Annotated in this window: 115 protein-coding genes (2 of these 115 only partly in view); 24 read left to right on the top strand and 91 right to left on the bottom strand. The window is 71.6% G+C overall.

The window, feature by feature from the left end; translation table 11 throughout:
- From JHE00_RS28000 to JHE00_RS27980, 5 genes are all read left to right on the top strand, one after another.
- Positions 1–1,277: the 3' portion of a phosphoglucose isomerase-related protein gene (locus JHE00_RS28000; RefSeq protein WP_200323779.1), read on the top strand. 343 nt of this gene lie to the left of the window's left edge; only the last 1,277 of its 1,620 coding nucleotides appear in the window; its start codon lies off the left edge, out of view; the stop codon is at positions 1,275–1,277.
- Entirely contained in the window at positions 1,274–2,803 is a 1,530-nt protein-coding gene (gene zwf, locus JHE00_RS27995) for a glucose-6-phosphate dehydrogenase (RefSeq protein WP_200323777.1), read from the top strand. The genes JHE00_RS28000 and zwf overlap by 4 nt, the downstream gene beginning before the upstream one ends.
- Positions 2,804–2,876: 73 nt before the next feature.
- Complete coding sequence (locus JHE00_RS27990; RefSeq protein ID WP_200323775.1) at positions 2,877–3,857, top strand: glucose-6-phosphate dehydrogenase assembly protein OpcA; 981 nt, start codon at positions 2,877–2,879, stop codon at positions 3,855–3,857.
- Positions 3,854–4,636 (top strand): 6-phosphogluconolactonase, encoded by a 783-nt coding sequence (pgl, locus tag JHE00_RS27985; protein ID WP_200323773.1) that lies wholly within the window; start codon positions 3,854–3,856, stop codon positions 4,634–4,636. The genes JHE00_RS27990 and pgl overlap by 4 nt, the downstream gene beginning before the upstream one ends.
- A 189-nt stretch (positions 4,637–4,825) precedes the next feature.
- On the top strand, positions 4,826–6,061 hold the full coding sequence (locus tag JHE00_RS27980) for an ATP-binding protein (protein ID WP_200323771.1): 1,236 nt from the start codon (positions 4,826–4,828) through the stop codon (positions 6,059–6,061).
- 80 nt (positions 6,062–6,141) lie between these two features.
- Here JHE00_RS27980 and JHE00_RS27975 read toward each other — a convergent pair whose 3' ends face one another.
- From JHE00_RS27975 to JHE00_RS27950, 6 genes are all read right to left on the bottom strand, one after another.
- A complete protein-coding gene (locus JHE00_RS27975; RefSeq protein ID WP_200323769.1) occupies positions 6,142–6,483 on the bottom strand; it encodes an RNA polymerase-binding protein RbpA in 342 nt (113 codons plus the stop codon).
- 55 nt (positions 6,484–6,538) lie between these two features.
- Entirely contained in the window at positions 6,539–6,769 is a 231-nt protein-coding gene (gene secG, locus JHE00_RS27970; protein ID WP_200323767.1) for a preprotein translocase subunit SecG, read from the bottom strand.
- Positions 6,770–6,828: 59 nt separating this feature from the next.
- Positions 6,829–7,614: a triose-phosphate isomerase gene (gene tpiA / locus JHE00_RS27965; RefSeq protein ID WP_200323765.1), complete on the bottom strand. Its 786-nt coding sequence runs from the start codon at positions 7,612–7,614 to the stop codon at positions 6,829–6,831.
- Positions 7,614–8,819: a phosphoglycerate kinase gene (locus tag JHE00_RS27960; protein ID WP_200323763.1), complete on the bottom strand. Its 1,206-nt coding sequence runs from the start codon at positions 8,817–8,819 to the stop codon at positions 7,614–7,616. The genes tpiA and JHE00_RS27960 overlap by 1 nt, the downstream gene beginning before the upstream one ends.
- A 3-nt stretch (positions 8,820–8,822) precedes the next feature.
- Positions 8,823–9,827: a type I glyceraldehyde-3-phosphate dehydrogenase gene (gene gap, locus JHE00_RS27955; protein WP_200323761.1), complete on the bottom strand. Its 1,005-nt coding sequence runs from the start codon at positions 9,825–9,827 to the stop codon at positions 8,823–8,825.
- A 142-nt stretch (positions 9,828–9,969) separates the two neighbouring features.
- Entirely contained in the window at positions 9,970–11,145 is a 1,176-nt protein-coding gene (locus JHE00_RS27950; protein WP_200323751.1) for a winged helix DNA-binding domain-containing protein, read from the bottom strand.
- A 47-nt stretch (positions 11,146–11,192) separates the two neighbouring features.
- On the opposite strand from JHE00_RS27950, the gene JHE00_RS27945 reads away from it, so the two are divergent.
- Entirely contained in the window at positions 11,193–11,837 is a 645-nt protein-coding gene (locus tag JHE00_RS27945; RefSeq protein WP_200323749.1) for a LysE family translocator, read from the top strand.
- Between the two features lie 8 nt (positions 11,838–11,845).
- On the opposite strand, the gene JHE00_RS27940 is transcribed toward JHE00_RS27945, so the two are convergent.
- Genes JHE00_RS27940 through JHE00_RS27930 form a run of 3 tightly spaced genes read right to left on the bottom strand, consistent with a single transcriptional unit; the run spans position 11,846 to position 18,591 of the window.
- A complete protein-coding gene (locus JHE00_RS27940; RefSeq protein WP_200323747.1) occupies positions 11,846–16,291 on the bottom strand; it encodes a coiled-coil domain-containing protein in 4,446 nt (1,481 codons plus the stop codon).
- Positions 16,292–16,309: 18 nt separating this feature from the next.
- A complete protein-coding gene (locus JHE00_RS27935) occupies positions 16,310–17,110 on the bottom strand; it encodes a hypothetical protein (RefSeq protein ID WP_200323745.1) in 801 nt (266 codons plus the stop codon).
- A complete protein-coding gene (locus tag JHE00_RS27930; RefSeq protein ID WP_200324092.1) occupies positions 17,107–18,591 on the bottom strand; it encodes a hypothetical protein in 1,485 nt (494 codons plus the stop codon). The genes JHE00_RS27935 and JHE00_RS27930 overlap by 4 nt, the downstream gene beginning before the upstream one ends.
- 75 nt (positions 18,592–18,666) lie before the next feature.
- Between JHE00_RS27930 and JHE00_RS27925 the strand changes: the two genes are divergently transcribed.
- Positions 18,667–19,104, top strand: coding sequence for a PPOX class F420-dependent oxidoreductase (locus JHE00_RS27925; protein ID WP_200323743.1), 438 nt, complete (start codon positions 18,667–18,669; stop codon positions 19,102–19,104).
- Positions 19,105–19,143: 39 nt separating this feature from the next.
- Here the strand turns inward: JHE00_RS27925 and whiA are convergent, their stop codons facing one another.
- The 5 genes from whiA to JHE00_RS27900 are packed head-to-tail and all read right to left on the bottom strand — an operon-like array spanning position 19,144 to position 24,728.
- A complete protein-coding gene (whiA, locus tag JHE00_RS27920; protein ID WP_200323741.1) occupies positions 19,144–20,130 on the bottom strand; it encodes a DNA-binding protein WhiA in 987 nt (328 codons plus the stop codon).
- Positions 20,130–21,095 carry a gluconeogenesis factor YvcK family protein gene (locus JHE00_RS27915; protein WP_200323738.1) on the bottom strand — a complete coding sequence of 322 codons (966 nt, stop codon included), beginning with the start codon at positions 21,093–21,095 and terminating at the stop codon, positions 20,130–20,132. Before JHE00_RS27915 ends, whiA begins: the two co-directional genes overlap by 1 nt.
- A gap of 8 nt (positions 21,096–21,103) precedes the next feature.
- On the bottom strand, positions 21,104–21,991 hold the full coding sequence (gene rapZ / locus JHE00_RS27910; RefSeq protein ID WP_307832147.1) for an RNase adapter RapZ: 888 nt from the start codon (positions 21,989–21,991) through the stop codon (positions 21,104–21,106).
- A complete protein-coding gene (uvrC, locus tag JHE00_RS27905) occupies positions 21,984–24,005 on the bottom strand; it encodes an excinuclease ABC subunit UvrC (RefSeq protein ID WP_200323736.1) in 2,022 nt (673 codons plus the stop codon). The genes rapZ and uvrC overlap by 8 nt, the downstream gene beginning before the upstream one ends.
- 45 nt (positions 24,006–24,050) lie before the next feature.
- The gene (locus JHE00_RS27900) at positions 24,051–24,728 is read right to left on the bottom strand and encodes an HAD family hydrolase (RefSeq protein WP_200323734.1); all 678 of its coding nucleotides are present in this window, start codon (positions 24,726–24,728) and stop codon (positions 24,051–24,053) included.
- 72 nt (positions 24,729–24,800) lie between these two features.
- Here JHE00_RS27900 and JHE00_RS27895 point away from each other — a divergent pair, with 72 nt between their 5' ends.
- Positions 24,801–25,580, top strand: a complete 780-nt coding sequence (locus JHE00_RS27895) for an exodeoxyribonuclease III (protein WP_200323732.1) — start codon at positions 24,801–24,803, stop codon at positions 25,578–25,580.
- A gap of 72 nt (positions 25,581–25,652) precedes the next feature.
- Here the strand turns inward: JHE00_RS27895 and JHE00_RS27890 are convergent, their stop codons facing one another.
- The 23 genes from JHE00_RS27890 to pyrR all read right to left on the bottom strand — a co-directional run bounded on the left by JHE00_RS27890 (position 25,653) and on the right by pyrR (position 49,288).
- Positions 25,653–26,048 carry a PH domain-containing protein gene (locus tag JHE00_RS27890; RefSeq protein ID WP_200324088.1) on the bottom strand — a complete coding sequence of 132 codons (396 nt, stop codon included), beginning with the start codon at positions 26,046–26,048 and terminating at the stop codon, positions 25,653–25,655.
- Between the two features lie 59 nt (positions 26,049–26,107).
- On the bottom strand, positions 26,108–26,617 hold the full coding sequence (ribH, locus tag JHE00_RS27885) for a 6,7-dimethyl-8-ribityllumazine synthase (protein ID WP_200323730.1): 510 nt from the start codon (positions 26,615–26,617) through the stop codon (positions 26,108–26,110).
- Complete coding sequence (locus tag JHE00_RS27880; protein WP_200324086.1) at positions 26,614–27,906, bottom strand: bifunctional 3,4-dihydroxy-2-butanone-4-phosphate synthase/GTP cyclohydrolase II; 1,293 nt, start codon at positions 27,904–27,906, stop codon at positions 26,614–26,616. Before JHE00_RS27880 ends, ribH begins: the two co-directional genes overlap by 4 nt.
- Positions 27,907–27,908: 2 nt before the next feature.
- On the bottom strand, positions 27,909–28,535 hold the full coding sequence (locus tag JHE00_RS27875) for a riboflavin synthase (RefSeq protein ID WP_200323728.1): 627 nt from the start codon (positions 28,533–28,535) through the stop codon (positions 27,909–27,911).
- Positions 28,535–29,542: a bifunctional diaminohydroxyphosphoribosylaminopyrimidine deaminase/5-amino-6-(5-phosphoribosylamino)uracil reductase RibD gene (gene ribD, locus JHE00_RS27870; protein WP_200324084.1), complete on the bottom strand. Its 1,008-nt coding sequence runs from the start codon at positions 29,540–29,542 to the stop codon at positions 28,535–28,537. Before ribD ends, JHE00_RS27875 begins: the two co-directional genes overlap by 1 nt.
- Positions 29,543–29,573: 31 nt before the next feature.
- Positions 29,574–30,248, bottom strand: a complete 675-nt coding sequence (gene rpe / locus JHE00_RS27865) for a ribulose-phosphate 3-epimerase (protein WP_200324082.1) — start codon at positions 30,246–30,248, stop codon at positions 29,574–29,576.
- A gap of 80 nt (positions 30,249–30,328) precedes the next feature.
- A complete protein-coding gene (locus JHE00_RS27860; protein ID WP_200323726.1) occupies positions 30,329–30,847 on the bottom strand; it encodes an HFCD family protein in 519 nt (172 codons plus the stop codon).
- Complete coding sequence (locus JHE00_RS27855) at positions 30,844–32,265, bottom strand: RsmB/NOP family class I SAM-dependent RNA methyltransferase (RefSeq protein WP_200323724.1); 1,422 nt, start codon at positions 32,263–32,265, stop codon at positions 30,844–30,846. Before JHE00_RS27855 ends, JHE00_RS27860 begins: the two co-directional genes overlap by 4 nt.
- Positions 32,262–33,188, bottom strand: coding sequence for a methionyl-tRNA formyltransferase (gene fmt, locus JHE00_RS27850; RefSeq protein ID WP_200323722.1), 927 nt, complete (start codon positions 33,186–33,188; stop codon positions 32,262–32,264). The genes JHE00_RS27855 and fmt overlap by 4 nt, the downstream gene beginning before the upstream one ends.
- A gap of 162 nt (positions 33,189–33,350) precedes the next feature.
- Positions 33,351–35,450 (bottom strand): primosomal protein N', encoded by a 2,100-nt coding sequence (locus tag JHE00_RS27845; RefSeq protein ID WP_200323720.1) that lies wholly within the window; start codon positions 35,448–35,450, stop codon positions 33,351–33,353.
- 23 nt (positions 35,451–35,473) lie between these two features.
- Positions 35,474–36,583 carry an acyltransferase family protein gene (locus JHE00_RS27840; protein WP_200323718.1) on the bottom strand — a complete coding sequence of 370 codons (1,110 nt, stop codon included), beginning with the start codon at positions 36,581–36,583 and terminating at the stop codon, positions 35,474–35,476.
- 57 nt (positions 36,584–36,640) lie between these two features.
- The gene (metK, locus tag JHE00_RS27835) at positions 36,641–37,843 is read right to left on the bottom strand and encodes a methionine adenosyltransferase (RefSeq protein WP_200323716.1); all 1,203 of its coding nucleotides are present in this window, start codon (positions 37,841–37,843) and stop codon (positions 36,641–36,643) included.
- Positions 37,844–37,907: 64 nt separating this feature from the next.
- The gene (gene coaBC, locus JHE00_RS27830) at positions 37,908–39,146 is read right to left on the bottom strand and encodes a bifunctional phosphopantothenoylcysteine decarboxylase/phosphopantothenate--cysteine ligase CoaBC (RefSeq protein WP_200323713.1); all 1,239 of its coding nucleotides are present in this window, start codon (positions 39,144–39,146) and stop codon (positions 37,908–37,910) included.
- A gap of 7 nt (positions 39,147–39,153) precedes the next feature.
- A complete protein-coding gene (gene rpoZ / locus JHE00_RS27825) occupies positions 39,154–39,429 on the bottom strand; it encodes a DNA-directed RNA polymerase subunit omega (RefSeq protein ID WP_110339306.1) in 276 nt (91 codons plus the stop codon).
- Positions 39,426–40,070 carry a guanylate kinase gene (gmk, locus tag JHE00_RS27820; protein ID WP_372440507.1) on the bottom strand — a complete coding sequence of 215 codons (645 nt, stop codon included), beginning with the start codon at positions 40,068–40,070 and terminating at the stop codon, positions 39,426–39,428. The genes rpoZ and gmk overlap by 4 nt, the downstream gene beginning before the upstream one ends.
- A gap of 23 nt (positions 40,071–40,093) precedes the next feature.
- The gene (mihF, locus tag JHE00_RS27815; RefSeq protein ID WP_005437476.1) at positions 40,094–40,411 is read right to left on the bottom strand and encodes an integration host factor, actinobacterial type; all 318 of its coding nucleotides are present in this window, start codon (positions 40,409–40,411) and stop codon (positions 40,094–40,096) included.
- A 321-nt stretch (positions 40,412–40,732) separates the two neighbouring features.
- Positions 40,733–41,572: an orotidine-5'-phosphate decarboxylase gene (pyrF, locus tag JHE00_RS27810; protein WP_200323709.1), complete on the bottom strand. Its 840-nt coding sequence runs from the start codon at positions 41,570–41,572 to the stop codon at positions 40,733–40,735.
- Positions 41,569–44,883 (bottom strand): carbamoyl-phosphate synthase large subunit, encoded by a 3,315-nt coding sequence (gene carB, locus JHE00_RS27805; protein WP_200323707.1) that lies wholly within the window; start codon positions 44,881–44,883, stop codon positions 41,569–41,571. Before carB ends, pyrF begins: the two co-directional genes overlap by 4 nt.
- Positions 44,883–46,007, bottom strand: coding sequence for a glutamine-hydrolyzing carbamoyl-phosphate synthase small subunit (gene carA, locus JHE00_RS27800; protein WP_200323699.1), 1,125 nt, complete (start codon positions 46,005–46,007; stop codon positions 44,883–44,885). Before carA ends, carB begins: the two co-directional genes overlap by 1 nt.
- Positions 46,004–46,495, bottom strand: coding sequence for a PH-like domain-containing protein (locus JHE00_RS27795; RefSeq protein ID WP_200323690.1), 492 nt, complete (start codon positions 46,493–46,495; stop codon positions 46,004–46,006). The genes carA and JHE00_RS27795 overlap by 4 nt, the downstream gene beginning before the upstream one ends.
- Positions 46,495–47,784, bottom strand: coding sequence for a dihydroorotase (locus JHE00_RS27790; protein ID WP_200323688.1), 1,290 nt, complete (start codon positions 47,782–47,784; stop codon positions 46,495–46,497). Before JHE00_RS27790 ends, JHE00_RS27795 begins: the two co-directional genes overlap by 1 nt.
- Positions 47,781–48,710 (bottom strand): aspartate carbamoyltransferase catalytic subunit, encoded by a 930-nt coding sequence (locus tag JHE00_RS27785; protein ID WP_200323686.1) that lies wholly within the window; start codon positions 48,708–48,710, stop codon positions 47,781–47,783. Before JHE00_RS27785 ends, JHE00_RS27790 begins: the two co-directional genes overlap by 4 nt.
- Positions 48,707–49,288, bottom strand: a complete 582-nt coding sequence (gene pyrR, locus JHE00_RS27780) for a bifunctional pyr operon transcriptional regulator/uracil phosphoribosyltransferase PyrR (protein ID WP_200323684.1) — start codon at positions 49,286–49,288, stop codon at positions 48,707–48,709. The genes JHE00_RS27785 and pyrR overlap by 4 nt, the downstream gene beginning before the upstream one ends.
- Before the next feature lie 261 nt (positions 49,289–49,549).
- Here pyrR and bldD point away from each other — a divergent pair, with 261 nt between their 5' ends.
- On the top strand, positions 49,550–50,038 hold the full coding sequence (bldD, locus tag JHE00_RS27775) for a transcriptional regulator BldD (protein ID WP_003096372.1): 489 nt from the start codon (positions 49,550–49,552) through the stop codon (positions 50,036–50,038).
- Between the two features lie 64 nt (positions 50,039–50,102).
- Here bldD and nusB read toward each other — a convergent pair whose 3' ends face one another.
- Genes nusB through JHE00_RS27760 form a run of 3 tightly spaced genes read right to left on the bottom strand, consistent with a single transcriptional unit; the run spans position 50,103 to position 52,276 of the window.
- The gene (nusB, locus tag JHE00_RS27770) at positions 50,103–50,555 is read right to left on the bottom strand and encodes a transcription antitermination factor NusB (protein ID WP_200323682.1); all 453 of its coding nucleotides are present in this window, start codon (positions 50,553–50,555) and stop codon (positions 50,103–50,105) included.
- Between the two features lie 8 nt (positions 50,556–50,563).
- Complete coding sequence (gene efp / locus JHE00_RS27765) at positions 50,564–51,121, bottom strand: elongation factor P (protein ID WP_200323680.1); 558 nt, start codon at positions 51,119–51,121, stop codon at positions 50,564–50,566.
- A 36-nt stretch (positions 51,122–51,157) separates the two neighbouring features.
- Positions 51,158–52,276 (bottom strand): M24 family metallopeptidase, encoded by a 1,119-nt coding sequence (locus JHE00_RS27760; RefSeq protein WP_307832145.1) that lies wholly within the window; start codon positions 52,274–52,276, stop codon positions 51,158–51,160.
- Positions 52,277–52,326: 50 nt separating this feature from the next.
- Here JHE00_RS27760 and JHE00_RS27755 point away from each other — a divergent pair, with 50 nt between their 5' ends.
- Positions 52,327–52,815, top strand: a complete 489-nt coding sequence (locus JHE00_RS27755; RefSeq protein ID WP_200323678.1) for a B-4DMT family transporter — start codon at positions 52,327–52,329, stop codon at positions 52,813–52,815.
- Here JHE00_RS27755 and JHE00_RS27750 read toward each other — a convergent pair.
- From JHE00_RS27750 to JHE00_RS27685, 14 genes are all read right to left on the bottom strand, one after another.
- Complete coding sequence (locus JHE00_RS27750; protein WP_200323676.1) at positions 52,779–54,299, bottom strand: glycoside hydrolase family protein; 1,521 nt, start codon at positions 54,297–54,299, stop codon at positions 52,779–52,781. The genes JHE00_RS27755 and JHE00_RS27750 overlap by 37 nt on opposite strands.
- Positions 54,300–54,372: 73 nt before the next feature.
- A complete protein-coding gene (locus JHE00_RS27745) occupies positions 54,373–55,293 on the bottom strand; it encodes a GNAT family N-acetyltransferase (protein WP_200323674.1) in 921 nt (306 codons plus the stop codon).
- The gene (gene aroQ / locus JHE00_RS27740) at positions 55,290–55,721 is read right to left on the bottom strand and encodes a type II 3-dehydroquinate dehydratase (protein WP_200323672.1); all 432 of its coding nucleotides are present in this window, start codon (positions 55,719–55,721) and stop codon (positions 55,290–55,292) included. Before aroQ ends, JHE00_RS27745 begins: the two co-directional genes overlap by 4 nt.
- Positions 55,718–56,827, bottom strand: coding sequence for a 3-dehydroquinate synthase (aroB, locus tag JHE00_RS27735; protein ID WP_200323670.1), 1,110 nt, complete (start codon positions 56,825–56,827; stop codon positions 55,718–55,720). The genes aroQ and aroB overlap by 4 nt, the downstream gene beginning before the upstream one ends.
- Positions 56,828–56,906: 79 nt before the next feature.
- On the bottom strand, positions 56,907–57,470 hold the full coding sequence (locus JHE00_RS27730; RefSeq protein ID WP_200323668.1) for a shikimate kinase: 564 nt from the start codon (positions 57,468–57,470) through the stop codon (positions 56,907–56,909).
- A 56-nt stretch (positions 57,471–57,526) separates the two neighbouring features.
- Positions 57,527–58,720 (bottom strand): chorismate synthase, encoded by a 1,194-nt coding sequence (aroC, locus tag JHE00_RS27725; protein WP_200323666.1) that lies wholly within the window; start codon positions 58,718–58,720, stop codon positions 57,527–57,529.
- 34 nt (positions 58,721–58,754) lie between these two features.
- Positions 58,755–59,447, bottom strand: coding sequence for a prepilin peptidase (locus JHE00_RS27720; protein ID WP_307832144.1), 693 nt, complete (start codon positions 59,445–59,447; stop codon positions 58,755–58,757).
- A gap of 302 nt (positions 59,448–59,749) precedes the next feature.
- Complete coding sequence (locus tag JHE00_RS27715) at positions 59,750–60,220, bottom strand: hemerythrin domain-containing protein (RefSeq protein ID WP_200323658.1); 471 nt, start codon at positions 60,218–60,220, stop codon at positions 59,750–59,752.
- Positions 60,221–60,561: 341 nt separating this feature from the next.
- A complete protein-coding gene (locus JHE00_RS27710) occupies positions 60,562–61,755 on the bottom strand; it encodes a hypothetical protein (RefSeq protein WP_200323649.1) in 1,194 nt (397 codons plus the stop codon).
- Positions 61,752–62,093 carry a helix-turn-helix domain-containing protein gene (locus JHE00_RS27705; RefSeq protein ID WP_200323647.1) on the bottom strand — a complete coding sequence of 114 codons (342 nt, stop codon included), beginning with the start codon at positions 62,091–62,093 and terminating at the stop codon, positions 61,752–61,754. Before JHE00_RS27705 ends, JHE00_RS27710 begins: the two co-directional genes overlap by 4 nt.
- Positions 62,090–63,166, bottom strand: coding sequence for a tyrosine-type recombinase/integrase (locus JHE00_RS35305; RefSeq protein WP_200323645.1), 1,077 nt, complete (start codon positions 63,164–63,166; stop codon positions 62,090–62,092). Before JHE00_RS35305 ends, JHE00_RS27705 begins: the two co-directional genes overlap by 4 nt.
- 71 nt (positions 63,167–63,237) lie before the next feature.
- Positions 63,238–63,894 carry an anti-sigma factor family protein gene (locus JHE00_RS27695; RefSeq protein ID WP_200323636.1) on the bottom strand — a complete coding sequence of 219 codons (657 nt, stop codon included), beginning with the start codon at positions 63,892–63,894 and terminating at the stop codon, positions 63,238–63,240.
- Positions 63,891–64,376 carry a sigma-70 family RNA polymerase sigma factor gene (locus JHE00_RS27690; protein WP_230425104.1) on the bottom strand — a complete coding sequence of 162 codons (486 nt, stop codon included), beginning with the start codon at positions 64,374–64,376 and terminating at the stop codon, positions 63,891–63,893. The genes JHE00_RS27695 and JHE00_RS27690 overlap by 4 nt, the downstream gene beginning before the upstream one ends.
- Before the next feature lie 23 nt (positions 64,377–64,399).
- Positions 64,400–64,798, bottom strand: coding sequence for a hypothetical protein (locus JHE00_RS27685; protein ID WP_200323632.1), 399 nt, complete (start codon positions 64,796–64,798; stop codon positions 64,400–64,402).
- Between the two features lie 113 nt (positions 64,799–64,911).
- On the opposite strand from JHE00_RS27685, the gene JHE00_RS27680 reads away from it, so the two are divergent.
- Positions 64,912–65,367, top strand: a complete 456-nt coding sequence (locus tag JHE00_RS27680) for a Rieske (2Fe-2S) protein (protein ID WP_200323630.1) — start codon at positions 64,912–64,914, stop codon at positions 65,365–65,367.
- A gap of 90 nt (positions 65,368–65,457) precedes the next feature.
- Here JHE00_RS27680 and JHE00_RS27675 read toward each other — a convergent pair whose 3' ends face one another.
- Together JHE00_RS27675 and JHE00_RS27670 are read right to left on the bottom strand one after the other, a co-directional pair.
- On the bottom strand, positions 65,458–65,913 hold the full coding sequence (locus tag JHE00_RS27675; RefSeq protein WP_200323628.1) for a PTS sugar transporter subunit IIA: 456 nt from the start codon (positions 65,911–65,913) through the stop codon (positions 65,458–65,460).
- Positions 65,910–66,146 carry a PTS sugar transporter subunit IIB gene (locus tag JHE00_RS27670; protein WP_200323626.1) on the bottom strand — a complete coding sequence of 79 codons (237 nt, stop codon included), beginning with the start codon at positions 66,144–66,146 and terminating at the stop codon, positions 65,910–65,912. The genes JHE00_RS27675 and JHE00_RS27670 overlap by 4 nt, the downstream gene beginning before the upstream one ends.
- A 150-nt stretch (positions 66,147–66,296) precedes the next feature.
- Here JHE00_RS27670 and JHE00_RS27665 point away from each other — a divergent pair, with 150 nt between their 5' ends.
- The 7 genes from JHE00_RS27665 (at position 66,297) to JHE00_RS27635 (ending at position 71,166) form a co-directional block, all read left to right on the top strand.
- Positions 66,297–67,082: a GntR family transcriptional regulator gene (locus JHE00_RS27665; RefSeq protein WP_372440502.1), complete on the top strand. Its 786-nt coding sequence runs from the start codon at positions 66,297–66,299 to the stop codon at positions 67,080–67,082.
- Positions 67,079–68,371, top strand: coding sequence for a PTS transporter subunit EIIC (locus JHE00_RS27660; protein ID WP_200323617.1), 1,293 nt, complete (start codon positions 67,079–67,081; stop codon positions 68,369–68,371). Before JHE00_RS27665 ends, JHE00_RS27660 begins: the two co-directional genes overlap by 4 nt.
- A gap of 14 nt (positions 68,372–68,385) precedes the next feature.
- Positions 68,386–68,652 carry an HPr family phosphocarrier protein gene (locus tag JHE00_RS27655; protein ID WP_200323615.1) on the top strand — a complete coding sequence of 89 codons (267 nt, stop codon included), beginning with the start codon at positions 68,386–68,388 and terminating at the stop codon, positions 68,650–68,652.
- 91 nt (positions 68,653–68,743) lie between these two features.
- The gene (locus tag JHE00_RS27650) at positions 68,744–69,034 is read left to right on the top strand and encodes a DUF6343 family protein (RefSeq protein ID WP_200323613.1); all 291 of its coding nucleotides are present in this window, start codon (positions 68,744–68,746) and stop codon (positions 69,032–69,034) included.
- An 18-nt stretch (positions 69,035–69,052) separates the two neighbouring features.
- Positions 69,053–69,706, top strand: coding sequence for a phosphoribosyltransferase (locus JHE00_RS27645; RefSeq protein WP_200323611.1), 654 nt, complete (start codon positions 69,053–69,055; stop codon positions 69,704–69,706).
- Positions 69,703–70,344 (top strand): dienelactone hydrolase family protein, encoded by a 642-nt coding sequence (locus JHE00_RS27640; protein WP_200323610.1) that lies wholly within the window; start codon positions 69,703–69,705, stop codon positions 70,342–70,344. The genes JHE00_RS27645 and JHE00_RS27640 overlap by 4 nt, the downstream gene beginning before the upstream one ends.
- A gap of 9 nt (positions 70,345–70,353) precedes the next feature.
- The gene (locus tag JHE00_RS27635) at positions 70,354–71,166 is read left to right on the top strand and encodes a serine hydrolase domain-containing protein (RefSeq protein ID WP_200323609.1); all 813 of its coding nucleotides are present in this window, start codon (positions 70,354–70,356) and stop codon (positions 71,164–71,166) included.
- Here the strand turns inward: JHE00_RS27635 and JHE00_RS27630 are convergent.
- The 15 genes from JHE00_RS27630 to JHE00_RS27560 form a co-directional block, all read right to left on the bottom strand.
- Positions 71,150–72,100, bottom strand: coding sequence for a D-2-hydroxyacid dehydrogenase family protein (locus tag JHE00_RS27630; protein ID WP_200323608.1), 951 nt, complete (start codon positions 72,098–72,100; stop codon positions 71,150–71,152). The genes JHE00_RS27635 and JHE00_RS27630 overlap by 17 nt on opposite strands.
- A 10-nt stretch (positions 72,101–72,110) precedes the next feature.
- Entirely contained in the window at positions 72,111–73,286 is a 1,176-nt protein-coding gene (locus tag JHE00_RS27625) for an endonuclease/exonuclease/phosphatase family protein (protein ID WP_200324074.1), read from the bottom strand.
- A 99-nt stretch (positions 73,287–73,385) separates the two neighbouring features.
- Complete coding sequence (locus JHE00_RS27620; RefSeq protein WP_200323607.1) at positions 73,386–74,243, bottom strand: shikimate dehydrogenase; 858 nt, start codon at positions 74,241–74,243, stop codon at positions 73,386–73,388.
- Complete coding sequence (gene mltG / locus JHE00_RS27615) at positions 74,233–75,939, bottom strand: endolytic transglycosylase MltG (protein ID WP_200323606.1); 1,707 nt, start codon at positions 75,937–75,939, stop codon at positions 74,233–74,235. The genes JHE00_RS27620 and mltG overlap by 11 nt, the downstream gene beginning before the upstream one ends.
- Positions 75,936–76,430, bottom strand: coding sequence for a Holliday junction resolvase RuvX (gene ruvX, locus JHE00_RS27610; RefSeq protein ID WP_200323604.1), 495 nt, complete (start codon positions 76,428–76,430; stop codon positions 75,936–75,938). The genes mltG and ruvX overlap by 4 nt, the downstream gene beginning before the upstream one ends.
- Positions 76,427–79,087 (bottom strand): alanine--tRNA ligase, encoded by a 2,661-nt coding sequence (gene alaS, locus JHE00_RS27605; RefSeq protein WP_200323602.1) that lies wholly within the window; start codon positions 79,085–79,087, stop codon positions 76,427–76,429. Before alaS ends, ruvX begins: the two co-directional genes overlap by 4 nt.
- A 98-nt stretch (positions 79,088–79,185) precedes the next feature.
- Positions 79,186–79,506 (bottom strand): hypothetical protein, encoded by a 321-nt coding sequence (locus JHE00_RS27600; RefSeq protein ID WP_200323600.1) that lies wholly within the window; start codon positions 79,504–79,506, stop codon positions 79,186–79,188.
- A complete protein-coding gene (locus tag JHE00_RS27595; RefSeq protein WP_200323598.1) occupies positions 79,503–79,907 on the bottom strand; it encodes a DUF948 domain-containing protein in 405 nt (134 codons plus the stop codon). The genes JHE00_RS27600 and JHE00_RS27595 overlap by 4 nt, the downstream gene beginning before the upstream one ends.
- 45 nt (positions 79,908–79,952) lie before the next feature.
- Positions 79,953–80,867, bottom strand: coding sequence for an NAD(P)-dependent oxidoreductase (locus JHE00_RS27590; RefSeq protein WP_200323596.1), 915 nt, complete (start codon positions 80,865–80,867; stop codon positions 79,953–79,955).
- Between the two features lie 9 nt (positions 80,868–80,876).
- Positions 80,877–82,253 carry a replication-associated recombination protein A gene (locus JHE00_RS27585; RefSeq protein WP_200323594.1) on the bottom strand — a complete coding sequence of 459 codons (1,377 nt, stop codon included), beginning with the start codon at positions 82,251–82,253 and terminating at the stop codon, positions 80,877–80,879.
- A 42-nt stretch (positions 82,254–82,295) separates the two neighbouring features.
- Positions 82,296–83,090, bottom strand: a complete 795-nt coding sequence (locus tag JHE00_RS27580) for a class I SAM-dependent methyltransferase (RefSeq protein ID WP_200323591.1) — start codon at positions 83,088–83,090, stop codon at positions 82,296–82,298.
- A 47-nt stretch (positions 83,091–83,137) separates the two neighbouring features.
- Positions 83,138–84,016, bottom strand: a complete 879-nt coding sequence (locus JHE00_RS27575) for an SGNH/GDSL hydrolase family protein (RefSeq protein ID WP_307832143.1) — start codon at positions 84,014–84,016, stop codon at positions 83,138–83,140.
- 68 nt (positions 84,017–84,084) lie between these two features.
- Positions 84,085–85,308 (bottom strand): phosphotransferase, encoded by a 1,224-nt coding sequence (locus tag JHE00_RS27570; RefSeq protein WP_200323589.1) that lies wholly within the window; start codon positions 85,306–85,308, stop codon positions 84,085–84,087.
- A gap of 266 nt (positions 85,309–85,574) precedes the next feature.
- Complete coding sequence (gene aspS / locus JHE00_RS27565) at positions 85,575–87,341, bottom strand: aspartate--tRNA ligase (protein WP_200323587.1); 1,767 nt, start codon at positions 87,339–87,341, stop codon at positions 85,575–85,577.
- A 131-nt stretch (positions 87,342–87,472) separates the two neighbouring features.
- Positions 87,473–89,425, bottom strand: a complete 1,953-nt coding sequence (locus JHE00_RS27560; protein WP_200323585.1) for an intein-containing Rv2578c family radical SAM protein — start codon at positions 89,423–89,425, stop codon at positions 87,473–87,475.
- Positions 89,426–89,693: 268 nt separating this feature from the next.
- Here JHE00_RS27560 and JHE00_RS27555 point away from each other — a divergent pair, with 268 nt between their 5' ends.
- Both JHE00_RS27555 and JHE00_RS27550 read left to right on the top strand, forming a co-directional pair.
- Positions 89,694–91,196 (top strand): YibE/F family protein, encoded by a 1,503-nt coding sequence (locus JHE00_RS27555; protein WP_372440501.1) that lies wholly within the window; start codon positions 89,694–89,696, stop codon positions 91,194–91,196.
- A gap of 97 nt (positions 91,197–91,293) precedes the next feature.
- Positions 91,294–91,593: a hypothetical protein gene (locus JHE00_RS27550; protein WP_200323581.1), complete on the top strand. Its 300-nt coding sequence runs from the start codon at positions 91,294–91,296 to the stop codon at positions 91,591–91,593.
- Here JHE00_RS27550 and JHE00_RS27545 read toward each other — a convergent pair.
- Together JHE00_RS27545 and JHE00_RS27540 are read right to left on the bottom strand one after the other, a co-directional pair.
- Positions 91,550–92,218 (bottom strand): hypothetical protein, encoded by a 669-nt coding sequence (locus tag JHE00_RS27545; RefSeq protein WP_200323579.1) that lies wholly within the window; start codon positions 92,216–92,218, stop codon positions 91,550–91,552. The genes JHE00_RS27550 and JHE00_RS27545 overlap by 44 nt on opposite strands.
- Entirely contained in the window at positions 92,215–92,880 is a 666-nt protein-coding gene (locus tag JHE00_RS27540) for an MBL fold metallo-hydrolase (RefSeq protein ID WP_200324070.1), read from the bottom strand. Before JHE00_RS27540 ends, JHE00_RS27545 begins: the two co-directional genes overlap by 4 nt.
- A gap of 126 nt (positions 92,881–93,006) precedes the next feature.
- Between JHE00_RS27540 and JHE00_RS27535 the strand changes: the two genes are divergently transcribed.
- Both JHE00_RS27535 and JHE00_RS27530 read left to right on the top strand, forming a co-directional pair.
- Positions 93,007–93,861 carry a peptidylprolyl isomerase gene (locus tag JHE00_RS27535; protein ID WP_200323577.1) on the top strand — a complete coding sequence of 285 codons (855 nt, stop codon included), beginning with the start codon at positions 93,007–93,009 and terminating at the stop codon, positions 93,859–93,861.
- Positions 93,861–94,652, top strand: coding sequence for an aminotransferase class IV (locus tag JHE00_RS27530; protein WP_200323575.1), 792 nt, complete (start codon positions 93,861–93,863; stop codon positions 94,650–94,652). The genes JHE00_RS27535 and JHE00_RS27530 overlap by 1 nt, the downstream gene beginning before the upstream one ends.
- On the opposite strand, the gene JHE00_RS27525 is transcribed toward JHE00_RS27530, so the two are convergent.
- The 13 genes from JHE00_RS27525 to JHE00_RS27465 all read right to left on the bottom strand — a co-directional run bounded on the left by JHE00_RS27525 (position 94,649) and on the right by JHE00_RS27465 (position 107,531).
- Complete coding sequence (locus tag JHE00_RS27525; RefSeq protein WP_200323568.1) at positions 94,649–95,488, bottom strand: alpha/beta fold hydrolase; 840 nt, start codon at positions 95,486–95,488, stop codon at positions 94,649–94,651. The genes JHE00_RS27530 and JHE00_RS27525 overlap by 4 nt on opposite strands.
- The gene (locus tag JHE00_RS27520) at positions 95,485–96,009 is read right to left on the bottom strand and encodes a MarR family winged helix-turn-helix transcriptional regulator (protein ID WP_200323566.1); all 525 of its coding nucleotides are present in this window, start codon (positions 96,007–96,009) and stop codon (positions 95,485–95,487) included. The genes JHE00_RS27525 and JHE00_RS27520 overlap by 4 nt, the downstream gene beginning before the upstream one ends.
- A 74-nt stretch (positions 96,010–96,083) precedes the next feature.
- Positions 96,084–96,863: an enoyl-CoA hydratase-related protein gene (locus tag JHE00_RS27515; RefSeq protein ID WP_200323558.1), complete on the bottom strand. Its 780-nt coding sequence runs from the start codon at positions 96,861–96,863 to the stop codon at positions 96,084–96,086.
- A gap of 24 nt (positions 96,864–96,887) precedes the next feature.
- Positions 96,888–99,236, bottom strand: coding sequence for a RelA/SpoT family protein (locus JHE00_RS27510; protein WP_200323556.1), 2,349 nt, complete (start codon positions 99,234–99,236; stop codon positions 96,888–96,890).
- Positions 99,237–99,326: 90 nt separating this feature from the next.
- Positions 99,327–99,845 (bottom strand): adenine phosphoribosyltransferase, encoded by a 519-nt coding sequence (locus tag JHE00_RS27505; RefSeq protein ID WP_200323554.1) that lies wholly within the window; start codon positions 99,843–99,845, stop codon positions 99,327–99,329.
- The gene (secF, locus tag JHE00_RS27500; protein ID WP_307832142.1) at positions 99,842–101,137 is read right to left on the bottom strand and encodes a protein translocase subunit SecF; all 1,296 of its coding nucleotides are present in this window, start codon (positions 101,135–101,137) and stop codon (positions 99,842–99,844) included. The genes JHE00_RS27505 and secF overlap by 4 nt, the downstream gene beginning before the upstream one ends.
- Position 101,138: 1 nt before the next feature.
- A complete protein-coding gene (gene secD, locus JHE00_RS27495; RefSeq protein WP_200323550.1) occupies positions 101,139–102,899 on the bottom strand; it encodes a protein translocase subunit SecD in 1,761 nt (586 codons plus the stop codon).
- Positions 102,900–103,077: 178 nt separating this feature from the next.
- Positions 103,078–103,479 carry a preprotein translocase subunit YajC gene (gene yajC, locus JHE00_RS27490; protein WP_200323548.1) on the bottom strand — a complete coding sequence of 134 codons (402 nt, stop codon included), beginning with the start codon at positions 103,477–103,479 and terminating at the stop codon, positions 103,078–103,080.
- A 123-nt stretch (positions 103,480–103,602) separates the two neighbouring features.
- Positions 103,603–104,658, bottom strand: coding sequence for a Holliday junction branch migration DNA helicase RuvB (gene ruvB / locus JHE00_RS27485; RefSeq protein WP_230425062.1), 1,056 nt, complete (start codon positions 104,656–104,658; stop codon positions 103,603–103,605).
- A 23-nt stretch (positions 104,659–104,681) separates the two neighbouring features.
- Entirely contained in the window at positions 104,682–105,278 is a 597-nt protein-coding gene (ruvA, locus tag JHE00_RS27480; RefSeq protein WP_200323538.1) for a Holliday junction branch migration protein RuvA, read from the bottom strand.
- Positions 105,275–105,874: a crossover junction endodeoxyribonuclease RuvC gene (gene ruvC, locus JHE00_RS27475; protein WP_200323537.1), complete on the bottom strand. Its 600-nt coding sequence runs from the start codon at positions 105,872–105,874 to the stop codon at positions 105,275–105,277. The genes ruvA and ruvC overlap by 4 nt, the downstream gene beginning before the upstream one ends.
- 80 nt (positions 105,875–105,954) lie before the next feature.
- A complete protein-coding gene (locus JHE00_RS27470; RefSeq protein ID WP_307832141.1) occupies positions 105,955–106,875 on the bottom strand; it encodes an endonuclease/exonuclease/phosphatase family protein in 921 nt (306 codons plus the stop codon).
- A gap of 131 nt (positions 106,876–107,006) precedes the next feature.
- On the bottom strand, positions 107,007–107,531 hold the full coding sequence (locus tag JHE00_RS27465; RefSeq protein ID WP_200323536.1) for a DUF4262 domain-containing protein: 525 nt from the start codon (positions 107,529–107,531) through the stop codon (positions 107,007–107,009).
- A gap of 149 nt (positions 107,532–107,680) precedes the next feature.
- Here JHE00_RS27465 and JHE00_RS27460 point away from each other — a divergent pair, with 149 nt between their 5' ends.
- Positions 107,681–107,854, top strand: coding sequence for a hypothetical protein (locus JHE00_RS27460; RefSeq protein ID WP_200323535.1), 174 nt, complete (start codon positions 107,681–107,683; stop codon positions 107,852–107,854).
- A gap of 21 nt (positions 107,855–107,875) precedes the next feature.
- On the opposite strand, the gene JHE00_RS27455 is transcribed toward JHE00_RS27460, so the two are convergent.
- The 4 genes from JHE00_RS27455 to JHE00_RS27440 are packed head-to-tail and all read right to left on the bottom strand — an operon-like array spanning position 107,876 to position 110,350.
- On the bottom strand, positions 107,876–108,628 hold the full coding sequence (locus tag JHE00_RS27455) for a YebC/PmpR family DNA-binding transcriptional regulator (protein ID WP_200323534.1): 753 nt from the start codon (positions 108,626–108,628) through the stop codon (positions 107,876–107,878).
- A gap of 13 nt (positions 108,629–108,641) precedes the next feature.
- Positions 108,642–109,262, bottom strand: a complete 621-nt coding sequence (gene pdxT / locus JHE00_RS27450; protein ID WP_200323533.1) for a pyridoxal 5'-phosphate synthase glutaminase subunit PdxT — start codon at positions 109,260–109,262, stop codon at positions 108,642–108,644.
- Between the two features lie 60 nt (positions 109,263–109,322).
- The gene (locus JHE00_RS27445) at positions 109,323–109,646 is read right to left on the bottom strand and encodes an AzlD domain-containing protein (RefSeq protein WP_200323532.1); all 324 of its coding nucleotides are present in this window, start codon (positions 109,644–109,646) and stop codon (positions 109,323–109,325) included.
- Entirely contained in the window at positions 109,643–110,350 is a 708-nt protein-coding gene (locus tag JHE00_RS27440) for an AzlC family ABC transporter permease (protein WP_200323531.1), read from the bottom strand. Before JHE00_RS27440 ends, JHE00_RS27445 begins: the two co-directional genes overlap by 4 nt.
- Before the next feature lie 69 nt (positions 110,351–110,419).
- On the opposite strand from JHE00_RS27440, the gene JHE00_RS27435 reads away from it, so the two are divergent.
- Positions 110,420–110,986, top strand: coding sequence for a helix-turn-helix domain-containing protein (locus tag JHE00_RS27435; protein ID WP_200323530.1), 567 nt, complete (start codon positions 110,420–110,422; stop codon positions 110,984–110,986).
- Between the two features lie 4 nt (positions 110,987–110,990).
- On the opposite strand, the gene JHE00_RS27430 is transcribed toward JHE00_RS27435, so the two are convergent.
- A protein-coding gene (locus JHE00_RS27430) for an MFS transporter (protein ID WP_200323529.1) crosses the window boundary here: on the bottom strand, positions 110,991–112,149 show its 3' portion. It continues 368 nt past the right edge of the window; the window shows 1,159 of its 1,527 coding nt (coding positions 369–1,527); its start codon lies off the right edge, out of view; its stop codon occupies positions 110,991–110,993.

Below are 112,149 nucleotides of genomic sequence, written 5' to 3'. Positions count from 1 at the left end.
CCGACCCCGGCCAGGTCGCCGACGCGCTCGCGGGCGACCTGGAGCGCACCGTGCTCGTGGTGTCGTCCAAGTCGGGCACCACGGTGGAGACCGACAGCCACCGGCGGATCTTCGCGAAGGCCTTCGCCGACGCGGGAATCGACGCGGCCAGCCGGATCGTCGTGGTCACCGACCCGGGGTCGCCGCTGGCGGAGCTGGGTGAGTCGGAGGGCTACCGCAAGGTGTTCCTCGCCGACCCGAACGTCGGCGGCCGCTACTCGGCGCTGACCGCGTTCGGGCTCGTCCCGGCCGGTCTCGCCGGCGCGGACGTGGCCCGCCTGCTCGACCAGGCCGCGGTCGTGGCCGACTCGCTCACCGCCGACTCGGTGGAGAACCCGGCGCTGCGGCTGGCCGCGGCGCTCGGGGCGGCGCACGCCGGTGGCGCCGAGAAGGTGGTGCTGGCCGACACCGGCTCCGGCATCGCGGGTCTTGGCGACTGGGCGGAGCAGCTGATCGCCGAGTCCACCGGCAAGCACGGCATCGGCCTGCTGCCCGTGGTCGTCGAGGACAGCGCCGCGCCGGGGTTCCGGGACGCGGGCGCGGACGCGACGCCCGTCGCGGTCGGCCCGGCCGACTTCGGCGCCAAGATCGCGGTCACCGGCCCGCTCGGCGCGCAGTTCCTGCTGTGGGAGTCGGCGGTGGCCATCGCGGGCAGGCTGCTCGGGATCGACCCGTTCAACCAGCCCGACGTCGAGGCCGCGAAGAAGGCCGCGAGGTCACTGCTGGACGACCCGGCGGCACTGAGCGGTTCCGCCGAGCCCTCCGCGGTCATCGGCGCGGTGGAGGTCTTCGCGGGAGCGGGCACGACTGCCGAGGGGGCACTGGCCGATGTGCTGAGGGAGTTCCTCGGCACGGCACCTGAGCACGGCTACCTGGCCGTGCAGGCCTACCTCGACCGCCTCGACGACGCCTCGGCGGCGCTGTTGCGGCCCGAGCTGGCCAAGCGGGCGGGGCTGGAGACCACCTTCGGCTGGGGTCCCCGGTTCCTGCACTCGACCGGCCAGTACCACAAGGGCGGACATCCGAACGGCATCTTCCTGCAGATCACCGGCACCCCGGAGCACGACCTCGAGGTGCCGGAGCGGCCCTACACGCTCGGTCAGCTGCAGCGGGCCCAGGCGCTCGGCGACGGCCAGGTACTCGCCGACGCGGGCAGGCCCGTGCTGCGGCTGCACCTCACCGACCGGGCCGCGGGACTGTCGGAGCTGATGCGCGCAGTACAGGAGCTCACTTCATGAAACGTGGGTGGAACAACCCGCTGCGCGACCCCCGGGACAAGCGGTTGCCGAGGATCGCCGGGCCGTCGAGCCTGGTGATCTTCGGCGTCACGGGGGATCTCTCGCGCAAGAAGCTCATGCCGGCCATCTACGACCTCGCGCACCGGGGCCTGCTGCCCGCGGGCTTCTCGCTCGTCGGGTTCGCGCGCCGCGACTGGGAACACCAGGACTTCGGCGAGCTCGTGCACGACTCGGTGGCAGAGCACGCCAGGACGCCGTTTCGCGAGTCGGTCTGGAACCGGCTCTCCGAGGGCATCCGGTTCGTGCAGGGCACCTTCGACGACGACGACGCGTTCGACCGGCTGGCGCAGACGGTCCGCGAGCTGGACGAAGAGCGGGGCACCGGCGGCAACACCGCGTTCTACCTGTCGATCCCGCCGAGCGCCTTCCCCACGGTCACCAAGCAGCTCGCGCGCAGCGGGCTCGCGGAGTCCAGCGAGGACGTGTGGCGCCGGGTCGTCATCGAGAAGCCGTTCGGGCACGACCTGCGCAGCGCGCAGGAGCTCAACACGGTCCTCAACGACGTCTTCCCCGAGGAGTCGGTGTTCCGCATCGACCACTACCTCGGCAAGGAGACGGTGCAGAACATCCTGGCGCTGCGCTTCGCCAACCAGATGTTCGAGCCGATCTGGAACGCCAACTACGTCGACCACGTGCAGATCACGATGGCCGAGGACATCGGTCTCGGCGGCAGGGCCGGTTACTACGACGGCATCGGGGCCGCGCGTGACGTGATCCAGAACCACCTGCTGCAGCTGCTGGCGCTCACGGCGATGGAGGAGCCCGTCTCCTTCCACCCGAGGGCGCTGCGGTCCGAGAAGGTCAAGGTGCTCAGCGCCACCAAGCCGGTGGGCCCGTTCGACGAGACCACCGCGCGCGGCCAGTACGCGGGCGGCTGGCAGGGCGGCATGAAGGTGCCAGGGCTGCTGCAGGAGGGCGGCTTCTCGAAGGAGTCCATCACCGAGACCTACGCCGCGGTGACGCTGGAGGTGCAGAACCGCCGCTGGGCGGGGGTGCCGTTCTACCTGCGCACCGGCAAGCGGCTGGGCAGGCGGGTCACCGAGGTGGCCGTGGTGTTCAAGCGGGCGCCGCACCTTCCGTTCGACTCCACCTCCACCGAGGAGCTGGGCGAGAACGCGCTGGTGATCCGCGTGCAGCCGGACGAGGGCATCACGATGCGCTTCGGCTCCAAGGTGCCCGGCACCACGATGGAGGTCCGGGACGTCACGATGGACTTCGGCTACGGCCATGCGTTCACCGAGTCCTCCCCCGAGGCCTACGAGCGCCTGATCCTCGACGTGCTGCTGGGCGAGCCCTCGCTGTTCCCCGTGAACGAAGAGGTGGAGCTGTCCTGGCAGATCCTCGACCCGGTGCTGGAGCACTGGGCCAAGAGAGGCGCCCCGGAGCCGTACCAGCCGGGTTCGTGGGGTCCGCCGTCGGCGGAGGAGATGCTGGAGCGCACGGGCAGGCACTGGAGGCGGCCGTGATCCACACTCGCGAAGCCACTGAGCACGGGCGCCGACCGGGTGCGGGTGCCCCGCAGAAACACTGGAGGCGGCCGTGATCATCGATTTGCCATCGACCACCACCTCGCAGCTGAACAAGAAGCTGGTCGAGCTGCGCGAGCGCGGTGGCGCGATCGCGCTCGGCCGGGTGCTGACGCTGGTGATCGTCGCTGAGGACGACGCGGAGCTCGAGGAGGCCATCGACGCGGCCAACGAGGCGAGCCGCGAGCACCCGTCGCGGGTGATCGTGCTGGCCAAGGGAGCCCGTACGGCGGCGGCGCGCATCGACGGTCAGATCCGGGTCGGCGGAGACGCCGGCGCGAGCGAGGTGATCGTGCTGCGGCTCTACGGCGCCCTGGCGAACCAGGGCCAGAGCGCGGTGGTGCCGCTGCTGCTGCCGGACGCCCCGATCGTCGCGTGGTGGCCCGGCGGTGGCCCGAAGGCTCCCGCCGGCGACCCGATCGGCGAGCTGGCGCAGCGCCGGATCACCGACTCGGCGGCGGAGAAGAACCCCATCAGGGCGCTGACGACGCGGGCGAAGTCCTACGTCGACGGCGACACCGACCTGGCCTGGACGCGCCTGACCAACTGGCGCGCGCAGCTGGTGTCGGCCCTGGACCTGCCGCCGTACGAGCGCGTCACGTCGGCGACGGTGACCGGCGAGGCCGACTCGCCGTCGACGGAGCTGCTCGCGGGCTGGCTCGCGGAGTACCTGCGAGTGCCGGTGAAGCGGGTGAAGACGTCGAGCGCGCAGGGCATCGTGTCGGTCTCGCTGGAGCGGCCGTCCGGCTCGATCGAGATCTACCGGCCGGACGGCAGGACGGGCACGCTGACCCAGCCCGGCCAGCCGACGCGGCGGATCGGGTTGCACCGGCGCGACAACCGGGACTGCCTGATCGAGGAGCTGCGCAGGCTGGACTCGGACGAGGTCTACGAGGCGTCGCTGCACGGGCTCGGCAAGCTCGCGGCGGCCCGCAAGAAGACCGCCCCGGCCAGGTCCGCGGCCTCGAAGTCCACGCCGAAGGCCAAGGCATGAGCCCGGCGCCCGAGGCGGTCGTGTACGCCAGCCCCGACCTGCTCGCGGCGGCGTGCGCGGCCCGGCTGGTGACCAAGATCGTGGACACGCAGGCGGCGAAGGGCTCGGCCTCGGTGGTGCTCACCGGCGGCGGCACGGGCATCGCGATCCTGGAGCAGCTGCGGACCTCCCCCGCCAGGGACGCGATCGACTGGTCGCGGCTCGACCTGTACTGGGGCGACGAGCGGTTCGTGCCCGCCGACGACCCTGAGCGCAACGAGAAGCAGGCCCGGGAGGCGTTGCTGGACCACGTGCCGGTCGACCCGGCCAGGGTCCACGCGATGGCGGCCTCGGACGGCGAGTTCGGCGACGATCCCGACGCCGCGGCGGCGGCCTACGCCGAGGTGCTGGCCGCGAACGCGGCGCCGGAGGACCACGGCGACGTGCCGACGTTCGACGTCATGCTGCTGGGCCTCGGCGGCGAGGGGCACACGGCGTCGATCTTCCCGGAGTCGCCCGCGGCGTACGAGAACGAGCGGTCGGTGGTCGCCGTGCGCAACTGCCCGAAGCCACCGCCGACGCGAGTCTCGCTGACCTTCCGCGCGATCCGCAGCGCGGCCGAGGTGTGGCTGGTGACGACGGGTGAGGCCAAGGCCGACGCCGTGGCGCTCGCGATGTCGGGCGCGGGCGAGGTGCAGCTGCCGGTGGCCGGTGCGCGCGGCAGGCGCCGCACGCTGTGGCTGCTCGACACGACCGCGGCGAGCAAGCTCGGCGACGTCCCGGTGTCTCCGCGCGTGTAGTCCATTACTCACTGAGAAATAGGCCACCCTGACCACGTCAGGGTGGCCTATTTGCAGGTGGGGCCGAACTCGGACGAGTTAGTTCCATACGCACCGCGTTAGCATCCGCACACTTTTTCACCGATACGCGTCCCGATCGGGCATTTGTGACCTCTCATTGTCGAGTCCACGAGACGAGAGGTCCAAGCCATGACCACAGAGGGAATGACCATCCCCGGGGTTTCGGTCGGCGGCCCAGGCGCGGGGGCCGCCGACCGCACGCGGTCGCGCGGGACGACCACGACGCCTCGATCTGCGACGACGTCACTGTCAGCGCTGTGGCACAGCAGGCGCCTGCGCAAGGCGGGCGTCGACGTGGCCGTCGTCCTCATCGCGGTGCTCGACGTCTGGCTCGTGATCCCCGAGGGCGCGGAGACGTACTCGGTCTGGCTCTCGGCGGCGAGTTGTGTCGCGCTCATCGCGCGCCGCTGGCTGCCGTTCACGGTCGTACTGCTGACCTTCCCCGGCTTCATCGCCGGCTGGGCGCAGGTGGCGGCGATGATCGCGCTGGGCTATCTGGCGACCCGCAAGCAGATGCACTGGCAGGTCTGGGTGGGCACGGGCCTGGTGTTCGTGGCCCGGTTCTTCCTGTGGCCGCTGTCGGAGTTCACCGCGCTGACGTGGCGCGAGCACGCCCTCGCGGTGATCTACGGCGTCGTGGTGGCCGGGATGCCGGTGGCGATCGGGCTGCTCATCGGTGCGAGGCAGGAGCTGGCGGCCAGACTGGCCGAGCTCGCCGCGAGCCGCGACCGGGAACGCAGGCTCTACGCCGAGACGGTGCGCGCCGACGAACGGGCGCGCCTGGCCAGGGAGATGCACGACGTCGTGTCGCACGACATCACGCTCATCGCGATGCAGGCCGGGGTCCTGTCAGCGGCGAACACGAGCGGCGAGGCGCAGCAGACGGCCCGCAACATCCGGCAGCTCTCGACCCGCACGCTGGAGGAGCTGCGCGCGCTCGTGGGCGTGCTGCGCTCCGGCTCGGAGGACGACGGCCCACAGCACGACCTGGCGGACCTGTCCGACCTGATCCGCGACGCGGACGTGCCGGTGCAGCTGGCCGTGGAGCGAGTGCCCGACGACCTGCCGCCGAAGGTGTCGGCCGCGGCGTTTCGCACCGTGCAGGAGAGCCTGACCAACGTCCGCAAGCACGCACCGGGAGCCACGGCGTTCGTCCGGCTGGCAGGCGACCGGGACGGACTGTCCATCGAGGTGCGCAACGACCGGCCCGACCGGTCGGCCTGCGCGCTCGCCGAGTTCCCCTCCGGCGGCTACGGGCTCACTGGCCTCGCCGAGCGCGCCCGGTTGCTCGGCGGCACCTTCGAGACCACGCCGACCGCCGACGGCGGATGGCGCGTGGCGGCAAGGTACCCCGTCGCGGGCTGACCTGGACAAACCCGGACACGACAACGGCCACCGGGCCGCCGCGAAGGCGACCGGGTGGCCGTTGTCGTCGAACCGGTGACTCAGATCTGGCGGCGCTGACGCAGCCGCTCGAGCGCCTCGGCGAGGATCGCCTCACCGTCGGCGTCGCTGCGACGCTCCTTCACGTACGCCAGGTGAGTCTTGTACGGCTCCGTTCGCGGAGCCCTGGGCGGGTTCTGCTCGTCCTGTCCGCCCGGCAACCCGCAGCGTGGGCAGTCCCACTCCTCGGGAACGTCGGCTTCCATCGAGAAGGAAGGCCGGGACTCGTGCCCGTTGGCACACCAGTACGACATCCGGCGCCGGGGAGCGGTCTCGCCACGCTCCGATTCCCCGGTCGGACCCGCACCGACTCTTGTGCCGCGAATCGCGTTACCGCCAACCATGCTTCCTCACACCCACCAGTAAGTTGGCGCGCCCCGCCAGGCACGCCGATGCCGATCAGATCTTCAGCAACAGACCGAGACCGATGACGGAGATGATCCATACGGCGCCGAGACCGAGCGTGATGCGGTCGAGGTTCTTCTCGGCCACGCTCGACCCGGCCAGGCTCGACTGCATACCGCCACCGAACAGGGACGACAGCCCTCCGCCGCGGCCACGGTGCAGCAGCACCGCACCGATCAGCAGCACGCTGGTCGCGATCAACAGGATCTGCAGGAAAAGCTTCATGTCATCCTCTGTGTACTGCGGGTGGCGGGGGTACCCAGGGTAGCGGGTACCCGCTGAGATCAGGGTAGAGGGCCTCCGGCGGCGAGAGCGCAGAGTTTTGTGAACTCCTCGCCGTCGAGGCTGGCGCCGCCCACGAGCGCGCCGTCGACATTCTCGCACTTGATCAGCTCGGCGATGTTGCCCGATTTCACCGAGCCGCCGTACAGCACGCGAACCTGCTCCGCGACCTCGGCGCCGTACTTCTCGGTGAGCGCGGAGCGCAGCGCCGCGCACACCTCCTCGGCGTCGGCCGGGGTCGCGACCCTGCCGGTGCCGATCGCCCACACCGGCTCGTAGGCGATCACGGTGTTGCTCACCTGCTCGGCCTTGAGGCCCTTGAGCCCGGCGAGAAGCTGAGCGGTGGTGTGCGCGATGTGCTCGCCTGCCTCGCGCACGTCCAGCTGCTCACCCACGCACAGGATCGGCGAGACGCCGTGCTTGAGGGCCGCGCGGACCTTCTTGTTCACGACCTCGTCGGTCTCGGCGTGGTAGTCACGGCGCTCGGAGTGACCGACGGCGACGTAGGTGCAGCCGAGCTTGGCGAGCATCGGCCCCGACACGTCTCCGGTGAAGGCGCCCGAGTCCTGCGGCGCCACGTCCTGCGCGCCGTAGGTGAGCAGGAGCTTGTCGCCGTCGACCAGCGTCTGCACGCTGCGGATGTCGGTGAACGGCGGCAGCACCGTGACGTCGACCTTGGCGTAGTACTTCTCCGGCAGCGAGAAGGCGATCTTCTGCACCAGTGCGATGGCCTCGAGGTGGTTGAGGTTCATCTTCCAGTTGCCGGCGATCAGCGGTTTGCGCGCCATCAGGCTCCTTCGCTCAGGACCGCCACGCCGGGCAGTTCCTTGCCTTCGAGGTACTCCAGCGACGCGCCGCCGCCGGTGGAAATGTGCGAGAAACCGTCCTCGGGCAGGCCGAGCAGGCGCACCGCGGCGGCCGAGTCGCCACCGCCGACGACGCTGAACGCCGCCGAGTCGGCGATGGCCTGCGCGACACCGCGCGTGCCCTCCGCGAACGGCGCCAGCTCGAACACGCCCATCGGGCCGTTCCAGAAGACCGTCTGCGCGTCGGCGAGGGCCGCGCCGAAGATCCGGGCCGTCTCCGGGCCGATGTCGAGGCCCATCCAGCCGTCCTCGATCTCGGTGGCGGCCACCGTGCGGGTGTTCGCGTCGGCGGCGAACTTGTCCGCCGCCACGACGTCCACCGGCAGCAGCAGCTTGTCGCCCGCCTCGGCGAGCAGCCGCTTGCAGGTGTCGACCATGTCGCTCTCGAGCAGTGAGCTGCCGACGCCGTGGCCCTGGGCGGCGAGGAACGTGAAGCACATGCCCCCGCCCACCAGCAGCCGGTCGACCTTCGGCAGCAGCGCCTCGATGACGGCGAGTTTGTCGGAGACCTTGGAACCGCCGAGCACGACGGCGTAGGGCCGCCGCGGCTCGGTGGTCAGCTTCGCCAGCACCTCGACCTCGGCCAGCACGAGCCCGCCCGCGTAGGCGGGCAGTACGCGGGCGATGTCGTAGACCGACGCCTGCTTGCGGTGCACGACTCCGAAGCCGTCGGAGACGAACGCGGCGCCGGGCACGAGCCCGGCGAGCTCGCGGGCCAGCGCGGCCCGCTCGCTCTCGTCCTTGCTCGTCTCGCGCGCGTCGAAGCGCACGTTCTCCAGCAGCGCGACCTGGCCGTCGGCGAGCGCGCCGGTGACGGCCGCGGCCTGCTCACCGACGACGTCACCGGCCAGCGCCACGTCCGCGCCGAGCAGCTCACCGAGCCGCGCGGCGACGGGACGCAGCGAGTACTTCTCGTCGGGCGCGCCCTTGGGCCTGCCCAGGTGCGCGGTGACGACCACCTTCGCGCCGGCGTCGGCCAGGCGCTTGATGGTCGGCAGGGCCGCGCGCACGCGGCCGTCGTCGGTGATGGTGGCGCCGTCGAGCGGCACGTTCAGGTCCGACCGGACCAGCACGTACCGCCCGGAGACACCCTCGCCCAGCAGGTCGTCGAGTGACGTGAGGGCCATCGGTCAGGACAGCTTGGAGCCGACGAGCTTCACCAGGTCCGCGAGGCGGTTGGAGTAGCCCCACTCGTTGTCGTACCAGCCGACGACCTTGACCTGGTTGCCGATGACCTTGGTCAGCGGCGCGTCGTAGATGCACGACGCCGGGTCGGTGACGATGTCAGAGGAGACGATCGGCTCGTCGCTGTAGCGCAGGACGCCCTGCAGCGGGCCCTCGGCCGCGGCCTTGTAGGCGGCGTTGATCTCGTCGAGCGTGGCGGCCTTCGAGAGCGTGACGGTGAGGTCGGTGGTGGAGCCGGTCGGCACCGGGACGCGCAGCGCGTAGCCGTCGAGCTTGCCGTTGAGCTCCGGCAGGACCAGGCCGATCGCCTTGGCGGCGCCGGTGGAGGTCGGCACGATGTTCAGGGCGGCGGCGCGGGCGCGGCGCATGTCCTTGTGCGGGGCGTCCTGCAGGTTCTGGTCCTGCGTGTACGCGTGGATCGTGGTCATCAGGCCCTGCTCGATGCCGAAGCTCTCGTGCAGCACCTTGGCCAGCGGACCGAGGCAGTTGGTGGTGCAGGACGCGTTGGAGATGATCGTCTGCGAGCCGTCGTAGGCCTGGTCGTTGACGCCCAGCACGACGGTGAGGTCCTCGCCCTTGGCGGGCGCCGAGATGATGACCTTCTTCGCGCCACCGGCGATGTGGGCCTTGGCCGCGTCGGCGTTGGTGAAGAACCCGGTGGACTCCACGACGACGTCCACGCCGAGGTCGCCCCAGGGCAGGTTGGCCGGGTCCCGCTCGGCGAGCGCCTTGATGGTCTTGCCGCCGACGACGATGCCCTCGTCGGAGACGCTGACCTCCTCGGGGTACCGGCCGAGGATGCTGTCGTACTTGAGCAGGTGGGCCATCGTGGCGACGTCACCCAGGTCGTTGAACGCGACGACCTCGATGTCGTGGCCGCTGGCCTGCACCGCGCGGAAGAAGTTGCGGCCGATGCGGCCGAAGCCGTTGACGCCTACGCGAACCGTCACTGCTCTTCTCTCCTCAAGGTTCGACCCGGCCGGAACCGGGCTACACATCTTCGGGTTCACCCGCCACCCTAGCGTGCTGGCCAGGGCGTACCCGAATCCCCCGCGCGAGACGTCCCCCACCTCGACGCATTCAGGGAATCGATCAAGATGAGAGCTCTTTCTCGACCGGAGTGCGGAAGCGCGGGACCACCCTCACGGGGCCGAGCCAGGCCGTCAGCCGGGCCGCCTCGGCGTCGATCGCGGCACTCGCCCCGGCGCCCGGATCCGCCAGCAGCCGCACCACGACCTCGCCGTCGGGACGCTGAGCCCAGCCGCCGACGACGCGGCCGTCGCTCCACACCGTGGGGCCGATGTTGCCGGTGCGGTCGAACAGCGCCGCGCGGTGCTCGCCGACGAACCAGCCGCGTTCGGCCCAGCCCATCGCGGTGGGGTCGAGCGCGGGCAGCAGCGCGACCCACGGCTCCGGCTCGGGCACGTCCTCGGCGTCGTCGGCGAGCAGGACACCCGGGATGCCGTCGAGGTCCACGGTCTCGGTGTCGAGCGCGGCCAGCGCCTTCCTGGCCTGACCCGCCGTCCAGCCCGTCCACCACACGAGGTCGCTGACCTGCCCTGGCCCGTACGCGGCGAGCCAGCGGCGCGCGAGCTCCACCCGCGCCGCCTCGGGGCCGGGCCCGGCGAGGCCACCGGGCAGCCAGTCCCCCGCCGGCGCCCACTCGTACTGCTGCGACAGCCACGTGCCGCGTGGCCGGCCGCGCACGATCCGCCCGCTCACCGCGAGCAGGAACAGCACGCGGTTGGTGATGTAGCCGCGCGCCTCGTACGGCTTGCCCGCCGCCATGACGATCTCGGTGCGCAGCCTCGGCTCGTCGGCTGCGAGCTGCTGCGCGTGTGCCGATCCCCTGGCCCGCAACGCGCGCAGCGTGCCGTCCTCGACGTCGCGCAGCCACGCGTCGAGGCCGTCGATTCCCGTCTGCTCCAGGTGCTGCAGCAGCAGGCGCCGCTGCTTGCGCTCGATGTCGGCCGCGCAGCCGTCCTGCACCAGCGGGGCGACGTCGGTGGGCACGACGAACATCGTGCGCCGCATGCCCAGCATCCGCACCAGCGTGCGCCGTTCGTAGAGCGCACTCTCGAGCCCGGACACACTCGGCTCCGTCGTCCTCGCCGCCGCCGCGAGGTACACGCTCGCCGGATCGGTCGCGTGCAGCGCGAGCAGGCTCTCGGCGACCTCCTCCGGCGTTTCCGCCCTGGCCTCGTACGCGAGGCGGTGCCGGATGCCCAGCCTGGCCCGCCGCTGCGCGACGCTCATCGTTCGTGCCACCGGAAATTCGTACCACCGCGCACCGACATCGGCCGTAGCCTTCTCGCATGGTCACCACGAGCCAGCTGGCCGCGTTCGCCGCGCTGACGTTCCTCATGGTCGTCGTTCCGGGGCCGAGTGTGCTGTTCACGATCAGCCGCGCCCTCACGGTCGGGCGCCGCGACGCGCTGCTCACCGTGCTCGGCAACGCCGTGGGCGTCTACGCGCAGGTGGTGGCCGTGGCGTTCGGCCTCGGCACGCTCGTGGAGAGCTCGGCGATCGCGTTCACGATCGTCAAGCTCGCGGGCGCCGCCTATCTCGTCTACCTCGGCGTGCAGGCGTGGCGGCACCGGCGCACGCTCGCGGACGTGTTCCGCGCGGGCGTCGCCGCCACGCGCGGGCACACGCTGCGGGTGTTGCGCGACGGGTTCGTGGTGGGCTTCGCCAACCCGAAGTCCATCGTGTTCCTCGCCGCCGTGCTGCCCCAGTTCGTCAACCACGGCTCGGGATCGGTGCCCCTGCAGATCCTGGTGCTCGGCATCGTGCTGCCGGTGATCGCGCTGCTGTCGGACAGCGCGTGGGCGTTCGTCGCGGGCACGGCGCGCGACTGGTTCGCTCGCTCCCCGCGCAGGCTCGAACTCGTCGGCGGCACTGGCGGCCTGACGATGATCGGCCTCGGCGCGACACTGGCCTTCACCGGCCGCAAGGACTAGCGCGGGTACTAGCCGGTGGCGGCGGGCTTGGCGTAGAGCCGCGTGGCCGACAGGCGCGCCACCCCGTCCGGGTCTGCCAGCTCGTCCAGCTCCTGGCGCAGCGTCGCCTCCACGGACAGGTACTTGCGACCCGCCCTGAGGTCGGCATCGTTGCGCAGGCGGACGATGAGCGGGAACTCGCTGAGCGCCCCGGCGTCGAACAGGCCCGTCGTGTAGATCAGCTGCACACCCAGCGCCCTGGCCACGGCCCGCTGCAGCTCCAGCAGGTATCCGGCCGAGGCGCGGCCGATCGGGTTGTCGAGGAAGAGCACCCCGGAGTGCGGGTTGCGCATCTTGCCCCGGTTGTTGGCCCGCAACGCCGCGAGCGTGCAGTACAGGATGATCGCCGCGGTCAGCTGCTGGCCGCCGGAGAAGACGTCGCGGATCTCCGACACCCGCTGCCGTTCGGTCCGCAGCACCGAGTCCGGCTTGAGCATGTCCACGCGGAATCCCTTGGGCGCCGCGGCCTGCACACCGCGCAGCAGCAGCGACATCCCGTCGCGCTTGACGTCGCGGCCGTCGCTGGTCTTGCCCGCCGCGGCCTCGTCGACGACCTCGCCGAGCTTCTCGGCCAGTTCGCTGCCCTCGAGCTCGGTGAACCGGATGCGCAGGAACTCCTGGCCCGACCAGTCGCCGAGTCCGTCGGGCAGCCGCGACACGCGCTGCGCCGAGCGCAGGGTGCGCAGTGCGCCCTCGGCCATGCTCTGCAACCGCGTGACGATCCCCGAGCGGTGCCGGTCGATCTGGGCGAGGTCGTCGGTCAGCGTGCGCAACCGGGGCCGCAGCGCCTCCGCCCACTCCTGGGCGTACTGCGGGAGGCTGTCGCGGCGCACCGAGATCACCTGCTGGCGCACGGGCGTCGTGAGCTTCTCGAAGCGTTTCTCGGTCGCGTACTGGGCAAGCGTGTCCGAGGCCGCGCGCACACGCTTCTCGGCCTCGTCGACGGTCTCCTGCGCCCGCGCGAGCGTGGAGCTCAGCTCGCCGTGGCGCGACCGCGCGGTCTCCACGTCGGCGTCGTAGACCTGGTCGGCCTCGCCCGGAGGCGCGTACGGCGCGAGCGACTCGGCGAGCAGACCGAAGCCCGACGCCGACTGGCGGGCCGAGTCCAGCGACGCCTGCGCCGCGCCCCGCTGCTCCTTGAGCTCCTCCCACGTGCGGGCGGCAGCGGAGACCTCGGCGGCCGCGGCGTCGATGAGCTCCCTGCCGTGCTCGATGTCGCGCGGCTTCTCGAACGAGTCGAGCGGCCCCTGCTGTTTGGGCAGCTGGTCCAGCTCGGCCCTGCGGGTGGCGAACACGCCGATCACCTCGGCGCGCTCGTCCTCCAGCGCCGACACGGTGCGCGCGGCCCTCGCCTGCGCGGCCGCTCGCGCGGAGGCGTCGGAGCCGTCCGGGGTCTCCAGCAGCTCACCCGCCATCGCGCGCACGGCCTCGGGCAGGTTCTCCAGCGCGGCGCGGGCGGCGGACTCGGCGCTCTCGGCCTGCTCGAGCTCGGCGCGCAGGTCGCTGCCGACCTCCACCTTGGCGTAGGCCTCGGCCGCGGACGCGAACGTGCGCCGCAGCGCGTCCACCGGCTCCGCGGGCGCGGTGTCCTCTTCGGACACCGAGCCGCCGCCGGGCACCTCGGCCAGCTCGGCCCTGGCTGTGCTCGCGGTCCTGCGGTGCCCGTCGGCGGTGCGCTGGTGCTCGGCCGCGCGCTCGCGCAGCCGCGCCGCCTTGGTTCCCGCATCGGCCGCCCGCGCCTCGGCCCGGTCCGCGACCTCCCCCGCGTAGTCCCGTTCCTCGGTCCACTGTGGAATGCGGGCGGCCCGGCTCGCCAGGTCCTCGAGCCTGCGGGCCTTCTCCTCGACCTCGCGCAGGGTGGCGCGCAGCGCGGGCACCCGCTCGCGCGCGGTGTCGCGGGTGGACGTCAGCCGCGCCAGCGTCGCGTCCGCCTCGGTGACGGCGGCCTCCGCGGCCTCGCGCGCGGTGACGGCGCTCTGCGCCTGTTCGGCGAACACGGCGATGCTGCCCGGCGGGTAGTCCTCGCGCCAGGTGGTGAGCTTCCACGAGAGCGCCGCGTCCGCGCCGATCGACTCCTCCAGCTCCGTGAGCCGCCGGTGCCGCTGCGACTGTCTGCGCGCGATGGCCTCGCGCTCGCTGTCGGCGGCCTCCTCGTCGTACATCGCGGGGTTGGGCGGCACCAGGAACTCCACGCCGGGCGCGGTGTCCAGCCCCGCGTCGGCCAGCGACGCCGTGACACCGACGGGGATCGCCGCGCTCGGCAGCAGGCGCTGCTCGGCGAGCACCTCCTGTGCCCTCGGCAGGTGTCCCGCCTCGTTGAGGAGCACGCCCGCGACGAGCTGCGGCGCGCGGCGCAGGGCCTCGGCCCGCTTCGCGGAGTCCAGTTTGGACAGGTAGCGCCAGCCGGACCAGGCCGTGATCCCGGCGGCCTCCAGCGCGTCGAGCGCGGCCTGGACCTCCTGCGGCGGCGGCAGCAGCCCACCCGAGCCGAGCGCGCCCAGCGCTCGCTCGTCGAGCGACTCCTCGATGCGCAGCGCGGTCTGCTCGCTCTCGGCCGTCGCGCGGGCCTCCCGCAGCCGGTCCAGCAGCGCGGGCGTGTCGGTCTCCAGCGCCACGTCGCCGGTGCCCAGCAGTTCACCGAGGCGGGCCTCTGCGGCCAGCGCGTCGGTGCGCCGGTGCGCCCGCTCCAGCTCGTCGGCCGCGCGCTCGGCGCGGTCGCGGGCCGAACCGGACGCGCGGTGCGCCTCGTTGACGGCGGTCTGCGCGGCGCCGAACTCCTCGGCGACCCGCTCCAGCTCGGTCTCCCGCCTGGCCAGCTCGTCGGTCGCGGTCTCGGCGGCGGCACTGGCGAGCCTGGCCGCCTCGGCGACGTCGGCACCGGAGCTCAGCAGGCCGTCCTTGCTCGCCCGCGAGATCTCGGCGCGAACCTCCTCGATCCGGCCGCCCAGCCCGTCGGCCTCGGCCCTGCGGTTGGCGGCGGTACCGGTGGCCTCGTCGCGCTCACGCTGGGCCTGCTCGGCCTCGGCCCTGGCCTGCTCGGCGGCGCTCTCGGCCTCGTCGGCCTGCTCGTGGGCCTCGCGCGCCAGGCCGAGCAATCCGCGCGCGAGCGCCACGGCCGCGGCGTTCTTGGCCTCCAGCGCGGGCTGCGCCTTCTGCTCGCGCGTGCCGACCAGCTCGCGAATGTCGCGCGCCCGGCGCGTGGCGTTGAGATGGGTGAGCACCGTGCTGGTCTCGCGCCACGCCTCGGCCACCGTCTTGGCCTCGCCCAGCTCCGCGTCGAGGCGCTCCTTGTCGGCCTGCGCCTCCTCCAGCAGCAGCCCGGCGACCGTGCGCCGCAGCTCGGTCACCACGGCGGCGAGCCTGCGGTGATCGCCCTCGGCGAGCTTCTCGGCGTCGCCGACCTCCTCGACGTGCGCCTCCAGCCCGGCCAGGCGCTCGTTCTCGATCCGGTCGCGCGCCGCGATGCGCCCGGCCAGCGTCTGCAGGTCCGCGCGCGCCGTGCCCGCGAGCTTGCGCGACGCGGCGGCGAGGCGCTCCTCGTCGGTCAGCGGCGTCAGCAGGTCCAGCGCTCCGGCGACGAAGTCCCGTTCGGACATCAGGTCGCCGCGCTGCGCCAGGTTGCTCGCGTAGGTGGCCACCACCTCGGCGAGGTCCTTCGGCTCGTCCTCGGTGATCACGGCACGCAACAGGAACTCGACGAACGCCTCGTCGGTGTTGAACGCGAACGCGTCGGCCGCCTCGCCCTCGCCCGCGTTCATCGCGCGCTGGTACCGGAACAGCTCGGTGTCGAGGCCGATGAGGTCGAGCCGCTCGGTCCACTCGTGGTGCCTGCGGGTCCAGAACAGCTCCAGCTCAGGGACGTCGGAGTGCAGCTCGCCGAGCCGGTCGTGGAAGCCCGACATCGTGAGCAGCCTGCCCTCCGACGTCAGCGGCAGTGAGTCGAGCCCGACCGATGTGCTGGGCCGGAAGCAGTACCAGGAGTCGATGAGGTTGGCCGGATCCGACGAGGCGACGTGCCCGCGCCACTCGGACGCCTTGCCCGTGATCACGCGCTCGCCGGTCTCGGTGTGCTGCCACTCCAGCACCACGTGCGCGACGTCCTTGGCGCCCACGAACTTCTCCAGCACGCGCGTGTTGGTGGTTCCGACCACCTGCCGCCTGCCGGGCAGCATCACCGAGAAGATCAGCTTGATCAGCACGGACTTGCCGCCGCCGTTCTCCAGGAACAGCACGCTCGCGGGCGAGGGCCTGCGTGGCAGTCCCTGCTCGGCCGAGTGGATCCCGGCGCCGAACAGCGCGTCCTGCTTCGGCGCGGTGATCACGTCGCCGACGCCGCTGAAGTCCAGCACCACGTCCTGGTAGCGGGCGCCGCTGGGCCCCACGGAGTGCAGCCGCACCCGTGACAGCTCGTACATGCCTCTCCCCCTACAGCGCTACAGCGTGTCCGAATTGGCGGCCCGCAGGCTGCCGTTGCCACCGGGCACCGACACGACCCCCAGCGTCAGCAGCTCGTCGAAGGCCGCGTCGGCGGCGAGCTCGCGCACCTGCACCTGGTAGCGCGGCGTCGTGCGGTAGGTGCCGCCCTGCTCGCCACTGACCTGCACCAGAAAACCCTGCTCGGACAGGAACCGTAGCGCCCTGGCCACCATCCCCCGCGTGGTGTCCGACGAGAGCCTGCCGTCCTTGGTCGCCGCGGCCGCGGGCCTGCGCGCGTACGCCCGCCACGCCTGCTCCAGCTCCGGCGCGTCGGCGAGCGGGTCGTTGTTGCCGTCGGCCGCGGCCGCGCGCTCGTCGAGCAGCCTGCACGCCTCGCGGACCACGCCGTCCACCTGCTCGACGCTGACCCGGCCGATGTAGGTGTCGTTGGCGAGGTCGTCGGGCCGCGGGTAGCCGAGCGCGGCCGTGGCGAGGTGGATCAGCCCGTGCAGCACCTTCTCGGTGTCGCGCCGCTCGCGGATCTTGCTATGCCGCGCGTAGCTGTCCATCTTGATCTCGAAGATCGACTCGTCGGTGGCGGCCAGCACCGCACCGGCCTGGGCGCTGACCTCCAGCACCATCAGGCCGAGGCCCGCGGCCACCGCGTGCGTGAGCTGCTTGAACGAACTGTCCTCGCCGTAGCGCCGCACCAGCTCGCCGTACACGACGTCGCGGCCGGGCAGCAGCTTCGGCCGCATGCCGAACGACACCAGCCGTGCGGCCGCCTCCGCGTCCGCCGAGGAATGCCCCGTGCTCACGCCACCTCCTCGCTTCCTGTGTCGTCAGTGCCGTCGGTGCCATCGGAGTTGTTGACGCCGGCGGACATGAGCAACAGGTCCGCACCACCGAACTCGGGATCCTCCAGCGGCGTGCCGTCGTCCAGTGCGAGCAGCACCCGCCGCTCCCCCTGCCTGATCGCGGCGCCGACCTCGGGACCGTAGGCGTACAGCGCGCGCAGCGCCACCAGCCGCGCCACGCCCGCGTCGGTCTCCCGCGCCTCGGCGATCAGCCCCGAGAGCCTGCGCGGCACCTCGGGCAGATCCAGCAGCGTGTCGGCGTAGCGCCACTGCTCGTCGCTGTAGCTGTCGGTCACCTCGGCGGGCAGCAGCTCGGGTTCGGGCACCTCGCCCACCAGCTGCTCGCGCTCCGGCGCGGGCCGCAGCAGCAACGACACCAGCGACGGCAGCGACGGCACGGTCGGCACCGCGATGCCGGTGGCGGCGTGGAAGTACGCCTGCGTCGGCGCCACGGCGTCGGCGAGCGGCAGCTCCAGCGTGGGCGTCAGCAGCTGGCCGAACACGTCGATCGCGGCGCGCTGCGGCGGCCCGGAGAACTGCTGGCGGTCCTGCTCGGCGCGGAACACCGCGCCCGCGGCCTGCAACCGCGACTGGAGTTGCGTGTGCCTGCGGATGCAGTCGCCGACGATGTCGACCAGCTCCGCCGCCCTGCGCTTGCGGCTCGGGTCCTCGGCCTCGTCGCGCGCGGCCGTGATGTTCTTCAGGATCGCCGTCTCGGACCGGAACCGGGACTCGATGTGCGACAGCGCGGCGTCGAGCAGCTCGGGCACCTCGCGCTCCCAGTCGACCGAGCGCACGTCGCGCCGGGTCGCGTCGAGCTTGGCGCGCAACGTCTCCCCGTACTGCACCGTGCGGTAGCGCGCCTGCTCGGCGGCGAGCTTCGCGTCGGCCAGCCTGCCCCTGCTGATCAGGTTCTCGAGCTTGACCTCGGCGGCGATCTGCGCCGACTCCACATCGGTGTCGAGCGCGCCGACGAGCACGTTGATCGCCTCATCGGTGGCGCGCAGGTACACCTCGCCGTCCGGTGCGGCCAGCTCGACGAGGAGCTTGAAGTCGAACGCGCGCCGCCGGTACCGGCCGTCGGCGTCGACGGAGCCGTAGACGCGCCGGAAGCCGCGGTCGGTGGTGCCGACGTTGATCAGGTTGTCGAGCACCCAGCGCGCGACGCGGGTGTGCTCGGTGATGGCCCGGCCCGGCGCCTGCGCCGCGATGAACGGCAGCAGGCGGTTGACCACCTGCTGGTGATCGGCGCCGGTGTCGAAGTCCATGGCGATGGTGACCTGGTCGATCGTGTGCAGCCCGATCTCGGCCATCTGGTAGATCGTGGCGTCGGCCCAGTCCAGCTTCGACTTGCGGGCGTCGAGGTCGTGTAGCGGCGCGGTGCACGCGAGCGCCTTGAGCCTGCGGGCCAGCCCCTCGTCGGGGTCCCCCGTTCCGGCCATCTCGTCATCACGCACAGCGGAAAAGAGTATGCGAGGCGTGCGAGGCCCGCCTGCGAGGGAGGTAGCTTGCCCCTCATGCGTGAGATGACGAGAGACGAGTGGCGGGAGTTCGCGGGCACCGGAACGCTCACCGGCAAGCTCGGTGTGGTGCGGGCCGACGGCTCCCCGCACGTGACACCGATCTGGTTCGTGCTCGGCGAGGGCCCCGGCGGCGACGAGCTGATCTTCAACACCGGAGCGGACACGGTGAAGGGCAAGGCGCTGCGCCGCGACGGCCGGATCTCGGTGACCGTCGACGACCAGCGTCCGCCGTACTCGTTCGTGCAGTTCACCGCGCAGGCGCGGATCTCGGAGGACCTCGAACAGATGCTGCCGTGGTCGACGCGGATCGGCGGCAGGTACATGGGTGAGGATCAGGCCGAGGCCTTCGGCAAGCGCAACGCCGTCGAGGGCGAGCTCCTGGTCCGCGCGACGATCACCAAGGTGATCGCCATCGCGAACATGGCCGACTGAGCCGGTAGGGGCCGCCCGCGTGGGCGGCCCCTCCCCGGTTCAGGCCTCTTCTTCGAGCATGTCGGGCGTCACGGCCGACTCGGTGTCGGGAATCCCCAGTTCGCTCGCCCGCTTGTCGGCCATCGCCAGCAGCCGCCGGATCCGGCCCGCCACGGCGTCCTTCGTCATCGGCGGATCCGAGAGCTGACCGAGCTCCTCCAGCGACGCCTGCCGGTTGGACAGCCGCAACTTGCCCGCGGCCAGCAGGTGGTCGGGTGCGGCGTCGCCGAGCACGTCCATGGCCCGTTCGACCCTGGCCGCCGCGGCCACGGCGGCGCGGGCGGAGCGGCGCAGGTTCGCGTCGTCGAAGTTCGCGAGCCGGTTGGCGGTGGCCCTGACCTCACGGCGCATCCGGCGCTCCTCCCACGCCAGCACGCTCTCGTGCGCACCGAGGCGGGTGAGCAGCGCGCCGATCGCGTCGCCGTCGCGCACCACCACGCGGTCGGCGCCGCGCACCTCACGCGACTTCGCCTGGATGCCGAGCCTGCGGGCGGCGCCGACGAGCGCGAGCGCGGCCTCGGGGCCAGGGCAGGTCACCTCGAGCGACGACGAGCGACCGGGCTCGGTCAGCGAGCCGTGCGCGAGGAACGCCCCGCGCCACGCGGCCTCGGAGTCGGCGATCCCACCGGACACCACGGCGGCGGGCAGCCCGCGCACCGGGCGGCCGCGCTGGTCGATGAGCCCGGTCTGCCTGGCGAGGCCCTCGCCGTCCTTGACCACCCGCACGACGTAGCGCGTCCCCTTGCGCAGCCCGCCCGAGGTGATCATGTGGATGTCGGCCTGGTGGCCGTACAGGTCGTAGATCTCCCTGCGCAGCCGTCGCGCCACCGAGCCGGTGTCCAGCTCGGCCTCGACGACCACGCGCCCCGCGACGATGTGCAGCCCGCCCGCGAACCGCAGCATCGACGCCACCTCGGAGCGTCGAGGAGAGGTCTTCGTGATCTCCAGCCTGCTCAGTTCGTCCTTGACGGCAGCCGTCATGGCCATTACTGCCCCTCCCTCTCGCGCTCGGTCAGACCGAGAGCCTCTCGCACACAGCCGGCCAGGGCATCCGGGTCGTGGCGCCCCACCACGCCTGGGGCGGCGATCGACGCCAGATGCGCACGCCCTCCCAGCGCGGCCGCGGCGCGATGCAGTCGCGCCGGCGTCGGCACGGAGTCGCGATCGGCGACCACCGCGTCCACCCGCAGCCGGGGAGCGTGGTCGAAGAGTACGTCCAGGTGCCGTTCGGGTGAGAAGCCAGCCGTCTCTCCCGGCTGCGGAACGAGGTTGAGAATGACGATCTTGGTGGCCGAGGTCCGGACCAGAGCGTCGTGCAGCTCGGGCACGAGCAGGTGCGGCAGCACGCTCGTGAACCACGAACCGGGGCCCAGGAACACGGCGTCTGCCCCGAGCACCGCCTCCACCGCATCGGGGCACGCCGCGGGCGGCGTCCCCGGCAGGCCCGCGGCGTGCACCCTGATGCGGTGGACCTGGCCGGGTGTGCTGGCGACGGCGACCTGACCGCGGATGCGGCTCACCTCGTCGCCAGGTTCGAGCCCGGTGACCTCCGCCTCGATGTCCAGCGGATCAGCCGACATGGGCAGCACGCGACCCGAGAGCCCGAGCAGCCTGCCCGCCTCGTCGAGCCCGGCCACCGGGTCGCCGAACACCTCGAAAAGCCCTGCCAGCAACAGGTTTCCCACCGCGTGGCCGGCGAGCGCTCCGGTGCCGCCGAAGCGGTGCTGGAACACCTCGGCCCACAGCGCGCCGCCGTCCTCGGCCTCCGCCAGCGCGGCCAGCGCCTGACGCAGATCGCCGGGCGGCAACAGACCGAGCTCACGGCGCAGCCTGCCCGACGACCCTCCGTCGTCGGCGACGGTGACCACGGCGGTGACATCCGGGGTGATGCGGCGCAACGCGGTCAGCGTCGCGTGCAGCCCGTGCCCCCCGCCGAGCGCGACGGCCCGCATCCCGGAGTTCACTCCCTGCCCAGGTCCCGGTGCACCACCTTCACAGCCATGCCATCCTCTTTGGACAGACGAGCGGCGAGTTCCTCGGAAATGGCGACGCTGCGGTGCTTTCCGCCCGTGCAGCCGACGGCGAGCGTCAGGTAGCGCTTGCCCTCACGCTTGTAGCCGGCGCCGATCAGCCCGAGCAGCTCGTGGTAGCGGTCGAGGAACTCCTCGGCGCCCTCCTGCGTGAGAACGTAGTTGCGCACGTCGCCGTCGAGTCCGCTGTGGTCGCGCAGTTCCGGGATCCAGAACGGGTTCGGCAGGAAGCGCACGTCCATCACGAGGTCCGAGTCCATCGGCAGACCGTACTTGTAGCCGAACGAGAGCACGGTGACCCGTGTCTGGCTGCTGGCCTCGGTGCCGAACGCGTCCTCGATCTTGGAGCGCAGGTCGTGCACCGACAGCGCGGAGGTGTCCAGCAGCAGGTCGGCCTCCTCGCGCAGCGGCGCGAGCAGCGCGCGCTCGGCGGTGATGCCGTCGATGAGCCTGCCGTCGGCCTGCATCGGGTGGCCGCGCCGCACCTGCTCGAACCGGCGGATCAGCACGGCGTCGGTGGCCTCGAGGAAGAGCACTCTCGGCTTGTAGCCCCGCGCGTCGAGGTCCTTGATCACCGAGGCCAGGTCGTCGGTGAACGCCCGCGAGCGCACGTCCATCACCACCGCCACCTTGGTGATCGCGCCCCGCGCCTGCGCGCCGAGCTCGACCATGGTGGAGATCAGTTCCGGTGGCAGGTTGTCCACCACGAACCAGCCGAGGTCCTCGAGGCACTTGGCCGCGGTGCTCCGGCCGGCGCCGGACAGCCCGCTGACCACGGCGACCTCGATACCGGAGGTCCTGGCGTCTTCCTCAGTCACGTCCGTGACTCCCCTCGTTCTTCACTGTTGCCCCCTCGGCGAGCGCGGAGTGCACGACCTCGGCCGTGCGCCTGCCGAACCCGGGTACCTCGGCGATGTCGTCCACGTTCGCCTGCCTCAGCTTCTTGACGGAGCCGAAGTGCTTGATCAGCGCGGCCTTGCGCGCCTGCCCGAGCCCCGGCACCCCGTCGAGCGCCGAGGACTGCACGCGTTTGGACCGTTTCTGGCGGTGGTACCGGATGGCGAAGCGGTGCGCCTCGTCGCGTACCCGCTGCAGAAGGTACAGCGCATCGGACGTTCTCGGCAGGATGACCGGGTCCGGATCGGCGGGCAGCCACACCTCCTCGAGCCGTTTGGCGAGGCCGACCACCGCCACGTCGGTGACCCCGAGGTCGGCGAGGACGTCGGCGGCGGCCGTCGCCTGCGGGCCCGCACCGTCCACGACCAGCAGGTTCGGCGGGTAGGCGAACTTGCGCGGCCTGCCCGTCTCCGGGTCGATGCCCGGCGTGGTCTCCTGCTGCTCTGGCTGGTCGTCCTGGTCCGGCTGGTCCGGTTCCGCCGTGTCGTCCGCAGGGCCGGTCCCGGTCTCCTTGAGATAGCGGGAGAAGCGGCGCCGCACGACCTCCGCGATGGCGGCGACGTCGCCCTCGGTGGCCGCCTCGCGCAGCGCGAAGCGGCGGTACTCCGACTTGCGCGGCACGCCGTCCTCGAACACGACCAGCGAGGCGACGACGTCGCTGCCCGCGATGTGGCTGATGTCGACGCACTCGATGCGCAGCGGCGCCGTGTCGAGCCCCAGGTTCTCCTGCAGCTCGGCCAGCGCGGCGGAGCGGGCCGTGAGGTCGCCCGCCCTGCGCAGCTTGTGCTGGGCGAAGGCCTCGTGCGCGTTGCGGGCCACGGTCTCGGCGAGCGCGCGCTTGTCTCCGCGCTGCGGCACCCGCAGCTGCACCCGCGCGCCACGCAGCTCGCTCAGCCACTCGGCGAGCGCGTCGGCGTCCGCGGGCAGCTCGGGCACGAGCACCTCGCGCGGCACCACCACGCCGCCCTCCCCCTCCGGCGTCTCCTTCGCGAGCTCGGCCTGCTCCGCGTAGAACTGGCTGAGGAACTGTTCCACGAGCGCGGGAACGTCCATCTCCTCGACCTTGTCGATCACCCAGCCGCGCTGGCCGCGCACCCGGCCGCCGCGCACGTGGAAGACCTGCACGGCGGCTTCCAGGTCGTCGTGGGCGAAGGCGATCACGTCGGCGTCGGTGCCGTCGCCGAACACCACGGCCTGCTTCTCCATCGCCCTGCGCAGCGCGCCGAGGTCGTCGCGCATACGGGCGGCGCGCTCGAACTCCAGCGACTCGGCCGCCTGCGCCATGTCCTTCTCCAGTCTGCGCACCATCGTGTCGGTGCGGCCGGCGAGGAAGTCGCAGAAGTCGCCGACGATGTCGCGGTGCTCCTCGGCGGTGACCCTGCCGACGCACGGCGCCGAGCACTTGTCGATGTAGCCGAGCAGACAGGGCCTGCCGATCTGGCCGTGCCTGCGGAACACACCGTTCGAGCACGTCCTGGCGGGGAACACACGCAGCAGCAGGTCGAGCGTCTCGCGGATCGCCCACGCGTGGGCGTAGGGCCCGAAGTAGCGCACGCCCTTCTTGCGCGGGCCGCGGTAGACGTGCAGGCGCGGGAACTCCTCGTGCAACGTCACCGCGAGCACCGGATAGGACTTGTCGTCGCGGTAGCGGACGTTGAACCGGGGGTCGAACTCCTTGATCCAGTTGTACTCGAGCTGCAGCGCCTCGACCTCGGTGGACACGACGGTCCACTCGACGCTCGCGGCGGTGGTGACCATCTGCCTGGTCCTGGGGTGCAGTCCGGCGAGGTCGGCGAAGTAGGAGTTCAGCCTGCTGCGCAGGCTCTTGGCCTTGCCGACGTAGATGACCCGCCTGGTGGCGTCGCGGAACTTGTAGACGCCGGGCGCCTCCGGGATGCTGCCGGGCGCTGGTCGGTAGGTCGAGGGGTCAGCCACTCCACCAGCCTATGGCGGACCTCCGACATCCCTCCGAGGCCCCGCTCAGAGCTCCAGCAGCGCGGCGACGACCTGGTCGACCCGCTCGGCCACCACGTGCGGGCGCTCGGCCACGGCGGGCAGCCCGCCTTCGAGCCGCGTCGCGAACCCGGCGAGCAGTCCGGCGCGGACGGCGCCGTGGGTGTCCCAGGAGTGCACGGCGACGAGCGCGGTCCGGCTCCGCTCGGTGCCGGTCTGCTCGCAGGCCCACTCGTAGACCTTCGCGGGCGGCTTGAACGACCGGATCGCCTCGGCGGAGAGCACCTTCCTGAGCTTGTGCCGGATTCCGTAGCAGTCGGCGATGGTCTCGAGGATCGCCGAGGAGCCGTGCGTGAAGCCGTACGCGGGCACATCCGCGGCGGCGAGCAGGTCGAGCGCGGGCTCGGCGTCGGGCTGCAACGGCAGGTCGGCGAAGGAGTCGAGGATGTGGTCGCGCCACGCCTTGCTGAGCGTGTGCCCGGTGGTGAGGTCCAGCTGGGCCGCCGCGACGTCCCGGAACGACGGCGCGTCACCGGCGAGGGTGTAGGCCATGCCGTCGCGCAGTGTGCGGGCGAAGAACAGCTCCAGCTCGTGGCCCGGTCTGCCCGCGTCGGTGAAGCGCTGCCGCAGCGGCTCGAGCCGCACGAGCGTCTCGAACACGTCGAACAGGACCACGTCGGGCCTCGCCGCCCTCGCGCGCGTCATGACCCCAGGGTACGGACCAGAGCCGCGCCGTATAGGTCGTTATACGGAGAACATGTGTGCGAAAGTGGCCGGATGCGGATCGCCACGTGGAACGTCAACTCGGTCACCGCTCGCCTGCCCCGGCTGCTCGCCTGGCTGTCCTCCGCGCAGCCCGACGTGCTGTGCGTGCAGGAGCTCAAGTGCACCGACGAGGCCTTCCCCACCGCCGAGATCACCGAGCTCGGCTACGAGGTGGCCAGCCACGGCACCGGCCGGTGGAACGGTGTCGCCGTGCTGTCGAAGGTCGGGCTCACCGACGTCACCCGCGGCCTCGTCGACCAGCCCGGCTACGAGGACGTCGCCGAGCCGAGGGCGATCGGCGCGACCTGCGGCGGCGTCCGCGTGTGGTCGGTGTACGTGCCCAACGGCCGCGAACCGGACCACGCGCACTACGCCTACAAGCTGCGCTGGCTGGAGGCTCTGCAGACGACGGTGCTCGCCGAGCGCGCGGCCGAACGCCCGTTCGCGGTCCTGGGCGACTTCAACATCGCACCCACCGACGACGACGTCTGGGACATCTCGCTGTTCACCGAGTCGACCCACGTCACCGAGCCCGAGCGCAAGGCGCTGGCGATGCTGCGTGACACCGGCCTCACCGACGTGCTGCCGAGGGCGCTGAAGTACGACCGGCCCTTCACCTACTGGGACTACCGCCAGCTCGCGTTCCCGAAGAACAACGGCATGCGCATCGACCTGGTCTACGCCGACGCGGCGTTCGCGGGCGCGGTCACCGACGCCTACGTGGACCGCGACGAGCGCAAGGGCAAGGGCGCCAGCGACCACGCCCCGGTGGTAGTCGACCTCTCCCTGTAGCACCCCTGACTGCGGTGAAGGGCACCTTTACTGCGTTCAACGCAGTTAAGGTGCCCTTCACGACATGCGTGGCTACTCGCCGCGGGCGGCCTTGTGCAGGCGGCGCAGTGCGCGCACCGCTTCCACGGCGCGGGCGCGGTCGACCGACTGCACGGCCAGCACGGAGTGGTACTCGTCCTCGGGCAGCTCCAGCCGCGCGAACGACGCGCCGTCGGGGAAGCTCACCGACAACACCTCGCTCCAGGCGAAGCGGCGGCTGACGAGCACGTTGCGCACGTCGATGCCCTCGGCGTCCGCCTTCACCTTCGGCATCGCGAACAACAACGACGCGCCACCGAGCAGCACCCCGACGCCGATCATCGCGACCTGGTCGCTGACCTGGAAGATCACGCCCGTCTCTGAGTTGCGCAGCAACACGGCGACCACGGTGAACACCGTCACCAGCAGCAGCGCGAGCGCGCTCGCCATCCACGCGGCCCGTCTCGGCCGGATCACCACGGTCGCCTGTTCGGTCACCACAGCACTACTCACACAAAGCCTCGTTCCGTCCACGGCTGGCGCAGACCGCGCAGGACGTTCGCGGTCGTCAGTGCCGCGACGGTGGCCTCGCGGCCCTTGTCCTCGGCCGACCCGGGCAGCCCGGCCCGATCCAGCGCCTGTTCCTCGGTGTTGCACGTCAGTACGCCGTTGCCGACCGGGGTGCTCTCGTCGAGCGCGACCCTGGTCAGCCCGGCGGTCACGGCGTCGCACACGTACTCGAAGTGCGGAGTGCCGCCCTTGATCACGACGCCGAGCGCCACGACCGCGTCGTGGCCTCGGGCCAGTTCCTGTGCCACCACCGGCAGCTCCACGGCGCCGGAGACCCGCACCACGGTGGGCTCGTCGGCGAGCTTGACCTCACCGGCCGCCGTGAGCGCGTTGGCGAGCAGGCTGTCGGTGATCTCGGCGTGCCAGCGCGTCGCGACGATGGCGAGCCGCAGGTTCTCGCACTCGGCCAGTTCGAGGCCGGAGTCGTCGGGCCTGCCCTCTCCGCTCACGCCTTGCCACCACCGTTGCGGACGTCGCCGACCTCGGCGCCGACCTCGTCGAAGTGTTCGAGCTGCGACAGGTCGTGGCCCATGCGGTCGCGCTTGGTGCGCAGGTACCGCAGGTTCTCCGGGTTGGGCGAGACCGGCAGCGGCACGCGGCCGGTGACGCGCAGGCCGTAGCCCTCGAGGCCGACCCGTTTGGCCGGGTTGTTGGTGAGCAGGCGCATGGACACCACGCCGAGGTCGCCCAGGATCTGCGCGCCGGTGCCGTAGTCGCGGGCGTCGGCGGGCACGCCGAGCGCGAGGTTGGCGTCGACGGTGTCGGCCCCGGCGTCCTGCAGCTGGTAGGCCTGCAGCTTGTGCAGCAGGCCGATGCCCCTGCCTTCGTGGCCCCGGATGTAGAGGACCACGCCGCGGCCCTCCTTGGCGACGGTCTCCAGCGCCGCCTGCAGCTGCGGGCCGCAGTCGCAGCGCAGCGACCCGAACACGTCGCCGGTGAGGCACTCGGAGTGCACGCGCACGAGGATGTCCTCGCCGTCGCCGACCTCGCCGTAGACGAACGCGACGTGCTCGATGCCGTCGAGCAGGCTGTCGTAGCCGATGGCGCGGAACGTGCCGGCCGCGAGGGGGATGCGGGCCTCGGCGACGCGCTCGACCTGCTTCTCCTTGCGCCTGCGGTAGGCGATCAGGTCGGCGATCGTGATCAGCCGCAGGTCGTGGTCGGCGGCGAAGACCTCGAGCTCGTCGCGCCGGGCCATGTCGCCCTCGTTCTTCTGCGACACGATCTCGCAGAGCACGCCTGCCGGCGCGAGCCCGGCCAGCCTGGCCAGGTCGACGGCGGCCTCGGTGTGCCCCGGCCTGCGCAGGACGCCGCCCTCTTTGGCGCGCAGCGGCACCACGTGGCCCGGCCTGCGGAAGTCGCCGGGCTGCGACGTCGCGTCGGCGAGCAGGCGGATGGTGTGGGCACGGTCGGCGGCGGAGATGCCGGTGCTGATGCCCTCGGAGGCGTCGACGGTGACCGTGTACGCGGTGCCGCGCATGTCCTGGTTCGTGTGGTACATCGGCGGCAGGTCGAGCCGGTCGCAGTCGGACTCGGTGAGCGGGACGCACACGTAGCCCGAGGTGTAGCGGACCATGAAGGCCAGCAGTTCGGGCGTGGCCTTCTCGGCCGCGAAGATCAGGTCGCCCTCGTTCTCGCGGTCCTCGTCGTCCACCACGACGACGGGTCGGCCATCGGCGATGTCCTGGATCGCCCGCTCGATGGTCTCGATGTCCAGCGACGGACCGGCATGTGTCATGGTCACGCGTCCTCCTTGCCCTTGCCATTGTCCACCCCTGCGCCGGGGAGGTGGACGGCAGCCAGCTTCTCGACGTACTTGGCGAGGACGTCGACCTCGATGTTCACCACGTCGCCCGGCTCGGTGCGGCCGAGTGTGGTGAGCTCCAGCGTCGTGGGGATGAGCGCGATGGAGAACTCCTCCGCGGACACCGACGCGACCGTCAGTGAGATCCCGTCGACCGCGATCGAGCCCTTCTCGACCACGTAGCGGCCGAGGTCCTGGGAGAACGCGAAGTGGGTGAGCCCGTCCGGGTCGCGGGAGAGGAACACCGCGGTGCCGTCGACGTGGCCCTGCATGACGTGCCCGCCGAAGCGGCCGTTCGCGGCCATCGCGCGCTCGAGGTTCACCGGACGGCCCTGCTCGGCCTTGTCCAGGCTCGACCGGCGCAGAGTCTCGTGCACCACGTCCACGGTGAACTCGTCGCCGGAGACCTCCACGACGGTCAGGCAGACGCCGTTCACCGCGATCGAGTCCCCGTGCCGCGCGTCACTGGTGACCAGCGGACCGCGCACCGTGAGACGCGCCGTGTTGGGTAACTGCTCGACGCGCGCGATCTCGCCGAGCTCCTCGACAATGCCGGTGAACACTAGCTGCCTCCCTCGCCGGTGAGCGGAACAGCGGCGATCCGCACGTCGTCTCCGCTCATGGTGACCCCTTCGACCCGCCAACGGTGTGCTTCGGTGATGGTCGACACTCCCGACGGCCCCAGCGCCGCCGGACCCGCGCCGAGCAGCGAGGGCGCGACGTAGGCCAGGATCCGGTCGACCCGGCCCGCCGCCACGAACGCGCCCGCGAGCGTCGGCCCGCCCTCCAGCAGCACGTCCACCACCCCACGCTCCGTGAGCGCCGTCAGCACCTCGTCCGGATCATGGGTCCGGACGAGCAGCGTCTCCGCCGACTCGTCCAACACCCGCGAGTTCTCCGGTATGCCGCCTGTGCCCACCACCACTCGAAGTGGTTGGCGCGACGCGAGATGTCCGTCGGCGTCGCGCACGGTGAGCCACGCGTCGTCGGCGCGCACGGTGCCCGTCCCGGCCACGATCGCGTCGGCCGCGGCCCGGATGGCGTGGACCTCCGCGCGCGAGGCGGGCCCCGAGATCCAGCGGCTCGTGCCGTCGGCGGCGGCCACCCTGCCATCGAGGGTCACGGCGTACTTCCACGTGACGTGCGGCCGCCCGGTGCGCACGAAGTGCAGCCACGGCCGCAACGGACCGCCCGCGACCTCGTCGGCGAGCAGCCCCTCGCGGACGTCGACGCCCGCAGCCCGCAGCACCCCGGCTCCCCCCGCGCCCAGCGGGTGCGGGTCGGCGACGGCGAACCGCACGGCGGCGATCCCGGCGTCGAGCAACGCGCCCGTGCACGGCGGGGTGCGGCCGTGGTGGGAACACGGTTCGAGCGTCACGAACGCCGTGCCGCCCCTGGCCCGCTCACCCGCCTCGCGCAGTGCCATGACCTCGGCGTGCGGACCTCCAGGTGGCTGCGTGGCACCGCGGCCGACCAGGACGCCGTCCGCGTCGAGGATCACGGCGCCGACGGGCGGGTTCGGGCTCGTGGTGCCGCGCACGGTCTCACTCTGGGCGAGCGCCACCGCCATGGTGTCGCGCTCGCCTGCGGGAGGACTCACCTCAGTGCGCCGCCCTGGCCCGCGCGGCCTGCGCGCGCAACGCGGCGACGGCCTGGCCGGGGTCCTGCGCGCCGTACACGGCGGACCCGGCCACGAAGCAGTCGACACCGGCCTCGGCGGCCTGCTCGATGGTGTCGGCGTTGATGCCGCCGTCGATCTCCACCAGCACCCGCAGGTGCCCGGTGTCGACCAGCCTGCGCGCGGTGCGGACCTTCTCGAGCACCTCGGGGATGAAGGACTGCCCTCCGAAGCCGGGCTCGACCGACATCACCAGCAGGGTGTCGTAGTGCTTGAGCGTGTCGAGGTGGTCCTCGAGCGGCGTGTTCGGCTTGATCGAGAGCCCGGCCTTGGACCCCGCGGCGCGCAGGTTCTTGGCGAGCATCACGGGGTCGTGCGCCGCCTCGACGTGCACGGTGACGTTGTGGGCGCCGGCCTCGGCGTAGCCAGGAGCCCAGCGATCCGGGTCCTCGATCATGAGGTGGCAGTCCAGCGGCACGTCGGTGCTCTTCAGCAGCGACTGCACCACGGGAAGCCCCAGCGTCAGGTTGGGGACGAAGTGGGCGTCCATGACGTCCACGTGGACCCAGTCGGCGCGGGTGTCCCCCGCCTTCGCCACGGCGTCGATCTCCGCGCCGAGGCGGGCGAAGTCGGCGGACAGGATGCTAGGTGCGATCAGCGGTTGAAGGGCCACGCGCGCGAGTCTAGAGCCCGGCCCGCACCCCGGACGGGTGCGGACCCTTCCGGTGGTGGCCGGACTCAACTCGCGGGCGAGCCGCCGGGCAGCAGGTCGAGCACGCCGGTCCACGGACCCGCCCAGTCGAGCCGGTGCGTGCGCACCCCCGCGGAGGCCAGCGCGTCGAGGTGGCCCTGCCAGGCCGGGTGGCCGAAGCGCGTGTCCCGCACCTGGTAGCCGACGACGATCGTCACGGCCGGGTCGCCGAGCGCGTCGCCGAGCACCGTCATCGCCTGGTTGTCGGCGAGGCCCAGCGCCAGCTTCGCGACCGAGCCCGCCGACGCGGGGGCGAACAGGAACACTTCGGGATCGGGGTGCGGCCTCGGCTCGCCGGGCAGCCGCGACCGGCTGCGGACCTCCAGGTCCGTGAGCCCGCGCAGACGGTCCAGCTCACCGCTCGCGGCGAGCCACCGCCCGGCCGTGGGCGTGAGCGTGACCGCGAGCCGCCAGCCCCGCTCCGCCGCGGGGCCGGCCAGCTCGGCGCACAGCCGCGTCTCGGCGCCGCCGCACGAGCTGACCACGAGCCCCAGTACGCGGCTCACTTCGCGCGGGCGAGTGCGCAGAACATGGCGTCGGTGCCGTGCCGGTGCGGCCACAGCTGCACGTACGGACCGTCGCCGAGCAGCGGGACGCCGGGGAAGAACTCCCGCGCGTCCAGCACCTCGGCGCCCGCCCTGCGCACGCCGTCGCCGAACACGCCCTCGGTCTCGGCCAGGTGCGGCGTGCACACCACGTAGGCCACGATCCCGCCCGGCCGCACGAGCCGGAACGCCGAGGCGAGCAGCTCGCTCTGCAGCTTCGTCAGGCCGGGAACGTCGGAGGGCTGGCGGCGCCAGCGCGACTCGGGGCGCCTGCGCAGCGAGCCGAGCCCGCTGCACGGCGCGTCGAGCAGCACCCGGTCGTAGCCGCCCTGGAGGTCCGGCTCGCGGCCGTCGTCGGTGTGCACGGTGACGGGAAGACCGTCGGTGGCCCGCTGCACGAGCTTCGCGCGGTGCGGTGTCACCTCGACGGCATCCACCGTCGCGCCCGAGGTCGCGGCGAGCGAGCCGAGCAGCACGGCCTTGCCGCCGGGACCGGCGCACAGGTCGAGCCAGCGCGAGTCCTCGCCGTCGACGGGCGCGTCGGTCGCGGCCACCGCGACCAGCTGGCTGCCCTCGTCCTGCACCACGGCCAGGCGCTCGCGGATGGCCTCGGACTCGGCGAGGTCGCCGGTGCCCGTCGGCAGGTGCACGCCGTAGGGCGAGTAGGGCGCGACGTCGCCGCCGGTGATGGCGGCGAGCTCGTCGGCGCTGATCTCGCCTGGCTTGGCGAGCAGGTGCACCGCGGGCCTGGCGTCGTCCGCGGCGAGCGCGGCCTCGAGCTCGGGCCCCTTGTCGCCCAGTGCCTCGGCGAACGAGCGCGCGACCCAGCGCGGGTGCGCGGTGTTCATCGCGAGGTAGCCGATGGGGTCCTTCTCGCGGTCAGGAGAGAGCTCCTCCAGCCACGCGGCCTCGTCCTTCTCGGACACGCCCCGCAGCACGGCGTTGGCGAACCCGCCGACGTGCGAGCCCGCCTCCTCGCGCACCAGGTCCACTGTGGACGCGACGGCGGCGTGCGGAGGAATCCGCGTGCGCAGCAACTGGTAGGCGCCGAGGCGCAGCGCGTCCAGCACGGCCTTGTCCACGTTGGACAGCGGACGGTCGATGCACGCGCCGATGATCTCGTCGAGCAGTCCCTGCGCCCGCGCGGTGCCGTAGGTGAGTTCGGTGGCGAGCGCGGCGTCGCGGCCGGTGATCCGGCGCTCGCGCAACAGATCGGGCAGCACCAGGTTCACGTAGGCGTCGCGCTCGCTGACCGCGCGCAGCGCGTCGAACGCCGCGCGCCGCGCCGGGTCCTGCGCGGGCGGTTTGCGGGGGCCCTGCTTGCGCGGGGCCGGCCTGCGATTGCGGTCGTGGTTCGGCCGCCTGCCGGGTGAGGTCATGTGAGGCGCTCCTCGTGCTCGATCCTGGTGCCGCGCGCCCAGTCGGCCGCCGCCATTCGCTTCTTCCCCTGTGCCTGCACCTCGCCCAGCGCCACCGGCGTGGTGGCCGTGCCCACGAGCACGCGCTTGCGCTCGACGAGCAGCTCGCCCGGTGCCAGCCGCGACGCCTCGACGGGCGTCACGGGACCGAGCTTGAACCGCTCCTCGCGGAACAACGCCCAGGCTCCCGGCTCCGGGGTCACCGCGCGCACGTGCCGGTCGATCGCCGCTGCCGGGTCGGTGAAGGCGACCTTCGCATCCTCGGCGGACACCTTCGGCGCGTAGGTCACGCCGTCGGCCGGTTGCGGCACCGCGCTGAGGGCGTCGTCGGCGATGCCGTCCATCGTGGAACCGAGCAGCGCGGCGCCGGACTCCGCGAGCCTGCCCAGCAGCTCGCCTGCGGTGTCGGTGTCGCCGATCTTCTCGGTGACCACGCCGTAGACCGGGCCCGCGTCGAGCTCCTTGACGATCCGGAACGTCGACGCGCCGGTGAACTCGTCACCGGCCCTGATCGCGGCCTGGACGGGCGCCGCGCCCCGCCACGCGGGCAGCAGGGAGAAGTGCAGGTTGACCCAGCCGTGCCGGGGAATGTCGAGCGCGCGCTGCGGCAGCAGGGCGCCGTAGGCCACGACGGGACACGCGTCGGGCGCGAGCTCGGTGAGCCTGGCAAGGAAGTCGGGGTCGCCCGCCGTCGCGGGCGTGAGCACCTCGATGCCGTGCTCGTCGGCGAGCGCGCCGACCGGCGAGCGCACGAGCCTGCGGCCGCGGCCGGCCGGGGCGTCGGGGCGGGTCACGACGGCGACGACCTCGTGGCGCGGCGACTCCAGCAGCGCGCGCAGCGAGGGGACGGCGGGATCGGGCGTGCCCGCGAACACGAGCCTCATCGGCGTTCCGGAAGCGAGGGAGAGCACAACATCGCCGGTCAGTCTAAGCCGCGCACCCCCGCGCCCCCGGAGCAGCCCGGCTGCGGTGAAGGGCACCTTTACTGCATTGAACGCAGTAAAGGTGCCCTTCACCGCACAGGTGGGGCCAGCGGTGCGGCGAGATCAGATCAGGGTCAGCGGGTCCAGCTGGATGCGGATCGGGTCGGCTTCCTTGCGGGCGTTTCGGAGCGCGCTCACCGCGTGGGCCGACGACGCCAGTGCGCGGCCCTGCGCACGCGGCACGCGCACCAGCGCGCGCTCGCGTTCGCTGTTGCCGTCCTCGTCGATCTCGCCCACCGGCACGGGACCGAGCACCTCGGCCCCCTCGGGCAGGGCGAGCTCGTCGAGCAGCGCCGCGACGGCGTCGGGAGTGCCCTCGAAGCTCGCCATCCGCACCGCGGGAGGGAAGCCCAGTTCCTTGCGCTCGGCCAGCTCCAGGCCGGCGTGCCAGCCCGGGTCCCAGCGCACGAGTGCCTGTACCGGCGGGATACCCGCGTCCGCGCCGACGACCACGCGGCCGCCGTCCCGTCCGGGGCGGACGAGCGCGGCCGCCGTCATCCACCGGCGCAGCGTCTCCTCCGTCGCGCGCAGGTCCTGCCTGCCCAGCAGCGCCCAGCCGTCGAGCAGCAGCGCCGCGCCGTACCCGGCCTCGGCCACGGGCTCCGCACCGGGCGTCGCCACCACCAGCGCGGGCTTGGCCGGGACGGTCGCCAGCACCTCACCCGCACCCGAGGTGCGCACCGGGACACCGGAGAACGCCCTGCCGAGCTCCTCCGCGGTCCGCTTCGCGCCGACCACCACCGCGCGCAGACGGCTGGAGCCGCACGTGCCGCAGCGGTAGGCGGCGTCCGCGACGCCACACCAGCGACAGCGCGGTACCCCGCCGCCGCCCGGCAGCATCAGCGGGCCCGCGCACCGGCGGCACCGGGCGGGAGCGCGGCAGTGCCCGCACGCCAGGCCGGGCACGTAGCCGCGCCGGGGCACCTGCACGAGCACGGGCGCTCCGGCTGCCAGCCCGGCGCGGGCGGCCTCGAACGCCACCGAGGGCAGGCGGGCGGCACGGGCCGCCTCGTCGCGGGCCACGTCGAAGTCCTCGCCCGTGGGCGTCACGCGCGGCGCGGCCGCCCGCAGCTCGTCGCGCGCGGCGACGATCGGGTGCGCCCACCCGGAGTCCAGCAGCAACTGCGCCTCGGCGGTCCTGGTGTAGCCGGCGACGAGGAACGAGGCCGCGTCGGCGTGAGCACGCAACATCAACACGTCGCGCACCTGCGGGTACGGCATGTGCGGATCGGCGTGCAGGTCGTCGCCGTCGTCCCACACCACGAACAGGCCGGGGTCGACGACGGGTGCGAACATGGCGGCGCGCGTGCCGACCACGATCCGCACCGCACCGCGCAGTACGGCGAGCCAGCGGCGGTACCGCTCGGCGGGCCCGAGGTCGGCCGACAGCGCCACGACGGCGTCCTCGCCGGCGAGCGCGGCGCACGCGTCCCGCAACCTGGTCACGTCGCGGTGGTCCGGCGCCACGAGCACGGCGCCACGCCCACTCGCCGCGACGGTGGTCGCCAGCTCGGCCAGCCGCGCGGGCCAGTCCTCCCCCGGCAGCGCCTGCCAGACCCCGTGCGCCGCCCTGCCCGCGCGCAGCGCGTCGGTGAACCCCGGCCCCCACGGATAACGCCGCCAGCCCTCGCAGTCCGGCTCGTCCGGGACTGGTGCGGGCTCGCGAGGAGGCTCGGCCTCGGCCTTGGCGTGGCGCGGCGGCATGGCCAGGCGCAGCACGTCGATCAGCGTGCCGCCGTAGCGCTCGGCGACCGCGCGGCACAGCGTCGCGAGCCGGGGCGGCAGCACCTGTTCGCTGGAGGTGACGCGTTCCAGGAACGCGAGCCTGCCCTGGTGTTCGGTGGTGTCCGCCCGCTCGAGCAGGAACCCGTCCACGAGCTGACCCGCGAACCGCACCCGCACCCGGCAGCCGGGCACCGCGGCGTCGCCGAGCTCACGGGGAACGTGGTAGTCGAAGGTCCGGTCGAGGTGCGCGAGCGGAACATCCACGATCACCCTGGCGATCGGAGCCGACTCCGCGGGCTCGCGCCGCCCCTTGCGGGAAGAGGCCGCGCGCGTCCCCTTGCCCGCTTTACCCTTCCCCGGCGTGCTCGCCTTCCTCGCGGGCGGCGCGGGTTCGGGCTGGGGCAGGTCCCACAGCGGGGTGGTCTCCGGACGGCTCACGCCGTCTTCTCTACCAGAACGGCTCAGCGGGGCTTCGTGGCGTCGAGCCGCCGGGTGAGGAACTTGAACACCGGTTGCTCGACCCAGCGCGTCAGCGCCCAGCCCAGCAGGATCGCCGTGGCGATGAAGGCGGGCACCCAGCCCCACCACGGCACGCCGAGGTCCGCGAGGTGCCTGGCGACGATCGTGCCGATCACGTAGTGCATCAGGTACACGCCGTAGGAGATCCCGGCGAGCCAGCTGATGGGCTTGGCGAGCTTCTTCAGCACCGGCAGGTCCCACGCGGGCTGGTAGGCGGCCACGCAGATGAGCACCAGCGCGACGGCGAACGCGAGCACCGAGTCACCGGGCGGCGGGTGCTTCTCGTGGGCGATCAGCACCACGCCGAGCATCAGGTACAGCTGGGCGAAGCTCATCCGGCCCTTGGACCAGCGGAAGATCGCGACACCCGCGATGAGCAGGTGCGCCCGGTTGAGACCGGTGCCGTCCATCATCATGCTCGCCCACGGCGCCACCTGGCCGGGACCCATGAACAGGTACCGCACGGCGAGCGGGATCAGCAGCACGGCCCACATGACGTAGGTCGCGACCTTGCCCTTGACCTTGCCCTTCCAGGCGAGCAGCGCGATGGCGGTGAACCCGCACACCTGTACCGGCACGGTCCAGTGCGACAGGTCGACGTACTCCACCGACTGCAGCAGCGTGTGCATCAGCGCCAGGTTGCCCACCAGGTCGCCGTAGGACGGCCGTGGGAAACCCTCGGGGTGGAAGACGATGCTCACCACGAAGATCACCGCGACCGCGACCCAGAACGCGGGCAGCAGCCGGGCGAGCCGTCGCAGCCACCAGCGGAAAGGTGTGCCGCGCCCGACCGTCATGCCCGCGAAGTAGCCGGAGATGACGATCAGGATGGACGCGCCGAACGGGAAGTCCATCTGCAACGGTCCCGGAGGCATGTCCAGACCGGGCAGCGTGTGCGGCGCGAGGAACGTCGCGTGGAACGCGAGCACCGCCAGGATCCCGAGCACGCGAATCGCGTCCCAGCTGATGTGCCGGGTGCTGGGCTTACGGGGTTGCTCGGCGGTCTCGACCTTCGGCGTCCGCGACGACGCGACGTCCTGTGTGTCCACCACGAGATCGGAAGCGTAGGCGACGGTGGTCAGGTACCGACCACCGGGGCGCACACGCCGTCAGGCGCCCACGGCGGCGCGCAGGTCGTCGGCGCGGTCGGTGCGCTCCCACGGCAGGTCGAGCTCGGGACGCCCGAAGTGGCCGTACGCAGCGGTGGGCCGGTAGATCGGCCGCAGCAGGTCGAGGTCGCGAATCAGGGCTGCCGGGCGGAGGTCGAACACCTCGTTCATCGCCGCCTGGACCTTCAGCGGGTCGACGTGTTCGGTGCCGAAGGTCTCCACGAACAGGCCCACCGGGGCGGCCTTGCCGATCGCGTAGGCGACCTGGACCTCGACCCGGCCGGCGAGCCCGGCGGCGACGATGTTCTTGGCGACCCAGCGCATGGCGTAGGCCGCCGAGCGGTCGACCTTCGACGGGTCCTTGCCCGAGAACGCGCCACCACCGTGACGGGCCATGCCGCCGTAGGTGTCGACAATGATCTTGCGACCCGTCAGGCCCGCGTCGCCCATCGGCCCGCCGACCACGAAGCGACCGGTCGGGTTCACCAGCAGGCGCACGTCGGAGCCATCGAGCTCAACGCCGTCCAGCACCGGCGCCACCACGTGCTCCCGCACGTCGACGCCGAGCATCTTGTCCAGGTCGATGCCGTCGGCGTGCTGGCTCGACACCACGACGGTGTCCAGCCGCACGGCCTGCTCGCCCGCGTACTCGATGGTCACCTGGGTCTTGCCGTCCGGGCGCAGGTAGGGCAGCACGCCCTCCTTGCGGACCGAGGTGAGGCGCTGCGAGAGGCGGTGGGCCAGCGCGATCGGCAGCGGCATCAGCTCCGGCGTGTCCGAGCACGCGTAGCCGAACATCAGCCCCTGGTCGCCCGCGCCCTGCTTGTCGAGGTCGTCGAGCGCGTTCTCCAGCCGCGACTCGTACGCGGTGTCCACGCCCTGCGCGATGTCCGGCGACTGCGAACCGATGGCGACGTTCACGCCGCAGGAGTTGCCGTCGAAGCCCTTGGCCGACGAGTCGTAGCCGATCTCGAGGATGCGCTCGCGCACGATGGTCGGGATGTCGGCGTAGGCCTCGGTGGTCACCTCGCCGGCGACGTGCACCTGGCCGGTGGTGATCATGGTCTCCACCGCGACCCGGCTACGCGGGTCCTTCTCCAGCAGCGCGTCCAGGATGGAGTCACTGATCGCGTCGCAGATCTTGTCCGGGTGACCCTCGGTCACCGACTCCGACGTGAACAGCCTACGGTTCGACGCGGTCACGACGTCCTCACATCCTCGATCGATTACAGCGACTACAGCACGGGGGCGAACGCCCGCCGTGAGCCTACTGGGGATCCGGGCGGCGCCGCAGTAGCTCCGTCACCGCGTCCCACACTGTGGCCGCGAGCAGCGACTTCGTCCCCAGGGGGATCCGCTGCTCGGCGCCGTCCGCGCTCAGCAGCCAGCCGGTGTTCTCGTCCATTTCAAAGGCCTTGCCCTCGCCGACGGCGTTGACCACGAGCAGGTCGCAGCCCTTGCGCTTGAGCTTGGCGCGGGCGTGCTCGAGCACACTGCCCTGCTCGTCGCCGGTCTCGGCGGCGAAGCCGACGATGACCTGGCCCCGCTCGCGGCGCTCCACCAGCCCGGCGAGGATGTCGGGATTGCGGACCAGGTTGATCGTCGGGTCCGGCGTGTCATCGGACTTCTTGATCTTGTGACCCGAGGTGCCCGCGGGCCGGAAGTCGGCCACCGCGGCGGCCATCACCACGACGTCGGCGGTCGCGGCCGCGGCGCCCACGGCCTCGCCGAGCTGGTTCGCGGTGGACACGTGCACGACATCGGCGCCCGCGGGCTCCGGCAGTGCGTCCGTGTGCGCGGTGACGAGGGTGACGTGTGCGCCGCGCTGGGCGGCCACCCTGGCGAGCGCGTAGCCCTGCTTGCCGGACGAGCGGTTGCCGAGGTGGCGCACCGGGTCGAGCGGCTCACGGGTGCCTCCTGCCGAGACGACGACGCGCAGGCCGTCGAGGTCGCGGGGCAGTGCATCGGAACGGGCCAGCAGCAGGCGCGCGACGTCGACGATCTCTCGTGGGTCGGCGAGCCTGCCCTTGCCGGTGTCGGCGCCTGTCAGTCTGCCCGCGGCGGGTTCGGCGACGATCGCACCGCGGGACCGCAGCAGCGCCACGTTGTCGCGCGTGGCGGGGTGCTCCCACATCTCCGTGTGCATCGCCGGAAAGAACGCGACGGGGCAGCGCGCCGTGAGCAGTGTGTTGGTGAGCAGGTCGTCGGCCAGTCCGTGGGCCGACCTGGCCAGCAGGTCGGCGGTGGCGGGCACGACGAGCACCAGATCCGCGTCCTTGCCGACGCGGACGTGCTGGACCTCGGGCACCTCGGTGAACACCCCGGTGTGCACCGGATGTCCCGAGAGCGCCTCGAAAGTGGCCGCGCCGACGAAGTTCAGCGCAGCCTCGGTGGGCACGACGCGAACGTCGTGGCCGGATTCGGTGAGCCCGCGGAGCACCTCGCACGCCTTGTAGGCGGCGATTCCCCCGCCGACGCCCAGAACGACGCGCGGTGTCGAGCTCACCGAAGTGTTACTCGCCTTCGGTGTGCTCGAGCAGACCGGCGTGGATCTCGCGGAGCGCGATCGACAGCGGCTTCTCGCGGGGGCCGGGCTCGACGAGCGGGCCGACGTACTCGAGCAGACCCTCACCGAGCTGCGCGTAGTAGTCGTTGATCTGACGGGCGCGCTTGGCGGAGTAGATCACCAGCGCGTACTTGGAGCTGACCTTCTCGAGAAGGTCGTCGATGGGCGGGTTGGTGATGCCCTCGAGGTGCTCGCTCTGAGGACCCAGGGTAATCGAGGTCACTGACTGTGCTCCGATTCGTCGCAAAGATTGTTGTCGCCGGTCATCAAGTCTAGCAACCGCCGCGCGGCGGCCCGCACGTCGTCGTTGACGACCTGCTCGTCGAACTCCGCGGCCGCCGCGAGCTCACGCTCCGCTTCGCTCAGCCGGGCCTGCACGGCCTCGTCGCGTTCGGTGCCGCGACCGGTGAGCCGTTCGACGAGCACGCCCCACGACGGGGGCAGCAGCATCACCAGCTGGGCCTCCGGCATGGCCTGGCGGACCTGCCTGGCGCCCTGCAGTTCGATCTCCAGCACGGCGGGCCGGCCCGCACGAAGTGCGTCGTCCACCGGCGCGCGCGGGGTGCCGTAGCAGTTGCCCGCGAACTCCGCGTGTTCCAGCAGTTCGCCGTTGGCCACCATGGCGTCGAACGTCTCGCGGTCGATGAAGCGGTAGTGCTCGCCGTCGACCTCGCCGGGCCGGGCCGCGCGCGTGGTTACCGAGACACTGAAAAACACATCGGGGTTCAGGCGTCGCAACTCGGCGACGACGCTGGACTTGCCGACCCCGGATGGTCCCGAAACGACGGTGAGCCGGTGCCGGGCCGTGTCACCCGGCACCGGCTCACCCGTTGTCACTCGGCCGCCGCTTGCGCCGGCCTCGATCGAGCCGCGGTGTCGCTGCTCGCTCACTCGCCGCTGAACTCGGCGAGCAGCGCCTTGCGCTGCCGGTCACCGAGGCCGCGCAGACGACGGCTGGTAGCGATCTCGAGCCGCTCCATCGTCTGCTGCGCACGCACCTTGCCCACGCCCGGCAGGGCCTCCAGGAGAGCGGAGACCTTCATCTTGCCGAGGACCTCGTCCTCGTCGGCCTGCTTCAGCACGTCGGCGAGGGTCGTACCGCCACGCTTGAGCCGTTCCTTGAGCTCCGCGCGGGCGCGACGGGCGGCGGCGGCCTTCTCCAGCGCCGCAGCACGCTGTTCCTCGGTGAGCTGGGGAAGTGCCACGTTTTCCTCCGGTATTACTCAAATTCTGGGTGGGTGTGGCGACCGTACCCACCCTTGACCTGGACCCACAATGCGGGGGTGGGCGCTGACCGCGCCTCCACGCCGCCGAATGGCGGCTTGACGGACGGTGCTGTCGCGCCGCGACTGGGCGCCGCGGCACGGCCGGAAACGACCCTACTCACACATGGTCGCGCGGTGTCAGCACGCGGCCCTGCGACTGCGTTTCCCGGTGCGGCGCCGACACCCCCGCCTGCGCCACGAGGCCTACCATAGTGCAAGATCAACATGGGCTTGGACCAGGGCAGAAACGGAGCCGAGGGGCTACCTGAGCACGTGTTTCAGCTCGTCCTGGGTCCGCAGCACCGCGGCACGCAGCGCTGCGGGATCCGGGCCCTGCCGGAGCAGTCCCCGCGAGGAGGCGGCCAGCACGTTCGGCAGGCTGTCGCCGAACAACGGCGCGAGGTCCGTCGCCTCGGCCCCCTGCGCACCGAACCCCGGGGCCAGAATTGGCCCGTTCAGCCCAGTGAGGTCGAGGCCACCAGGCTCGATCGTCGCCCCGACGACCAGTCCGACGCCGCCGAGCGGTTCGACGCCCGCGTTCCGCGCGGCCGCTTCGTCCACAACGGACTGGGCAACCGTGCGTCCACCCGAATCGGCTCGCTGCAGGCTTTCGCCCTCGGGATTCGACGTGCGCGCCAGCACGAACACGCCCCTGCCCGTCGCCTCGGCGAGCGTCAGCGCCGGTTCCAGCGCGCCGAAGCCGAGATAGGGCGAGACGGTGATCGCGTCGGCGGCCAGCGGCGAACCATCGCCGAGGTAGGCCTGCGCGTAGGCGACCATCGTGGAGCCGATGTCGCCGCGCTTGACGTCGAGCAGGACGAGCGTGCCCGCCTGCCGTGCGTGCTCGAGCACGCGCTCCAGCACGGCCACGCCCTTCGAGCCGTACGCCTCGAAGAACGCCGACTGTGGCTTGAGTATCGCCACGTGCTCGGCGAGCGCCTCCGTGGCGCTCAGCGCGAACGTCTCCAGCCCCCGTGCGTCCGGGGTCAGGCCCCACGCCCGGAGCAGCTCCGGATGCGGGTCCACCCCGGCGCACAGCGGTCCCCGCCGGGCGACGGCGCGCGACAGTCGCGCGCCGAACGCCTCGCGGACGACGGTCACGACCCGTCCCGGAGCGACGCCTGGAGCTGCTGCAACGAGCGCACCCCGAGGTCTCCCCGGATGACCGCCTCGATGCCGTGCACGGCCGCCGCAGCGCCCTGCACGGTGGTCACACACGGGATCCCCCGCGACACCGCGGCCGTGCGGATCTCGTAGCCGTCCACGCGCGGGCCGCTGTTGCCGTACGGCGTGTTGATGACCATGTCCACACCGCCGTCGAGGATGACCTCGACGATGTTCGGCTCGTCCTCGCCGCTGCCCTGGTAGTGCTTGCGCACCACGGTGCACGGCACGCCGTTGCGGCGCAGCACCTCGGCGGTGCCGGACGTCGCGAGCACCTCGAAGCCGAGGTCGGCGAGCCGCTTGACGGGGAACACCAGCGAGCGCTTGTCGCGGTTGGCCACCGACACGAACACCTTGCCGCTGACCGGAAGTGAGCCGTAGGCACCGGCCTGCGACTTCGCGAACGCGGTGCCGAAGGACGTGTCGACGCCCATCACCTCGCCCGTGGACTTCATCTCGGGGCCCAGCAGCGAGTCCACGCCGTGGCCCTCCGGCGTGCGGAAGCGGTGGAAGGGCAGCACGGCCTCCTTCACCGCCACCGGCGCGTCGACGGGCAGCTGTCCGCCATCGCCCTCGGGCGGCAGCACACCGCGCTCCCGCAGCTCCGTGATCGGCATTCCCGTCATCAGCAGTGCGGCGGCCTTCGCCAGCGGCACCGCCGTCGCCTTCGAGACGAACGGCACGGTCCGCGACGCGCGCGGGTTGGCCTCCAGCACGTACAGCACGTCGTCCTTGAGCGCGTACTGCACGTTGAGCAGCCCGCGCACGCCGACACCGCGGGCGATCGCCTCGGTGCAGCGGCGCACCTGCTCGAGATCCGTGCGGCCCAGCGTGATCGGTGGCAGCGCGCACGCCGAGTCGCCGGAGTGGATGCCCGCCTCCTCGATGTGCTCCATCACGCCGCCGAGGAACAGCTCCTCGCCGTCGAACAGGGCGTCCACGTCGATCTCGATCGCGTCGTCAAGGAAGCGGTCGACGAGCACCGGGTGCTCGGGCGTCACCTCCGTGGCGCGCTGGATGTAGCCGGCCAGCGAGGCCTCGTCGTAGACGATCTCCATGCCGCGCCCGCCGAGCACGTACGACGGCCGCACCAGCACGGGGTAGCCGATCTCGTCGGCGATGCGCTTGGCGCCCTCGAACGAGGTCGCGGTGCCGTACGCGGGCGCGGGCAGGCCTGCCGAGCGCAGCACGTCACCGAACGCTCCGCGGTCCTCGGCCAGGTGGATGGCCTGCGGCGGCGTGCCCACAATCGGCACGCCCGCGTCGGCCAGCCGCTGCGCGAGGCCGAGCGGGGTCTGCCCGCCCAGCTGCACGATCACGCCCGCGACGGTGCCCGACGACTGCTCGGCGCGCACGACCTCCAGCACGTCCTCGAACGTCAGCGGCTCGAAATACAGGCGGTCGGAGGTGTCGTAGTCGGTGGAGACGGTCTCCGGGTTGCAGTTGACCATCACGGCCTCGAACCCGGCTTCCCGCAGCGCGAGTGCAGCGTGCACGCACGAGTAGTCGAACTCGATGCCCTGCCCGATGCGGTTCGGCCCGGAACCGAGGATGAGTACCTTCGGCCGTTCCGGCTGTGGGGCGACCTCGGTCTCGGCCGCGGGATCGGCCTCGTAGGCGGAGTAGTGGTACGGCGTGCGGGCCTCGAACTCGGCGGCGCAGGTGTCCACGGTCTTGAACACCGGGTGCACACCGAGCCGGTGCCGCAGCGTGCGCACGCCGTCCTCGCCGGCCAGCTCGGGCCGCAGGGACGCGATCTGCCGGTCGGACAGCCCGGTGCGCTTGGCGCGGCGCAGCAGCTGCTGGTCCAGCACCGGGGCGTCGCGCACCTCGGCGCCGACCTCGCCGATCAGCGCGATCTGGTCGACGAACCACGGGTCGATGCCGCTGGCCTCGTGCACCTGCGCGACGGTGCCGCCGAGCCGCAACGCGCGCTCCACGGCGTAGAGCCTGCCGTCGTGGGCGGTGCGCAGGTCCTCGAGCGTCGACTCCAGCGTGGCGCCCTCGGGGTCCGGCTGCGTCCAGAAGCCGACGCGCTTGGTCTCCATCGAGCGCATGGCCTTGCCCAGCGCCTCGGGGAAACTGCGGCCCAGCGACATGGCCTCGCCGACGCTCTTCATCGTCGTGGTCAGCATCGGGTCGGCGCCAGGGAACTTCTCGAACGCGAAGCGCGGCACCTTGACGACCACGTAGTCCAGCGTCGGCTCGAAGCTGGCCGGGGTCTCGCCGGTGATGTCGTTGCTGATCTCGTCGAGCGTGTAGCCGATCGCGAGCTTGGCGGCGATCTTGGCGATCGGGAAGCCCGTGGCCTTCGACGCCAGCGCCGAGGACCGCGACACCCGCGGGTTCATCTCGATCACGATCATGCGCCCGTCGGCCGGGTTGATCGCGAACTGGATGTTGCAGCCGCCGGTGTCGACGCCCACCTCGCGCAGCACGTCGATGCCGACATCGCGCATGTGCTGGTACTCGCGGTCGGTCAGCGTCATCGCGGGGGCGACGGTCACCGAGTCACCGGTGTGCACGCCCATCGCGTCGACGTTCTCGATCGAGCACACCACCACCACGTTGTCGTGGCGGTCGCGCATCAGCTCGAGCTCGTACTCCTTCCAGCCGAGCACGCTCTCCTCGATGAGCACCTCGGTGACAGGGCTCTCCTCGAGGCCGACCGACGCGAGCCGCTCCAGCTCCTCGTCGGTGTGCGCCATGCCGGAGCCGAGCCCGCCCATCGTGAACGACGGCCGGATGACCACGGGAAGGCCCACCTCGGCGACGGTCTTGCGCACCTCCTCCATGGAGTGGCAGACCGCGCTGCGCGGCACGTCGCCGCCGACGTCGCGCACGATGTCCTTGAACTTCTGCCTGTCCTCGCCGCGCTGGATGGCGTCGATGTCGGCGCCGATCAGCTCGACGCCGTACTTCTCCAGCACCCCGCGCTCGTGCAGCGCGACGGCGGTGTTGAGGGCGGTCTGCCCGCCCAGCGTCGCCAGCAGCGCGTCGGGGCGCTCGGCCGCGATGACCTTCTCGACGTACTCGGGGGTCACCGGCTCGATGTAGGTGGCGTCGGCGAACTCGGGGTCCGTCATGATCGTCGCGGGGTTGGAGTTGACCAGGCTCACGCGCAGTCCCTCGGCGCGCAGCACCCGGCACGCCTGGGTGCCGGAGTAGTCGAACTCGGCGGCCTGGCCGATCACGATCGGCCCCGACCCGATGACGAGAACGTGCTCGATGTCGTTGCGTTTGGGCATTACTTGGACTTCTCCATCAAGGTCACGAACTCGTCGAACAGCGGGTTGGCGTCGTGCGGACCCGCCGCCGCCTCCGGGTGGTACTGCACGGAGAAGGCGGGCACGTCGGCGCACCGAAGGCCCTCCACCGTGCCGTCGTTCGCGCAGTAGTGGCTCACCTTGGCCGCGCCGAACGGCGACTCGAACCGCTGGCCGGGCTCGCCCTCGAGCGCGAAGCCGTGGTTCTGCGCGGTGATCGCCACGCGGCCGGTGTCGGCGTCGAGCACCGGCACGTTGATGCCGCGGTGACCGAAGCGCATCTTGTAGGTGCCCAGCCCCAGCGCGCGGCCGAGGATCTGGTTGCCGAAGCAGATGCCGAACAGCGGCATCTGCCTGCCGAGTACCTGCTTGGTCAGCTCGATCGCGTGCGTCTGCGTCTGCGGGTCGCCGGGACCGTTGGAGAGAAAGACGCCGTCGGGCTCCACCGCGAGCAGGTCGTCGAGCGTGCTCGATGCGGGCAGCACGTGCACCTCGATGCCGCGCTTGGCCATCTGCCGGGGCGTGTTCGACTTGATGCCGAGGTCGAGAGCGGCCACGCGGTAGCGGCGCTCGCCCTCGGCGGCCACCACGTACGGCTTGTCCGTGGTCACCTGGCCCGCCAGGTCGGCACCCTTCATCGGCGGGCTCGCGAGCACCTCGGCGACCATGTCGTCGGGCGAGGCGAGCGCGTCACCGGAGAACACCCCGGCGCGCATGGCGCCGTGCTCGCGGATGTGGCGCGTGAGCGTGCGCGTGTCCACCTCGGCGATGCCGACCACGTCCTGGGCTCGCAGCTCGTCGTCCAGCGAGCGCGTCGCGCGCCAGTTGGACGGCGTGCGCGCGGGGTCGCGGACCACGTAGCCGGCGACCCACACCCGCGAGGACTCGTCGTCCTCGTCGTTCCAGCCGGTGTTGCCGATCTGCGGAGCCGTCTGCACCACGATCTGGCCGCGGTAGGACGGGTCGGTCAGCGTCTCCTGGTAGCCGGTCATGCCGGTGCAGAAGACGGCCTCACCGAGCGAACGACCCTGTGCGCCGTAGGCGGTGCCCCGGAAGATCCTGCCGTCCTCGAGGACGAGCGCGGCCGGCGTGCGTGTGCCGCTCATACCTGGGCACCTCCCTTGACCTCGTTGATCCACTGTGGATAGTCGCCGTGGTCGTCGCCACGGAACCCGGTGTCGAGCTCGACGTCGCCGACGCTCCAGGTGAACACCAGCAGGCTCTCGGTGCCCATGACCTTGCCCGCCATCCCCTTACCGGGCTTGACGTCCACAATGGAGGAGCGCGGGATCCAGATGCCCACCGCGCCGGCGCGGTCCACGTGGACGCCCTGCTCGTACAGGCGCAGCACCGCCGGGCCGCGCATGCCGACGCCGCGCGTCACCACCCGCTCCTGCCAGTGCCCCGCGTTGGTGGTCGCGACGTAGAGACCGTCGGCCGTCAGCGTCGGCTCGCCCAGGTTCTCCGGCAGCTCGGGGAACGGCGGGATGCGCACGCTCTGGGTGCGGGCCTGTCGTCGCCAGCCGCGCCACATGCCGTAGACCGCGAGTGCGAAGAACGCGACGACCAGCAGTGTCAGTAGCAGCCTGTCCATTACCCAATCTTCCCTTCGCGCGACGTGATCCGCCCGCGCAGCAACGTGGCGCTCACCACGGCGGGCAAGCGCATTCCCTCGTACGGGGTGTTGGCGGAGACGCTGGCCAGCTCGGCCCCGCGCACCGTCCACTCGGCCTCGGGGTCGACCAGCACGAGGTTGGCCGGCTCGCCGACGGCCAGCGGCCTGCCCTGGTCGGGCAGCCCGGCGATCTCGGCGGGCCGCTCGCTCATGATCCTGGCCACGCCGCGCCAGTCGAGCAGGCCGGGGCGCACCATCGTCTCCACCACGATCGACAGCGCGGTCTGCAGGCCGAGCATGCCCGGCCTGGCCGCGTCCCACTCGCAGTCCTTGTCCTGCACGGCGTGCGGGGCGTGGTCGGTGGCGACGCAGTCGAGCACGCCGGAGGCCAGCGCGCGGCGCATGCGCTCGACGTCGGCCTCGGCCCGCAGCGGCGGGTTGACCTTGTTGATGGGGTCGTAGGTGGCGAGCCGCTCGTCGGTGAGCAGCAGGTGGTGCGGCGTCACCTCGGCAGAGACGTCCACGCCGAGCCCCTTGGCCCAGTCGAGGACGTCGACCGTGCCGGTGGCCGACACGTGGCAGATGTGCAGCCGCGCCCCCGCGTGCCTGGCGAGCACGCAGTCGCGGGCGACGATCGCCTCCTCCGCCGACGATGGCCAGCCGGCATAGCCGAGCCTGGCCGCGCGCTCCCCCTCGTGGGCCTGCGCGCCGACGGTGAGCCTCGGCTCCTCCGCGTGCTGGGCGACGACCACGCCGAGCGCGGTCGAGTACTCCAGCGCCCTGCGCATGAGCAGCGGGTCGGACACGCAGTGCCCGTCGTCGGAGAACAGCCGCACGCCTGCCGCCGACTTTGCCATCGTGCCCATCTCGGCGAGCCGCTCGCCCTTGAGGCCGACCGTGACGGCGCCGACCGGGTGCACGTCGACAAGCCCGGTCTCCCTGCCGCGCCGCCAGACGTGCTCCACCACCACGGCGTTGTCGGCGACCGGGTCGGTGTTGGCCATCGCGAAGACCGCGGTGTAGCCGCCCAGCGCCGCCGCGGCGGAACCGGAGTCGACGGTCTCGGTATCCTCCCGGCCGGGCTCGCGCAGGTGGGTGTGCAGGTCGACGAACCCGGGCAGCAGCACCTGTCCCCCGGCCTCGACCACCTCGGTGCCCTCGGCCGCGGCGACCGCGCCGATCTCGGCGATCGTCCCGTCGACGACGAGCACGTCCACCTTCTCGCCCTCGCCGTAGAGGCGGGCGCCCTTGAGCAGAACCTGGGTCACTCTTCTCCCTCTCCCGCGAGCAGGTGGTACAGCACTGCCATGCGCACGTGGACGCCGTTGCGGACCTGCTCGGTGATCGCGGACTGCGGCGCGTCGGCCACGGCGGAGCCGATCTCCATGCCGCGCAGCATCGGCCCGGGATGCAGCACCACGGCGTCCTCGGGCAGCAGACCCAGCCGCGCCTCGTTCAGCCCGTAGGCGATCGAGTACTCGCGGGCCGACGGGAAGAAGCCGCCGTGCATGCGCTCGGCCTGCACCCGCAGCATCATCACCGCGTCCACCGCGGGCAGCTCGGCGTCCAGTTCGTGCGAGACGGTCACGGGCCAGGATTCCACGCCCTTGGGCAGCAGCGTGGGCGGTGCGACGAGCACCACGTCGGCGCCGAGCGTGGCGAGCAGGTGCACGTTGGACCTGGCGACCCGGCTGTGCAGGACGTCACCGACGATCGCGATCCGGCGGCCCTTCAACGCGCCGAGCCGCTCGCGCAGCGTCGCGGCGTCGAGCAGCGCCTGCGTGGGGTGCTCGTGGGTGCCGTCGCCCGCGTTGACCACCGACGTCCCGGTCTCGGTCAGCCAGCCGGCCAGCCGGTGGGCCGCGCCGGAGGCGGGGTGCCGGACGATCACGCAGTCGGCGCCCGCCGCGGCGAGCGTCAGCGCGGTGTCGCGCAGCGACTCGCCCTTGCCGACCGAGGACCCGCCGGCCGAGACGTTCACCACGTCGGCGCTCATCCACTTGCCCGCGATCTCGAACGAGACCCGGGTGCGGGTGGAGTTCTCGTAGAACATCGTGATGACCGTGCGGCCGCGCAGCGTCGGCAGCTTGCGGACCTCCCTGCCGAGCAGGGTGCGCTTGAGCTCGTCGGCCGTGTCGAGGACCGCGGTGGCGGCGTCCTCGGCGAGACCGTCGGTGGTGAGCAGGTGCTTCATCGGCGTTCCCCCAGCAGTACCGCGTCACGGCCGTCGACGTCGGCGAACAGGACCGAGACCTCCTCCGAGCGCGACGTGGGCACGTTCTTGCCCACGTAGTCGGCGCGGATGGGCAGCTCGCGGTGCCCCCGGTCGACGAGCACGGCGAGCTGCACGGACTTGGGCCTGCCGTGGTCGCGCAGCGCGTCGAGAGCGGCCCGGATGGTCCGGCCGGAGAACAGGACGTCGTCCACGAGGACCACGATCCGGTCGTCGATGCCGGTGCCGGGCAGCTGGGTCTGCTCGAGCGGACGGGTGGGCTTGCGCCGCAGGTCGTCGCGGTAGAGCGTCACGTCGAGGGCCCCGGTGGGCACGTCGACGCCGGAGAACTCGGTGATGCGCTCGCCGAGCCGCGTCGCGAGCGGGATGCCGCGCGTGGGAATGCCCAACAGCACGGGTGGTGTCGCGTTCGCCGAATCGAGCGCGGTCTTCTCGATGACCTGATGAGCCATTCGGGCGATGGTGCGCGCGACGTCCCCGGCCGTGAGCAGCTCGCGCTCAGCAGCCGGTTCCGTCGCGCCACGTGGACGTGGCGCCACGGTAGACCTCCTTCCCCGCCTCACGGGACGGGTCCTTAAAGGATGTCGATTCCCCTGGTCGGACGAGGAATCCGCACAGACAGTAGCAGGTGACGCGCCTCAGTCTTCCGGGTGGTGGGATCGCGTCCGGCGACGTCAGCGAGCGATGATCTGCTTGACCTGGTGACGACTACGAGTAACCATTACTCTGAGTATTCGACTCACGAGTTCCCTGTCGGTCATCCGGGCCGATCTCGGGACGAGGAAACGGAGAACCACCAGATGGGCGATTACGCCAAGGCGCTCGGGGCCAAGCTCCGCGGTATCCGCCAGCAACAGGGCTTGTCCCTGCACGGGGTCGAGCAGAAGTCCGGCGGCCGCTGGAAGGCGGTCGTGGTGGGCTCCTACGAGCGTGGCGATCGTGCGGTAACCGTGCAGAAGCTGGCCGAGCTCGCCGATTTCTACGGTGTCCCGGTGGTCGAGTTGTTGCCAGAGGGCCGGGTTCCCTCCGGCGCCGAGCCGGCCACGAAGATCGTGATCAACCTCGAGCGGTTGCAGCAGCTGCCCGCGGAGAAGGTCGGTCCGCTCGCCCGCTATGCCGCGACCATCCAGAGCCAGCGCGGCGACTACAACGGCAAGGTCCTCTCGATTCGCACCGAGGACCTGCGCTCGCTCGCGATCATCTACGACATGACGCCCGGCGAGCTCACCGAGCAGCTGATCGACTGGGGCGTGCTCCCGCCCGAGGCTCGCCCCTCGAAGGAGGACTGATCACCGCCGCGCGGTCGTGAGCGGGAGAATCCCTGCTCACGACCCGGCGGTGACTGCGAATTTTCTAGAGCACGGCTCGCAACCGGTCGGCGATGTTGCCGATCCGGCCGAGTACGCCGTTGACGAAGCGCGGCGAGTCGTCGGTGGACAGTTCCTTGGCCAGGCCCACCGCCTCGTCGATCGCGACCGGGTCCGGCACGTCGGCCGACCAGAGCATCTCGTAGACACCGAGCCGCAGGATCGCGAGATCCACCGGCGGCATCCGACTCAGCGTCCAGCCCTGCGAATGCTCCGCGAGCAGCTCGTCGATGCGCTCGAGCTGCTCCGTGACCCCCTCGACCACCGAGACGGTGTAGTCGCCGATCGGGTCGACCTCGATCGACCCGACCCGCTCGCTCAGGAGCGTGACGGCGTCGGACTCGCGCTGCGCGGCCTCGTACAGGAACTCGACCGCCCGGCGGCGAGCGGCGCGGCGGCTGATGGGCCCGCCGCGGCGAACTGGTTTCTCAGCACTCACCGGGGTTCTCACGCGCGGCCGAGGTAACGGCCATCGCGGGTGTCGACCTTGACCTTCTCGCCGGTGCCGACGAACAGCGGCACCTGGATCTCGGCGCCGGTCTCGAGCCGCGCGGGCTTGGTGCCACCGGTGGAACGGTCGCCCTGCAGGCCCGGGTCGGTGTGCTCGATCACGAGCTCGACCGAGGTGGGCAGCTCGATGTAGAGCGTCTCGCCCTCGTGCATGGCCACCTGCGCCTCGGTGTTCTCGAGCAGGAAGTTGGCGCTGTCGCCGACGGTCTCGCGCGGGACGTTGATCTGCTCGAACGTCTCGCCGTCCATGAAGACGAAGTCGGAGCCGTCGTTGTAGAGGTAGGTCATGTTGCGGCGGTCCACCGTCGCGGTCTCGACCTTGGTGCCCGCGTTGAAGGTCTTGTCCACGACCTTGCCGGAGAGCACGTGCTTCAGGGTGGTGCGGACGAAGGCGCCGCCCTTGCCGGGCTTGACGTGCTGAAAGTTCACGACCGACCAGAGCTGGCCGTCGAGATTCAGCACCACGCCGTTCTTGAGGTCGTTGGTGGTGGCCACGGGTGTGAGATCTCCTGTGATTGGTTGGGCCGCGTACTAGACGACCACGAGTTCCTTGCTGGTCAGGGTGAGGAGCTCGGGAGTCCCCTCCCGCACGACGAGCGTGTCCTCGATGCGCACGCCACCCCGGCCGGCGAGATACACGCCCGGCTCGACGGTGACCGCCATACCGGCGGACAGTGTACCGGCGCCGGTCGCGGCCAGGCTCGGAGCCTCGTGAATCTGCAGGCCGACGCCGTGGCCGAGACCGTGCGAGAACTCCTCGCCGCGGCCCGCGCCCACGATCACGTCCCGTGCCGCGCGGTCCACGCCCGCCACGTCGGCGCCCGGTCGCACGGCCTCCCGGCCCGCGGACTGGGCGAGTCTGACCAGCTCGTAGACCTCCCGCTGCCAGTCGGCGGGCGGGCCGAGCACGAGGGTGCGCGTCATGTCCGAGTGGTACCCGTCCACGGTCGCGCCGAAATCCAGTTTCACGAAATCGCCCGCCGCGAGCAGCGCGCCCGTGGGCCGGTGGTGCGGGATCGCCGAGTTGGCTCCCGCGGCGACGATCGAGGTGAACGACGGTTCCTCGGAGCCGTGGTCGAGCATGCGGCTCTCCAGGTCGCGAGCCACCTCGCGTTCCGTGCGGCCCGGCCGCAGGCCACCGTGCTCGATCAGCTCCGCGAGCGCGCGGTCGGCGGCGGCGCACGCCCGGCGCAGGGCGTCGATCTCGGTCTCGTCCTTGACCAGGCGCAGGCGTTCGACCAGCCCCGGCGCGCGGCGCAGCTCCACGTCGCCCGCCCTGCCGGTCAGCGTCCGGTGCTGCTCGACGCTCACGTACTGGCTCTCGAACCCGGTCCGGCCGTAGCGCGCGGGCGTGGTGGCGGCGCGCGACACCAGCGCGCCCGCGCTGGCCCGGTCGAGCACGCGCTCGAGATCGGGCACCTCGGCGGCGGCCTGCGTGGTGTAGCGGCCGTCGGTGCAGAACACGGTGTCCGCGTCGCCCTCGGCGTGCAGCAGCAGCGCGGCGTTGGACCCGGTGAAGCCCGTCAGGTAGCGGATGTTCAGCAGATCGGTGACCAGGAGCGCGTCGAGGCCGTCCTCGCGCAACAGGTCACGCAGCGCCGCTCTGCGGGCGGCTCGGATCTCGGTCTGGGTGCTGGAGTCGTCGGCCACGGTCCCAGCTTAGGGCTCGACCTGCGCGCGCTTGCGGTTACAGTGGCCCGATGCCGTCCTGGGTTGTTCGCGGACTCGGCCTGGCCGTGCTGCACGCCGCCGCCACCGTCGCACTGGCGAAGATCGCGGTCTTCCAGCCGACCGAGTCCACCACCGTCACCGCCGTCGTGCTGGCGCTGCTCGTGGGCGCGGCGTTGCTCTGGAGTTCGCTCGACGCGTGGCTCGGCCTCACCGATCCGGGCCGCACCTGGTTCATCGCAGCGCTGCTCGCCGGGCCGCTGGCGGGCATCCTCTCCGTGATCGGCCGCGCGGTGTTCGTCGACCAGACCGGCATGAGCGAACTGGGGTCCGCGCTGACCGGCGGCGCCGCGTTCACAGCGTTGCTCGTGCTCGTCCCCGCGGGACTCGGCATCCTGGTCGGCGGGCGGCTGCGATCCCCGCACGACAACCGGGACACCGACGGTGCCGACGATGCCGACGGGGACTCGCCGAAGCCGACGCCTCAGCCGCGCAGGCCCAAGGTCGGCCCCGCGGGATAGGCGTCCCACTCCTGACGGCTCACCGGTTCCACCGCGGAGCCGTTGAGTTCGGTGACGTCCGCGCCGACCACGGGCCAGAGCGCGCCGTCGAGCAGGAATCCGGAGCCGAGTCCCGGCGCCTCCACCGCCCTGGCCGCCGAGGGCAGCCGCGCGTCCACGGGCAGCCCGTCGAGCACCGCCAGCCGCTCGTCCAGCACCACGCTCGCGAGCTGCGCGGCCACCGAACGCCGGTCAACGCGCACGACCTTGCCATCGGCGACCAGGTCCATGGTGCGCACCGGCGAGGGCATGGCGAAGCCGTCGAGCACCGCCAGCGCACGCTCCGGATCGGAACAGGCCTCCAGTCCGAACAGGTCCAGCCCATAGCGGCGCAGCTCCGTCGGCGCCCTGGCCTCACCGATCACGGTGGCGTGAATGACGTCGATGGGCACCCGGCCGCACGGGTCCTCCGGCGAGACCGGCGCGTGGCCGTCGGGCCTGCGGACCAGACCAGGTCCCTCCTCCCACTCGTCGGGGATCGTCACCGGCTGGTACGGCGTGGCCGTGAAGTCGCGGTTCCAGAAGGTGATCGTGGTGCCGGTGTCGGTCTGGTGCGCGATGGCGAACGCCTCCAGCGCGTCCACCCACATCAGGTCGGCGCTGAACGCGTCGACCAGCGAGTTGGTGCGCGCGGTCTCCGTGTTCGACACGTCGTCGAAGCCCTGCGGGCCCAGCGCCTGGACGCCGGCCGAGAACGTGGGGTCCTTGGCACGCAACAGGAACTGGCCCGCGCCGTTCCACCCCGCGGCGCTTCCGGTGGTGTCGGTGAACATCAGGTAGAACCAGCCGTCGAGGTAGACCGCGGCAGGCTGGCCCGCGCCGTAGGTGTTGTCGCGATGCGTGTCGTGGGCGGGCTCGACGACCGGGTCGTCGCTCGGCCGCGTCCAGTTGCGCCCGTCGGTGCTGGTGACGAGGCCGATCGCGTTCCCGAGCGCGTGACTGCCCGCCGCGCCCGTGTAGTACATGTAGTACGTGCCGTCGACCCTGATCACCGAGGGATCGCACGTGTGCACGCCGTCGAAGGCGCCGGGGTTGCCGGAGAGCACCGCCTCGGGGATGCCGCCGTCGGCGCTGCGGAACGGCCCGTCGGGCGTGCCCGCCTCGGCGTAGAGGATGTCGTCACCGGGCGGCCGCGCGCTGCCGTACTGGCTGCACCACCACATCCGGGTCTGCCCGCCGTCGGACATCACAGTGGGCCCGTAGTTGTAGACGGCGTCGGCGCCGCCCTTGGCGACCACGCCGGGACTCGCCCGGTACCGGTCCGCCTGCAGTCCCACCTGGTGCTCGGTGGGGGTGGGCTCCGCGCCGCCTGCCCCGATGCGCGGATCCGAGCCTCCGGCCTGGGGCCGGGTCGTGCCCGCCGTGCAGCTCGCCACCAGGACGGCACTGACCGCCACGGCGAGCGCCGCGCCGACCAGACGAACTCGACCATGCCGGGTGCGCATGCTGGCGACGGACCTCCATCCCTCCCCCACAGCCCGAACGTCTCGCCGGGGCCTCGCCAGTCTACGGTTCCCCTCACCCGATCGGGTGCAGACCTCGTGGTGTGGCAACCAGTTCGACCTCGAACCCATGGGCGTTGTGCAGATACGCCGCATAGTGATCGGCCCCGCCCGCATGCGGGTAGGCATCGGCGAACATCGGCCACCAGCCGTGCTCACCGGCGGCCGCAGCCAGCTCATCGACGCGCTCGGTGCTCGCCACGTGCAGCGCGAGGTGGTTGAGCCCGGGCCGGGTGCGCTCGTGTTCGGCCGCGCTCAACGCCGGCGAGCGCTCCACCACGACATAGGTGTCGCCCAGCCGCCAGCTCACCCCGGCCGACCAGCGCTGGTACTCGGTCCAGCCGAGCTCGGTGAGCAGCCAGCCGAAGCTGCGCTCGGCCGCGGCGAGGTCGGGAACCCACAGCTCGACGTGGTGCAGCCTGCCGTGCCGCTCGGGCAGGGCGACGGTCACGCGGTGGGGCGCGCCGTAGTGGTCACCGCCGCCCACGTCGGCGAAACCCAGCCGCCGCGCCAGATTCAGGCTCGCCGTGTTGTCCTCGTGGATCAGCGCCCACACCGCGGGCAGGCCGAGTGAGCCGAACCCGTGCCGCAGCAGCGCGGCGGCAGCCTCGGTCGCGAACCCCTCGCCGCCGTGCGCACGATCGCAGAACCAGCCGATCTCGACGGCCTCGCCCGGCAGCTCCGACGAGGGCCGCAGGTGCGCGAGACCGATCATCCGGCCCTCGAGCTCGAGCACCCAGTGACCGGTACCGGGCGGGCCCTTGTAGCCGAGCCTGCGCTCGATCATCTCCGCGCACTGCCCGGGATCGGTCAGGTCGGACCTGAGGAACCGGCTCAGGGCCGGGTCCGCGAACAGCCCCGTCACCGCGCCGGTGTCCCGCGAGTGGAGCCCGCGCAGCACGAGCCGGTCGGTCCGCAGGGTGGGGACGGCGGTCATCCCCGGTTGTCGGCCAGCCAGCGCAGGGCGAGGCGGTAGCCGTCGACACCGAAACCGGCGAGCACGCCAGTCGCGATGTCGGAGAGCACGCTGTGGTGCCGGAACGCCTCTCGCTTGTGGACGTTCGAGATGTGCAGCTCGATCAGAGGCGCGCTCAGCTGGGCGGCGGCATCGCGCACGGCGATCGAGTAGTGCGTCCACGCACCGGCGTTGAGCACCACGGGCGAGCCCGCGTCGGCGGCCTCGTGCAGCCAGCCGACCATCTCGCCCTCGTGGTCGGTCTGGCGGACCTCGACGCCGAGGCCGAGCTCCTCTCCGGTCTCGGCGCACAGCCGCACCAGGTCGGCGTAGGTCGTGGAGCCGTACACGGACGGCTCGCGCGTGCCGAGCCTGCCGAGGTTGGGTCCGTTGAGCACCAGGACGGTCACAGCAGTAGTCCCCCGTTGTTGGTCTGCTCACCCGCGATGGCGGAGTAGGCACCCGCGAGCAGGGCGGGGTCGGGGCCTTCCATCCGGCCCGGCTTGGCGAGACCGTCGAGCACCACGAATCGCAGCGTGCCCGCCCGGTTCTTCTTGTCGGCGCGCATGCCGTCGATCAGCTGCGGGAGCGCGTCCGGGTCGTAGGTCGTGGGCAGCCCGAGCGAGCGCAGCACCGCGGTGTGGCGGTCGGCGGTGGCGTCGTCGAGCCTGCCCGCGAGCCGCGCGAGTTCGGCAGCGAACACGAGCCCGACGCTCACGGCCGCCCCGTGCCGCCAGCGGTAGCGCTCCCGGCGCTCGATGGCGTGGCCGAGCGTGTGGCCGTAGTTGAGGATCTCGCGCAGGTCCGACTCCCGCAGGTCCGCCGACACGACGTCGGCCTTCACCTGGATGGAGCGGCGGACCAGCTCGCCGAGCACCGTGCCGGTCGTGTCGACGGCGGCGGCCGAGTCCTGCTCGATCAGCTCGAGGATCCGCGGGTCGGCGATGAAACCGGCCTTGACGATCTCGGCCATGCCCGCCACGAGTTCGTTCGGTGGCAGAGTCTCCAGAGTCGCGAGGTCCACCAGCACCGCGGACGGCTCGTGGAACACGCCGACCAGGTTCTTGCCCGCCTCGGTGTTGATGCCGGTCTTGCCACCGACCGCGGCGTCCACCATGCCGAGCAGCGTGGTGGGGACGTTCACCAGCCGCACGCCGCGCATCCACGTGCCCGCGACGAATCCGGCGAGGTCGGTGACCGCGCCGCCGCCGAGCCCGACGACCACGCCCCGGCGGTCGAGACCGATCTGGCCGAGCACGTCCCAGCAGAAGTCGGCGACGCGCAGCGCCTTGCCGTCCTCGGCGTCGGGGATCTCCACGCGATGTGCGTCGACCCCGGCGCCGACGAGCTCCTCACGGACGGCCTCCGCGGTGGTCGTGAGCGTCGGCGGGTGGATCAGCGCCACCCTCGACGCGTCGCGCACCATGGCGGTGAGCTCGGCGAGCAGGCCGCGGCCCACCACGACCTCGTAGGGCTGTGCGGTCCTGACCTCGATGCGGACCGGATCGGTGGTCATCGTCCTCCTCACGGGAGACCGGTCGCCGCTGCGGCGAACCCGGCCTGCGTCCCGGCGAACCGGGCATTGCTCTGCATTGTCATTCCACAAAGGACTCGTCGGCGGCGCCGTGTCCGGCCTGCCCGACGGGTTCACGTCCGAGCCGCCCGGCGATCTCGGCGGCGATCTCGCGGGGCTTGCGACCGGTGGTGTCCACCTCGATCGTCGCGACCTCGCGGTACACCGGCAGCCGCTTGTCGAGCAGCTCCTTGAACGTCGCCCGGGGATTCACCCCGGCCAGCAGCGGGCGCGCCGTCGACAGGCCGGTGCGCTGCACGCCCTCGGCCATCCCGACGAAGAGGAACACGACGGTGTGCTCACTCAACCGCGCGCGCGTGACCTCGGCCAGTGGCGCCCCGCCGCCGAGCGCGAAAACGCCCGCGTGCCTGGCGAGCCCGTCGGCGACCACGTCCTGTTCGATGGCCCGGAACGCGGGCTCACCGTCGGCGGCGAAGATGTCGGAGATCAGCTTGCCGGTGCGCTGCTCGAGGTCGGCGTCGGCGTCGGCGTAGTCGACTCCGAGCAGCTCGGCGAGCAGCGGGCCCACCGTGCTCTTGCCCGAGCCGGGTGGGCCGACGAGAACGACGGGACCACTGGTGCTCATGCAGGTCACGGTAGCCGTCGCGGCCTGGCCGCCACCGGGCACCTCCGCCGTCGGCTCTACCGGTCCCACCACGCCTCGAGCCCCGCGAGGTAGGTCTCGGCGTTGCGCCGTGACTCGGCCAGCGAGTCGCCGCCGAACTTCTCCAGAGCCGCGTCGGCGAGGATCAGCGCCACGACCGACTCGAGCACCACACCCGCCCTCGGCACCGCGCACACGTCGGACCGCTGGTGGATCGCCACGGCGGGTTCGCCCGTCTCGACGTCGACGGTCGACAGCGCGCGCGGCACGGTGGAGATCGGCTTCATCGCGACCCGGACGCGCAGCGGTTCACCGTTGGTGATGCCGCCCTCGAGCCCGCCAGCGCGATTGGAGCGCCGCGTGACGCCCTTCGGGCCGTCGCCCCTGTCGATCTCGTCGTGTGCCTTGCTCCCCCAGCGCTGCGCGGTGGTGAAGCCGTCACCGACCTCGACCCCCTTCATCGCCTGCACGCCCATGAGCGCACCGGCGAGCCTGGCGTCGAGCCTGCGGTCCCAGTGGACGTGGGACCCGAGCCCTGGCGGAAGCCCGTAAGCGATCACCTCGATCACGCCGCCGACGGTGTCGCCCGCCTGCCGGACCGCGTCGACCTCCTCGACCATCGCCTTGGTCGCCTCGTCGCCGAACGCCCGCACGGGGCTCTCGTCGATCGCGGCGAGGTCACCGGGCTGCGGAAGCGGACCCTCGGGGGCCTGCGCGCCGCCGATGGACACGACGTGGCTGACGATCTCGACGTCCAGCAGCTGGCGCAGGTACGCCCGAGCCACGGTGCCCAGTGCCGTGCGGGACGCCGTCTCCCGGGCACTCGCGCGCTCCAGGACCGGACGAGCCTCGTCGAAGCCGTACTTCTGCATCCCGGGCAGGTCGGCGTGCCCCGGACGGGGCCGGGTGAGCGGCGCGTTGCGGGCGAGGCCTTCCAGCTCGGCGGCGTCGACCGGGTCGGCCGACATCACCTTCTCCCACTTGGGCCACTCGGCGTTCTCGATCTGGACCGCGATCGGGCCGCCCTGGGTGAGGCCGTGCCTCACCCCACCGACGAACTCGGTGCTGTCGGTCTCGAAACCCATCCGAGGGCTTCGGCCGAACCCGAGCCTGCGCCGAGCGAGCTGCTCGTTCAGGTCGGCGGTCGTGATCTCCACGCCGGCGACCATGCCCTCGAGAATGGCGGCCAACGCGGGGCCGTGGGACTCACCTGCGGTTATCCAGCGCAACACACACCGAATCCTGTCACGTGGCGCCGATCTTGTTTCAGTTGCCCATACCCACCTCCAACCCGCTGCCCGGGAACAGCGCGACCAGGCACGTGGCCGCCAATAGACCGGGACCGTGCGGCACTCCCCCGCGCCACCGGCGCACGCGGAGTAGTGCCGCGGCCCCCGCCAGCACCACCGTGACCACCGCCGCCGTGCAGGCGGCGATCACGAGGGCCTGCCAGCCCGTCGCGCCGAGCACGCCCCCGACGCTGCCCGACAACTTCACGTCGCCCGCACCGAGCGCGGCCGGCGCGACGGCGTGCACCAGGGCATGGACACCCGCGAACACCACGGCTGCCAGGACCGCCCGGACCGCGAGCGCACCACCCGGCCCCGCCATCGCCGCGACGCCGAGCGCCCCGCCCACGAGGGGATACGCGGGCGCGGTGAGGACGTCGGGAAGGCGGCGATGGACGAGATCAGCGAGCGCAAGCGGGATGGCGAGCGCGGTGACGACGAGCGGCACGGGCAGCCACCAACCGGGCATGCCGCTCACCGACCACCGCCAGGCCACCACGGCCCACAGCGACGCCGTACCGACCGCGCACCACCGGGCCGGCACGGCGGCGGGGCGCCGAGCTCGGCTCAGCACCCTGCTCGCGGCCCAGCCGATGACGAGGCCGGCGACGGCGAAGATCAGTCCCCAGTACACGCACAGCAGTGTCGCGACGGCCGTGGCCTGCAACAAGAGCGAAACGGAGTGAGAACTCCACTCGTGTCCGGATGGGCGCCGATCTCACTCGTTCGCATCAGCCGGACCGCCTTCGCCGGTACGGCGAGGTGCCGCGAGCGGAGCTCTCGCGCCGGGTCGGTGGGAGCCCCGGGCGGCTTCTCGGGCTCCGCTGACGCCGGTCGTGGTCACCGCACCCGGAGCCGACGGTGCCGAACCCCGAAACCGGCGCCCGAGCGCACAACACGTGGGCCTGAGCGCACGACCCGGTCCTGAATACCGGCTCTTTGTTGGTGGACGTGCGTTATCGAGTGCGGGCTTTATAGGGGTCCGAGAACGTCGCTGGGATCGGCGTCGAGAGCGAGGGTTTCGAGGACGGTGAGGAGTTCACGTTCCTCGTATCGGAAGTGGGACTCCATGATCGCGGCGATCCCTTCCAGATGCCCTTCCAACTTCTCCGGCGGTAAGCCCCGCTCGGTGGCCGCCCGCAACGCCGCGATGAGGTGAGCGATCATCGAGTGGTCCTGTTCCAGTTTCCGCAGCGTCGGCCCCAGCTCTGGGTGTGCGGCAGCGATGGCGGGGAACAGCTCCCGATCCTCGCCCTCGTGATGCCCGGTCAGTGCGGTGCAGAAGCCGTGGCAGAACAGCAGCAACTCCCGCGCCGGTGGCTCGGTCGACTCGCCGACTTTCGCTGCGGCCTGCGTCACCCGGAGTGCTTCGCGGAGCCGCCCGTGGACGGCTCGGAGTTCGTTGCTCCAGGCGATGAGCCTGGTCTTCTCGCCCTCAGTCACGAGAGGGCGAAGGGAACGACATCATCATCGTCGTGCTCCTTCAGATCCCACGCCTCCATGCCTGACACGGCCTGCCATCAGCACGCGACGCTCACTCCAGGTTAGCCGAGCTATCCCGCATCGGTTCTCGCTGAGCGATGTAGGCGGACCAGTCGCGGGCGGCGAGGGCGGCCCATTTGACGGCGGTCTTGTCGGCGATGCCGATGAGTTCGGCGAGGACGGGTGCGGGGACTTGTCCAGCGAGGGAGAACATCGCAGCGTGGCGTGAGTGGCCGGGTCGGACGCCGGCGGCGACGAGGTGGCCGCACAAGGTCTCGCGGACGAGGTGTCGTCCGGGGTATCTACCGGGGAACAGCCAGCCGTGGTCGGTGCTCGCGATCGACGGGGCGCCGGGACGGGTGAGGTGACGGCGGATCAGGTCGTCCAGACCGGGCGGCATCTCGACGGGTGACCTGGTCGACGCGCATTGCGACGATCGTTTGGAGGGGCTGTGCGAACAGGAGGGTGAACAGGCCGCCGATGCGTGCGTAGAGGGCGATGCGCTCGTCGTGGAGCAGCCTGTTGATCTGCTCCCAGTGGTCGGTGTCGGTGACGATCACCTCGGGGCTGGTCGCGCCGCGCCACGGGATCGTGACGTTCCGGTTCGCGCGTGCGCGGCCGGGCCAGGCGACGAAGCGCTGCTGGCTGTCGCGGGCGCCGGGATACTCGGCGAGGTAGGACTCGAGTTGGGGTTGGGTCAAGGCGGTGATCGTTGTGCCTTGCCGCGCAGCCCACTGGCCGAGCCGGACTGCGCCGTTGATGTTCGTGCGGGCGCCGTAGATCGCCGATTTGGTCAGCTCTCCGCGTTCCGCGGAGCGGCGTAGGTGCCGCAGCAGGTGCCAACGCGCGTAGCGGCCGACCAGCCCGGCGTCTTCGACGCCGAGCGGCGCGAGCGTGGCGTCGAGCCAGCGTTCCATCTGCTCGATCGGAGGGTGGTAGGCGGGCAGGACGCCGGCTCCGGTGAGCAGCTCGCGCAGGTAGTTGTGGGAGCGGTCGGCAGGTAGCGCACGGAAGGTGTCGTGGCTGATCGGCAGCTCGCCGTGAGCCATCAGGGCGAGCAGCCGCCGTCCCGTTGCGGGCGGCTTCTGGAGCCAGGTGATCACGCTCTGCGGGCGGCGTGCGCCGGCCAGCTCGTCATAGAGCGGCACCAGCTCGGCGTGGATGCTCCCGGTGCCGGGATCGGCGAGCAGGCCGGTGAGCCGCTCGGAGAGGATGCAGCGGGCGCAACGGGTCGCGCCGCAGGGGTTGTCCTCACGGCCGCAGCCGGCGCAGGCGAACACCGACTCCTCGTCGGCGCATCCGGCGCAGACCAGCACGTTGTAGGTGGACGTGGAGGGGTAGGCGATCGGGCGCAGTTCGAAGCACTCCGGGCAGACGGCCGGGTGGTAGGCGAGGTGGCGGCGGCAGCGGTAGCAGATCGGCCCGGTCGGCAGCATCACCGTCGTCGTCCAGGTGCCGCAGCGCGCGCACTCCCGGCTCGCGGACTGGCGGGTCACTCCGTGACGCCATCGGGACGTCTGATCTTCGCGCGGATCGGGCGCAGCTCGCCGATCTGCGGGCCGCCCTCACTGCTGGTGCCGGTCTTGGCCTGCTTCTGCTCGGCGACGACCCCGGTGATCAGGTCGGCCGGGGCGCAGGCCAGGGCGTCGCAGAGCGCGACGAGGACCTCGGTGTTCAGCCGTTGCGGGGTCTTCGTCACGAGCCGGTAGACGTGCTCGCGGGTCAGGTGGATGCCGCGTTCTTCCAGCAGCGGCAGCAGCTCGCTGGTCTGGAACAGGCCGCGGTCGGCCATCACCTGCCGCAGGTTCCACTGCACCTGGATCGTCCTCATCATCGCTCCTTCTCGTCAGCCTGATAGACCCTGGCGAGGGCCGCCTGGACGGTCTTGTTCTTGAAGTCGTTGGACACCGAGGTGTAGATCGCGGTCGTGGACGCACAGGTGTGTCCGACCTGCTCGGTGACGAACCGCTCGGGGTAGCCGTGCTCGATCAGATGCGTCACATACGAGTGCCGCAGGCAGTGCAGGCTCAGATGCTCGTCCAGCCCGATCTTGGTGCGAACGGTCGCGAACAGGTCATCGATCTGGCGGACCTTCACCCGGGTGCGGCGCTCGGTCAGCCAGAGCGCCGGATGCCCGCTCGCCTCGTAGAGCGGCAACGCCTCCTCGACCCACGGCTTGAGCCCGTCGACGGCCCAGTCGAACTCCGGGACCGCCAGCACCGTCCGCCGTCTGGGCAACGACCCGGTGGCGGCTTTGCCATAGCGCACGTGCACCGACCCGTAGCTGCCCCAGCCGCGCATGTGCGGGTTCGGGCGCAAGTCCGCAACGTCCAGGCGTGCGAGCTCGTTGCGGCGCAACCCGAACGCGTACGTCGTCTTCAGCATGGTTGCGTCCCGCAACCCCGCCAGCGCTCCCTTGCGCCCTGACCGGGCGATCCGGTCCACCCGGTCGTCGAGCCAGTCGAACAGCGACTCCAGCTCGCGATAGGTCAACGGGCGCCGCTGCCGCCGGCCCTCGTAGTCGTTCAGATGAGCGACGGTGTTCCACTCGTTGCAGACCTGCGAAGGCACCTGCCCGAACCTGTCGTGGCACTGCGTCGGCCACTCATAGCGGGAGTCGGTGACGTAGTCGCAGAACATCCGCAACGTCAGGTGATAGCCCCGGATCGTGGACAGCGCCAACCTGCCCTGCCCCGAGGTCAGCGACACCGTGAAGTCCTCGACATCACCCGGCGTCCACTCCCACGGATACGACTCGCAGAACCCCTGGAACCGGCGGATCAGCCGCTCCCGCGAGGTGACAGTGCGCTCGCCGAGCTGCCGGGAGCGCTGCTGCCTCGACCAGCCCGTCACCATCGCCTCGAACACCGCCGAGTGCCCGACTCGCGGCCGGAACGCACGACTCACGGGCCCGAGTTGCACGACCCGGGGCCCAAACGCACCACTCGCGAGATCGGGCGCGGTTCGCGCGGTTCAGGTCAGCTCGAGACCGGGAGGCGGAGTAGGGGCGGGCCGTTCGGGAGGCGGACTTCCAGCGCGCCGATCTGGGCTCGGTGCAGCTGCGTCCCGACGGACAGCTGCGCGGTGTCCTGGGGCATCGCGAACCAGCTCGCCAGCTGCCGCACGGTGCCGTCGGACTCGACGGCCACCAGCACGTAGTCACCGCCCTTGCCGCCGAGGTAGCTGCACGACATGTCCACGCGCGTACCCCAGGAGGCGTCGGTCAGCTGCACGCTCGCCTGCACCGGGAAGTTCCCCAGCGGTGTCATGCGATCGCCGGTCGGCGCACTCGCGGGCAGCGCGAGCGACAACACCAGTGCCAGGCAGGCCGCCACGGCGGCTCCGGCCGTGGCCAGCGTCGTGAGGAGCCTGCGAGTGCGCTGCCGCCGCACCCGGTGCAGCAGCGAGGGAAGCAGTTCGGCGGGCGGTGGCTCGGGGTCGAGCTGGTCGCGGACATTGACCTGGGCCAGCAGCCCGGGCATCCCGGCGAGTTCCCGCACCGAGCGCGCGCATTCGACGCAGTTCGGCAGGTGCTGTTCGAAGGCGGCACGATCCTCCGGCGACAGGGCGCCCAGGACGTAGGCGGCATCGAACGTGGCGAACGGATCCGTTCGCGTCTCGTCCGTGTCTTTCACCGGGTCACCCCCTTCTCCTCGAGCACCAATCTGAGCGCGCGCAACGCATAGTGCGTTCTCGACTTCACTGTTCCCTCCGCGACCCCCAGCGCGGCCGCGGCGTCACCGACCGACATCCCCTGGAAAAAACACAGCAGCAACACCTCGCGATGCCTCAGCGACAGCTCCCCGAGCGCGTCGGCCACGATCCAGCCCTGCACGGCACGCTCGGTGTCGTCGGGCACGGCCAGTTCGGGCAGTTCGTCCGTGGCGACCTCGGCGCGGGCGGCGGCCGAGCGCCAGCCGTCGATCGCGATGCGCCTGGCCACGGTGAACAACCACGCTCTCGCGGAGCGCTGCGACTGGTCGAGCACCTTGGGGTGACGCCAGGCCCGCAGCAGTGTCTCCTGCACGACGTCCTCGGCGCGGCTGCGGTCACCGCTGGTCAGATGCAGCGCATAGGACCAGAGCGCGGTGGCGTGCTCGTCGTGCAACGCCCGCATCAACCGCGGCTCGGCCTCGTCGTTCACACCCGTTCGCGCTCCCTCAGGGCCGCCGGGGTCCTCCGCCGCGCGAACAGCACGAGCAGCGCGAGCCCGCCGACCACACACACCGCCTCGGTGACCACGCCCCACACCTCCTGCTGCGTCTCGAACTGCTCGCGTACCCCGAACAGACCCACGGTCAACGACAGCACGTAGGCACCGAGTGTCGCCAGTCCGAACCCGGTGGCGAGCAGGGCGGGCAGCCAGTGCCACCACGCCAGGACGCCGAGGGCGATCACCACGCCCGCCACGACGTTGACGAGGAACAGCGGCCCGACGACGTCGGTGGAGCGGGCCCAGTCCAGCCAGACCACCCAGTGCACCCACGCCGAGCCGACGAGACCCAGCACCACCAGTACCCGCAGGATCCAGCTGATCATCGCTGCCTCCCAGCCACTGACAACACCTTCGTCAGTGACACGAGACGGAACTCGTTCCGGTTCGATCCGGGCCGCGGTTGAACCGAACGCGGCGCCGTTTCGTGTCCACACACATGACTGCCCAACACACCCGCCGCACCGTGCTGACCACCGGTGCCGCCGCTGCCGGAGTCGCCGTCGGGACCGTCGCGCTCGCGGCCTGCGGCGGAGGCGACGAGAGCAACACAGGGAATGGACAGCCCACCTCCGGGGGGAACACGGAGTCGGCCCCGGCGGGCGAACGGCTCGTCGCGCTCGACGAGGTTCCCGTCGGCGGTGCCACCGCCGTGACCACGCCCGACGGCCAGGACGCCGTCGTCTCGCGGAAGGCGGAGAACGACGTCGCCTGCTACAGCGCCATCTGCACCCATCAGGGCTGCAAGGTGAACCCGGAGGGCGCCGAACTGGTCTGCCCGTGCCACGGTTCAGTGTTCGACGCGTTCACGGGGCAGGTCAAGAACGGGCCCGCCACCGAACCGCTGCCCGCGTTCAAGGTCGCGGTCGAGCAGGGTGAGGTCGTCACGGCCTGACGGCGGAATCGAGCCAGACGGGGATGCCTGAGGGGGTGGGGCATCCCCGTCGTCCTGGCTGCCCTGCGTGCGCTGTCCGGAACCGGACGTTCAGCCGCCCCAGGTGAAAATCGCGTCGCCCGCGGTGACCTCGGCGCCGAGCCGCAGGCTCGCGAGCGCGTCCTCGCCCGCGTCGAGCGCCACCACCGGCACGATCGGCGAGTAGCCCGCCTCGCGCACGGCGTCGGGATCCCAGCTCACCACGGGCTGCCCCGCGCGCACCTGCTCGCCCTTCACGACGTGCAGGGTGAAGCCCTCACCCTTCTGCTTCACGGTGTCGATGCCGAGGTGCACCAGCACCGCCCTGCCGTCCTCGCCCGCCACGACGAACGCGTGCGGGTGCAGGGTCACCACGGTGCCGTCGACGGGCGCCACGGCGTCCGCCCGCCCTCCGCTGGGCTGCACGGCGAGTCCGGGACCCACCATCGCCTGCGCGAACACCGGGTCGGGCACCTCGGTCATCGGCACGGTCGTGCCCGCCACCGGGCTCTGCACGGCCAGAGTCACATCAGGTCCTCGATGTCGCTGGCGATCGTGTCGGCCTCGGGACCGACGATCACCTGGACCACGTCGCCCACCTTCACCACGCCGTGCGCGCCCGCCTTCTTCAGCGCGGCCTCGTCGACGATCGAGCCGTCCTCGAGCTCGCAGCGCAGCCGCGTGATGCAGCCTTCGATCTCGATGATGTTGTCGGCGCCGCCGAGCGCCGCGAGGATGTTCGCCGGCCTGTCGTCCGCCATCGCGGCCTCCTGGTCTGGTCGGTCACGGGGCACGAACCCGTAACAGTGGTTGACACCCGGTCGGGTAACGGAGCATTCTGCCCCATCGACAAATGGTCTAGACCGGAACGTACCAATCTTCGCCCGTCGACGCGAGCACCGGAGGTGCCGATGGACTCGATGGCCGGCGCGGCAGCCGACCGGGTGGTCGACGGACCGACCCCGAAACACACCCAGCTGCGCGCGATCCTGCGCCGAATGGTCGAACGCGAGCTGCCGCCCGGCTCCGCCATCCCCTCCGAGCGCGAGCTCGCCGAGCGCTACGACGTGTCCCGGCTGACCGTCCGCACGGCCATCGGCAAGCTGGTGGACGAGGGCCTGCTCTCACGGGTCCGCGGCAAGGGCACCTTCACCGCGGCGAGGCGGATGGAGCTGCAGCTCTATCTCATGTCGTTCACCGCCGACATGCGCAGGCGCGGGCTCGTGCCGACCACCAGGATCCTCGGCGCGACAAGGGAGATCCCGCCTGCCGCGGCGTCGTCCGCGCTCGGGCTCGGCGGCGCCGACGAGGCGCTGGGCATTCGCAGGGTGCGGCTGGCCGACGGCGTTCCGCTGGCCGTGGAGCGCGGCTGGTACCACCCTGGCGCGGTGCCAGGACTGCTCGATCTCGACCTCACCGGCTCGCTGTACGCCCAGCTGGCCGAACGCTACGACCTCCGTTTCGACCACGCCTGGCAGACCGTCTGGGCGGAGTCGGCGGACAGGGAAACCGCACGGCTGCTGAACATTCGCTCCAGCAGCCCGCTGCTCGTCTTCCGCAGGATCTCCAGCGTGCGCGGAGAACCCGTGGAGGACATGACGTCCTGGTACCGGGGAGATCAGTACCAGGTGACCATGAAACTGGACCGGAACTCCCCGGATTCCGGCCCCCTTCCGGAACATGGAGGACGCTCATGAGCGCCACCCCTTCTGCGGGGACGAAGGGCAAAGGTAGGAGGCTGGCCGGGCTCCAACGCTTCGGGCGCAGTCTCATGCTGCCCATCGCCACCCTCCCGGCGGCTGGGCTGCTGTCCCGGCTGGGCCAGGACGACATGCTCGGCAGGTGGTCCGCCACCGAGGACGTCGCGAAGGTCCTCGCCGCGGCGGGCGGCGGGCTGTTCGACTGGCTGCCGCTGCTGTTCGCCGTCGGTATCGCCGTGGGCTTCGCGCGCAAGGGGGACGGTTCGACGGGCGTCGCCGCGGTCGTCGGCTTCATCGTCTTCAGCAAGGTCGTGCAGGTCTTCGCGCCCATCAACGAGCTCGAAGGCTTCGACGAGAGCTGGTACCTGCAGCCGATCCGCTGGCCGTTCAGCGTGCTCTCGGGTGTGATCGTCGGTCTCGTGACCGCCGTGCTGTGGCAGCGCTTCTACCGCATCAAGCTCCCGCCGTACCTCGCGTTCTTCGGCGGGCGCCGGTTCGTGCCGATCATCAACTCCGTCGTGCTGCTCGTGCTGGGCGTGGTCTTCGGCCTGATCTTCCCGGTGATCGACGCCGGCATGCAGAACCTCAGCGAGGCGGTGACCCAGGACGCCGTGATCGGTGGCGGCATCTACGGGTTCTTCAACCGGCTGCTGATCCCCATCGGCCTGCACCAGCTGATCAACGTGCCAGTGTGGCTGATCTTCGACGGCGGCGACATCAACAACTTCTACGCGGGCGACCCCAACGCGGGCGCGTTCATGACCGGGTTCTTCCCGATCTTCATGTTCGCCCTGCCCGCCGCCGCGCTCGCCATGTGGCAGACCGCGCGCCCCGGCCAGAAGAAGGTCGTCGGCGGCATCATGGTCTCCGCCGCACTGACGTCGTTCATCACGGGTGTCACCGAGCCGATCGAGTTCGCGTTCATGTTCGTGGCGTTCCCGCTGTACCTGATCCACGCGGTGCTCACGGGCATCTCGCTGGCGCTGGTGAACGCGCTGGACATCCACCTCGGCTTCTCGTTCTCCGCGGGCGGCATCGACTTCCTGCTCAACGCGGGGGCTCCGGCGGCGAGCGGGGCGCTGTGGCTGATCCCGATCGGCCTGGTGTACGCGGCGATCTACTACCTGTTGTTCCGCTGGGTCATCACCAAGTGGAACCTGCGCACGCCGGGCCGTGAGGAGGACGAGGAGGCCACCGCCGCCGCGTCCGAGACCTCCGAGGCCTCCGAGCCCACGGAGGCCACCGAGGCGACGTCCGACAGCACCGAGAAAACCCCGCGAAGCTAGGAGAAAGGCGTTACATGCCGGAAAAACGTGTCACGGTGGCGAGCAAGGTCGGGCTGCACGCGAGGCCGGCGGCGCTCGTCGCGAAGGCCGCCGCCGCCCAACCGGTCTCGGTGACCATCGCGAAGGACGGCGGTGACCCGGTCGCGGCCGGGAGCGTGCTGAACCTGATGACGCTGGGAGCCGCGTTCGGCGACGAGGTGGTGATCGCCGCCGACGGCACCGGCGCCCAGGAGGCGGTCGACGCCATCGCCGAACTGGTGGCGACCGACCTCGACGACTGAGGCCGGCGCGTCTCGAGGGCCCTCTCCGGCTACCGGAGGGGGCCCTCTCGCACGTATGAGGGCCCTACCGTCTGGGTACTCCCGACAAGCGATGGAGAGACGGCAGCGGCATCGGCCCCGCTCGCGCGAGGAGTACGAGCGCGGCCTGCCGGACTACCACGATCCGACGGGCGGTTTCGGCGGCGCGGCGCCCGCCTACAGTGCGCTGACGCTGCGGATCGTGCTCGCCGCGATCAGCGTGGTGCTGTGCGGCGGAGCGGCCGCGCTGTTCGCCCTCAACGGGTTCGTGGTGCTGGCGGTGCTGCTGTGCGTGCTCGCGGTGGGCATGCTGGTCGATCTGGTCTGGGTGATCCACCGCAAGCGGCGTGGTGAACCCGGCTGAGCGAGGAGGTCCCGACCGGTGACCAGCACCGAGGAGCAGTTCTCCGACCGGCGTGACGCGGGGCGCGGGCTCGCCGCGCTCCTGCGGGGCCGCGACTGGGTGGAACCCGTCGTGCTGGGCCTGGCCCGCGGCGGGGTGCCCGTCGCGGCGGAGGTGGCGGCCGAACTGGGGGCGCCCCTCGACGTGACGGTGGCCAGGAAGGTCGGGGCGCCGGGACATCCGGAGTTCGGCATCGGCGCGGTCACCGCGTACGGGCCTGCGATCTATGACGTGCACAGCGTGCGCGCACTGGACCTGACCGAGGACCAGCTGCGGGAGGCGATCGACCGCGAGCGTGCCGAGGCGGTGCGCCGGGTCGGCCGCTACCAGCGGGGCTGGGAACCCGAGCGCATCGCGGGCCGGGACGTGCTGGTGGTGGACGACGGGCTGGCCACGGGCGTCACGGCGACAGCGGCACTGCGCTCGCTGCGTGCCGACGGCCCGCGCAGGCTGGTGCTGGCAGCACCCGTGTGCGCGCCCGGGGCCCGCGCGGTGCTGGAGGCCGAGGCCGACGAGGTGGTGTGCGCCAGCGAGCCCGCGGAGTTCCAGGCGGTCGGCCAGTTCTACGCCGACTTCGCGCAGACCACCGACGACGAGGTGCTGGGCCTGCTCGCCGGGAGTCGCCCGGCATGACCGTCCGGTTCGGCGTCGCGACCGCGGACACCACGCTCGCGGGCGAGCTGAGCGTGCCGGCCGACGCGACCGGGGTGGTCGCGTTCGCGCACGGCTCCGGCAGCTCCCGGCACAGTCCGCGCAACGTCGCGGTGGCGCGAACCCTGCAGGACCGCCGCCTGGCCACGCTGTTGTTCGACCTGCTCAGCCCGGACGAGGACCGCGAGGGACCCACCGGCCCTCGCTTCGACATCCCCCTGCTCGCCGGGCGGCTGACGGCGGCGGTCGACCGGCTCGCCGCCGACGAACGCACGGCCGGGCTGCCGCTCGGACTCTTCGGCGCCAGCACGGGCGCCGCCGCCGCGCTCGTCGCCGCGGAGAGGCGGCCGGAGCGGGTCCGCGCCGTGGTCTCGCGCGGCGGCAGACCGGACCCGGCCGGTGACGCGCTGGACGCGCTGCGCTGTCCCGTGCTGCTCCTGGTCGGCGAGCGCGACGAGCAGGTGCTGCGGCTCAACGAGGAGGCCGCGCACAGGCTCAGCGGCACGCACGCGATCGAGACCGTGACGGGAGCGACGCACCTGTTCGAGGAGCCGGGAGCCCTCGAGCGGGTCTGCGAGCTGGCCGGGGCCTGGTTCGGCCAGCACCTCACCCGTTCGTAGGGTGGGGGCATGCAGAGCGTGCGGTTGATCGAGCAGTGGCCCGTGGACAACGCCGCGACGGCGGTGGTGCGCGCCGACGGCACCGTGGCGGGCGGGCACGGCGACACCGGGCGCGTGTTCCCGTTGGCCTCGGTCACCAAGCTGCTCACCGCCTACACGGCGCTGATCGCGATCGAGGAGGGCGTGGTCGAGCTCGACACACCCGCGGGGCCGGAGGGATCGACGATCCGGCACCTGCTCGCCCACGCGGCGGGCCTCGGCTTCACCGAGCACAAGGTCTTCGCCCCACCAGGGCAGCGCCGCATGTACTCGAGCGCCGGGTTCGAGCAGCTCGCCGACGCGCTCACCGAGCACTCCGGCATCCCGTTCGCCGACTACCAGGACGAGGCTCTGCTGCGGCCGCTGGGCATGGACGCCACCACGCTCAAGGGCTCCCCCGGCGCCGACGCGGAGTCCACTGTGGATGACCTGACGGCGTTCGCGGCCGAGCTGCAGCAGCCGACGCTGCTGGCGCCCTCGACGCTGACCTCGGCCACCGAGGTCGTCTTTCCCGGCCTGACGGGCGTCCTGCCGGGATTCGGGCACCAGAAGCCCAACGACTGGGGCCTCGGATTCGAGATCCGCGACCACAAGAGTCCACACTGGACGGGCAGCCTCAGCTCGCCCCGCACGTTCGGCCACTTCGGACAGTCCGGGACGTTCTTGTGGGTCGATCCCGACGCCGGAGCCGCGTGCGTCGCGCTCACCGACCGGGCGTTCGGCCCGTGGGCGGCCGAGGCCTGGCCCGCCTACACCGACGCGGTGCTCAGGGAACTGGCATGACGCGGATGGGCGCGCCCGCCCGGTAGGCGGCGATGTCCTCCACCGCGTCGCGGTAGAACACCTCGTAGACCTCGCGCGTCACGTAGCCGATGTGCGGCGTGAGCACCGTGTTGGGCAGCGACCGCAGCGGGTGGTCGGCGGGCAGCGGCTCCTGCTCGAACACGTCGAGGGCCGCGCCACCGATCCGCCGTTCCCGCAGCGCGTCGAGCAGTGCGTCCTGGTCGACGATCGGGCCGCGCGAGGTGTTCACCAGCCACGCGTCGGGCTTCATCTGGGCCAGCTCCGCGGCGCCGATCAGGCCCCGCGAGCGCCGGCTGAGCACCAGGTGCACGGTGACGATGTCGGACTCGCTCAGCAGCTGCTCCTTCGACACCGCCGTCACGTCGTGTTCGGCCGCCTTCTCCGCCGTGAGGTTCTGGCTCCAGGCGATGGTGCGCATGCCGAAGGCCTGGCCGACGCGCGCGACCTTGGCGCCCAGCCTGCCCAGCCCGAGCAGACCCAGCGTGCGGCCGTGCAGGCCGGTGCCGATCCCGAGCTGCCAGCCGCCCTCGCGCATCGAGCGCTCCTCCGCGGGCACCCCGCGCACCGCGGCCAGGATCAGCGCCCACGTGAGCTCGGCCGCCGGGTGCGGCAGGTACCCGGTGTGGCTCACCACGACGCCCCGCTCGGCGGCCGCCTTGATGTCGATCGACGGGTTGCGCGGCCCGCCGGTGCTGATGATCAGCCCCAGGTCGGGCAGCTTGGCCAGCAGCTCGGCCGGCAGCGGGGTGCGCTCGCGCATCGCGACCACCACCTCGGCACCCGCGAGCCGGCGCGCCAGCTCGTCCTGGTCGCCGATGTGCTCGGTGAACACCTCGACGTCGGCGCCGAGTGACGCCCAGTCCGCGAGGCCGAGTGCGACGTTCTGGTAGTCGTCGAGAATCGCGATCTTCATGTGCGCAACGCTAGGGGACGACCACCGTCACGTGCACCAGGTGGTGGTCGGAGGCGTCGTTGAGCCGCGCCAGCGGTGATCCGGGCACGGGCCAGAACACGCCGGAGAACAGCGGGATCAGCCCGCGCGAAGGCAGCACGTAGTCGACCCGCAGGTTGCCCGGAGCCTCGTCGTTGAAGTCGGCGGTGTCGAGCCAGGGCCTGCCCCGGTGCCCGGCGTTGGCGCCGCCCTGCTGGTGAGCGGCCACGGCCGCACCGAGGCTGGCGGGCGCGGTGTCGCGCACCGTGGGCGCGTCCAGCAGCTGCCGGGCGGCGCTGTCGACGCTGTCGCCGTCGTCGGGGTCGGCGTTGTAGTCGCCCGCGATCACGAACCGCTCCCCCTGGCGAAGTCCGCCACGGGAGCCCTGGTCGTCGTAGATGTAGCCGCCCTTGCCGGGAGTGACGTAGTCGGCCCAGAACCGGATCTCGTCGTGGTTGCGGGTGCCGTTGCGGTCCTCGGGCCCGTCGAAGCTCGGCGGCGTCGGGTGCGCGGTCAGGAAGTGGACGGTTCGCTTGCCGACGCGCACGGGCACGTCCCAGTGCGACTTGGACGAGAGCCGCAGCACCTCGAGGGCCTCGGGCGAGTACCAGTCGGCGGGCTCGGGCGTCTCGGGGTCGTCCGGCAGCACCGCGCCCGGCATGTCCTGCCAGCGGAAGTGCTGGAACGTCCGCACCGACTCGGTGTCGATGGGGTACTTCGAGAGCACGAGCATCCCGTACTGGCCCTCGAACTGGCCGAAGCCGTGCGCGTCGTTGCCGCCGCCCACGGTGCCGTCGCGGTCGCGGTCGAAGCCGGTGGGCACGCCGGTGTTCACGGGTGCGGTGTAGGCGTACGGGTAGTCGATGGGCCGCGCGCCGTTCTGGCCGACCTCGAGGTAGTTGCCGCGGAACGCGTCGGCGGCGGCGCCGTCGGGCACGTAGTCGAACTCGTTGACCAGCAGCACGTCCGGCCGGTTGCGCTGGATCACCTCGGCGACCTTGCGTGCCTGCGGGTCGTCCGGCGTGGCCAGGTCCGCCAGCAGCTCGCCCTCGGCGGCGCGGTTGAGCGAGGCGTTGAACGTCGCGAAGTCGACGCTCGCGCCGAGGCGGGGCGTGGCCGAGGCCGGCGCGGCGGCGGCCGCCAGCGCGACGACGGCGAGAACGGGCATCAGCCCGCGAGATGTGCGCACAGTGCTACCTCCCAGTCGCGGACACCCTACGGGCCGAAGGTGAACGCCGGGCAGCGTCTTTCGGAGCTTTCGGCGGTGTCAGTCCAGCGGCAGCGGGAGGATGCCGCCGGTCGCCTCGCGCAGCGCGTCGCGCATCGCCACCCGCGGAGCCGCCTGTCCCGTGAACTGCTCCACCTGGCCGAAAGCCTGGTGCAGCAACATGTCCAGCCCCGTCGCGACCCGGCCGCCGCGCGCGGCGACGGCCTCGGCGAGCGGGGTCGGCCACGGGTGGTAGATCACGTCGAGTACGCAGTCGAGGACGGCCAGCTCGGCGAGCTGCGATGCGACGGCGTCCGGTGGGACGGTGTTGACCAGCACGTCGGTGCCCGCGACGACTTCCGCGAAGTCCACGTCGGACCAGCGCAGCACGTCCACCGCCAGCCCGGCCCGCTTCGCGGCCACCGCGGACTCCTCCGCGCGCGCGGGGTCCCTGGCGACGAGCCGTACCCGGTGCAGCCCGAGCTCGGCGAACGCCGCGACCACCGCGGCCGCGGTGCCACCGGCTCCGAGCACGAGACCCGTTGTGCCGCCGGAGAAACCGCCCGCCGTCCGCAGCGCGCCAGCGACACCGTCCACATCGGTGCAGTCGGCCCGCCAGTCACCGGAGGGCAAGCGCACCAACGTGTTCGCGGCACCGACGGCCGCCGCCCTCGGGGTGGCCTCGGTCGCGAGGTCGAGCGCCGCGCGCTTGCCCGGCATCGTCACCGACAGCCCGGCCCACTCGGGGCCGAGGCCGGAGACGAACCCCGGCAGCGACTCGGCGTCCATCTCGACGCGCTCGTAGGTCCAGTTCGCCAGGCCCAGCTCCGCGTAGGCCGCCCCGTGGAGCACCGGCGAGAGCGAGTGCTCCACGGGTTTGCCGAGCACGGCAGCCCGGCGTGGCGCGCTAGTAGACATCCCTGGCGATGGCGTCGTCGCGGTTGCGGAGATGCTCGTCGTAGTCCGTCGCGAAGCACGAGAGCCCGTTGGTCTCGCACTTCACGAAGTACTTCCAGGACCCCTGCGTGGGCTGCTCTGCCGCGGTGATCGCCTCCAGGCTCGGTGCCGAGATCGGCGTCGGGGGCAGCCCGTAGTTCTTGTACGTGTTGTACGCGCCCGCCCGCTCGCGGTCGCCGTCGTTGGTGCGCACCTCGGGCCGGTCGAGCACGAAGTTCACCGTCGAGTCCATCTGCAGCCGCATGTTCTCGTCGAGCCGGTTGTAGATGACGCGGGAGATCTTGCCGAAGTCGGTCTGCACGCCCTCGCGCTCGATGATCGAGGCGATGATCAGGACCTCGTACGGGCTGTAACCGGTCTCACCCGCCGCGTCCGGCAGACCGGCCGCCTGCATGCGCAGGGTCGAGGTCTCGAGCACGTCGGAGAGCAGCTGCTTGGCGTCGGAGCCGGGCTTGAGGTCGTACACGCCGGGCGCGATCAGACCCTCGAGCTTGCGGCCGGGCTCGGCCTTGGAGGCTCCCTCCACCGCCCACTCCGGGACGCCCAGCTCCGCCAGATCTGTCGTGTCGGCCACCTCGCGCAGCTCCTCGGCGGGCACACACGTGCTCTCGCCGTCGACGTCCGCGCAGGACGCCTTGGACAGCAACGAGTAGACGCCCTCGGTCACCGTGCCGTCGGGCTGCGTGATGTCGTCACCCTGGGTCCCGGCGCGCAGCTGCAGCTGCCCGACCCTGCCCTCGGGCGCGACGAGCGCGCTGACCGCGTTGGCGCCGGACATCTTGGTCTTGAGCGCGTAGTAGCCGGGCTGCACGCCGAGCACCCGGTCGTCGTCCTCGCTCGCGGCGACGAACGCGTCGGCGCTGGCCACCACGTCGAGCTCGTCGAGCTTGGTGGCGATGGCCCTCGTCGAGTCGCCGTCCTCCACCTGGAGGATCACGTCCTTCTCGCCCGCGCCCTCGTAGTCCTCGTAGCCGAAGCCGAGCAGCTCACGAGCCCCGTAGTACGCGCCACCCGCGAGCAGCACGATCACGGTGAGTGCGGCGAGCCAGCCGAGGAACCGCTTGCCGGTCTTGCGCGGGGCCCTGGGCTCGGGCCGGTCGTCGCGGTCGTCCTCGAAGTACTCGGGGGCGGCGCGATCGTCGTCGTCTTCGTAGCGCTCGTCGTACTCGTCGTCGTAACCGTCGTCGTACCGGCCGGCGGAGCGCTCGTCGCGACGGTCGTCGCGGCCGTCCTCGTCGTAGTACTCGTCGTAGTCCTCGTAGTCGTCGAACCCGAGGTCGAGCACCTCGGTCGGGTTCTCGTCCACGGGCACGCCCTCGTTGGGCGAACGCCTGCGGCGCGCGGGCGGGCGCGGCCTGCGCGGCGGGACCGCGCCCCTCGGCTCGGCCCTGCGGGGCACGGGGCCGGGCTCAGGAGGGGGCTCGGGTGCCGCACCGGGCTCGGGCAGCTGCCCGGAGTCCGGCACGGGTCCGGGCTCAGGAGCGGCGTGCCGCGCGCGCCGGGGACGCCTCGGAACCGGCGGGTCGCCCGCGACGGGACGCTGTGGGGGTTCGGCGGCCTGGCGCGGACGCCGGGCGGGGCGCTCCGCGGGCGCCTGCCGCTGGGGCGGCCTGGCGCGGCGCCTGCCGCCGCCGGGGCCGTCGTAGGGCGTGCTCATGCGGGGCCCGCCTTCCTCGCGATCGCCGCGCTGCGCGCGTCGAGCCAGCCTTGCAGGATCTCCACGGCCGCCGCCTGGTCGACGACCGCGCGCTGCTTGCGTCCCTTGACGCCGCGCTGCGACAACATGCGGCTCGCGCTCACCGTGGTGAGGCGCTCGTCCGCGAGTCGCACGGGCACCGGAGCCATCCGCTCCGCGAGCCGTCCGGCGTAGGCCGCGGCGGTCTCCGCCGCCGTGCCGTGCCGGTCGGCCAGGGTCCTCGGCAGTCCCACGATCACCTCGACCACCTCGTGCTCGGAGACGAGTCTGACGAGCTCGTCCAGGTCGGTGTCGGCGTCCGCATCACGCGACAGGGTAACCAGAGGGGTGGCCAGGATGGGCGCGGGATCGCTCAGCGCCACACCCACCCTGACGGAGCCCACATCGACGGCAAGCCTGCGCCCGGCGCCGGGATCGTGCTCCCCGGGCCGGTCAGGACCGATGTCGCTCACCCCGAGGCGAGGGCGCCGCGCAGCGCCGCGATGGCCTGGTCGATGCCCGCCGGGTTGCTGCCGCCGCCCTGCGCCATGTCCGGCTTGCCACCGCCGCGACCGCCGACGCTCTCGGCGAAGGCGGGCACCAGCTTGCCCGCGGCGAGGCCCTTGTCCCTGGCTGCCGCCGTGGTGGCCACGACGAAGCTGACCTTGCCGTCGGCGGGAGCGAACAGCGCCACGACACCGGGCCGGGAACCGAGCCGGTTGCGAATCTCACCCGCGAGCGCGCGCACGCCACCCGCGTCGACGCCGTCGGCGAGCCGCTCCGCCACCAGCGCGACGCCGTTGACGTCCTGCGCCTTGTCGGCGAGCGAACCGGCCGAGCCGAGCACCTGCTGCGTGCGCAGCTGCTCGATCTCCTTCTCCGCGCCACGCAGCCGCGAGAGCACGTCGTCGATGCGCGCCGGCAGCTCGTCGGTCGGCACCTTCAACGTGCCGGCCAGCTGCGACACGAGCAGCTGCTCCTTGCGGACGTGCCGCAGCGCGTCGGTGCCCACGAGCGCCTCGACGCGGTGCACGCCGGAACCGATCGAGGCGTCGCCGACGAGCTTGACGAGACCGAGCTGGCCGATCCGGTCGACGTGCGTGCCACCGCACAGCTCGCGCGAGTAGTCGCCCATGTCGACCACGCGCACGTCGTTGCCGTACTTCTCACCGAACAGCGCGACGGCGCCGAGTTCGAGCGCCTTGTCCTTGGTGGTCGTGTAGGACTGCACCTCGACGTTGGTCTGGAGGTAGTCGTTGACCTCCTCCTCGACCTCCGTGAGCACGTCCGACGACACCGCCCCGGGCGTGGTGAAGTCGAACCGCATGCGGCCGGGCGAGTTCAGTGAACCGGCCTGCGCCGCACGCCTGCCGTAGGCACCGCGCACGGCCGCGTGCACCAGGTGCGTCGCCGAGTGCGACCGCTCGATCGAGGCCCTGCGGGTGGCGTCGACCGACGCCGTCAGCTCGGTGTCGAGCCCGACCTCACCGGCCGTCACCTCGACGCTGTGCACGAACAGGCCCGGCACGAGCTTCTGCACGTCGGTGACCTTCAGCTCCACGCCGTGGCCGACGAGTGTTCCGGTGTCGGCGATCTGGCCACCGCTCTCGGCGTAGAACGGCGTGCGGTCCAGGATCAGACCCGCCTTCTGGCCCTCACCGACGGCGGGAACGGGAACGCCGTCCCGCAACAGAGCCAGCACTCGCGAGCTGGACTGCAGATCGGTGTAGCCGAGGAACTCGGTCTCCCCGTGCTGCTCCAGCACCTTGCGGTACTCCGACAGGTCGCCGTGCCCGCTCTTGCGGGCCGCGGCGTCGGCCTTGGCACGCTGCCGCTGCTCGTCCATGAGAGTGCGGAAGCCGTCCTCGTCCACGGACAGCCCCTGCTCCGCCGCCATCTCCAGCGTCAGGTCGATCGGGAAGCCGTAGGTGTCATGCAGCTGGAAAGCCTTGTCCCCGGCCAGGATCTCGCCGCCGGAGCGCTTGGTCTCCTCCGCCGCGAGGTCGAAGATCTTCGACCCGCTCGTGAGCGTGGAGAGGAAGGTCTCCTCCTCGATGCGCATCACGTCGCTGATGCGGTCGAAGTCGCGCGCGATCTCCGGGTAGGACGGCGACATCGAGTCGCGCACGACCTCCGCGAAGTGCGGCAGCACCGGCTCGTGCACGCCGAGCAGGCGCATCGAGCGCACGATGCGGCGCAGCAGCCTGCGCAGCACGTAGCCACGCGCCTCGTTGCCGGGTGTGACGCCGTCGGTGATGAGCATGACGCCGGAGCGCGCGTGGTCGGCGATCACGCGGAACCGCACGTCGTCGGTGTGGTTCGCGCCGTAGCTGCGGCCGGAGAACTCCTCGGCCCTGGTGATGACGGGACGCACGAGATCGGTCTCGTACACGTTCTCGACGCCCTGCAACAGATACGCGACGCGCTCGACGCCCATTCCGGTGTCGATGTTCTTCTTCGGCAGCTCACCGATCGGCGGGTGACCGTACTTCGGGCTCTGCTCCCCGCGGATGTCCTGCATGAACACGAGGTTCCAGATCTCGAGGTAGCGGTCCTCGTCGACGACGGGCCCACCCTCGCGACCGAACTCGGGGCCACGGTCGTAGTAGATCTCCGAGCACGGCCCACCGGGACCGGGAACGCCCATGTCCCAGTAGTTGTCCCTGCCGTCGCGAGACTGGATCCGCTCCGACGGGATGCCGGCGATCTCGCGCCACAGACCGGCGGCCTCGGAGTCGTTCTCGTAGACGGTCACCCAGATCCGGGACGGATCGAAACCGAAGCCGCCCTCGTCCTGCGAGTTGGTGATCAGCTCCCAGGCGCGCGTGATGGCGCCTTCCTTGAAGTAGTCACCGAACGAGAAGTTGCCGGCCATCTGGAAGAACGTGTTGTGGCGCGTGGTCTTGCCGACCTCGTCGATGTCGCCCGTGCGCACGCACTTCTGCACGCTCGTGGCGCGCGGGTACGGAGGCGGGACCTCGCCGAGGAAGTACGGCTTGAACTGGACCATGCCGGCGTTCACGAACAGCAGGGTCGGGTCGTCCAGGATCAGCGACGCACTGGGCACTCTGGTGTGCCCGTTCTTCTCGAAGTGCTCCAGGAACCGCTTGTTGATCTCGTGTGTTTCCACTGGTTTTCCTCTTGGTGAGGCTCGACGGCGCCAGAGTGGGCCCAAGCCGGGTTTCGGGGACGGCTGTGGCGGCGGAGAGCGCGGCGGACGGCTCCGCCTCAGCTCTCCGCCCGTGGAGCTCGCCGAGCGCGCGACTGCGGGGCGGAGTACCGCGACTCCGCCTGGTACCGCGGGGCCGCCGCCCTCGACGGCGCACCCGATCGCCGCTCCACGACGTCGTTCAGCTCCTGCTCCCGCTCGCTCATCCCGGCGCGGACGTCCGCGCCGAACGCGCCCATGGCGCTCGCCAGCTCACGCATGGCATCGCCCAGGTTCGAGGCTAACCCCGCCGGCGTGGCCTGCCGAGCGGTTTCCGTGGCCTTGCGGGACAGGGCGACCCCGGCGGCCACACCGACACCGAGCCAGAACAACCGCTTCATCGCTTGCTCTTCCTGCCCCGGCGCAACGTGTGCTTGCCGCTCTCCTGCTTGGCCTTGCGACGCGCGCGCACGGCCTTGCTGACTCCGTACGACAACGCGGCCGTCTTCACGAGCGGCCCGCCGAGCGTCGCGGTGAACACCGACGTCAGCGCCGAGACGTTGCCAGAGACGGCCTGTGCGTTGGCCGTGATCCCGTCCACCCGCTCGAGCTGGGTGTTGACGTGCGTGATCGTGTCATTGGCGCCGTGCAGCAGCGGGTCGGTGTTCTCGTGTGCCTTGCGGATGGCGATCGTGGCCTCGTCGAGCGTGCGGCCGAGCTTGATCAGCGCGATCGCGAGGAACAACACCAGCAGCACGAAGGCGCCAGCGGCGATCAGTGCGGCGATCTGCCCTGCCGACACGTGCCCTCCTCCAGGATTGGTGGCGACGTCGATGTGCGGGTCAGGCTACCGTGCGTCGTCGTCCCCGGCCGTGCGACCCTGCCGCCCGCGTGGCGTTTGGCCCCCGCCCGTCACAGCGCGGTAGAGCGCCGCCATGTCGTCGTCGGCGAAGCCCGCCTCCACCGCACTGCCGAGGTGCCGCCTGGCGGCCCGCACGCCCGCGAGATCGGTGTCGCGCGCCGCGGCGAGCACCAGGTCCGCGTCCTTGAGCGCGTGACGCACCGCGAAGCTCAGCGGGAACTCGTCGTTCATCATCGCCTCGCCCTTCGCGTGGGCGTAGCCGACATCGAGCGCGCCGCCAGAGATGGCCTCCAGGAACAGCGCGGGGTCGAGGCCGAGTTCCCGCGCGAGCGCCACGCTCTCGGCGGTCGCGTTGGTCAGCGCGAGTACCCACGCGTTGGCCACCAGCTTGAGCCCGCTGGCCGCGCCGGTCTCGCCCACCCACAGTGTGCGGGCGCCGACCGCGTCGAACACCGGAGCGCACCGCGGCCGCAACTCCTCGGGGCCCGCGCCGAGCACGACGAGCGCACCCTGCTCGGCCGGCTGCCGCGTGCCGAGCACCGGGGCGTCCACGAACGCCACCCCGGCGGCATGGGCGAGCCCGGCCAGCGTCCGCGTCCAGTCGGCGCCGATCGTGCTCATCTGCAGCCAGACGGCGTCAGGAGCGAACGAGTCCAGCACGGGCTCCACGGTGTCGCGGACGGCCTGCCCGTCGGCCAGCATGGTCACCACCAGGTCGGCGCCCTCGACCGCGGCCTTCGGGTCAGCGGCCACCTCGGCGCCGCGTTCCGCGAGCGGACGCGCCCGCTCGGCCGTGCGGTTCCACACCCGCACGCCCAGGCCCGCGTCGAGCAGATTGGCCGCCATCGGCAGCCCCATGACGCCCGTGCCCAGCACGGCGACCACCGGCGTGTGGGTCATGTCCCCTCCTCAGTTCGCTGGGCCGCCCCTGATGGTGCGGCGCAGGCGGGGTACCCGGTCGGCGAGGGTTCGCTCGGCTCCGCGCGACGTCGGCTCGTAGTAGTCGCGCCCCACCAGCTCGTCCGGCGGGTACTGCTGGGCGAGCACGCCTTCGGCGACGCTGTGGGGATAGCGGTAGCCCTGCGCGTTGCCGAGCTTCGCCGCGCCCGCGTAGTGCCCGTCGCGCAGGTGTGGCGGCACGATGCCGGCCCCGCCCGCACGCACGTCGGCGATCGCGGCGTCGATCGCGGTGATCACGGCGTTGGACTTCGGCGCCGTGGCCAGGTGCACGGTGGCCTGTGCGAGGGCGAGCCTGCCCTCGGGCATGCCGATGAACTGCACCGCGTGTGCCGCGGCGACGGCCGCCTGCAATGCCGTCGGGTCGGCGAGCCCGATGTCCTCGCTCGCGTGCACCACGAGCCTGCGCGCGAGGAAACGCGGATCCTCCCCCGCCTCGATCATGCGGGCCAGGTAGTGCAGCGCGGCGTCCACGTCGGAACCGCGGATAGACTTGATGAACGCGCTGATCACGTCGTAGTGCTGGTCGCCGTCGCGGTCGTAGCGCACCGCGGCCTTGTCCACAGTGGACTCCACGGTGGCCAGCCCGATCTCGGGACTCTCGGTGGCCGAGGCCGCGTCGGCGGCGGCCTCCAGCGCCGTGAGCGCGCGGCGCGCATCGCCCGACGCGAGCCGCACGAGATGGGCCATCGCGTCGTCCGTGAGGGTGAACTCGCCGCCGAGCCCGCGCTCGTCGGTCAGCGCCCTGCCGATCAGATCGCGGACGTCGTCGTCGGTGAGCGGCCGCAGCTGCAGCACCAGCGAGCGCGAGAGCAATGGGGAGACCACGGAGAACGACGGGTTCTCGGTCGTGGCGGCCACCAGTAGCACCGTGCGGTCCTCGACCGCGCCCAGCAGCGCGTCCTGCTGCGTCTTGGAGAAGCGGTGCACCTCGTCGATGAACAGCACGGTGTTCTCGTCGTTGTAGCGGCGCCTGCGCCGGGCCTCCTCGATGACGCCGCGGACCTCCTTCACCCCCGCCGACAAGGCCGAGAGCGCCACGAACCGGCGCCCCGTCGCCGTGGACACGAGGTTGGCCAGCGTGGTCTTGCCGGTGCCCGGCGGGCCGTACAGCAGGACCGACGCGGGCGCGGCTCCCTCGACGAGCCTGCGCAGCGGCGCACCCTCCCCCAGCAGGTGCTGCTGTCCGACGACCTCGCCCAGGGTGCGCGGGCGCATCCGGACGGGCAGCGGCGAGCCGGGAGGCGGGGGCGGCGGCTCCGTGGCCGCCTCCGGCTCCGGCGGCGGGGCCACGTCCGGGTTCACCGTGAAGAGTTCGTCCTGTCGCACACCCCGACGGTAGCCGCGGGCACCGACATCCGTCGCGGCGCCTCAGCGCGCGACCGCGTGGAAGGACAGGTACTCGGCAGGTAGCACCAGCGTGCCGTCTGCCGCGGTGTTCAGCTCGCCGATCAGTGCGGCGAACTCGGCGCGCAGCCGCTCCCTGCCCGCGGCGTCGAGCGCGTCCTCGGCGGCGATCGTCGGCCCGAAGTACGTGGCGTACCAGCGCACGTAGTGCTCGACCGACGGATACCGGAACACCTGACGGCGGATCCGGGTCCGGACCTCGCGCACGCGGTCGCCGAAGAGCTCGACGAGGCCGTCGTCGCTACCCCAGCGCAGCGCCGACGGTGTGTCGGGAGGAGCGGGGACGAACCGGTTGAACAGCTCGAACACCGTGCCCCCGAAGCCGCTCGGCGTCCACGAGGTGAGCGCGATCCGGCCACCGGGCCCGCACACGCGCAGCAGTTCGTCGGCCGTACGCCGCTGATCGGGCGCGAACATCACGCCGAGGGTCGAGAGCACCACGTCGAAGGCGTCGTCGGGAAAGTCGAGCTCCTCCGCGTCGCCGACCTGAAAATCGACCTCGAGCTGCTCCGCGGACGCCCGCAGCCGGGCCCGCTCGAGCAGGGCCGGGACATAGTCGACGCCGGTGACCACGCAGTGCCTGCGGGCCGCGGCGAGCGCGGTGTTGCCACTTCCCGTGGCGACGTCGAGCACCCGTTCGCCGCCACGCAGGTCGGCGTCCTCGCACAGCAGCTCGCTCATCAGCGGCAGCGCCGCGCCGATCCGGCTGTAGTCGCCTGCCGCCCACACCTGTTGCTGCGCGGTCTTCATGTCCGTCATCCGTCCAGCGTGCGGGCGCGGCGGGTGACGCGGGAACGCTCGGCTTTTCAGTGCGCGGTGACGGGCGCTTCCTCCTGGACCGGCCCGCAGCGCCGTCGATCGGCGGCGCTGCGCAGCATGATCCCCGCCGCGTGCGGCACGAGGTCCCGCCCGCGTCGCCACAGCCACGGAATGCCCTTCGCCACCAGCCAGCCGACGTGGTCGAGTGCACTGACCTGGGCACCTCCCGAACAGGTCAGGCTCACCGGCGACGGCACCTCGTATCCGGCATCGCCGAGCAGGTCGCTGAAACCGCGCGCCAGCAGCCGGTGACCCAGTTCGGAAGGGTGCAGACGGTCGACGCTCCACGACGAGAGCTCGTAGGTGCCGGGCACGGCGTCGAGGTCGAGGCAGGGCACGCCGTGCCGGGAGACCACGTCGTCGATGGCGCCGTTGAGGTCGCCGATCCGGGCTCGCAACGCGCGGTGCAGCGACCCTGGCAGGCGGAACACCCTGCCGTGGTCGTGGTAGCGAACGGGCAGCACGAGCGCGCCGGTGCGGGCGAGCGCGGTCAGCACGTGGTCGAGGTCGGCGGCCAGCCGGTGCGGGGTGAAGTCGGAACGCAGCGTGTCGTTCATGCCGACGACCAGCAGCGCCACATCGGGGCGATGCGCGAGCGCGGCGGGAAGTTGTTCGGCACGGACGCACGCGATGCGCGCCCCGGTGAACGAGCAGTTGAGGTAGCCGGCCGGGTCGACGCCGAGCGCGTCGGCGAGCAGCGGGCCCACGCCGCGCCAGGCGCCGCCGGGCAGCGGGTCGCCGAGGCCGACGGCGGTCGAGTCGCCGAGCACGACCAGGCGCCGTGCCCGCCGAGGGCGGGGGTCGGGGAGGTCCGGGATCGCCGTCCTGGTGAGGTCGTCGCAGTCCACCCGGACACCATCAGCCACCCAGGCTCATCGCCGGTGAGCCACGGGTAACGACGCGTGGACGCACCGGCGAAAGCTTGGTGCCGGACCTACCGGAAAGCGGGGTAGAGCTCCAGCCGCAGGCCGGGACCGAACCGAGCGTCCAGCACGTCGGCCACTGTCGCCGCGTGCTCCGCGACGGCGTCATCGCCGTCGCGCTCGCTGTGCCCGGCGTGCTCGGCCAGCCCGAGCCACCAGGTCACCAGCGCGGCGGCCTTGCCGGTGCGCGAGGCGTTGCTGACGTCGGCGAGTGCGGGCAGGTGCGTGCGCGTCGCGTGCCAGATGAGCAGCAGCTCGGTGTCGAGCAGGTGCCCCTCGAGCGTGTCGTCGTCGCCGAAATCGGGCCAGAGGCCCACGATCTCGGCGCGCCACGCGGCGACCATGGCCTCGCTCATGCCCGCGGGCAACGCCAGCGGGTGCGGGTCGGTCACGAACGGCACCCGCAGGTGCGCGGCGTCGATCAGCGCGCTGCGCACCCTGCCGCGTTCGAAGTCGAGGAACCGCAGGCCCGCGTCGGTCACGAGGTTGTTGTCCGGCCACAGGTCCACGGGGCTGAACGCCCGGTATGCGCCGGCGGTGAGCAGTTTGGCGGCGCGGTCGGCCGCCTGGTGCACCGGTTCGGGAACCGTCACGGCGAGCGCCTGCGCCAGCAGCGCCGGGACCAGTGCCGTCACCTCGCCCGGCGCGACACCGACGGAGTGGTCCCGCGAGCCGCCGTCACCTGCCCGGCCGCGCGAGCTGAGCCTGCGCAGCAACGCGTTGAAATCGGCCTCACGGTTGGCCGTGCTGAAGTGCAGCCGGCCGAGTGAACGCGCCCACGACAGCAACGCCGTCTCGGCGGCCCGGCTGTCGCCACCGCACAGCTTGTCCTCCAGCGTCGGCATGCGACCGAAGTCGTCGATCACGAGCACGCGGTGGTCGGCGCCGTGCGCGAGGAGCTCCGGGCACATCCGGTCCTCCGGCGACAGGGCCGTGAACAGCTGGTAGCTGGCCGCTTCCCTCGCGAAGGCGTCGTCCTGCCCCGGTCTCGCGGGCCCCGGGTAGTGCTTGATCACGAGCGTGCGCGGAAGAGCGAACGGGGACGAGTCGACCCGCGCTCTGACCACCGTCGCCGGGCCGCTTCCCGCCAGGTCCTCGGCGTCGATCAGCGTGATCGTGCTGCCGAACCGTTGGGAGAGCACCGCCTCGGCAGCCGCGACGGCCGCCTCGATCGAAAGAAATTCCGCTCCTGCTCCGAGTGTCGAATCATCGGTAGAGGAGGTATCCACAGTCATTGACTTCGACCCTACTAGTGAACGAGCAACGGTGACCACAACGTGGGCGCGAACGTGAGGTTTTCGCTGGAATATCCGGAGATTTCCGTGGCATCGACCGGATTGTTCATTTCTGAGAGGAAGGCCGCCGCGTCTCTCGCGAGAAACGCGGCGGCACTCCACCCAATTGGGCCTTGTCGGTCCTCGCCACCAATTTCGCACCGGTTTCGCACCGGTTTCATTCCGGCTCGCCGCTCTCCGTGCGGACGCGACCTGCCCGGTGCTCGTCAGCCGCGCTGCTGGGACTTCGCGTCGACTCCGGCTTCCTTGCGCTGCTCAGCGGTGATCGGCGCCGGAGCCGCCGTCAGCGGGTCGTAGCCGCCGCCGGTCTTCGGGAAGGCGATCACGTCGCGCAGCGAGTCGGCGCCGGCGAGCAGCATGACGATGCGGTCCCAGCCGAAGGCGATGCCGCCGTGCGGCGGAGGACCGAACTGGAAGGCGTCGAGCAGGAAGCCGAACTTCTCCTGCGCTTCCTCCTCCGACAGCCCCATGAGCTCGAAGACGCGCCGCTGCACGTCGCCGCGGTGGATACGGATCGATCCGCCGCCGATCTCGTTGCCGTTGCAGACGATGTCGTAGGCGTAGGCGAGCGCGTTGCCAGGGTCGGACTCGAACTTGTCGATCCACTCCGGCGTCGGCGACGTGAACGCGTGGTGCAGCGCGGTCCACTTGCCGCCGCCCACGGCGACGTCGTCGCTCTCGTCCGCCGCCTCGAACAGCGGGAAGTCCACGACCCACACGAACGACCAGGAGTTCTCGTCGATCATGCCGAGGCGTTGCGCGATCTCGACGCGCGCGGCGCCGAGCAGCTGACGGGCGGTGTTGGGCTTGCCCGCGGCGAAGAACACGCAGTCGCCGGGCTCGGCGCCCGCGGCCTCGGCGAGGTTGGCGCGCTCCTGCTCGGAGAGGTTCTTGGCGACGGGCCCGCCCAGGGTTCCGTCCTCGCCGACGAGCACGTACGCGAGGCCCTTGTGGCCGCGCTGCTTGGCCCACTCCTGCCAGGCGTCGAGCGTGCGCCGCGGCTGGTCGGCCCCGCCGGGCATGACGACAGCGCCGACGTAGGGCGCCTGGAAGACGCGGAACGGCGTGTCGGAGAAGAACTCCGTCAGCTCGGTGAGCTCGAGCCCGAACCGCAGGTCGGGCTTGTCGCTGCCGTACTTCGCCATGGCCTCGGCGTAGCTGATGCGGCGGAACGGCTGCGGCACCTCGACGCCGATGAGCTTCCAGAGAGCGGTGACGACCTGCTCGCCGAGCGCGATCACGTCGTCCTGCTCGACGAAGCTCATCTCGATGTCGAGCTGGGTGAACTCCGGCTGCCGGTCTGCGCGGAAGTCCTCGTCGCGGTAGCACCGCGCGATCTGGTAGTACCGCTCGAGCCCGCCGACCATCAGCAGCTGCTTGAACAGCTGCGGCGACTGCGGTAGCGCATACCAGGAGCCGGGCCGCAGGCGCGCCGGGACGAGGAAGTCGCGGGCGCCTTCGGGCGTCGAGCGCGTCATCGTCGGTGTCTCGACCTCGACGAAGTCCTCGTCGTGCAGCACGTTGCGCGCCACCCGGTTGACCTCGCTGCGCAGCCGCATCGCGCCGGCAGGCCCGCTACGGCGCAGGTCGAGGTAGCGGTGCTTGAGCCGCACCTCCTCGCCGACCTCGAGCCGCTCGTCGATCGGGAAGGGCAGCACCGCCGACTCCGACAGCACCTCCAGTTCCGTTACCAGGACCTCGATGAGCCCGGTCGGGATCTCCGGGTTCTCGTTGCCCTCGGGGCGCTTCGCGATCTCGCCGACCACCTGGATGCAGTACTCGGCCCGGAGCTGGTGGGCCCGCTCGGCCATCTCGCCTTCCCGGAAGACGACCTGTGCGATCCCGCTGGCGTCGCGGAGGTCGACGAAGATGACTCCGCCGTGATCGCGCCGCCGGGCGACCCAACCGGTGAGGGTGACGGTCTGGCCAGCCTGCTCGACACGCAACGTGCCGGCGTTGTGGGTGCGAAGCACTTCGCAGGATCCTCTCGGAAAAGCTGTGGTAGCGGTCTTGCCATCGGTCTGGCACCGGCTGTGGCGCCGACGGCTCAGGTTAACGAACCGACCGGGGTCGGCCGCCACCAGGTTTCCCGGAGTGGCCCGCTCTACAACAGCGTCAGCTGGTCTCCCCTCACCCGGTCCGGCTCGGTCGCGGCGCCCGGCATGCTGCCCTCCGGCCAGCCCACTTCCCGGTCACCCGGCACACCGCGCTCGTCACCGCCCGTGCGCGGGCCGAGCCCGTGCCGCCGCAGCAGCGGTGTGACCCTGGCCGAGAGCCAGCGCCGGTACTGCGCGTCCACGTAGCTGCCCCGCGCGTACAGCCGCTGGTAGCGCGGTACGAGGTCCGGATACTGCTCCGCCAGCCACGCCGCGAACCACTCCCGCGCCCCCGGCCTGAGGTGCAGCGGGATGACCGTGACCCCGGTCGCTCCCGCGTCGGCGACCTCGGCCAGCAGGCCGTCGAGCGCCTCGACGGAGTCGGTGAGTCCCGGCAGCACCGGCGCGAGGAACACCACGCACGGCAACCCCGCCTCACGGGCCTTCCGGACGAGTTCGAGCCGCGCCCTCGGGCTCGGGGTGCCCGGTTCGAGCCTGCGCTGCAGGTCGCGGTCCAGCAGCGCGATCGACACGCCGAGCCCCACGGGCACGTCCCTGCCGACCTCGCTCAGCAGGGGCAGGTCCCGGGCCAGCACCGTGCCCTTGGAGAGGATCGAGAACGGGGTTCCCGAACCCGCGAGCGCACGGATGATGCCGGGCATCAGCTCGTACTTGCCCTCGGCCCGCTGGTAGGGATCGGTGTTGGTGCCCATCGCGACGTGCTCGCGCCGCCAGCTCCGCCGCCGCACCTGCGCGCCCAGCACCTCGGCCGCGTTGACCTTGACCACGACCTGGGTGTCGAAGTCGTGGCCGGCGTCGAGGTCCAGGTAGGTGTGGGTGTTGCGCGCGAAGCAGTTGTGGCTCACGACGCCGTCGGCGATGAAGTCCCCGGTTGCGGTCGTGATGTCGAACAGCGGCCGCTGTTCGCCCAGCGGTTCGACCGCGACGACGCCGAGCCGGGCCGCCGACTTGATCGCCACGCCGTCGATGGTGCGCTTGTGCGTCGTCGCGGGATCCGTGGTGTGGAAGAACCGCAACCGCTCGGTGAGTCCGCCCGACAGGCGCACCACCCGCAGCCCGTTGGCCCGGCCCGGATCCTCCAGCACGTGCGTGAACCCGAAGCGCTTCAACGCGAGACGGGCCAGCTCGACCGCGTCCGGCGCGAGGACGGCGATGCGCAGGATGCCCCGCGAGTGGGTGCCCTCCGCGTCGAAAATCCCCGCGAGGAAACCCTTCTGCCAGTCGTCGTCCGGTGCGATCGGGGCGGCGACGTCCGCCGGGCTCCCCAGTTCCCCGGAGCCGCCGTGTTCCCCCGTGAACCGGTGCACCCGCTCGAGCGTCTCGCCCTCGACGCCGTTGCGACCCGCCCCGACACCGTGCAGATAACCCTCGCGGTACGCCGGGGACCACGAGGGCGGCGCGGCGAACCGCCCGACGCCCATGAGCTTGTTGCCCGTGGTGAGGTGCGGCCTGCGGCCCGCGCCGTGCTGCGCGCCGGTGACGTACTTCCAGCCCCGGTCGGACAGGAACCGGTGATCGCCGCTGGCGACCAGCCGGGTGCCGTCCTGGAGCGTGACCCGGTAGGCGGGCTTGCGCGTGGACCAGTGGGCGAGCACGCGGGTGCGAACATAGCGCCGGTAGTCACCCTCCAGCCTGGTCCCGTAGATCTCGTCGCCGACGCGTAGCTCCGCGAGAGGCCTGGTGCGGCCGTTCGCGAGCAGGATCGGCGTCTCCCCGGCGAGGCAGTATGTGCACGCGTGTGAACACCCCCGATAAGGATTGACCGTCCACCGGAACGGCACCCGGGAGGCGTCGGGCACTTTGTTCAGCACTGAACGGGCATGGACCTCGTGAAAGGTCACGCCCGAGAAGTCAGGCGGCCGGACCGACCGGATCAGGCCGGACAGTCCGAGCAGCGCCTGCTCGGCGTCCCCGTCAGCTCGCTGTCCATTCCATCTCACGCCTTCGATTCGAACACGTGTTCGAACGCTTTGTCAAGCGTCGCGGCAGTGCTGGCCGCAGCCGCACGACACCCTGTTCGCTCGCCCGGAAGCGCGAACAGCGCAGAAAAAGGGGCGGCGCGATGACCGGCGTCAAGCCACGTCCGACCCCCAGACGGACGTGAACCGAGGCCCCGGCACCGCGCCGCCCCTTCGAGAACGCGTTCTCGATCAGCTCCGACGCGGGGGCCTTCCGGAAGGTTCCGGCGAGTTGGCGCAAGATATGCGCGTGCCACGCGACATCTCCGACGACGACACCGGCCCCATCCGCCGGGTTCCCGCCTCGCCAGGGCAGGGCAGGCCCTCGGGTGCGCGCAGGCACGCCACCGACCGACCCGCCGCACGCAGGGCCAGGCCGGACCGCGAGCGATCACCGGAACCGGAGCGCGCCAAGCCTGCGCGCGAGCGGGCGCGGCGCCGCCCGGAGGCCGGGGAGCCACCCCGCAAGCCACGGCCCCCCGAACCGGAACCCGAACCCGCCGGGGCACCGGAGCCCGCCGAAACCCTCGTCCCCGTCGGCCACGGACACGGCCACGGGCCCGCGGAACCGGCATCCCGGCGGGTCAAGCTGCTCCTGCTGGCGCTGCTCGCGCCGTTCGCGCTCGCGACCGTGGCCGGCGTCGCGCTGCTCTACCCCTGGGGCGAACCGGCCGCGCACAGCGCCAACTCCGTCGGCACCCCGGTGCACGGCGAGGTGACCTCCACCGAGACCGGCCCCTGCCTCGCCCCGGGCCAGGTGCAGGTCGGCGAGCCGGAGCCGGGTGGCAGCCAGTGCGTCGCGGTGGAGGTGCTGCTCAGCGACGGGCCCGCGGCCGGCTCGACGATCAGCAAGAACCTGCCGCTGGAGCCGAGCACGCCCCGCTTCGCCGCGGGCGACGACGTGGTGCTCGCCTACAGCGGTGCGCAGCCGCAGAGTCCCGAGTCGTACCAGCTCCAGGACTTCCAGCGCGGCGCTCCGCTGCTGATCCTGGCCGGGCTATTCGCGCTCGCGGTGATCGTGCTGGGCCGCTGGCGCGGGCTGGCCGCGCTCGTGGCACTCGGGCTGAGCTTCGTGGTGCTCGCGCTGTTCGTGCTGCCGGCGATCCTGGCCGGCGAGAACCCGCTGCTCGTGGCCATCGCTGGCTCCGGGTTGATCATGTTCGTCGCCCTGTACCTCACCCACGGCGTCTCCGCCCGGACATCGGTCGCGGTGCTCGGCACGATGGTGAGCCTGACGCTCATCGGTGTGCTCTCCGCGGTGTTCTCCGCGGCGGCGAAGCTCACCGGTCTCAGCGACGACACGTCCACGCTGATCGCCTCGCTCGGCCACGGCATCGACGCCAGGGGCCTGCTGCTCGCCGGGGTCGTGATCGGCGCGCTCGGCGTGCTCGACGACGTCACCGTGACGCAGACGAGCGCGGTGTGGGAGCTGCGCAGGGCCAACCCCGCACTGAGCTGGCGAGAGCTCTACGGCGCGGGTCTGCGCATCGGCCGCGACCACGTCGGCTCCGCGGTGAACACCCTCGTGATGGCCTACGCCGGCGCCGCGCTGCCGGTGCTGCTGCTGGCGTCGCTTTCGGGTGTCGGGCTGGGCAGCATCCTCGGTTCGCAGGACATCGCGTCGGAGATCGTCAGGACGCTCGCGGGCTCCATCGGCATCGTCGCGGCGGTTCCGGTGACCACGGCGCTGGCGGCACTGATCGTGGTCAGGGAGGAACTGCCCGACCACACCAGCCCCGTCAGTTCCCCCTAGTCACACCTGCCTCAGCCTCGCGCCCCGCCTGCCCGCGCGGCCCCCGCGTCGGGTACGAAGTGGCGTGTTCCGGGCCCACTACCCGGCTGGAGGCGCCATGCTCGGCTCAGCACTCGCCCATCCGCGTCGCGCGCTGGACACCGCGCTCACGGCGGCCCGCACCGCCGGTTCCGCGCTCGAGGCACTGCCCAGGATCGCGCTGCTGCTCACCGATCTGCGCGAGACCGCCGCGCAGCTGGAGCGGCTCACGGTGTTCGCGGCGCAGGAGCTGCCGGAGATCGTCTACCAGCTGGAGGCCGTGCGCACGCAGCTCTCGGCCATCGAACGCCGTCTGGCCGGCGACGGCGAGGAGCTCACTCCAGAGTCGACACGAAACGGCTCACCGCGTCCATCGTGAAGCGCTGGGCGATCTTGCCCGACGGCGCCACCGACGCGATCCGGTAGAGCGGACGGTCGGCGGCCGCGTCTCCCCGTGCTTCCGACCGCAGCTGCGCGATCAGCAGCTCGGAGAACACCATGCCGTTGGACTCGATGTTGTTCACCAGTGCGTCGGCCAGCCTGCGCAGCGCGAGGATGCCGAGCTCGCGCCCGCCGGTGCCCGCGTACACGGCGAGGTCGACCTTGATGGCTTTGCCGCCCTGCTCCGCGCCGACCAGCAGGCTGACCGTGCGCGCGCCCCGGATGTCGGTGAGCAGCAGGTCGATGCGCTTGGCGGTGACCAGGTCGACCTTGCGCGAGCCCCAGTTGCGCACGACCACGCTGGTGCCGTCGAGCCAGAGCTGCCTGCGCGAGTTGTAGGACACGACGTACAGCAGCGGCAGCCCGATGACCGCGGCCACGACGAGCCCGGCCACCTGCCCGCCGATGAGCCCGGCGATGCCGCCGAACGCGGCGGCGAAGATCAGCACCCCGACGAGTCCCGACACCAGGCGACGGCGACGCTGCTTGGCGTCATCGCCGAACAGCGCTATCCGCTCCGGCTCCGGCGGCGGCGTGCGCTCCGCGGACTCCGGCTCACTCATGACATTCCCCCGCCGTCTCCCACAAAGGGATTCGTGGCCCTCTCGCGGCCGATGGTCGTGGTGGGCCCGTGCCCAGGCAGCACCACCGTGTCGTCGGAGCAGGCGAGCAGGGTCCGCAGCGACGACGCGATCTCCCTGGAATCACCGCCCGGCAGGTCGGTGCGGCCGATGGAGCCCGCGAACAGTGTGTCGCCGGTGAGCGCGATCCGGCCGCCCTCGTCGGTGTCGAGCCGGAACACCACGGAACCCGGCGTGTGCCCCGGCGTGTGGACGAGCTCGACGCGCATCCCGGCGAGCTCCAGCGGGTCGGTCCCGAGCTCCCGGACCAGACGCGGCTCGGTGAGGCTGACGGAGGCGAACGCGGCGGCCAGTTCGGGCCCCAGTCCCTTGAGCGGATCGGAGAGGAGCACGCGGTCCTCCGGCCGGATCCACACGGCGACCCCGTGGGCATCGGCGATCTCGGCGGCCGAGTGGACGTGGTCGAAGTGCCCGTGAGTGGCGAGCACGGCGGCCGGGGTCAGCCCGTGCTCCCTCAGCGCCTCGTCTACGTGCTCGCGCGCGCCCTCACCGGGGTCGACGATCACGCAGTCGCCGCCCGCGCCGGTTGCCAGGACGTAGCAGTTCGCCTGGAACGCGCCGGCCGCGAACCCGACGACGAGCACGAAATCCACCTCCGCGATTGGGACGTACCCCACCCTAGCGGCCCCTGTACAGGATCCTCACAGACAGTGCCCATAGACTGCCGCCTACTGCCAGGCGGGTGACATCGAGAAGATCTGGGAGGGCAGGTGGCGACCAACCAGCAGCGCCGCGAGGCCGCGAAGCGCAAGCTCGAGCGGCAGCTCGTCCGCAGGGCCGAGCAGGCGAAGCGACGCAGGATCATCGGCGTGGGCGTGACGGTCGGTGTGGTCGTGGTCGTCGCGGGTCTCGTGGTGATCCTGTCCACCCAGAGCGGTGGCGACGACGCCGCCGGGGAGCAGCAGCCGGGCGAGTCGTCCCAGGCCGCGCCCTCGGAGGAGATCAACATCCCGACGGAGCGCGTCGAGCCCGTCGCGCGGACCCAGCCGTTGCCCAACCCGACCAGCTGCGACTACCCGGCCTCGGGCGAACCGGCCAAGCCGGTCGACCCGCCGAACGGCCAGGACGTCTCCTCGGAGGGCACCGTCAAGGTCAACCTGCAGAGCACGGCGGGCGACATCCCGCTCACGCTGGACCGGTCGCTGGCCCCGTGCGCGGTGAACAGCTTCGTCAGCCTCTCCGAGCAGGGCTACTACACCGACAGCGCCTGCCACCGCATCGGCACCACCGGACTGCAGATGCTGCAGTGCGGCGACCCGACCGGCAACGGCAGCGGCGGACCGGGCTACTCCTTCGCCGACGAGACCTACCCGGAGCTGAAGTACGGCCGCGGCGTGCTGGCGATGGCCAACTCGGGCCCCGACACCAACGGCAGCCAGTTCTTCATGGTCTTCGGCGACGCACCGCTCACGCCGGACTACACCGTGTTCGGCACGATCGACGACGCCGGCCTGAAGGTCATCGACGAGGTCGCCCGCGGCGGCCACGACGGCGCGTTCGACCCGAGCCCCGGCGGCGGCAAGCCCAACACCGAGGTGAAGTTCACCGGCGTCACCGTGGGCTGATGCTCCGCACGTACGTCAACGGGGAGCCGGGCACCGCCGAGCAACTGGCGGTGCCCGCGGTGGTCAACTACGGCCACTTCACCTCACTGCAGGTGCGCGACGGGCACACCCGCGACCTCGACGCGCACCTGCGCAGGCTCGCCGAGGGCACCAGGGAGCTCTTCGGCAGCGATCTCGACACCGGGCTCGTCCGCGAGTACCTGCGCCAGGCGGTCACGGGAGCGGGCGACGTCACGGCCAGGATCACGCTGTTCTCCCTGTCCGCGCCCAGTGGCGCCGACTCCCCCGTGCCGCCCGACGTACTGGTGACGCTGCGGCCGCCGAGCTCCGCGTTGGACACGCCCGTGCGCTTGCGGTCGGTACGCTACGAGCGGGTCCTGCCCGAGGTGAAACACGTCGGCACCTTCGGCCTGCTGCACCACCTGCGCGCGGCGAAGCGGGCCGGCTACGACGACGCGCTGTTCGTCACCGCCGAGGGCATCGTCTCGGAGGCCTCGGTCTGGAACGCCGGCTTCTTCGACGGCGAGACCGTTGTGTGGCCCCAGGCGCCGCAGTTGAGCGGCACGATGCGGCTGCTACTGGACCGGGGGCTCGCCGAGCTGGGCGTGCCCACCGTGACGCGGCCGCTGTCGCTGGCCGAGGCCACGGCCCAGCGCAGCGCGTTTCTGTGCAACTCCGGTAACCCCGGTCTGCCCGTGGCCTCCGTCGACGACGTGGAACTGACCGTGGACGCCGAGCTGACGACCCTGCTGCGACGGGCCTGCGAACGCACGCCCCTCGAACGCATCTAGCCCAGGAAGCCGGCCACGGCAGCGGTCAGTTCGGCCGGACTGTCCTCGGGAACGAGATGGCCCGCCCCGGCCAGTATCTCCAGCCGCGCGGACGGGATCAGCGCGGCGAGCTCCCGGCCGCGGTCGGCGGGCACCCAGGCGTCCTCGCTGCCCCAGCACACGAGCACGGGAAGTGTGATGCCCGGGTAGTGCTCCCCCAGCGAGCCCACGTAGCCGGCGTCGGTCGTGCGCTGCGCGAGTTGCCGGTAGAACGCCTCCTGCCCGGCTTCGCCGAGCCACGGCTGAGTGAGCGCTGCCAGCACGTCGGGGGAAAGGCTCCGTGCCGCCGCCGAACTCACGTACTCGCGCAGTAGCGCCGTGTGCAACGCCGAGGGCAGCCGGGCGAACACCTCCGCATGCTCACCGGCCAGCGAGGAGAACGGGCTCCCCCACGGCCCGAGTGCCACCGCGTCGACGAGCGTGAGGCTGCGGTAGGACACGCCCCGCAGCAGATGCGCGCCGAGCGCCACCGCCCCGCCCGAATCGTGCGCGACGACGTCGGGCTCCGTGAGCTCCCAGTGCTCCAGCAAGCCGGTGAACGCCTCTGTCAGCCCCGCGAAGGAGAGGTCCTGGCCCGCGAACTTCTCGGACGCGCCATAGCCGGGCAGGTCCCAGACGTACACCCGGCGACGCCGCGCGAGCGCTCGCGCGAGGCCACGCCACACGAACGACGAGAACGGAGTGCCGTGCAGCAACACGACGGGCTCGGCGTCCGGCTCACCGAAGCTGTCCCAGCGGACGGTGCCGAACCGCCCATGCCAGGACCGGCGCAGCCACCACCCGCCGGGCGGGCTCATCGCTGGTCCCGCTCGGCCTGCCCGACGGGACACATGGCGCCGGTGGCGCAGCACTTCCGATCGCACAGGCGGCACAGGTACTGGGCGTCGCCCACCTCGTCGTAGAGCCGCGTGAGCAACGTGGTGAGCAACCGCCCGAGCGTTTTCTGGTCCTCCTCGCCGAGTGCCCCGACCAGGTCGGTCAGCGGGCCACCCCGCGCGGCCAGCACCTTGCGCGCCGCCTGCCTGCCCGCCCTGGTGGGCTCCACCATCGTCATCCGGGCCTGCCACGGGCTGGGTTTGCGCTCCACCAGGCCCGCGGCCTCCAGCGAGTCGACCATGCGCGCCGCCGCCGACTGTGTCAGTCCGACCCGCCGCCCCAGCTCGGTCACGCTCAGTCCCGGCTGGGCCGACAACGACACGAGTGCCGCCGCGCCACTAGCGCTGACCTTCGCCGCCTCGGTGGCGCCGCCCAGCGCGAGGTCGGTCAGGGCGAGAGCGGTCGCTCCGAGCAGGTTCGCCGTTCGCTCCGTGTCTGGCATCCCTCCTTGATACATGCATGACTCATGCATGGTCAAGCGCCCGGGAACCATTCCGTGTCAACGGAAATCACCGGTCAGCGGTAGGTGAACCGGGGCGGGCGGCGGTCTAGGAACGCGGCGACGCCCTCCGCGTAGTCCTCGCCGTGCACGGCGGCGGCCCTGATCTCGGCCACCTTGGCATCGGATTCGGCCTGCCCCGCCACGATCTTGGCGATGATCCGGTTCATCCCCCTGATCGACGCCTGCGAGCGCGAGCCGAGCGTCCGCACGAAGTCCAGTGTGGACTCTTCGAGCGAGTCGGCGGCGACGACCTCGTTGACCAGTCCCATCTCTCGCGCCCGCACGGCGTCGACGAGCAGTCCCGACAGCAGGAAGTAGCGTGCGTTCGCGGGCCCGACGAGCGAGACGAGCTGACGTGTGGAGTCGAAGTGGTAGACGATGCCGAGCTTGGCCGGGGTGATCCCGAACCGGGCTCCCTCGGCGGCGAACCGGAAGTCGCTGGCCACTGCCAGCTGGCAGCCACCGCCGATGCAGTGGCCCCTGACCATCGCGACGCTCGGCTTGCGCATCGACGCGAGCGCGTTGACCGCGGCCTCCACCGCCTTGTCGTAGGTCGCGGTGCCCTCCGCCGAGGACCGCAGCTCGCGGAACTCGCCGATGTCCGCGCCGGCCGAGAAGTTCTCACCCGCGCCGGTGAGCACCAGCACCGTCACCGACGGATCGCGCTCCACCTCGGCCACGATCCCGGGAATCGCCGACCACATATCGAAACTGACGGCGTTGAGCTTCTCCGGCCGGTTCAGCGTGAGCCTGGCGATCTCACCGTCGCGTGCGAACTCGATCCCGTCGGTCATGAGTCCACACCCTAGGGCGGGGACTCACGCCGCGGACGTGACCCGGTACACGTCGTAGACGCCCTCGACGTTGCGCACGACCTTGAGCACGTGCCCGAGGTGCTTGGGATCGCCCATCTCGAAGGTGAAGCGGCTGACCGCCACCCGGTCGCGCGAGGTGGTGACCGACGCGGACAGGATGTTGACCCGCTCGTCGGCAAGCACCTTGGTGACGTCGGAGAGCAGGCGGTGCCGGTCGAGCGCCTCCACCTGGATCGCCACGAGGAACACCGACGACTCCGACGGCGCCCACTCCACGTCCACGAGCCGCTCCGGCTGCTGGCGCAGGTCGTCGGCGTTGGTGCAGTCGGTGCGGTGCACGCTCACGCCGCCGCCACGCGTGACGAAGCCGAGGATCTCGTCGCCGGGCACCGGTGTGCAGCACCGGGCCAGCTTGGCCCAGACGTCGCTCGCGCCCTTGACGATCACGCCGACGTCGCCGGAGCCCCGCCTGCGGGTGACCGTGGACGGCGTGGCCCGCTCGGCCAGCTCCTCCTCGGCCTCCTCGACGCCACCGATGAGCGCCACGAGCCGCTGCACGACGTGCTTGGCGCTGGTGTGGCCCTCACCGACCGCGGCGTAGAGCGAGCTGATGTCGCTGTGCCGCAGCTCCTTGGCGACCGCGCCCATCGAGTCGGCCGACACCAGACGCTGGATCGGCAGCCCGACCTTGCGGACCTCCTTGGTGATGGCCTCCTTGCCCGCCTCGATCGCCTCGTCACGGCGCTCCTTGGCGAACCACTGGCGGATCTTCGCCCTCGCCTTGGGCGAGCCTGCGAACGAGAGCCAGTCCCGGCTCGGGCCCGCGCCCTCCGCCTTGGACGTGAAGATCTCGACGACCTCGCCGTTCTCCAGCTTGCGCTCGAGCGCGACGAGCCTGCCGTTGACGCGGGCGCCGATGCAGCGGTGGCCCACCTCGGTGTGCACCGCGTAGGCGAAGTCCACCGGCGTAGAGCCGACCGGCAGCGTGACCACATCGCCCTTGGGCGTGAACACGAAGATCTCGCGGGTGGCCAGGTCGTAGCGCAGCGACTCGAGGAACTCGCCGGGGTCGGCGGCCTCCCGCTGCCAGTCCAGCAGCTGCCGCATCCACGCCATCTCGTCGATGTCGACGGCGTTGCCGCTGTGGGTGCCCCTGGTCTCCTTGTACCGCCAGTGCGCCGCGATGCCGTACTCCGCCGTGCGGTGCATCTCGTGCGTGCGGATCTGCACTTCCAGCGGCTTGCCGTCCGGGCCGATCACCGTGGTGTGCAGCGACTGGTACACGCCGAACCGGGGCTGGGCGATGTAGTCCTTGAACCGGCCGGGCATCGGCTGCCACAGCGCGTGCACCACGCCCATCGCGGCGTAGCAGTCGCGCACGTCGTCGACCAGGATGCGCACGCCCACCAGGTCGTGGATGTCGTCGAGGTCGCGGCCGCGCACGATCATCTTCTGGTGGATCGAGTAGTAGTGCTTCGGCCTGCCCTCGACCTTCGCGGTGATCCGCGACGAGTCCAGCTGCTTGGTCAGCTCGCCGATCACCCAGCGCAGGTAGGTGTCACGCGACGGGGCGCGGTCGGCGACCAGGCGCACGATCTCGTCGTACTTCTTGGGCTGCAGGATCGCGAACGCGAGGTCCTCCAGCTCCCACTTCACCGTGGCCATGCCGAGCCGGTGCGCGAGCGGGGCCAGGACCTCGAGCGTCTCCTTGGCCTTGCGGGCCTGCTTCTCCGGCGGCAGGAACCTCATGGTGCGCATGTTGTGCAGCCGGTCGGCCAGCTTGATCACCAGCACGCGCGGGTCGCGGGCCATCGCGATGACCATCTTGCGGATGGTCTCGGCCTCGGCGGCATGGCCGAGCTTGACCTTGTCGAGCTTGGTGACGCCGTCGACGAGCTGGGAGACCTTCTCGCCGAAGTCGCCGCTCAGCTGGTCCACCGAGTACCCCGTGTCCTCCACGGTGTCGTGCAGCAGGGCCGCCACCAGCGTGGTGGTGTCCATGCCCAGCTCGGCGAGAATGGTCGCGACGGCGAGCGGATGGGTGATGTAGGGGTCGCCGGACTTGCGGCGCTGCTCGCGGTGCAGCTCCTCGGCCACGTCGTAGGCGCGCTGGAGCAGGGCGAGGTCGGCGTTCGGGTGGAGCTCGCGGTGAATCGCGGCCAGCGGCTCGAGTACCTGCTTGACAGACGCGGCACGCTGCGCCGTGATCCTGCGGGCGAGCCGGGCCCTGACCCTGCGGGTGGCCGACGGCGCCTTGGTGGCGCCACCATTGGCGGCGCTGCGTGCGGGCTGCTGCTCGCGCGCGTCGCCGTCAGAACGGGCTGCCACGACGGAATCGAGCTCTTGGCTCACCCGCACCTCCAGCTCATCGCGCGGTCACTAGACACCTAGCGTAACCCGCGATGACGCCGGTTCGTGCCCTGGCCGTTGCTTCCCGGTGAGCTACACGGTGCGCAGGGCCGACACCGGCAGCCCGGCCAGCTTGGCCCTGCCGCCGAGCGCGGCCAGCTCCAGCACCACGGACACGCCCGTCACGTCGGCCCCCGCTTCCTTGAGCAGCGTGGCCGTCGCGGCGACGGTGCCGCCCGTGGCGAGCACGTCGTCCACCACGGCGACCCGCTCGCCAGGGGAGACCGAGCCGACGGGCAGCTCCAGCGTGGCCGTGCCGTACTCGAGCGAGTAGTCGACCCGCGCCGCCACGGCGGGCAGCTTGCCCGGCTTGCGGACCAGTGCCACGCCGAGTCCGCGCGCGTAGCCGACCGCGGCGGCGAGCACGAACCCGCGCGCCTCCACCGCGGCCAGCCGGTCGACCCCGTCGCCGACGACTTCACCGAGGGCGTCGACGACGGAGGCGAACGCGGACGCGCTGCCGAATACCGGGGTCAAGTCGCGGAAGAGCACGCCCGGCTCGGGAAAGTCGGGCACGTCCGCGACGAGGTCCAGCGCCTCGTCGAGCTTCATCGTTTGCGCTTGCCCGAGGGCTTGCCGGTGGGCCTGGCGCTGCGCTGTTGCTGCTGTTGCTGCGGCTGCTGCCGTTGCCGCTTCTGGGCCGCCTTCGGGTGGCGGGCCGGGACGCTCGCCGCGGCCGCGTAGGCCTCCTCGCGGCGCAGCTCCGTGGCCAGCGCCTCGTCGTCGGCGGGGTCGAAGTCGTCGTCCGACTCGCGCCCCGGCGTGGCCGCCGCCTTGCGGGCCTGGTTGGCCCGGCGGGCGTGCACGCGCTCGGCCTGCTGCTGGTACTTCACGTCCCGCATCTTGAAGAACACGAGCAGCGGCGTGGCCAGCAGGACCGACGACAGCACGCCGGCGATCATGCCGGTCATCTGCACGAGCGCGAGGTCCTGCAGCGTGCCCGCACCCAGCAGGATGTAGCCCACGATCAGCAGGCCCAGCACCGGCAGCAGCGCGATCACCGAGGTGTTGATCGAGCGCATCAGCGTCTGGTTCAGCGCCAGGTTGGCCGCCTCGCCGTAGGTGCGTCTGGTGAGGTTCAGCAGGCCACGGGTGTTCTCCTTGACCTTGTCGAACACCACCACCGTGTCGTACAGCGAGAAGCCGAGAATCGTCAGCAGACCGATGACGGTCGCGGGGGTGACCTCGAAGCCGACGAGCGAGTACACGCCCGCCGTGACGACGATGTCGTGGATCAGCGCGATGAGCGCCGCCACGGCCATCCATTTCTCGAAGTACAGGATCAGGAAGATCGTGACCAGCACGATGAACACGGCGAGCGCGAGCAGCGCCTGCTGCGAGATCTCCCCGCCCCACGACGCGCTGACCGCGCTGTCACTGATGACGGACTCGGAGGGCTGACCGTCGGGGCCCAGCGGCTGCAGTTCGTCGAACAGCGCCCGCTTGACCTCGGCGACCTGGTTGGAGTTCAGCGTGCTGGAGCGCAGCTGGATGGTGCCGGCCTCGCCGACGCCGACCTGCTGGGCCTCGGAGGCGTTCTCGCCGATCGCGTCGGTGAAGACCTGCTTCGCCTCGTCGGAGGTGATGGCACCCTGCGCGCCCTGGGCCGGCATCTGGATCTGGGTGCCGCCCTCGAACTCGATGCCGAGGTTGAAGCCCTTGATGCCCATCGAGCCGATGCACACCAGCACCAGCAGTGCGAACGCGATGAACCACCGCCTGCGGTGCCCGACGATGTCGAACGCGCCGGTCCCCGTGTAGAGCCGGGTGAACACGGACTCCTTGCGGGGCGGTTCGGAGGTCGTGGTGGCGGGCTCGGTGCCCTTGCCGTTGTCCTCGGCCACGTCACGCCTCCTTCGCGGTCGAGCCGACATGGCGGGTGGACTTGCGGGTGGAGCCGAGTTTCTGCACCGAACCGAGCCCCGAGAGCTTCGGACTCGACAGCGTCTTCGACTTGGCGACCAGCGCCACGAGCGGATGCGTCACGAGGAACACGACGATCAGGTCGAGGATCGTGGACATGCCCAGCGTGAAGGCGAAGCCCTTCACCTCGCCCACCGCGAGCACGTAGAGCACACCCGCGGCCAGGAACATGATCGCGTCCGACGCGAGGATCGTCCGCCTGGCCCGGATCCAGCCCCGTGGCACGGCGGAGCGGAAGGATCTGCCCTCGCGCATCTCGTCCTTGAGCCGCTCGAAGAAGACCACGAAGGAGTCGGCGGTGACACCGATGGCGATGATGAAGCCCGCCACTCCCGCGAGGTCGAGGGTGAATCCCACCCATCTGCCGAGCAACACCAGTACCGCGTAGACGATCCCCGCCGACAGCACCAGTGACAGCACCGTCAGCACGCCGAGCATTCGGTAGTAGATGAGGCAGTAGATGAACACCAGCACGATGCCGATGGCGCCCGCGATCAGTCCCGCCTCCAGCGAGGCGAGGCCCAGCGTCGCCGACACGGTGGTGGCGTCGGACGAGGTGAACGACAGCGGCAGCGAGCCGTACTTCAGCACGTCGGCGAGGTTCTTTGCCTCTTCCTGCGTGAACTGGCCGGAGATCCGCGTCCGGCCGTCGGGAATCGCCTGGGTGATGTTGGGGGCCGAGACGACCTTGGTGTCGAGCACGAACGCGGCGCGCTGGTTGACGTTGGCAGCGGTGAAGTCGGCCCACGTCGAGGCGCCCTGGCTCTTGAACGACAGGTCCACGCCCCAGCCGCCACCGCTCTGGGTGTCGTAGTTGGACGTGGCGTTCTCGATCTCGGTGCCCTCGAGGAACACCGGCCCGAGGATGTACTTCTCGCTGCCGTCCTCGTTGCAGGTGGCGAGCGGAAGCTTCGGGTCGTCGTTGCCGACCAGCGGGTCGGCCGAGCCCTGCCTGCACTGCAGTTCGGCGAGCGTCTGGGCCTGCACCTGCTGCGCGGCGCCCGCTGCGGCCTGGTCGGTCGGGTCGGTGGGGACCAGCGCGGGGTTCTGCCGCAGGTCCTTCGCCGCCTTGATCTCCTCGGCGGCGCGCTCCTCCGGCGTCTGGTCGCTCCCCTGGCCGCCCGGCTGGTCGCCAGGTTGGTCGCCGTTGTCCTGCTGCTGCGCCGCGGGAGAACTGCCGCCGCCCTGACCCTGGTCCGGCGGCGGCGCCTGTGACTCGCCTGGCGGCGGTGCGTTCGAGTCGCCGGGCTGCTCACCCGCTCCCGGCTGCTGCTCACCGTTGCCCTGCTGCGGCTGTGCGCCCGCGGGCTGCGCGTAGACGACGCTGCGGAAGCCGAGCTTGGCCGTCCGGCCGAGCGTCTTGGCCTGCTCGCCCTCGTTGCCGGGAACGGTGATGACGACGTTGCTGCCGTCGAGCAACACCTCGGCGCCACTCACACCGATCCCGTTGACGCGGGTCTCGATGATCTGGCGAGCCTGCTGGAGCTGCTCACGGGACGGCGCGGAGCCGTCTGGGGTGCGTGCGGTCAGAGTGACCCGGGTGCCGCCTTGCAGATCGATGCCCAGCTTGGGCGTCGGCTGCCGGTCGCCGGTGAAGAACACCAGCGAGTACAGCGCGACGACGATGAGGACGAAGAAGCTGAGGTAGCGTCCCGGGCGGATCTGCCCGGCCGGTGGTGCCACGGTCGGTCGGTCTCCTCGAACTGGTCAAGCTGCTGAAGGGTCGCACCGCACACGCCCGCAGCCTGTTGTGAGACAGCGAACACACGCAGCACCGAGACCCTACTCGGTGCTGCGTGAACGCCGTGTTCGCCCCACGCCGGGACGCGAGCGCACCGGCGTGAACTGCAGCGAAACCGCGCTACTTCTTGCCGTGCTCGAGCGGAGGCGCGACCTGCGCGGCCTTGGCGGTCTCGGTCTCCTTGTCGTCGATCTCGGCGAGCGAGGAGTCCTCGACCAGGGCGGTGTCGTCCTCGTCGGTGGAGTCCTCGTCGTCGACGACCGGGTTGATCTTCTCGCGGACGCCCTGCCGCAGCCACGTGGTGACCACGCCATCGGCGATCTCGAGGTCGATCGTCGTCTCGTCGCTGGCGTCGGCCACGGTCGCGTACAGACCGGACGTCGTCATCACGCGGTCACCAGGAGCCAGGCTGTTCTGCAGCTCCTGCTGCTGCGCCATCATCCGCTTCTGCTTGCGCGTACCCATAACCAGGGGAATCGCGACGACGAGCATCAGCAGCAGCGGCAGGAAAAGGCCTTCCATGGTTCTCCATTCGGAGGACGCCGCCGAGGCGATACGTCCGAGATTGTCTGAATGTGCTCTGTCGAGTGTGCCAGGTACCGCTGGACAGGCCACTACCCGCCCAGCACGGCCACCTCGCGTTACTCAGTCGAACAGGGTCTGCGCTGTCGCGTCAACCCCGCCGACCTCGGCTGGAGCCTGCAACCCGAGGTGTTCCCACGCGGCCGCCGTAGCGACGCGGCCACGCGGGGTGCGCGCGAGCATACCCGCGCGTACGAGATAGGGCTCACACACCTCTTCGACGGTGGTCGGCTCCTCGCCCACGGCGACCGCCAGCGTCGAGACGCCGACGGGGCCGCCACCGAAGGAACGGACCAGCGCCGTCAGCACGGCCCGGTCGAGCCGGTCGAGTCCCAGCTCGTCGACGTCGTAGACCTCGAGCGCCGCCCTGACCACCTCGAGCGTACCCGTTCCGTCGGCCCGCACCTCGGCGTAATCGCGCACGCGGCGCAGCAGCCGGTTGGCGATGCGCGGGGTGCCGCGCGAGCGCCGGGCGATCTCGGCGCGGCCCTGCGGATCGACGACGATGCCCAGCAGGTCGGCCGAACGCTGGACCACCAGCTCCAGCTCCTCCGGCGAGTAGAACTCCATCTGCCCGGTGAAACCGAAGCGGTCGCGCAGTGGACCGGTCAGCGCACCGGACCGCGTCGTGGCTCCGACCAGCGTGAACGGCGCGATCTCCAGCGGGATGCTCGTGGCGCCGGGGCCCTTGCCCACCACGACGTCCACGCGGAAGTCCTCCATCGCGAGGTACAGCATCTCCTCCGCGGGCCGGGCGATGCGGTGGATCTCGTCGATGAAAAGTACGTCGCCCTCGGCGAGGTTGGACAGCATCGCGGCGAGGTCGCCCGCTCGTTCCAGCGCGGGGCCGGAGGTGATGCGGATCGACGCGTCGAGCTCGGCCGCGATGATCATCGCCAGGCTCGTCTTGCCGAGGCCGGGTGGACCGGAGAGCAGCACGTGGTCGGGCGGCACGCCGCGTTTGCGGGCGCTCTCGAGCACGAGGCTCAGCTGCTCGCGCACCCTGGGCTGGCCCACGAAGTCGTCGAGCTTGCGCGGGCGCAGCGCCGTCTCGACCTCGCGCTCACCGGTCTGCGGAAACGCCGACAGCGCCGCGTCGTCGGGCTCGAAGTCGGTCATGTGCCCATCGTCCATGCGAGGGGTCAGCGCTTCTTTCCGAGGGTCGTGAGCGCGGCCCGCAGCACGCTCGACGTGTCACCGGCGGAGTCGGCCGCGACCACCTTGTCCACGGCGACCTCGGCCTGCTTCGCCGCGAACCCGAGGCCCACGAGGGCTTCGACGACCTCGGACCGCACGGCGCTCGGCGAGCCGGCCTGCCCCGTCACCCCGGACGGTTCGGCGGCGAGCACCTTGTCCCGCAGTTCGAGCGTGAGCCGCTCGGCACCCTTGCGGCCGATGCCGGGCACCTGGGTGAGCACGGTGATGTTGCCTTCGGACAGCGCGGTGCGCAGCTTGTCCGGGTCGAGCACGGCCAGCGCGGCGAGCGCGAGCCGGGGACCGATGCCCGACACCGTCAGCAACAGGACGAACAGCTCGCGCGCCTCCGTGTCGGCGAAGCCGTACAGGGTCAGCGAGTCCTCCCTGACCACGAGCGAGGTGAACAGCCGCACCTCTTCTCCCCTGCGCAGGGTCGCGAGCGTCGACGGCGTCGCCTGCACGGCGAACCCGACGCCGTTCACCTCCACCACCACGTGGTCGAGTCCGATGGAGAGCACCTCTCCGCGTACCGAAGAGATCATCGCTTCGCTCCCTGGGTGTTGCCGGTCCCCCGCGCCTTCTGCTTGGCGGCGGCAGCGAGCCGCGCGCGGTGGGTCTTCGCGAGCTGGGCCGCCCGCGCCTCGGCCTCGGCCAGCCGCGCCCGCATCGGCTCGCGCCACAGGTGGCAGATCGCGAGCGCGAGCGCGTCGGCCGCGTCGGCGGGGCTCGGCGCCTCGGCGAGCTTGAGCAGCCGGGTCACCATACCGGTGACCTGGGCCTTGTCGGCGCGCCCCGAACCCGTGACGGCGGCCTTGACCTCGCTCGGGGTGTGGAAGACGACCGGCAGCCCCCGGCGGGCCGCGCTCAGTGCCACGACGCCGCCCGCCTGCGCGGTGCCCATCGCGGTGCGCACGTTGTGCTGGCTGAACACCCGCTCCACCGCGACGGCCTGGGGACGGTACGTGTCGAGCCAGTGTTCGACGGCGTCGGAGACCTCCAGCAGCCGCACGGCGAGGTCGGCGTCGGCGGGTGTCCGCACGACATCGACGGCCACGCAGGAGACGGTGCGGCCGAGACCGCCGTCCACTACACCGAGCCCGCATCGGGTCAGCCCGGGGTCAACACCGAGCACGCGCAACGGGCCTCCCTCTCGCCACGAACACCAGTTCGAGCACGAAGGCTACCGGGTCCGCGGCGAGGGGAGGCCGAGGCGCGCCGTCAGGAGAAGCGCACCAGCGCGTGCACGGGAGCGTGGTCGGACGGGTAGCGCCCGCGCAGCCGGTAGGTGTTGATGGCGGCGGCTCGCACGTCGACGCGGTCGTTGGCGAGCACCCAGTCGATGCGGTTCGCCCCGAGCACCGGGTCCTGGTAGCTCGGGAACGTGCCCCACTCCGGCGTCAGCCGCTTGCCGGTGTCCCACGTGTCGGCGAGCCCGCCGTCGGTGAGAATGCGGAACGACTCGGACCCGGGCGCCGGGGTGTTGAAGTCACCCGTGAGCACCACCGGGAGCGAGGGATCGAAGCCGGCGATCCGGTCGCGCACCAGCTCCGCGCTGCGCTGGCGCGACGGCTCCGACTGGTGGTCGAAATGGGTGTTGACGTGCACGAACTCGGCGCCGGTGCGACGGTCGGCGAAGCGCACCCACGTGACCATCCTGATCACGTTGTTGCCCCAGGACTTCGAGCCGATCACGGCCGGGGTGCCCGAGAGCCAGAAGTGGTCGAAGTCGAGCGGCTCGAGCCTGCGGGCGTCGTAGTAGATCGCCATGAACTCGCCACGGCCGCCACCCTCGCGGCCGAGTCCGAGCCAGTCGTAGTGACCGGGCAGGTCGGAGCTGATCTGCTTGACCTGGTGGTACAGCGCTTCCTGCACGCCGAGCACGGTCGGGCGCTCCGCGGCGAGGAACCGCGCGAGCACGGGCCTGCGGTCGGTCCATGAGTCCGGCGTTCCGGGCGCGGCGTTCGCGTCCATCCGGATGTTGAACGACATCACGTGCACGTGCTCGCCCTTGGCCTCGCCGATCAGGGCCTTGCCGGGGCCCGCCGCGCTCGCGGTGCCCGCCCCGAGCAACAGTCCCGCGGCTCCGGCGGCGCCGGCCAGCCCGAGTGCGCCACGCCTCGACATTCCGCTCTGTTCCACGACATCCTCCTCGCCTGCGGGCACGGTGCCCTGGAGGACTCTGGTCGTGGATCATGAGCGGCAACCTGCGCTCAGCCGAGCACTGGGCGAACAGGGGCGGAACTCCGCCCACCGCTGTCTGATGTGGACAGTCAGGGACCGTCGGTGCCCGGAGTCCAGCTCTCGGGCCGCCCGCTCACCGTGAGCACCGGCTGCCAGGCCGCGAACCCCTCCGGGGCGCCGTCCTGCCACGGCCAGTGCCCCTGCGGCGTCGGCACGACGATCTGCACGGCGGGGAATTCGCCGTCGGGATAGACGAGGAACGCACTACCGAAGAACTCCGGGTAGTGCCCGCGCGCCACCTTCTCGAACGTGACTGGCACGCCCTCGAAGAAATCGCCGTACAGCTTGCCGAACTCGAACTTCTCGCCCGCGGCGGCGCGATCGACGTAGGCGTCGAGCAGTACGGGAGCGAAGTCGGGCGGCAGTCCCACCACGACCGCTTCGGGTACCCCGTGCATCGCCCACGCACAGACCGTGAACGCATAGCCCGCGCCGTTGTCGTCGGGGGGAATGGCAATGACCGCGTTACCACGCCGCTCGGCCTGCGCGACGATCCAGTCGCGGAGTTCGTGATCCTGCTCGTCGACAACGGATTCGGGCGTCACGGCGAACATTCTGCCGTACGGTGGCCCGCTCGCCCAAGGGTTGCGCACCGGCGCGGCGGGGAATCCCCGGCTGCCGTACGTGATGCAGTTCCTATACCCCGGCGGCCGCGGCCCCCTACCATCGATCGATCCCCGAAACCGCAAGACCGGAAGTTCTCATGACCGACCGCACCCTCAAGTCCCCGCCACCGCAGGGCGGCAGCGAAGACCTGCAGGACCAGATCCTCGCCGCCGAGTTGAAGCTGATGACCGAAGAACCGCTGACCGCGGAGGAGCAGCGTCTGCTCGCCTACACCGTGTTCTCCGGCGGCTGCTCCTCCTGCCCGCGCTGACCCGCGCGGGCAGGTCCTCCCTCAGGCGCCGACCTCGGCCAGGACGTCGTCGGACACGTCGAAGTTCGCGTAGACGTTCTGCACGTCGTCGCAGTCCTCGAGCGCGTCGATGAGCCGGAACACCTTCCTGGCTCCCTCGGCGTCCAGCGGCACGTTCACCGACGGCAGGAAGTTGGCGTCGGCCGACTCGTAGTCGTAACCGGCCTCCTGCAGCGCCGAACGCACGGCGACGAGGTCGCCGGCCTCGGAGACGATCTCGAAGCTCTCGCCGAGGTCGTTGACCTCCTCCGCGCCCGCGTCGAGCACGGCCATGAGCACGTCGTCCTCGGACAGCTCGTTCTTGGGCATGAGCACCACGCCCTTGCGGTTGAACAGGTACGCGACCGAACCCGGGTCGGCGAGCGAGCCGTTGTTGCGGGTCAGCGCGGTGCGCACCTCGGAGGCGGCGCGGTTCTTGTTGTCGGTGAGGCACTCGATCAGTACCGCCACGCCGTTGGGGCCGTAGCCCTCGTACGTGATGTTCTGCCAGTCGGCGCCGCCCGCCTCCTCACCCGCGCCGCGCTTGCGCGCGCGCTCGATGTTGTCCTGCGGGACGGAGTTCTTCTTCGCCTTCTGGATGGCGTCGTACAGCGTCGGGTTGCCGTCCGGGTCGCCCCCGCCGGTTCGCGCGGCGACCTCGATGTTCTTGATCAGTCTCGCGAACAGCTTGCCACGCTTGGCGTCGAGGGCGGCCTTCTTGTGCTTGGTGGTGGCCCACTTGGAGTGGCCGCTCATCTCTCCTCCAAAGTTATCTTTCCTGCACGATGCCCACGAACAGCCGGTGCACGCGTTCGTCCCCCGTCAGCTCCGGGTGGAACGCGGTGGCGAGCACCGGCCCCTGGCGGACCGCGACGATCCTATCGGCCGCCGCCGGGGCGTCCCTGGTGTGCGGGATCCTGGCTAGCACTTCAACGCCGTCGCCGGTCTTCTCGACCCACGGGGCGCGGATGAACACGGCGTGCAGCGGAGGGCCGTCGACGCCGGTGAAATCCAGGTCGCCCTCGAACGAGTCGACCTGCCTGCCGAACGCGTTGCGCCGCACGACGACGTCGAGCGCGTCGAGCTGACGCTGGTCATCCCTGCCATCGAGCGCCTGGCGCGCGAGCAGGATCATGCCCGCGCAGGAACCGAAGGCGGGCATGCCGTCGGCCAGCCGTTCCCGCAGCGGGTCGAGCAGCTCGAAGGTCTCCAGCAGCCGCGACATGGTGGTGGACTCACCGCCGGGCAGCACCAGACCGTCGACCTCGGCGAGCTCGGCGGGCCTGCGCACCCCGATCGCGGTGGCGCCCGCACGCTCCAGCATCGTGGCGTGCTCGCGCACGTCGCCCTGCAGGGCGAGCACCCCGATGACCGGCCGGTTCTTCGACACGCGACAGCACCTTTCCAGGAATTCCCTGGTCAAGCCTACTGTGCGAACTCCGGTGGGCGGTCAGGGCACCCCGAGCAGGCGCAGGCAGGCCGCGGTGGCCGCCGCGGCGAGCACCACGAGCACGAACGGCGCCTTGCGCCACGCGAGCACGCCGCCGACCGCGACCCCGGCGGGCCGGGCGAAGCCCACGAACTCGTGTCCGTCCAGCAGCGCCGCCGTGCCGACCAGCGCGGCGAGCAGGGTCACCGCGGCGACGGCCATGAGCTTCTCGACGCGCGGGGACAGCTCGACCCTCGCGCGCAGGACCGGGCCCGCGAAGCGGAACGCGAAAGTGCCCGCGCCGAGGACGACGGTCGCGATGATCAGGGTGGACGCCGAGATCACGCCGCCGCCTCCTTCTCGGGCTCGGCCGCGTCGCCCGACCTGCCCACCCCGCTCACCAGCACACCGGCCAGCGCCAGCAGCACGGGCAGGCCCGCGGGCAGGAACGGCGCCGTGGCCAGTGCGATCGCGACTCCGGCGAGCGCGGCCCTGCGGGTGGCCCTGTCCTTGAGGGAGGGCAGCACCAGCGCGAGCAGCACGGCGGGGAACGCGGCGTCGAGGCCGAAGACGTCGGTGTCGCTGACGACCGTGCCGCCGAACGCGCCGAGCACCACGCCGATGTTCCAGCAGACGAACAGTCCGACGCCGCAGACCCAGTAGGCGGCCCTGCGGCGCTCGGCGTCGCGCTGCGCGAGCGCGAACGCCACGGTCTCGTCGATCATCAGGTGACTGCCCACGATCCGCTTGGCCCAGCTCGAGCCGAACAGGTCTCCGACCGCGAAGCCGAAGGGCACGTGCCTGGCGTTGACCAGCAGGCCCGCGATGACGGCGGCGATCGGGTTGCCGCCCGAGGCGACCAGACCGACGAACATGAACTGGGCCGCACCGGCGAAGACGACGAGCGAGAGCAGCATCGGCAGCCACAGCGGAAGGCCGGAGCTCACCGTGATGGCTCCGAAGGAGACACCGACGACGGCGTCGGCGAGGCAGACCAGGGCGATGTCCCGCGCCAGGTCCTTGTCCAGTGTTCGCCACATCGAACGCATCGGCTCCTATACTGAACACTGGATCACCTGTTCGTCAAGGCGAACGCATCGACTTGTGGAGCGAACGATATGCCGGAGACCAGGGAGAACGGAGCGCCGCTCGCGGTGATCGCCGCGTCACTGCAACGGGAGCGCAGGCGCACGGGACTGTCACTGGCCGAGGTCGCGCGCCGAGCGGGCATCGCGAAGTCGACGCTGTCCCAGCTCGAGTCGGGCACCGGCAACCCCAGCGTCGAGACTCTCTGGGCGCTGAGTGTGGCGCTCGACGTGCCGTTCGCGCAGCTCGTGGAACCCTCGCGGCCGAAGGTCCAGCTGATCAGGTCCGGCGAGGGGCCGACGTTCTCCGCCGAACGCGCCGACTACGTCGCAACCCTGCTGTCGTCGAGCCCGCCGAACGCGCGCCGCGACGTGTTCCAGATCGTGGCGCAGCCGGGCACGCCGAGGCAGTCCGATCCGCACATGCCCGGCGTGGTCGAGCACGTGGTGCTGAGCCGGGGCCGCGCGCTCGTCGGGCTCACGGAGGAACCCGTCGAACTCGGCCCCGGCGACTACATCAGCTACCCCGGCGACGTGCCGCACGTGTTCGAGGCGCTCGAGGCCGACACCGCCGCCGTGCTCGTCTCGGAACACGTTTGAGCGGTCAGCTCGCACCGCCGGGACGCAGGCGCCGCAACGCCGACACCGCCAGCACGGCGAGCCCGGCGGAGAGCACGGCGCACACCACGGCCACGGTGCTGAGTCCGCTCGCGAACGCGGAGCGCGCGGCGTCCAGCAGCTCCCCCGCCAGATCTGGCGGCAGCTGCTCCGCCGAGGTGACCGCACCGGCGAGCGTGTGCTCCGCCGCCTCGGGCGCTCCCGGCGGCAGCGCGCCGGAGACCTGGCCCCGGTAGACGACGCCGAGCACGGTGCCCAGCATCGCCACTCCCAGCGCGATGCCCAGCTCCCCGCTCGTCTCCGACACCGACGACGCCGAGCCCGCCCGCTCGGACGGCGCCGAGCTGACGACGAGCTCGGTACCGAGGGCGCCGATCGGCGCGCAGCCGAGGAAACCGACGACCAGCCCGGTCAGCAGCAGCGTCAGGCCCGCGCCGGATCCGGCCTGGGCCAGCAGCACCCAGCCCACGACGGCGACCAGCATCCCCGCGGCGATCACGGTGGCAGGCCGGACCCGGCGGGCGAGCACGGGAGCCAGCAGCGATCCGGCCACCAGCGCGATGGCGGGCGCGACGAGCCGCAGTCCGGACTCCAACGGCGAGAGCCCCTCCACGAGCTGCAGGTACTGACCGATGACGAGGTACACACCGCCCTGCATCACCATGCCGCAGAGCAGGATCACCAGCGCGGCGCTGAACGCCCTGTTCCGGAACAGCCGCAGGTCGAGCAGCGGGTCGGCGAGCCGATTCTGCCTGCGGACGAACGCGACTCCCGCGGTGACGCCGACGGCGACGGCGAGCAGCGCGCGCCACCACGGCCCGTCGCCCGCGAGGTCCTTGAGCCCGTAGACGGCCGGCAGCACGGCGGTCAGCGAGAGCGCCACGCTCGGTAGGTCGATCCTGCCGGAGCCGGTGCCCCGGTCGGCGGGCAGCACCAGTGGCCCGACCGCCAGCAGCAGGAGCATCACGGGCACCCCGATGAGGAAGACCGAGCCCCACCAGAACGTCTCGAGCAGGACGCCGCCGACCAGCGGTCCCAGCGCGGCGCCACCCATGAAACAGCTGATGAACACGCCGATGGCGAGGCTGCGCTGCCCTCGGTCGGGAAACATCGTGGTGATCAGTGCCAGCGACGTCGGCATCAGC

It is taken from the genome of Prauserella cavernicola (assembly GCF_016595675.1).
In the GTDB taxonomy this organism is placed as follows: Bacteria; Actinomycetota; Actinomycetes; order Mycobacteriales; family Pseudonocardiaceae; genus Prauserella_A; species Prauserella_A cavernicola.
This window is presented reverse-complemented; position numbering and strand designations above follow the sequence as displayed.

What these genes read in the sequence shown, in the direction of transcription:
- JHE00_RS27435 (WP_200323530.1), top strand. Translation starts at nt 110,420, where the DNA reads ATGCCGGAGACCAGGGAGAACGGAGCGCCGCTCGCGGTGATCGCCGCG.
- JHE00_RS27440 (WP_200323531.1), bottom strand. Translation starts at nt 110,350, where the DNA reads ATGCGTTCGATGTGGCGAACACTGGACAAGGACCTGGCGCGGGACATC.
- JHE00_RS27705 (WP_200323647.1), bottom strand. Translation starts at nt 62,093, where the DNA reads ATGATGAGGACGATCCAGGTGCAGTGGAACCTGCGGCAGGTGATGGCC.
- carA (WP_200323699.1), bottom strand. Translation starts at nt 46,007, where the DNA reads ATGAGCGGCACACGCACGCCGGCCGCGCTCGTCCTCGAGGACGGCAGG.
- JHE00_RS27685 (WP_200323632.1), bottom strand. Translation starts at nt 64,798, where the DNA reads ATGATCAGCTGGATCCTGCGGGTACTGGTGGTGCTGGGTCTCGTCGGC.
- JHE00_RS27630 (WP_200323608.1), bottom strand. Translation starts at nt 72,100, where the DNA reads ATGAAGATCGCGATTCTCGACGACTACCAGAACGTCGCACTCGGCCTC.
- JHE00_RS27895 (WP_200323732.1), top strand. Translation starts at nt 24,801, where the DNA reads ATGCGGATCGCCACGTGGAACGTCAACTCGGTCACCGCTCGCCTGCCC.
- zwf (WP_200323777.1), top strand. Translation starts at nt 1,274, where the DNA reads ATGAAACGTGGGTGGAACAACCCGCTGCGCGACCCCCGGGACAAGCGG.
- JHE00_RS27650 (WP_200323613.1), top strand. Translation starts at nt 68,744, where the DNA reads ATGGAGAGACGGCAGCGGCATCGGCCCCGCTCGCGCGAGGAGTACGAG.
- JHE00_RS27975 (WP_200323769.1), bottom strand. Translation starts at nt 6,483, where the DNA reads ATGGTTGGCGGTAACGCGATTCGCGGCACAAGAGTCGGTGCGGGTCCG.
- JHE00_RS27640 (WP_200323610.1), top strand. Translation starts at nt 69,703, where the DNA reads ATGACCGTCCGGTTCGGCGTCGCGACCGCGGACACCACGCTCGCGGGC.
- aroB (WP_200323670.1), bottom strand. Translation starts at nt 56,827, where the DNA reads ATGACCACCGATCCGGTCCGCATCGAGGTCAGGACCGCACAGCCCTAC.
- whiA (WP_200323741.1), bottom strand. Translation starts at nt 20,130, where the DNA reads ATGGCCATGACGGCTGCCGTCAAGGACGAACTGAGCAGGCTGGAGATC.
- JHE00_RS27570 (WP_200323589.1), bottom strand. Translation starts at nt 85,308, where the DNA reads ATGACTGTGGATACCTCCTCTACCGATGATTCGACACTCGGAGCAGGA.
- JHE00_RS27730 (WP_200323668.1), bottom strand. Translation starts at nt 57,470, where the DNA reads ATGAGCACCAGTGGTCCCGTCGTTCTCGTCGGCCCACCCGGCTCGGGC.
- JHE00_RS27795 (WP_200323690.1), bottom strand. Translation starts at nt 46,495, where the DNA reads ATGGACAGGCTGCTACTGACACTGCTGGTCGTCGCGTTCTTCGCACTC.
- JHE00_RS27460 (WP_200323535.1), top strand. Translation starts at nt 107,681, where the DNA reads ATGACCGACCGCACCCTCAAGTCCCCGCCACCGCAGGGCGGCAGCGAA.
- JHE00_RS27465 (WP_200323536.1), bottom strand. Translation starts at nt 107,531, where the DNA reads ATGTTCGCCGTGACGCCCGAATCCGTTGTCGACGAGCAGGATCACGAA.
- JHE00_RS27530 (WP_200323575.1), top strand. Translation starts at nt 93,861, where the DNA reads ATGCTCCGCACGTACGTCAACGGGGAGCCGGGCACCGCCGAGCAACTG.
- JHE00_RS27930 (WP_200324092.1), bottom strand. Translation starts at nt 18,591, where the DNA reads ATGGCCGGAACGGGGGACCCCGACGAGGGGCTGGCCCGCAGGCTCAAG.
- JHE00_RS27655 (WP_200323615.1), top strand. Translation starts at nt 68,386, where the DNA reads ATGCCGGAAAAACGTGTCACGGTGGCGAGCAAGGTCGGGCTGCACGCG.
- JHE00_RS27520 (WP_200323566.1), bottom strand. Translation starts at nt 96,009, where the DNA reads ATGCCAGACACGGAGCGAACGGCGAACCTGCTCGGAGCGACCGCTCTC.
- JHE00_RS27960 (WP_200323763.1), bottom strand. Translation starts at nt 8,819, where the DNA reads ATGGCCCTCACGTCACTCGACGACCTGCTGGGCGAGGGTGTCTCCGGG.
- carB (WP_200323707.1), bottom strand. Translation starts at nt 44,883, where the DNA reads ATGCCCAAACGCAACGACATCGAGCACGTTCTCGTCATCGGGTCGGGG.
- JHE00_RS27660 (WP_200323617.1), top strand. Translation starts at nt 67,079, where the DNA reads ATGAGCGCCACCCCTTCTGCGGGGACGAAGGGCAAAGGTAGGAGGCTG.
- JHE00_RS27625 (WP_200324074.1), bottom strand. Translation starts at nt 73,286, where the DNA reads ATGCCCGTTCTCGCCGTCGTCGCGCTGGCGGCCGCCGCCGCGCCGGCC.
- JHE00_RS27915 (WP_200323738.1), bottom strand. Translation starts at nt 21,095, where the DNA reads ATGCGGGCCGTCGCGCTCGGCGGGGGGCACGGGCTGCACGCGACGCTG.
- JHE00_RS27455 (WP_200323534.1), bottom strand. Translation starts at nt 108,628, where the DNA reads ATGAGCGGCCACTCCAAGTGGGCCACCACCAAGCACAAGAAGGCCGCC.
- JHE00_RS27600 (WP_200323600.1), bottom strand. Translation starts at nt 79,506, where the DNA reads ATGAAGCGGTTGTTCTGGCTCGGTGTCGGTGTGGCCGCCGGGGTCGCC.
- JHE00_RS27635 (WP_200323609.1), top strand. Translation starts at nt 70,354, where the DNA reads ATGCAGAGCGTGCGGTTGATCGAGCAGTGGCCCGTGGACAACGCCGCG.
- JHE00_RS27550 (WP_200323581.1), top strand. Translation starts at nt 91,294, where the DNA reads ATGCTCGGCTCAGCACTCGCCCATCCGCGTCGCGCGCTGGACACCGCG.
- JHE00_RS27545 (WP_200323579.1), bottom strand. Translation starts at nt 92,218, where the DNA reads ATGAGTGAGCCGGAGTCCGCGGAGCGCACGCCGCCGCCGGAGCCGGAG.
- ribD (WP_200324084.1), bottom strand. Translation starts at nt 29,542, where the DNA reads ATGGCGGTGGCGCTCGCCCAGAGTGAGACCGTGCGCGGCACCACGAGC.
- JHE00_RS27755 (WP_200323678.1), top strand. Translation starts at nt 52,327, where the DNA reads ATGCCGTCCTGGGTTGTTCGCGGACTCGGCCTGGCCGTGCTGCACGCC.
- bldD (WP_003096372.1), top strand. Translation starts at nt 49,550, where the DNA reads ATGGGCGATTACGCCAAGGCGCTCGGGGCCAAGCTCCGCGGTATCCGC.
- JHE00_RS27880 (WP_200324086.1), bottom strand. Translation starts at nt 27,906, where the DNA reads ATGACACATGCCGGTCCGTCGCTGGACATCGAGACCATCGAGCGGGCG.
- JHE00_RS27665 (WP_372440502.1), top strand. Translation starts at nt 66,297, where the DNA reads ATGGACTCGATGGCCGGCGCGGCAGCCGACCGGGTGGTCGACGGACCG.
- fmt (WP_200323722.1), bottom strand. Translation starts at nt 33,188, where the DNA reads ATGAGGCTCGTGTTCGCGGGCACGCCCGATCCCGCCGTCCCCTCGCTG.
- JHE00_RS27900 (WP_200323734.1), bottom strand. Translation starts at nt 24,728, where the DNA reads ATGACGCGCGCGAGGGCGGCGAGGCCCGACGTGGTCCTGTTCGACGTG.
- JHE00_RS27785 (WP_200323686.1), bottom strand. Translation starts at nt 48,710, where the DNA reads ATGAAGCACCTGCTCACCACCGACGGTCTCGCCGAGGACGCCGCCACC.
- JHE00_RS27680 (WP_200323630.1), top strand. Translation starts at nt 64,912, where the DNA reads ATGACTGCCCAACACACCCGCCGCACCGTGCTGACCACCGGTGCCGCC.
- JHE00_RS27940 (WP_200323747.1), bottom strand. Translation starts at nt 16,291, where the DNA reads ATGTACGAGCTGTCACGGGTGCGGCTGCACTCCGTGGGGCCCAGCGGC.
- JHE00_RS27525 (WP_200323568.1), bottom strand. Translation starts at nt 95,488, where the DNA reads ATGAGCCCGCCCGGCGGGTGGTGGCTGCGCCGGTCCTGGCATGGGCGG.
- yajC (WP_200323548.1), bottom strand. Translation starts at nt 103,479, where the DNA reads ATGGAAGGCCTTTTCCTGCCGCTGCTGCTGATGCTCGTCGTCGCGATT.
- JHE00_RS27515 (WP_200323558.1), bottom strand. Translation starts at nt 96,863, where the DNA reads ATGACCGACGGGATCGAGTTCGCACGCGACGGTGAGATCGCCAGGCTC.
- pgl (WP_200323773.1), top strand. Translation starts at nt 3,854, where the DNA reads ATGAGCCCGGCGCCCGAGGCGGTCGTGTACGCCAGCCCCGACCTGCTC.
- JHE00_RS27980 (WP_200323771.1), top strand. Translation starts at nt 4,826, where the DNA reads ATGACCACAGAGGGAATGACCATCCCCGGGGTTTCGGTCGGCGGCCCA.
- JHE00_RS27690 (WP_230425104.1), bottom strand. Translation starts at nt 64,376, where the DNA reads ATGCGGGCGTTGCACGACGAGCACGCCACCGCGCTCTGGTCCTATGCG.
- tpiA (WP_200323765.1), bottom strand. Translation starts at nt 7,614, where the DNA reads ATGGCGCGCAAACCGCTGATCGCCGGCAACTGGAAGATGAACCTCAAC.
- JHE00_RS27925 (WP_200323743.1), top strand. Translation starts at nt 18,667, where the DNA reads ATGCGTGAGATGACGAGAGACGAGTGGCGGGAGTTCGCGGGCACCGGA.
- JHE00_RS27505 (WP_200323554.1), bottom strand. Translation starts at nt 99,845, where the DNA reads ATGAAGCTCGACGAGGCGCTGGACCTCGTCGCGGACGTGCCCGACTTT.
- ruvA (WP_200323538.1), bottom strand. Translation starts at nt 105,278, where the DNA reads ATGATCTCTTCGGTACGCGGAGAGGTGCTCTCCATCGGACTCGACCAC.
- JHE00_RS27620 (WP_200323607.1), bottom strand. Translation starts at nt 74,243, where the DNA reads ATGTCTACTAGCGCGCCACGCCGGGCTGCCGTGCTCGGCAAACCCGTG.
- JHE00_RS27945 (WP_200323749.1), top strand. Translation starts at nt 11,193, where the DNA reads ATGGTCACCACGAGCCAGCTGGCCGCGTTCGCCGCGCTGACGTTCCTC.
- JHE00_RS27670 (WP_200323626.1), bottom strand. Translation starts at nt 66,146, where the DNA reads ATGGCGGACGACAGGCCGGCGAACATCCTCGCGGCGCTCGGCGGCGCC.
- JHE00_RS27590 (WP_200323596.1), bottom strand. Translation starts at nt 80,867, where the DNA reads ATGACCCACACGCCGGTGGTCGCCGTGCTGGGCACGGGCGTCATGGGG.
- JHE00_RS27745 (WP_200323674.1), bottom strand. Translation starts at nt 55,293, where the DNA reads ATGACCGCCGTCCCCACCCTGCGGACCGACCGGCTCGTGCTGCGCGGG.
- JHE00_RS27855 (WP_200323724.1), bottom strand. Translation starts at nt 32,265, where the DNA reads ATGACCTCACCCGGCAGGCGGCCGAACCACGACCGCAATCGCAGGCCG.
- mltG (WP_200323606.1), bottom strand. Translation starts at nt 75,939, where the DNA reads ATGAGCACGCCCTACGACGGCCCCGGCGGCGGCAGGCGCCGCGCCAGG.
- secG (WP_200323767.1), bottom strand. Translation starts at nt 6,769, where the DNA reads ATGAAGCTTTTCCTGCAGATCCTGTTGATCGCGACCAGCGTGCTGCTG.
- JHE00_RS27890 (WP_200324088.1), bottom strand. Translation starts at nt 26,048, where the DNA reads ATGGCGAGCGCGCTCGCGCTGCTGCTGGTGACGGTGTTCACCGTGGTC.
- JHE00_RS27750 (WP_200323676.1), bottom strand. Translation starts at nt 54,299, where the DNA reads ATGCGCACCCGGCATGGTCGAGTTCGTCTGGTCGGCGCGGCGCTCGCC.
- JHE00_RS27580 (WP_200323591.1), bottom strand. Translation starts at nt 83,090, where the DNA reads ATGACGGACATGAAGACCGCGCAGCAACAGGTGTGGGCGGCAGGCGAC.
- ruvB (WP_230425062.1), bottom strand. Translation starts at nt 104,658, where the DNA reads ATGACCGACTTCGAGCCCGACGACGCGGCGCTGTCGGCGTTTCCGCAG.